A 115,343-nucleotide genomic window follows, 5' to 3' on the forward strand; every position below is an offset into this window, starting at 1 on the left:
TTCCATCGTCGCTTTTGCAGGTGTAATTTCCATGGCAGCTTCTTTGCCCGGCCACGCGGCTCTACGACGTACTACGTTGATGTGAGCAGCAGCTTCGGCAGCCTTACCCTGTCTGATATAAGCCTCAGCAGCAATCAAATGCGTCTCTGCCAGACGGAACATCAGGAAATCCCGGCTTCCCTGCTCGTAAGTACGGTCGGGGCGAAGTGCATCCAAAAACTTGCGGTTCACAGGGAACAGGTTGGCTTTGTACAGGCTAGGAGTAAGTACCTGATATGGTCGTTTAGCCCGCTCTTCCAGCGTCATTTCATAGCCTGGAATAAAGATCGTGGTGTCGCCCGAAGCAAAAGTCAGCTCCTTTTTCGAGGTATCGAACAGGTTTGTATATTTCCCCGGCTTATTGCTTTTCCATGTGTCTTTGAAAGTCTTTTTGTACCGGGAATCATTCACGCGGTTCGCTGGCGCGAAAACCGTTTCGAGCATATAGGTAGTCGGTCTGAAACGTTTGAACGGCCGGCCATTTTCGGTATCACGCTGCATTCCCGCCTGCGTGTCATATTCCATCCCGAAATACAAGTGGGTACGGTTTCCGATTCCGTTCGTCAATGGATCCGAAGTATATTGGGTAGCAAAAATTACCTCGTTATTGATCTCGCCGCCGCCTTGTAACCAAACACTTGCAAAATCAGGCAAAAGCGAAAATGAGTAATTCTTGACCACATTTTCAGCATAAGTAGCCGCTTTTACATAATCGTCAGCCGCTTTCGCTTCCGAGGTTGCTTTGGTCAAATATACCCTGGCCAGCAAATGTTCCGCAGCCGCTTTGGTAACCCGGCCATAATCAGAAGTCGCTAAGCCCAGGTCAGGCAGCCCGGATTCGAGGTCGGAAATGATCTGCGCGTAGATTTCAGGAACCGGTGCGCGTGTAAATTCCTTCTGCGCTACCAGGTTTCCTTTCGTTACCAGCGAGACCGGACCAAACATTTGAACCAGAATAAAATAATGGTGCGCTCTCAAAAACTTCACTTCGGCCACGCGACGCTTCACAAGCGCAGGGTCCAATGCAGTCATATTCGGAGCCACATCGAGCACGATATTCGCCGTGTTGATCGCCGGGTACAGATTGTTCCAAATGTAGTTGGTGACCACCAGCCGCCCGTCGATCTGCGAAGTGTATTCATTCACAAATTTATAAGCGCCATCCGCACCCATTGTGTAGGTATCCGTCCCGAAGACGCTCAGCGTCATCGCATCTTCTGTTCCGTAATAGGTTCTTAAAGAGCTGTAAACCCCTTTTACAGCCGACTCAAAACCTGCTGCTGTATTGATATATTCACTTCCAACCTGCGAGATTGGTGTCTCATCAAGGAGGTCGTTGCACGACTGCGCACCCAACAGGAGCACGGCAGCCAATACTGTTTTAAATCGAAATAACACTTTCATATTTCTTTGAGATTAGTATTGATAGCTGTTGGGTAAAACTAGATTTTCACATTAAGACCAAACGTGATCTGTCTCACAGCCGGAGTCTGGTTAGCTTCGATGTCTCCGTCCGTTTCGTTGTCTATACCCTTGTATTTGGTTCTGTATTCCGAGAAAATAAATGGTTGCTGGGCACTCATAAACACGCGCAGACTTCCTATTTTCATTTTTTCTGTCCACTTATCAGGGAAATTGTAGCCCAGGTTGATGTTACGAACCTTGATAAACGTTCCATCAAAATACAACACCGTAGAGCGGAATGGCGGGAACTCCTGGCTTTGATTTGGTCTTGGAAACTCATTCGTTGGATTTTCAGGTGTCCAGTAATCAATATCCAGATTGTTGTAGCGACCAGCCAGCGTCATATTATCCTGGTGGAACAAGCTGCGGAACATACTTCCGAATCTTGCAAATACAAATATCGAAAGGTCAAAACCTTTGTATTCAAAACGGTTGGTCATACCGCCGGAGAATTTGGGAACCTGAGATCCAAGAATAACGCGGTCGAACGGATCAATTTTGCCATCGTTGTTCGTATCCTGAATTTTGATCTGTCCGGGTACAGCCTGGTATTTCTTAGCCTGCTCCAATTCGCTTGTCTGCCAGATACCGATTTTTTTGTAATCAAAATAAGCAGTAAGCGGCTGCCCGATAAACCGTGCATTCCCGATATCATCTACTTTACCATTGAAAAGTTCGAGGATTTTCTCTTTGTTCTTTGTCAGCTGAAAATCAGTATTCCAGCGAAAACCGCCCGGCGCGTCGATATTGACAGTAGATAGAGTAACCTCAATACCAGTATTGCGCGTGCTGCCGACATTGCGGCGAACTTCGCTAAAACCACTGGTAATTGGCAGCTGATCAAGCAAAAGCAGATCTTTCGTATCTGCCTGATAGTATTCAAGAGAACCAGAAACGCGGCCTTTAAATACACTGAAATCCAAACCGATATTACCTGTCGTGGTTGATTCCCATTTTAACAGCGCGTTACCCAGCGAGCCGGGTGCGTATCCAAAAGCGCCTGCTGCTCCGAATGCATAAGAAGTCCGGCCAAGCAAAGCCTGCGTTTGATATGGATTAATCGCTGTGTTACCAGTGGATCCATAGCTGGCGCGTAACTTCAGTTCGTCCACCCAGGTCACGTTTTTCAAGACAGGCTCGCTGCTGATATTCCAGCCGACCGCCACCGAGGGGAAGAAACCGTATTTAGTATCTGCTCCAAACCTTGACGAACCATCATACCTGCCTGTTAATGTAAAAAGGTATTTTTCATTAAAATCGTAATTAACGCGCGCCATGTAAGAGTTGAGCACCCATTGTGAAAGGGATGAAGCTACCCCACTGATAATCGTAGCCTGGCCAAGGTTATAGAACTGCTGACTCTCAGCCGGGATACCCGTTACATTAATAAAGTTTTGTTCCAGATCGTCTTTCTGCAATGAATGTAAAACAGTCACACCCAGGTTATGCTTGCCGCCCAGCTGTTTGTTATACATTAAAATGTTTTCCAATGTATAATTGAACTGGTATTCATTGAACTGGTAACCGGTAGGTTCGCCGCCGCGACGTGCATTGGTCTGCGATCCGGTGAAACGTCCGATCCGGCGATTGTTCAAATCAGGGCCGAAGTTGACGCGGTATTTCAAACCTTCCAGAATTGCCCATTCTGCATAAATACTGTTGAATATCCTGAAACGCTTGGTCAAATCCACCTGCGCGCCGGGAATAATTTCGGCGATCGGGTTGGTTCTCAAACCGTCGGAAGTAGGCAAAAAGATCAGTTTTCCATTATCATCGTAAGGTTTTCCAAGCGGGTTTTCTGCTAACGCTCCTCCGTAAGGGTTGAAGTTCTCGCCATTCCGGGTACTATAAACACCCATCATCGAAGTACCGACCTTGATGCGTTTGGTGATCTGGTGATCCAGGTTGATGCGGAAAGTATAACGGGTAAAGTCCTGATTATAAATGATCCCCTTGTCATTGAAATAGTTACCTGAGATCGCAAACTGCGTTTTCTCATTTCCACCCTGTACTCCTACCTGGTGGCTCTGAATCCTTCCCGGACGCAGCAGAAAAGATTGATAATCCGTAGAGCGGTTGTTTTTAATACCATCCAGTTCTATCGGTTCAAATAACTTGGCATCCGCTTCCGGTGTCGCGGGACCGGCTGGGTAAAGTGGCAAACCAGTTTTTGCATCTATAACTGCTCTTCGCGACTCTCGCTTGTATTCCGCAAACTCTTCCCCATTCATCACGTCGATTTTTCCCAGCTCTTTGGAAGAACCGTAATATCCGTCGTAGCTCACCACCGTTTTTCCTGGCTTGCCACGTTTTGTAGTGATCAAAACAACGCCATTGGAACCGCGTGAACCGTAAATAGCGGTCGCGGAAGCATCTTTTAATACCTCCATCGAGGCAATATCATTGGGGTTGAAATCGTCGATATTCCCTGCCAGCGGAATACCATCTACTACATAAAGCGGGTCATTGGAAGCATTGATCGACCTTCTTCCGCGGATCCTTACTGTTGGCCCCGCGCCTGGTTTACTACTATTCTGAACCACATCCACACCGGCCGCGCGACCTTGCAGTGCCTGTCTTGCATTCGTAATAGGTAATTCGCCGATTTCTTTCGAGCCTACGGAAGAAATCGCGCCGGTCAGCTGGCTCTTTTTCTGCGTTCCGTAACCTACCACAACTACTTCGCCCAGCGTTTTCAAGTCACTGGTGAGCTCAATATCCAATATGCTTTTATTTCCAACTTCAATTTCCTGCGTTACAAACCCCACAGCTGAAAACACCAGAACTGCGCCGTTGTCCGGCACGTCGATCTTATACTTTCCATCTGCGTCCGTATTAGTCCCCGTGCGGCTGCCTTTCAGTACAACTGACACGCCGGGAATAGGCGTTTTATCTTCCGTAGCAAGTATTTTACCAGTCACAGACCGATCTATCACCGAGACGATACTCCGGGCCGGGCGATAGGCCACAGCCTGCGCAGCGAAGCCTGTGACAATAACACCCGCCATTGTCAGCCGTATTACGTGCTGACCAATAGTCGTAAAGTTTTTTTTCATACGCGTAAGTTTGATTACTATTAATTGTACCAGAACATTTAAATGCTGACGATGTTTTTCACACCGACCCTTACAAGAAAAACAATATTTTTTCTTCAAATAGTAAAACTGTAACCTTGCGATTACAAGTGCTAGTGTAAGGAAACTTGGGGAGCTCGATTTCGGGATTCTTTAGTTGAACAATTTCAATAACCATATTTTTTGAGCAGATAGTACAATCTGAAATCTGGCTCAGGATAGAAATTCGATTAGAAAATCGGAAAGAATCGTGGAAGTTTATTTATGCAATCGTTATCGGGAACGTTGTCAATATATTCTTTAACTAATATTTATTTGTAAAAACCGTCTTCACAATCCTAAAAAATATCAGAAAAGGAATGTCACCGTTATCCTACTTTTAGGACTTAACCTATATTCCTTTAAGAACATAACCTAAAAAAATGCTGTGAATAAAGAGGGTTGAATTCCAATGCAAGCAATTTGGGAAAAGCGGGAGGAGAAGCTAGTCAGTGACTACCGAAAATAAAGTAGAATAAAAAAAAAAGGAAGGTGACCGACATCAGTATGAGAATGATGCCTTTTGCTGTAAAATCGCGATTTGGTGCATCAGGAGATACTTTTTTTGAATCACGATCGCCGATCATATCCAGCGAGCTGCGGATCCTTCCCCAGATTGAATTCACATCCTGGTTTGACAGCATTTCGGGCTTCCAGTCGGAAGCGATCAGTACAAGCTCACGTGCCTTATCGACCGTCTCTTTCCGTGACGGATATTTGATGATCCAATTTTCCCAATAGGAACGGATCGCCTGATCGTCAGGGAACCGCACCCAGCGAATGAAGAGGTTTTCCATCGCCAACTCCTCTGCCGATAACTCTGAAAACGGTTTCATTTTGGTAGCGCGTTAGTAATTAGAAGCCTGAAAAGAATCTGCCCGATTAGTGGGACTCTGTGTTAATTCTTTGTTAAGCTTTTCGAATAAAAAAGAAACCCTTTTCCCGTTTATACTCACTCCTGCCTCGCTTCTGAACGGATTTGGCACTTGCCCGGCAAATAGCCCGCAGGCTGCATTAGAAAATAGTTTGCATCGCCAGGCATATATATCCGCGCCCCGGGCAGTCATATATGCAGCACGCTAAATACCATTCTTATGAAACAGTCACTGCTGCCGATTCTGCTCGCTTTCTGCCTCTCGCAGTTTGCTTTTGCACAAAATAAAACCCTTTGGAATGGCGAAGATCAGGCAACCCAAACGTGCAAAACTGCCTACGGATCGATTCTCTCCGGGCCGGATGCACATACCGGAAATTACTACTTCCAGGCGGAACCTGATAACTGGCACTCGCCCAGAATAAGTTTCGAATGCACGGGCATGTGGCGCGGCGATATTTCGCACTTTGATGCACTCCGCTTTTTCATAAAATCCAATAAGCCGCTTCAAACCACGGCAATTCGTTTCACTACATTTTACGCAGCAGGAAAATGGGTCAACCTTTTACCTTATTTGTCAGCAACCACTTCAATAGGCACTGATTACCAGGAAGTAGTAATTCCAATCGACTCGCTGAAAACAGAAGAATACGACCTCAGTTCGATCGAATCACTGGAATTCTCAACCGCGCCCACCAGCGGGACAACCTTCTTTATTGACGACCTAATATTAACTGACAATACTCCGCCTGTCATTTCCGTAAGCCCACTTTCGCATCAGGTGATCAGGTTGTTGGTTAACGAGCGTTTTGATACTTCCAGCTGCTACGAAGTGTCCAATTACCAGCTTGGCAGTGCGACGGGGCCGGGTTATGGTCTGCCAAAAAACCCTGCGCGTGTGGGCAGACAGTCGCAGGTTACCGGTTTAAAGCCCAAATCAGGAACTCCGATTGTACAATCGGAGCTGTTTCTCGTGTTTGATCAACCGCTTCAAAACGGTTTCGAATACCGGTTGGAGGTAAAAAGCCTGAAAGATCCCGCAGGAAACGCTGCTGTACTGGACACGACTTTTACCTATTCTGATACTTCCATTTTTGGGAATGTAAAAGCAAATCAGGTTGGCTACGTGCCCGACAGCCCAAAGCTGGGCAAGCTTGGTAACTTCCTGGGCGACGCGTGGTTTTTGCCCATTGATCCGCAGAATACGCCTGATTTCCATTTGCTTGACGAAGCTGAAAATGTGGTATTTTCCGGCAAAAGCACATTTCTCAAAGCTGATTCGGCTTTCAGCGGCGAAATGGTTTTTGAGCTGGATTTTTCTGGTGTAAAAACGCCGGGTAAATACCATTTGTATGTGCCGGGTTATGGTAGATCTGAACAGTTTAGAATAGCTTCGGATGTTTACGATGAAACTTATTTTCACACTGCCAGGGCACTTTACTTCCAGAGATCAGGCACTTTACAACAAGCTAATGCACTGGAATGGGCCCGGAACGGGCTACCCGACCCGACTGCCGAAATCCATACAAGTCACTCATCTTCAAACTTGTATAGCACAACAGATTATCCGCCCGGCACGAAATTACCAATGCCCGGCGGTTGGCTCGACGCAGGAGATTACGGCCGCTACGTTCCCACCGCAGCAAGCGCATTGTTTATCCTTTTTACCGCTTTTGAACTATACCCTGAAAAATTTCCGGACAATCACCTCAATATCCCTGAAAGCGGCAACAAAATACCCGACATCCTGGACGAAGCAATGTATGAAACAACCTGGCTGAAATCCATGCAGGCACCCGATGGCGGCGTGTACTTTCGGGTTACTCCGGCAACCTGGTCGGCGGGACTGCCTGAGGAAGAGACGAATACCCTTTATATCTCGGGAAAAACTACACAGTCAACCGCTATGTTCGCAGCTGCGATGGCGATGGCTTACCGCAACTTGAAACTCTATTTCCCTGCGCACGCCGATTCCTATATTGCGCAGGCTGTAAAAGCGTGGGCATTTTTGAAAGCGCACTCGCATTCGTCGGCGCCCGTGGTCACGCCCGGAATCTCGGCAGGCCCCTACCCTGACCCCGAAGACCGGGATAACCGCGCCTGGGCAGCGGCAGAGCTGTATAAATCCACCGGTGATGTTTCCTATCAGACCGATTTTCTAGCCTATTATGCACAGATCCCGCACGAATTTCACGCGACCATGAGCTGGCAGCAGCACACCGTAAAAGCTGCCTGGGCGTATGCCACAACCAAATTCCCGACAGACCAAACGATTGTAACCGAGTTCAAAGGTCGACTGGAAAGTGAAATTTTACCCAACTATAATACCCGTACCTTGCAAACGCACGCTTACCGGGGCGCCTATCACCCGTTCAAAGGATATATCGGTTACGGGACTTTCGGGATGGCGCAGAGCTATGCATTTGATTATATTATGTTCAGTTACCTGCTGGGCAAACCGGATCTATTGGATTTAGCAAAAATTCAGCTTGACATTCCCTTGGGTAACAATCCGTTATCGAAAACCTTTATTACGGGTATCGGGAAAAACAGCCCTGCATTTCCGCTGCACTGGTCTACCGTCGCAAACCACTATTCCAAGCCTGTGCCCGGTGTCCCGGTTTTTGGTCCGGCAGCCTCGCTGGTCATGAACCGCCCATCCAGTCTGGCTATTCAGGACCCGCTGAACAGGTATCCTGTTGGTTTTAAAAAAGAAGATCCTTATCCTGTTTTGAGAAGACACACAGATACCAGGGAAGCAGTGGAAATGTCGGAATTCACGGTTCAGGAAATTGCGGTAACTGCGGTCGTGTTCGCTTTTTTCAGTTCGATAATCAATGAAGCGCTCCCTGTAAAGCTTGCTGATTTCCATGCTAACATAAACGAATGCAATGTGCGGCTGCATTGGACAACCACGGAAGAGATCAATGCGGATTACTTTGCGATCGAACGAAGCGCCGACGCGCGCAGGTTTGCTGAGATCGGGCGTGTAAATGCATTGGGAAACAGTATTACGAATCGGGAATACCAGTTTGTGGATTCGCTTCCCGGCGCGAGAAATTATTACAGATTACGGCAGGTCGACCTCGACAGCACCTCGGAATACTCGGCAATACGTTTTGCGGCCAGCGAATGCGACACTCCCTATTTTGTTTTGAAAAATATCAGCCGAAATCAATACCAGTTGCAGCCGGCAGAAACAGGGAAAGTGCATGGACAAAAACTGACCGGCCGCGTTTACCATATTTCCGGTGCGATTAAAAGCGAATTCAATGTCAAAGAGAACGGCACGACAGATATTAACTGCGCTGGATTCAGCCCGGGTATTTACATATTAAAGGTTTTGGGTGATCAGCATGAAGAGCTCTTTACCGGCAAATTATTGGTTTACTAGTCTCAGATAGCAATTATGACCATTCAATAACCAGATCTGCAATTTTCAATTTTTGCTTCAAAAGCGGCCTGGTTTGTGCAGCGATGACGGATATCCACTATCCTACGACACACTTGCCAGACACGGGACAATTTGCAGAAAAAGAAATACTGACGTCATCCCAGGAAGGTGACTCGCGCGCATTCCAGAATTTATACAAACAATATCACATGCAAGTGCAAAGTTACGCCATGCGATTTTCGCAATGCAGCGACGGCGCGCAGGACATTACGCAGGATGTTTTTCTTAAAATCTGGGAAAACCGAAAGCGATTGGCGAAAGTCAAATGCATGGACGCGTATCTCTACACGATGTGCAAAAACAGAAGCGCAACTATTCGCGCCAGCTTGTTGCGCGAGCACCAGGCGCTGCTAAATTTGGCATACGAATATCAGGATCTTCCCGCCGAAGCTGCCGACGAGCTTGCAGCAGAGCAGCGATCGAAATGGCTTAGTATCGCGATCAGACAGCTCCCACCGCAGCGCAGACGCATTTTCCGACTTTGCAAAATGGAAGGTAAAACGCACCGGCAAGCTGCCCTGGAGCTGAATGTAAGCCCCGGAACGATCAACGATCATATCGTGAAAGCCACGAGGGCAATCCGTAAATTTCTTTACCTTTGCGGCTCATTTCAGGAGACTTAGTACAACAATTATACAATGACTTCGCATCAAATCCGTCAGGCTTTTCTCGACTTTTTTCGCAGCAAAGAACACCTTATCGTGCATTCGGCACCGCTGGTTGCTAAAAATGACCCTACCCTCATGTTCAACAACTCGGGCATGGCCCAGTTCAAGGACTACTTTTTGGGTAACGGAACCCCGCCTTCCAGAAGGATCGCCGATACGCAGAAATGCCTGCGCGTTTCTGGTAAACACAATGATTTAGAGGACGTTGGATTTGACACTTATCACCATACCATGTTCGAAATGCTCGGCAACTGGTCATTTGGTGATTATTTCAAAAAAGAAGCGATCGCCTGGGCGTGGGAGTTGCTGACGGAAGTTTACAAATTGCCAAAAGACAGGCTGTACGTTTCTGTATTCGAGGGTAATGCAAGTGACGGCGTTCCTTTTGATCAGGAAGCCTGGGATCTTTGGAAAGGGATTGTGGGGGAAGACCGCATTATTCTTGGAAATAAAAAAGATAATTTCTGGGAAATGGGCGATACCGGTCCGTGCGGCCCCTGCTCAGAAATACATGTTGACCTGAGAACTCCGGCAGAAGTGGCGGCGGTTTCGGGCAAGTCACTCGTGAATAACGACCACCCGCAGGTTGTGGAGATCTGGAACCTGGTATTTATGCAGTTTGAGCGGAAAGCCGACGGATCTCTGATTCCCCTGCCTGCTACCCACGTAGATACCGGAATGGGCTTCGAGCGCCTTTGCATGGCAATTCAACAGAAAACTTCGAACTATGATACGGACGTTTTCCAGAATACGATTCAGGTTTTGGAAACGCTTTCCGGCAGAAAGTATGGCTCGGGCGAAGAGCCGTTTGCCGATATCGCGATGCGCGTAATTTCCGACCACATCCGTGCGGTCGCATTCGCAATTACCGACGGCCAGCTTCCTTCCAATGTGAAGGCTGGCTATGTGATCCGCCGGATCTTGCGTCGTGCAGTTCGCTATGGATATTCCTATTTAGGCTTTCAGGAACCGTTTTTCTATAAATTGGTAAGTGTACTTTCAGCCCAGTTCAAAGACGTTTTCCCCGAGTTGACTGCGCAGGAAGAATTTGTTGCAAAAGTGATTCTGGAAGAAGAAAAGAGCTTTTTACGTACGCTCGAATCTGGTCTGAAGCGCCTGGACACGATCACTACTACATTAAAAACGAAAGGAATCAATACCATTCCGGGCGACGAAGTTTTCGAACTGAGCGACACTTTCGGTTTCCCCGTCGACCTTACTGCATTGATTGCCAGGGAAAAAGGTTTATTGGTAGACGAAGCCGGATTTCAGGATGCGTTGGCAGAACAGAAAAAACGCTCGCGCCAGGATGCAGCCAAAGAAGCGACCGACTGGATTGAGCTGCGTGAAGCCGACGGCGTGGAGTTCCTGGGTTATGATTTTGAAGAAACCCACAGCCATATTGTCAAATACCGGAAAGTGAAGACCAAAACCGGCGAAGAATATCATATTGTATTGGATAGAACCCCATTTTATGCTGAAATGGGTGGTCAGGTTGGAGATACGGGGGTACTGGTTTTGAAGGGGGATGAAAGGGAAGAAAGGGAGGAAGGAGGAAGGAGGATTACGATTGTGGATACTAAGAAGGAAAATGATCTTTTTGTCCACATTTCGCGGGATAAAAATCTGGATGATATTTTGCAGAATGCAGGTATTGTAACTGCGAAGATCGATTTGAATCGCCGGGAAAAAATTCAGGCCAACCACTCGGCAACCCACTTAATGCTTTCAGCAATGCGTGAGGTACTTGGCACGCACATCGGACAAAAAGGTTCTTACCTGAACGATGAAGTTTTGCGTTTTGACTTCTCGCACTTTACCAAAGTAACCGATGAGGAACTGGCAAAAATTGAAGACCGCGTCAACGAAAAGATCCGTGATAATATAGCTTTGGACGAGCGCCGCAACGTGCCGATCCAACAGGCATTGGATGCAGGTGCGACTGCTACTTTTGGCGAAAAATATGGCGATTTCGTTCGTTTGATCATATTTGACCCTACCTATTCCTTTGAACTCTGCGGGGGTACGCACGTGCCTTCAACCGGGAAGATCGGTGTATTCAAATTTATTTCGGAAGGCTCCGTTTCAGCTGGTGTTCGCCGCGTTGAGGCAGTAACCGGTGAGAAGGCACTGGAATTGTTGCGTGACCAGGAGGCGGTTCTGACAAAAATCAAAGAGCTGCTAAAAAGTCCGACCGACCTTGTAAAAGCAGTGGAAAGCCTGCTCGACGAGCGCAGCAATTTGCAGAAAAAGATCACTTTTCTGGAAAATGAAAAGATCCAGTCGCTGAAAACGTCGCTGGTTGCGAATATGGAAAAGCACAAAACATTTAATCTGATCGTAGAAAAAGTGCAGGTTCCATCCGCCGATTCATTGAAGCAATTATCCTACGAGTTGCGCGACCAGATAGAGAACCTTATCGCCGTTTTCGGTGCTGAAATCGGCGGTAAACCGCAGTTATCTGTATTTATCGCTGAAAATATCGTGCAGGAAACTGGTTTGAATGCAGGTAAGATCGTGAAGGAACTTGCGCAGGAAATCCGTGGCGGCGGCGGCGGGCAACCGTTTTTCGCGACTGCCGGCGGGTCTGACGCTTCCGGCCTGGACAATGCCTTGGCGAAAGCAAAAGGCTTATTTTGATAAACTGAAATTTCAATAAATGCAAAAGAGCGGATCCATTCGGATACCGCTCTTTTTTTTGCAGCGTGTGATAACGCAACGTTGAGTATGTATTTCTTGGTTATTCTTCTGCTTTAAGCTGGCCGCGGATTTCCCCCTGCGGATATTTCGCGCTGTGGATGTTTACATAATATAAACCTGCCTTCAAATCGGCAACCTGAGCTTCTGTTAATGTGTCGACGAATGCGAAAGGCGAGGTGAATTGAGTACCAAAATCGATCACCACTGATCCGGTCGAATCTGCCGGTGCCTTGTGAATGTGCCACGCCGTTGGTGTGAAGACAGAATCCGTCGCCGACGAGTCGGAAGAAGTGGAATCGCTGTACAGAATATTGATTTTCAGGATCCTTGATTCCTGATCTAATGTACCATCTACTGAACCTGTGGCTGTTGATGTATTAGCGGGAATCTCGTTCGCCCCGGAGAGTGTAGTGCTCACTTTCAACTCAGGCAATACGGGAGTTGGGTCAGTTGTATTGTCGTCATCATTACACGCAGCAACCATCCCGGCGACTAAAAACACACCCACAAATGCTAATTTTCTCATAATCCGTTATTTTGGTAAATAATTGGTTTGACCACTCCAAGGTAAAATATGATACCTCAGAGTGGCCAAGCCAACAACCAGCTGGTTATGAGAAAATTACAATTTCAATGGAAGTAGTGAGTTATGGGTATAAAGACAGCCCTTTGCTGAATTTTACAACAATTTAGAGTGAAAATGACCTGTGCTGTCAAAGGATAAGCTGGATACCCGCATTGAAACCAAGGAAAACTCCCTGAAAATCGGTCGATTTGTTGTTCTTCCATAGGTACTTTTCTACGAAGCTAAACTCGCCCTCCCGTTCGTGCGTTACGTAGTTGACGGTAGGCCCCGCGAAGACCTCAAACCGGCTTCCCAGCTTGTAGGCGGGTAAAACACGTAGTGAGTTCTTGAAATAATGCCCTCCTTCAAAGTCGGAAAGTGAGTGACTGACTGCTTCCACATTGAGCCGAAAATGATTGGCAATACCAATGTGCGCGCCTAATCCGGCCTCTACGGAGTACAGCGCTTTGGGGTTATTTTTGAGGTTGTATCCAATACCTGCGATCCCGTACAAAACCCTTCCTCCCGAGCGGAAAGACGCGATACTCGTCATGGATTCGTCCAATGTAAGTGCGATTGATTTTTCTCCGCTTTTTATAAAATTGAAGATGGCGATCGGGTAATCGCTGGTGTCGGCAATATTGACCAAGCCTGCGAGCTGAATGCCTTTTACTTTCTTCGCAATGTTCATGAATCCCGCCACCTGCGTGTTGGTCGTCCCCGCTTTGTTCAGAAACCCGGATACCTGCGCGCCCTGTACGCTATCCTTTGCGATATTGGTAAAACCGGCTATTTGTAAACCTTTTGCGCTACCCGACAAATTCATAAATCCTGCTACCTGCGCACCTTCGGCTTTCTCCTTGACGATATTTCCAAAACCTGCCATTTGAATGCCCGAAGAGGATTTACCTACCATATTGAGCGCCCCCGCCACCTGCATGCCGCGCGCCTCCCCGCCGATCAGATTCACTGCGCCGGCTATCTGTCCGCCCGACGCATTGTTTTTGATCAGATTCGCCGCACCTGCAATTGCAGCGCCAGTTTCATTGGCTGATACCCCGGCGATAGCGTGAAGGGAAAACCGGTTTGTGTAGCTCGCAGCGCGCTGTCCGTTTGAACTTACAGGATAAATAAGGCCGAAATGCACAACTGAAAGCGTGTCCCGCTGGGCAAATGCATTGAACGAGAAAACCGCTAAGAGAATAGTAACTATGATTGACTTCAGGGAAATGATCAGTTGAATTTTCATGGTATTGTATTTAAATAAAATGATTCAAATACATACGGTCCGTTACGATCAGTCCAGTTGCAGGCCTACAATGCCATCTCGCCGCCGTATGTACAATACTGACAACGTGGGGCGGGGTAACCCTAAATTTTTAGCAAAATTTTGTAAATCACAATCTCCCATAACGCCAGCTTATGCCTCCTTGCCAGCCTAGCCAGGAGGACACTTTATCGGATATTTTGGTGGTAGGATAGTTGGCGGGGGGATAGGGTTTGTAGCCAGGACTTGGCTCTTTTTGGTCGTTGTGATAAAATGAATAGGCAGGTCCTGCGAAGATGACGAACCGCTTGGCCGGCTTCCAGGTAATAGCGGTCTGGAAACGGTACAGGAAAGGGGTATTCTCCCAGCTGCCCTGATAGATATTGAGATTGACGAATTCAGTCAGAAAGCCGACTTTCTTGAAAGGAAAAAACTCTTTACCCACACCAAAACCGAACTGGTAGTTCCGCTTCTCCGTCCCGGCGTCCGCGCCGGCGGTGAGTATACTGTAAAAACGATGCGTACCCATTTTCCAAGCCACATTCAGCGGGGTAGTTTCGGTGGCGTAAACCGAGATATTGGAAGTGCTTTTACGGACAATATTGATCAAACCAATACTTACGCCCGAGGAGCTGTCAGCAACATTTAATACCCCCAGCTGAAATCCTTTCAGAATTTTGGCAGAGTTGAAAGTACCCAGCTGCACCCCGCGCATTTCGTGTTTAACGATATTCAATCCACCGGTTATCTGCATTCCTTGCAGAGACTGCCGGGTCCGGTTCGCGGCTCCTCCGATTTGAACACCCCGAAAATCGCCCGAAGTGTGGTTCACTGCACCAGAAACTTGGACGCCGCTCCCATTTCCACCAATAATACCCAATGCGCCCGAAACCTGGACGCCTTCGAAAGTATCGCGCGCCCGGTTCATAAAACCACTTACCTGCACTCCCCGAACCCTTTTCTTAACAATTCCGCTAAATCCTGAAACTTGCACGCCACTCAGCGAATCGATGATCTGGTTGTGGAAACCGGCGATCTGGACACCTTCCACTTTCCCGGAAACCACATTGAATGCACCAGCGATTTGCAGGTAACGTACATCTTGCCTGGATATATTAAACCCACCAGCCAGTTCGGCGCCATTCACACCCGCCGTATAGCCGCCTAATATGTTGAGAGAAAACTTGTTAACTACCTGCGGACTCAATTTCCCGTGCGTACCCAAACCCGGCGTAAGCGAAGCCTGATAAGGTAGCGCCGTGAAGAACCGACTGATATTCCGGCTCTGCATTCTTGTTCGTGCTGAAAGAAAAAGTCGCCCCAGCCAGGTAGACTGACCTTCGGAATACCGTACAATAAGTGGATCCAGATCGACAGCCTTCTGGTTGATCAATATGCGCAGATCTTCGCGCTGCGGCTGCCCGATCACAATCGTAGTGTCTGCATAACCTACTTTACTGATTATCAGATTGACCGGAAAACCCCTTTCTTTTACGCGCAAACGGAAATGTCCATCGTCGCCAGACATCGTCGAAACGAGCAACTGTCGAGAATAAACGCTCGCGTAATCGACCGGCGCATTACCTTCCTGATCGATTACGTAGCCCGAAATGTAAATGGTCCTGTCTTTTACAGCCGGCAGAATAATCACATAATCGCCCTTTTCCCGATATTGATATTTATCCTGAAAAAGCATATTCAAGACATCCCGCACGGGCTTCTGACTGACATTTAAAGTTACCAGACTATCGCCCGCAACGATATTGCTATTATAGGAAAAGTAAAATTTACCCTGCTCGCTGATCGTTTTCAAAACCTCAGAAACCGGTTGCCCTTTCACTGAAATGGCAACCGGTTTATCAAGTATTTGCTGAGCCTGCGAAAGGATCGGAATCACGATCAGGATAACAGCCAGCCGCAAAACGCGTATTAAGCTAAAAGTCAAATTCATTCCGAAAGATAAGGTCTATTTCAAAATGATCCGCTTTCCGTCTTTCTGTGCGGTTATTGAAAAAGTTTCACTGATCACCGCAATGATATTTTCCAGGGATTTCTGTTCAAAAGTGGTATTGATAGGCAGGTTTCTGATCCGTTCGTTTTCAATCACAATTTCCGCTTCATAAGCTTCGTTCAGGATTTCTACGAGCCGCCACAGCGGGGTATCTTCGCAAATAAGCCGGTTGGTTCGGTAATACTTGTAAAACTCATCCTGTGACTTTTGCTTTGTCAAACCGCCCGCAACCCGGGAAGCCGTCGCTTTTTCTTTGGGTCTTACTTTGATCATTTGTGTATCCCGGGCGACTTCCACCAGACCGGTTTCCACTACCACTTCCGTTTTCTCAATGCTGTTTTTAACATTAAACGAGGTACCTACCACTCTGACAGTTACGTCATTTACTGAGATAATAAATGGCTTCGTTTTGTCGGGGGTTACGTCAAAAAATGCTTCCCCGGTCAGTGCCACACTTCTTTTCTCTCCGGTAAAGTGCTCAGGATAGGATATTGTCGACCTTCGGTTTAAGACCACAACCGAACCGTCGGGCAGCGTATCCGTCAAGGTCTGCTCGCCGGAACTGATTGTAATCTGCTCATTTCCAAGCTGGTTACCCACTAAAAGATAAGCCAGCCAGCCTGTGCAAACCGCCAGCAAAATGGTCGCAGCAACTCTGAACTGATTAAAAACGGGCTTCTGGTACATCGATACTACATTTTCCTTTTCCTGAGGAAAGTTAACCCTGTCTTTGAATCGCTTCCAGGCCGCATTTTCATCTACTATACTCCTGATTTCCAACTCTTTGCTCTGCTGCCAGATCAACTCAAAATGTTCGAAGTAGCGCAGGTTATCGTCGCTGTCGGATAACCACTGATTAATTTCCATTTGTTCTGCCACCGTAGCTTCATCGAGCAGCGATTTGACGAGCAGATCATCTATCGGGCGGTCTAATTCTTGTTTCATGACTGATTAACTGAGGAAAAATAATAGGAATGAGGCCGGTAAAAAATCGACCAGTTTAAGTCTTAAAAGGCGCAGCGCCTTGCCCATTTGATTCTCGACGGTCTTCACGGGTAAGTCGAGCCGGTCGGCGATTTCCTGGTATTTGAGCTCTTCAAACCTGCTCATCTGAAATATCGTCCTGCACTTTTCGGGTAGTTCTTTCAATGCAATATCCAGTCTGGTTTCCAGTTCCGACAGCTCGATCGCGTGCCCGGCGTTGCTGGGGTGTTCCATTTGATGCACCGCGTAGGATTGGTATGCATCGCGCACTTTCAGGTGTTTGATATAGTTCAGACTTTCGTGGTAAACCGAGCGGTACAAATAGCCGCTGATCGACTCGCGGATCTCAAAATGATCTGCTTTTTCCCATAAGCGGCAAAAAACGTTCTGAACCATTTCCTCCGCCATAAAATCGTCCCGCAGGATCGTGCGGGCATAAGCGTGCAGTCCTTTGAAGTGTTTCTTAAAAATTTGCTCAAACTCCCACTCCCTGTCCCTGCTCAAATGTGTTACATGATCGGCTATGGCTACATTCATTGCACTCGTCAGATTTTAAATAAAAAGCGCCCGACTTGGTTGCTCATTGGAATGACAACCAGTCGGGCGCTTACCCTAATTTTTCTGACGAATATTTGCAGCTATCTAATTCTTCTTGCCAGCCTTCAATGAATCAGCCGACTTGCTGGTTTTGAAGCGTTTGTCGGGGGTACCGTCTTTTTTCAGATTCTTGTTTTCATTGTAGCGTTTGTCCGGCGTACCGTCCTTTTTCAGCTTTTTATTCTCGGCGTAGCGTTTGTCCGGCGTCCCGTCTTTCTTGGTTTTAAGCTCTGTCTGGGCTTTGTCCTGCGTAGTTTGCGCGATTACCGGTGCTGTCACTGCCAAAAATGCCAGCATAACCAGTGCTTTCAGATTTTTCATAGTTACAATTTAAAAGTGAGCGATAGTAAGTTTGAATAACACATTCAGTGTCAAAGGTAAAGAACTGGGCCAGTGATATTGTTAAAGCAAAATTTGATTAAGATTTAATGCAAGCCAATTCCTGAATCTTACCTTTGCATAAATACAATCTATTTACATTTCACTATTCATTGATGAAATCTTTCTTAGTGATTTTATCTGAATCAAATCCATGAATATCCAACAACTGGAATATATTGTCGCCGTTGATAATTACCGGCATTTTGTGCAGGCTGCGGAGCATTGTAATGTGACGCAGCCTACTCTTTCTATGATGATCAGGAAGCTGGAAGAAGAACTTTCAGTAAAGATCTTCGACCGGACCAAGCAACCGATCGTACCGACCAGCATTGGCCGGAAGATTATTGACCAGGCTAAGGCGATACTAAAAGAAACTTCCAGAATGAATGAGATCGCGAAGCATTTCAACGGCGATCTTTCCGGCGAGCTCCGCGTGGGAATTATTCCAACCATTGCACCCTATTTGCTGCCGCATTTCGTGAATCCATTTATCTCAGAATACCCCGATATCAAGCTGCACGTTTCAGAAATGATTACCGAAAAAATCATTTCTGAGCTAAAAATAGGGAATCTGGATGTTGGGATCATCGCTTCGCTTTCCGAGGAGAGCAGCTTGCAGGAGATACCTTTGTATAAAGAGCGGTTTTTCGCCTACGTGTCAGAAAATGCGGAAATTTACTCCAAACAATATATCCTGCCCACCGACATTGAACCAAACGAATTGTGGCTGCTCGAAGAAGGGCATTGCTTCCGGACCCAAATCCAGAAACTTTGCGAACTAAGCCGGAACAGCCAGTTTGGAAGCAGTTTCAGCTACCGGTCGGGCAGTATGGAAACGTTGATCCGGATGGTGGAGCGGAATGGCGGTATTACGATTCTTCCCGAAATGGCCGTAATGGAGCTGTCTGACGATCGTAAAAAGCATATTCGCAGCTTCAAATTTCCGGAACCCGCCCGCGAAGTTTGCCTGATCGTAAATCGCGAACAAATGAAAACGCGCCTCATCGACGCGCTCAAAGGCGGCATTACCGCCAATTTACCAACCGAAATTTTTGAAGAACGAGCAGAATTGAGAATGCTCTGATTACAGAACCTTACAGTTTCGCCGCACGACGGTCACGCAGGTAACCTTCTATTTTTTCGAGATCGAATGTATTAAACGTCATCTCCTTTGTCAGGCCGCCTTTTCTTGCATTCGCCACACCGTAATGCATATCCAGGTAACCTTCCTTCGCGTGAGCGTCCGGGTTAATACTCAGCAAAACTCCCTTTTCCATGCAATAGGAAATCCAACGCCAGTCCAGATCAAGCCGCCAGGGCGACGCATTGATTTCTACGACTACCTGATTCGCTGCACAGGCATCTATAATTACCTTATGATCAATAGGATAACCTTCACGGGAAAGTAGTAACCGTCCGGTTGGGTGCCCAAGAATGGTCGTGTATGGATTTTCGATCGCTTTCAACAGCCTAGCAGTCGCTTTTTCCTGTGACATAGTAAGGTTGCTGTGCACGGACGCGACGATGTAGTCGAAAGAAGCCAGTATTTCACTTGGGTAGTCGAGTGAACCGTCACCGAGAATATCCGATTCGATCCCTTTTAAAATCTTGAAAGGTTTGGCAGGATTTTCGGTTGCAAAACGCGCATTCAGCTTTTCAATTTCCTGATGCTGCCGGATCACATCTGCGATCGGAAGACCCTGCGCGTACACGGCTGTTTGCGAGTGATCTGCGATTCCGAGGTATTCAAAACCCAGGTCACGGCAATGCACGGCCATTTGTTCCAAAGTATGCTGCCCGTCGGAATAGGTACTGTGGTTGTGTAAAATTCCTTTCAGATCATCCCAGGTAACCAGCTCCTCGGACTTGTGTTTTTCAGCCCAGATGAATTCCTGCGAGCCCTCCCGCATTTCGGGAACAATATATGGGAAGCCCGCTTTTTCATAGATAGCGGCTTCGGTATCTGCCGTTTCATAATATGCCTGCCGCCAGATACTAGTACCTGAGGAATTTTGAAACCCAAGATGTTCTGCGTCAGCTGTTTCGAGGAACAATTCATTCACAGCCCGCTCCGGTTTCACAGCCACGATCTCGATCGCAACAGCCACATCCTGTACATTTCCCCGCCAAACGAATGGAGAAGATTGCTTTTCATTTTGCACCAGCCAGTCGATTTCACCGATCGTATTTTGTAACAGAGCCGGCGATTCGGTGACCGCCAGAATGCGGATTGTATCTACTATTTCGGATTTACGACGGATATCTCCGGCCGCTTCCACCATTTCAAAAGTCTTTCTAAGTTCTTTAATAATAGCATTCGCAACTGACTCCGCTTTGTCCATTCTCAGTTTACCTGCCTGGTCTTTCAAAAACGCGAGCGAATCGAGGATTTTCTGCTGGATACTGTTCCCAAAGCCTTTCAGCTTGGAAACCGCACCGTTTAAACAGGCCAGTTCGAGCTCGTGGAGGTTGTCGATTCCCAGCTCCCGCCACAGTACCGCGATCTTTTTCGGACCTATTCCTTTGATATTGAACATCTCCATCACCCCAAGCGGCGTATTGCTGATCAGCTCTTCTAACTCAGGAAAAGTGCCTGTCTGGGCGATCTGGGCTATTTTGGTAGCTGTACTTTTCCCCACTCCCTGCAATTTCGTGAGTTCCTGCTCGGTCATATTTTGGAGCTCCCCTTCCTTGTATTTATCGAGATAAAAGGCCGCTACCGAATATCCTTTGATCTTGAAAGGGTCTGCATTGTGCAGTTCGAGTAATTTGGCGGTAAGTTCAAGGATCTCAACAATTTCAGGATTGCTCATAGGATGAAGATTAACGGAATGTTCTGCGAATTTACATCTTACCTCCGCTTCCGCGTAGTTCAGTAGTTATTTTATTGGCCCGACTTAATTACGGAAATAGCGTTATCTGCCAAAACAGACTACAATAATGCAAAATTTTCCAGCAGATAGCCCATTTGACCAAAACCAGAGTTAAATCAAAAACTTACCTTTTTATACCCGATGAATATTGAACAATTAAAAAGCTATCGCGCCGAGATTCACAATCACCTGACAAATGAGTTGTTACCATTTTGGGAAAATCGATGTGTAGATAAAGAGAACGGTGGTTTTATCACCCACTTCGACAATGCAGGAAATGATTCGGGCGAAGATGAAAAATCCCTGATCGCGCAAACAAGGACTGTTTTCACTTTTTCATCAGCGCATCGAGCAGGTTACGGCGAAGGCAGATATGTCGAAATCGCCCGGCACGGCGTCGATTTTCTGATCAACAAAATGTGGGATAAGGAACATGGCGGCTTTTATTGGCTGATGGACCGCAAAGGCAATGTAAAAATCGACGAAAAGATCATTTACGGCCACAGTTTCGCGATGTATAGTCTGGCCGAATATACGCTGGCGACCGGCGATCCGCGTGGGCTGGAATATGCGGAGAAGGTTTTTGATCTGCTCCAAAAATATGGTGCGGATACATTTTACGGAGGTTATTTCGAAATGTTCCACCGCAACTGGGAGCTGAAAGGCGCTGGTCCTGCCGGCGGCGACCGCAAGACGCTCGATGCGCACATGCATTTAATGGAAGCATTTACAACGTTATATGAAGCAAGCCAGCAGCAGGTACACAAACGCAAGCTGCTAGAAATCATCCAGTTACTGATCAATAAGATCATGCACCCCGTTTATAAAACGGGTATCCCGCAGTTCTGGGCTGACTGGTCGGTAGCGCCGCAGATTAAATTTGACATTATTTGGGGTTGGGACCGGTTTAGTGAAGATGGGATGAAAAGCGCGGCAGAAGATAATACCAGCTACGGCCACAATGTGGAATTCGCCTGGCTGCTGATGCACGCGCTTGATATTGCGGGCATTCCTTACGATGCATACCAGGAACAATTGCTCGCCTCCTACGACCACGCGGTAGAGCACGGCATTGACTGGGAATTTGGCGGCGTCTATGTGGAAGGATCGCATGCGGGAGAAGTGTACGATCGCGAAAAGGAATTCTGGCAGCAGGCAGAAGTCATCATCGGAATGCTCGACGCGTACCGGGTTTATGGTGATGAAAAATACCTGAAAGCCTACGACGCGACGCATCGTTTCGTTTTCGATCACATGATCCACTCAGAAGTCGGAGAATGGCTGCCGCTGCTTACCCGCCAGGGCGAGCCGATCTGGAAACACATGAGCCACTCCTGGAAAGTTAATTACCATTCAGTGCGGTCGATGGTACAGGGAATTGTGCGGCTAGACAAGTTGATTAACTCCTGACATGCCAGTGCCAGCTTTTCGCAAAAACTTGGACAGATACGGGAATTTATTACTCAAAACTAATATTTAAAGTGCCTTTCAAGGCTCTCAGGACATTTGGTACAGTTGTTGAACAGTTTATGTGAAATGAATTTGCAAACTAAATAACCAAAATCATGAGTGCTTTCACACAACAAGTAAAAGGAAACTGGAACGAATTGAAAGGTAAATTCAAGCAACAATATGCTGATTTGACTGACGATGACCTGCTATATGAAGATGGAAAAGAAGATGAACTTCTTGGAAAACTTCAGAAAAAGCTAGGTAAGACCAGGGAGGAAGTAGAATCGGAAGTAGCAAGCTGGTCAAGATAGTTTTAGCAGGTTTTTAAAGGGCCCCGGGATCAATGATTCCGGGGCTTTTTTCGTAAATAGCGGTTAGAAAATTGTTTTAGTAATTCTAAAATTGCATTCGTTTTATGAATACAAATGAGATACCCGTCGGCATCGTCGGATTGGGCCTGATGGGCTGCAGCATTGTTACCTGCCTGCTTATTGCGGGGCATCAGGTTGCCGCTATTGCGCCACTCAGTGCCGATATGGAACACGCGGAAAGGCGGATCCGGGAGCATTTACAGAAATCGTGGGAAAACGGGCTGATCGATAATGAACCTGAATATTACCTGCGCCGGCTGATCCTTACCGAAGATTACGATGTGCTGTATCCTTGTAAGCTTGTCAATGAATGCACGATTGAAAATATAGATATTAAAGCATCTGTTTACAAAAAAATCGAGGCTGTGATCAAGCCGGATGCGATTTTATCAAGCAATACTTCGGCTATCCCGATCAGCCAGCTGCAAAAATTAACGCAATATCCTGAACGCTTTCTCGGTCTGCATTGGTCGGAACCTGCACATACCACGCGGTTTCTGGAAATCATCTGCGGCGAGCAGTCGGATATTAAATACGGCGAATACCTGTATGAACTCTCGCATCAATGGGGCAAGGAGCCTATTTTGGTCAGGAAAGATATTGCGGGTTTTATCACCAATCGCCTGATGTATGCAATGTACCGCGAGGCAATTAGTTTGGTGGAAAATGGTTACGCTACGATCGAAGATGTGGATCGCTCCTGCCGCAATAATGCGGGATATTTTATGACGCTGGTCGGCGTTTTCAGGTGGATGGATTTAACGGGCGTTCCGGCCTATCATACGGTCATGAAAAATCTGCTGCCTACCCTGAACAACAGCACAGAAGTGCCCGAGCTGATCGATAAAGTGGTGCGTGAAGGTGGGAAGGGCGTGCTTAATTCTCACGGTTTTTATGAATATGAACCGGGCGAAGCGGAAGTTTGGGAGGAAACTTTCAAGGAGTTTACCTATGAAATCAGGGAGCTGGCGTTGAAGTATCCAGCAGATATCGTAAAGCGGCGGCTGGCTGAGAAAAATATGGCAAAAGATGCAGCCGGATCGTGATTCTTTTCCATTTAAAAGCGGTTGTATTGATAGCATTCATTAGTTTTGAACTGCCTTAATTCAACTCCAAATGGACGATTTCATTGCTGCGAGATCCCAAATGGCCCTTTCTCTGGGATTCCATATTATTTTTTCATGTATTGGTATGGTGATGCCGTTTTTTATGGCGGTATCCCATTATTACTGGTTAAAAACCGACCAGATAGTCTACAAGAATGTCACTAAAGCTTGGAGCAAAGGGGTTGCTATTTTCTTTGCGACTGGCGCTGTTTCGGGCACGGTGCTTTCTTTCGAGCTGGGCCTGCTCTGGCCGGAATTCATGAAACATGCCGGGCCGATTTTCGGAATGCCGTTTTCTCTGGAAGGAACGGCATTTTTTATTGAAGCGATCGCGCTGGGCTTTTTTCTCTACGGCTGGGACAGGTTTAACAAATGGTTCCACTGGTTTACCGGCGTGATTGTGGGCGTAAGCGGGCTGGCCTCGGGGATACTGGTTGTCGCGGCGAATGCCTGGATGAACAGTCCGGCCGGTTTTGACTTCGTAAATGGCCAATATCTTAATATTGATCCTATTGCGGCGATGTTCAACAAAGCTTGGTTTTCACAGGCGCTTCACATGACGATCGCTGCTTTTGTAGCAACCGGTTTTGCGGTTGCGGGTGTGCATGCATTGATGATCATGCGGGGTCAAAATGTGCTTTTTCATACCAAATCCTTCAAGATTGCCGCTATATTCGGTTGTGCCGCTGCTATTTTGCAACCACTGAGCGGTGATATTTCCGCGAAAGATGTGGCTGTGCGGCAACCTGCCAAACTCGCGGCAATGGAAGCACATTTTCACACTGAAAAATCCGCATCGCTGATCCTGGGAGGTATTCCCGACGAAGCAAATAAGGAAGTAAAATACGCGATTAAACTTCCGGGCTTTCTGAGCTTTCTGGCGCATGGAGATTTTGAAACGGAAGTTACCGGACTTGACAAAATCCCGGCCGAAAACCACCCGCCGGTTGCAATCACGCATTATGCGTTTCAGATCATGGTTGGAATGGGAATGGCGATGATGGGAATTTCGTTGGTGTATTTTCTGGCCCTCTGGAAAAAGCGCGACTGGCTGACTTCCAAATGGCTGCTTAAACTTTTCGTATTCGCAACGCCGCTCGGCTTCATCGCGGTAGAAGCCGGCTGGACAGTGACGGAAGTGGGCAGGCAACCGTGGATCATCTACAATGTAATGCGCACTGCCGATGCAGTTACGCCCATGCCAGGGATAGCTTATTCATTTTATCTGTTTACCGGTGTCTACATTTCCCTCGCCATTTTCGTAGTCTTCATGCTCTACCGCCAGATCAAAATGGTGGGGACGTTGTATGATAAGGAATAGGGAGACTGCCCATTCAATCATTCGGTCATTCAATCATTCGGTCATTAAAATGCTCTACGTAGTCATTACATTTCTCTGGACTTCTATTCTGCTGTATCTGCTGCTGGGCGGGGCGGATTTTGGGGCGGGTATTATTGAATTATTTACTTCAAAAAAGAACAAAGCGGTCACGCGTAAGACGCTTTATTCCGCGATCGGCCCAATCTGGGAGGCTAATCACATGTGGCTGATTATTGCGATCGTGATCTTGTTTGTGGGCTTTCCAGTGATCTATTCCACGATGTCGATCTATCTGCACATTCCACTGACTGTGATGCTAATGGGCATTATTGCGCGGGGTACCGCATTCACTTTCCGGCATTACGACGCGGTGGTAGACGATATGCAGTCTATTTACAATACCATTTTTGCTATTTCAAGCTTCATTACACCATTGTTTTTAGGAATAATAGCGGGCAGCGCCGTTTCAGGGCATATTGATCCTGAGGCTGACACATTTCTGGAAGCTTATATTTTCAGCTGGCTCAACTGGTTTTCCGTCGCGGTAGGGCTTTTCACTACGTCCATTTGCGGCTTCCTTGCGTCGGTATACTTAATCGGGGAAGCGGAAAACGATGCTAACAGGCTTCGTTTCGCGCACAAAGCACAGTTTTTCAATATTGCAGCTGTTGTTTGCGGCATTCTTGTTTTCACCGCTGCTTACTTTGAAAGAATTCCTTTACTGGAATGGGTGTTTGGGAATTGGGTTGGAAGAATCGCGATCATCGCGGCGACGCTATCCCTGATATTTATGTGGTACCAGCTCTATCAGGGAAAAATCCGCTTACTGCGACCGCTGGCGGGTTTTCAGGTGACGATGATTTTGCTGACCACAACATTCCGCCATTTCCCAAATATTGTTATTCTAAAAAACGGGTACTTGTCATTAATGGAGCACAGCGGGCAGGAAAAAACAATGCAGGCACTTGGAATGGCGTTGCTACTAGGCAGCGTATTTATCCTTCCTGCATTGTTTTACCTGATTTATAGTTTTCAAAACAAGCCTTATCAGGAATCAGGTCACTGAGATAAAGAGGAGATATATAATCACGATTACGGGCAGGCCGCTCGCAACGAGTGACCAATTGAGGTGCTGCTTCTGCATTAAATAATAAGACAAAGCGGCCAAGGTAATCAGTAAGAGCACAGGTAACATGACCATCCCTGTTCCGGCTGAGTCCTGTTCGGAGCTCATGGAACTGATTATAAGAAAAACCGCAGCAGTGAGATCGACGATCAGGCACATCCATATTAAGATGATCATAATAGTACTATTTAACTGAAATTGCAGGATCTTTTGCCAGACTCGCCTCTATTGCTTCCAACCTTTTTTTCAGGTCTCCAAATTCATTTGCTTTCGAAGTCAGCTTCACATTTTCATCGCTTAGCCGGCTATTCTCCTGCTTCAATTCCTTTACAGCTTCCAGCAAATGCGGGATCAGCCCGATGTAGTTTACCGACTTGAAACCATCCTTATCAGTTTCAACCAGCTCAGGGAAAACCGTTTCTACTTCCTGGGCGATTAAGCCCGTTTGTAGCGCTTGACTTTTTGTTTTGTCTTTCCACTGATAATGGTATCCTTTCAAATCATAAAGTTTACCCAGACTTCCGCTGAGTGGTTTTAGATATTCTTTCAGGCGGATATCGGAGTTTTGGGTTAAGGTGCCAGCAAGCCAGGCGCTGCCATTATTATGCACCTTGAATCGCCACGCTGTACCTTCCTCAAAATAAAATCCAGCTTCTGAATTATTAACGCTTCCAATAAAGCAATATGGTACACTATTTAAATCATCTAAAAAAAGCCCCGCAGTATTACCTCCGTTATTACTTCTCAACCGAATCCTGCTTCCAACGTCCAGTATGTGTGTTGGCGCGAGCACATTATTCCCAATTCCGACATTTCCGTTGCGGAGGATTGTAAGTGCATTTCTACGGATTGAACTAAAAGCCAAACCGTTTCCAATTTGAAATAGGCGTTGCGTTTGTTCTATTTCGTCGGAAGGTTCGTCCGATATGTCGTTAGCTACACCAAGAACAATTCCGTCAGGAGAATGACTCTCCAAGGAACGGCCAATAGCAATTGAATGATACTTCGTACTGTTGACTTCAGAACCGATTCCTACTGAATAACCTCCCGTCGCCTTGACGTTAAAACCAAGACTTACAGCACCCGTTCCGGCCTCGCTAGAGGAACCAATTGCAAGAGAACCTGGCCCAATAGCTTTTGCCTCAATCCCAAAAGCGAAAGATGTGCTTCCTTTTGCCACGGCATTTTTACCAGCTGCAAATGAGAATTCTCCGATATTGTCGTCAGACCAGACATTTGGTCCAGACCAATAGCCAAATCGAAACGCTGCTTTTTTCGGATACCACATCATCTTATGGGGATTTGTCCAATTCAACTCAGGGAGCGACGTTCCTTTTTCAGCGCTTCCTTCCTGGACTATGGGATCAAAGTTCTTCCACCTTCCCGCTTCATCCGCGGTATTCGCATGCAGCGCATTGGCCGCTTCGACAGCTTCCGTAGCATGAATAGCATAAGGCACGCTCAATAGCTGCGTTGTACCAAAATCTGTATAATTACCGGTACCATCTATGTCCATTTCAACTTGCAGGAGATACTTGCCTGATTTCCAGTCAATGTTGTTCATCTGGCCAGCCAGACCTGCGCCTCCGCCTACCTGAATAGTGAAAATACCGTTTGTCGAGGTCTTGGCTGTGTGTGTTTCCTGGTAAACCGGGCTGCCCAGTGCAGTTTCCGGGCGGATTGAGATGCGGATACCTACATCGCGGCTGGCGACCAGTTTGCCTTCCGCATTCCGGGCTACACCCTGAAAGCTGAATTTTTCCGGAGCCTGGGCAAATGAGAACTGAGTAAGGAAGAGAAAAGCGAGCAGAATTTGATACATTTTCATAGTTATGCGATTGAGTGATTCATAGGTAAGTGAATGAATCACAAACATAACCTCCTACGGAAAGGACGACTAGTTCAATTACTCTGCGGCTAGTCGCGGTGACTAAATGGAAATTAGCAGGGATTTTGAAGCTTCCTTTTAATAACCGGCTTGTACCATTTACACATTAAACCCGACAGATGCGGCTGCCCCGCTTACCTTGCGGAGAAAACTTAGCAGAAACTACAAGTCCGCAAGTCTAATCCCCTTCCACACTATGATAAAAGTTTTAATAGTTGACGATGAACTCCGTGCGCGTAATGTGCTGCAATACCATATCCGCACATTTGTACCTGAAATATCTGAGATCAGAGAAGCCTGCTCTGTGCAGGAAGCGAAGGAAATTCTGGATTTTTACGCTCCCGACATCGTGTTTCTCGATATTGAAATGCCCAACCAAAACGGGTTCGAGTTATTCGACGCATTCCCTGACCCCGACTTCGACGTCATCTTTACGACTGCTTACAACAAATATGCGATTCAGGCAGTGCAGTTCAGCGCATTAGGCTTTCTGCTCAAACCCCTTGATCCTGACGAACTGATCCGGGTCGTAAAGCGGCACCAGAAAAAGCGCGATTTAAAAAAACAGAAAAAGCAGCTGCACGACAATTTTCTTAGAAAAATTGAAAAGAGAGAAGTGAGGGACTTCCGCCTCGCGGTTCCGTCAAACTCAGGTGTTTTCTTCTTCTCTACCCACGAAATCCTGCGCCTCGAAGCGGATCGCAACTACACAATTATACATTTTACAGACAAGCGCCCATTTTTAGCCAGCAAAACACTTAAACATTTTGAGAATGTTCTCGAACAGTCTCAATTTCTTCGCACGCATAAATCACACCTGGTGAACCTCGATCACGTGGTGCGCATTAGTAATAACAGCGAATTTATCATTCTCCGGGACGGCTCGCGCGTGGAAGTGTCCCGACGAAAAAAAGACGAATTGCAATATTTGCTCAATATGAGGTAGCTACCATTTGAAGGTCAGATTCAGTATAAAAAAAATAAAACACCTTTGAGTTGAATTGTCTTATTTTACACTTATACCTGCATCACTAATTCCGACCTTTATGACCGATCGTAAAACGCGGCTGGCTGTTATTCTTATCACATCGTTATTTTTTCTATGGGGTTTTGCCCTCAATCTCAATCCGATTCTTATCCCGCATTTAAAGAAAGCCTGCCAGCTCAGCGACTTTGAATCGGCGCTTATTGACTCCGCATCTTATATTGCCTACTTCCTAATCGCGCTTCCTGCCGGACTATTCATGAAACGATTCGGATATAAAGCCGGAATTACCCTCGGCTTGCTCCTATTTGCATTCGGCACATTCCTATTTTATCCCGCAGCAGAAATGCGACATTTCGGCTTTTTCTTGATCGCTTTGTTCATCATCGCCAGCGGGCTTACCATGCTTGAAACGGCTGCAAATCCCTACATAACTGTACTCGGCGACCCTGACTCAGCGACGCAGCGGTTGAATTTTGCACAATCTTTTAACGGCCTTGCTGCTTTTCTGGCGCCTTTGATGGGAGGAACATTCATTCTTTCCGGCAAAACGCTGACAGACCAGGAGCAGCTGGCAATGTCGGGTGAAGAGCTTGATACTTACCTGAATGCAGAAGCGGCTTCGGTTCAGGTTCCTTTTATAGTGATCGGTATTGTGGTGCTGTTGGTAGCAATTCTGATCTGGCGCACAACGCTTCCTGAAATAAAAGATGAAGAGGAAACTCCCGGGGCAGTGAGCGGCTCGATTTGGGGCGAAGAAAATCTGCTGCTGGGCACCCTAGCCCAATTCTTCTATGTGGGTGCGCAGGTTTGTATCAGCAGCTTTTTCATTCGTTTCGCGGATAAAGTGGCTGGTATTGATGAGAAAACGGCGGCTTACTTGTTGTCCGGCGCATTTCTGAGCTTTATGATCGGCCGGTTTATAGGTACTTATCTGATGCGTTTTGTGGCTCCTCCGCGTTTGCTGGCACTTTACAGCGTGATCAACGTGGCATTACTTGCATTGGCGGTGACTACCACGGGTATGGCAGCAGTATATGCGCTCGTCGGCGTTCAGTTCTTCATGTCGATCATGTTCCCGACCATATTTGCATTGAGTATCAGAGGTCTTGGGGAGAAAACCAAAATCGGCTCCTCGCTGGTGATCATGTCCATCGTTGGCGGTGCATTTTTCCCGGTAATTATGGGTCAGGTATCGGATATTTCGTCCATACAAACGGCGTATGTGGTACCGGCGGTTTGCTTTTTGGTAGTACTATACTTCGCAATCAGGAACAACAAGATTAAAAAAGTAACGCTGGGCACGGCGCATTAACATTCATCGATTTCGGTTTTATTTCAATTTGAATACCATGGATTTACAGCTTTTTAATAAGATAATTATTGTCACAGGCGGTGCAAAAGGCATTGGCGAGGGTATTGTTCAGGTTTTGGCCAAAGAAGGCGCGATTCCGGTTATTGTTGGTAGAAATGAAAATGATAACCAGAAACTGGTGACCGAGCTGGCAGCAAAAGGCTTCGAGTCTTTCCAGGTAGCCGCTGAACTAACCCGCCCGGAAGAATCTGAGAAGGCAGTGAAGGCGGTTATCGAGAAATACGGCAGGATCGACGGTCTCGTGAACAATGCGGGCGTAAACGACGGCGTAGGTTTGGAAAACGGCGATTATGAAGGATTTATCGCCTCACTCCACAAGAATGTGGTACATTACTATTTAATGGCGCATTATGCTTTACCTGCTTTGAAAGAATCAAAGGGTGCAATTGTGAATATCAGTTCAAAAACTGCAGATACCGGCCAGGGCGGCACTTCGGCTTATGCGGCTGCAAACGGCGGAAGAAATGCATTGACGCGCGAATGGGCCGTGGAGCTTTTGAAATACGGGATCCGGGTCAATTCGGTGATCGTGGCCGAATGCTGGACACCACTTTACGAGCGCTGGATAGAAACTTTGCCCAATCCTGCCGAAAAACTCGAATCAATCACCGCACATATTCCGCTCGAAAACCGGATGACAACCTCGGAGGAAATAGCGAATATGACCGTATTCCTGCTTTCACAACGTTCAAGCCACACCACCGGACAGCTGATTTATGTAGACGGAGGTTATGTGCATTTGGACCGGGCGCTGGCCAATTCATAATTCGGAGCCGCCATTTTCTCAACGAAAAATTAACGTTTATTACAATGAAAACGCTGGTTTGCACCACACCAGGGCACTTCTCTTATGAAGATACCCTCACTCCTGCCAGTCAGGAAGGACATACATTGATCCGCATCAGGCGCATCGGCATTTGTGGCACCGACCTGCATGCATTTGAAGGTACCCAGCCATTTTTTAGTTATCCAAGAATATTGGGTCACGAACTGGCCGGGGAAATTGTGGAGACAGATCGCGGCGATTTTTCAGTAGGCGAGATCGTCACTTTCATTCCCTATTTCAATTGTAAAAAATGCGTTGCCTGCCGGAACGGAAAACCAAATTGCTGCACAAGCCTGAAAGTTTCCGGTGTACATATTGACGGCGGAATGGTGGAGTACCTCTCTGTCCCCTCCTATTCCCTGGTTCACGGCGACGGGCTTAGTTTCGATGAGCTCGCATTGGTAGAACCGCTGGCGATCGGCGCACACGGTGTGCGGAGAGCGATGGTTCAAAAAGGCGAAAATGTGCTGGTTGTAGGCGCCGGGCCTATTGGCCTCGGAACTATGGAATTTGCAAGAATAGCGGGCGGAAATGTGATCGCACTGGATATCAATGATTCAAGACTAGCTTTTTGCAAGGACAAACTGGGCGTAGCACATACTATCAATGCATTGACCGAAGACGTGGCGGCCACGCTCGCCATACTGACCGACGGCGAAATGCCGACTGTGATCATCGACGCGACGGGCAGTTTGCGGGCGATCAATACTGCATTTACTTACCTTAGCCACGGCGGGAGATATGTGCTGGTTGGTTTGCAAAAAGGCGATATTTCATTCAGCCACCCCGAATTTCACAAACGGGAAGCCACATTAATGAGCAGCCGCAATGCAACCCGCGCCGATTTTGAGCACGTAATTGCAAGTATGAAAAGCGGCCTGGTAGATCCCAAAACTTATATTACACATCGGGTGGCATTTTCAGAAGTGAAAGATACTTTCGAAAGCTGGCTCGATCCTGCAAACGGAGTGATCAAAGCGATGGTATCGCTGGACTGAAATGAATTTTAACAGCCAGTGAGGCAGAGAACTTATTAAAGCGGGAATTTGGGCATTCTCGCTTTAATAGTTTTAAGATAGCTGAGAAAAGGAGTTGAAATATTAATTACCCTCGTAATTTTGTGGTTGCTTTGAGCCCAAATTGAACTTCAAAGCGCTGGAATAGTAACTATTTTCATGAAGAAAATCCGTAATTTTTGCATTATTGCCCATATTGACCACGGCAAAAGTACATTGGCTGACCGCCTTTTGGAATTTACCAAAACCGTAACCAAGCGCGAAATGCAGGCGCAGCTGCTGGACAATATGGACCTGGAACGCGAGCGAGGAATCACGATTAAGAGCCACGCGATCCAGATGAACTACATTTATGAAGGAGAAGAATACATTCTTAACCTGATCGACACGCCCGGCCACGTCGATTTCTCCTACGAAGTATCCCGCTCGATTGCAGCCTGCGAAGGTGCTTTACTCCTTGTAGACGCTTCACAAGGCACTGAGGCCCAGACAATTTCAAACTTATATCTTGCGATCAACCACGATCTGGTGATCATTCCGGTATTGAATAAAATCGACCTTCCCGGTGCAAGGCCGGAGGAGATCAAGGATGAGATGGTAGAACTGCTTGACTGCAAACGCGAGGATATTATCCCGGCGAGCGGCAAGGAAGGAATCGGGATTGAGGCTATTTTAAGTGCAATTATTGAACGCATTCCTGCTCCCGTAGGCGACCCTAAGGCTCCGTTGCAGGCGCTGATTTTCGACTCCGTGTTTAACTCTTACCGCGGTATTGAGGTTATTTTCAGGGTTAAAAACGGCAGTATCAGAAAAGGCGACCGCGTTAAGTTTATGGCGACGGGCAAGGAATATATAGCTGATGAAATCGGAACGCTCGGTTTGGCACAAATCCCGAAACAGGTGGTGGAATGCGGCGACGTAGGTTACCTGATCTCGGGTATCAAAGTGGCCAAGGAAGTGAAAGTGGGCGATACTTTTACCCATATTGACAGACCGGCCAGCGAAGGTATCCAGGGATTTTCTGAGGTAAAACCAATGGTATTTGCGGGTATTTATCCGGTAGATACCAGTGAATTCGAAGAGCTTCGCGAAGCGATGGAAAAGTTGCAGCTGAACGATGCGGCGCTGGTTTGGGAACCTGAAACTTCTGCTGCATTGGGCTTCGGTTTCCGCTGCGGCTTCCTGGGCATGCTGCATATGGAAATCGTGCAGGAAAGGCTTGAACGTGAGTTTGACATGACGGTAATCACGACCGTTCCTTCCGTGCAATTCCGTGTTTTGAATACAAAAGACAAACTGATGAATATCAGTGCGCCTTCGGAAATGCCTGAGCCTAACTTTATAAAAACGATTGAAGAACCTTATATTAATGCACAGATCATCACGAAATCCGATTACATCGGCCCGATCCTGAATTTGTGCATGGATAAAAGGGGTATACTCAAAAATCAGGTTTATCTTACTTCCGAGCGGGTTGAGCTGCAATTCCTGATCCCGCTTGCGGAGGTTGTTTTTGACTTTTTTGATAAACTGAAAACCATCTCACGCGGCTATGCTTCACTTGATTACGAACTGGCAGGTTACCAGGAGTCGGATATGGTGAAACTGGATGTAATGTTAAACGGCGAGCCGGTAGATGCACTTTCGGCGATCGTTCACAGGTCTAAATCCTACGAATGGGGTAAAAAGCTTTGCGAAAAATTGCGTGAACTGATCCCTCGTCAAATGTTTGAAATTGCGATCCAGGCTGCGATCGGTCAGAAAATCATTGCCCGCGAAACGGTGAAAGCAATGCGGAAAGACGTTTTGGCGAAATGCTACGGTGGTGATATTTCCCGTAAAAGGAAACTTCTCGAAAAACAGAAAAAAGGTAAAAAGAGAATGCGTCAGGTAGGAAATGTGGAGATCCCGCAGGAGGCATTTATGGCCGTTTTGAAGATCAATTAAAAAGTCTGGAGTTCATTATTATCTTCAAAACGGGTGCAAAATTGGCCTTTTGTTGTAATTTTGACTAAAATCTAATTTTTAGACCAAGAAACTAAAATACCTTAACAAGCGATATGGCAGAAGTAATTCGTATGCCCAAAATGAGCGACACCATGGAAGAGGGTGTTATCGCAGAATGGCACAAAAAAGTAGGTGATAAAATAAAATCCGGAGATATCCTGGCCGAAGTCGAAACCGATAAAGCCACGATGGAAATGGAGTCTTACTATGACGGTACACTTCTGTATATCGGCGTGAATAAAGGTGATTCAGTGCCTGTGGACGGTGTAATGGCGGTTGTAGGTTCGGAAGGTGAAGATTACAAATCACTGCTTGAAGGAGGTAGCGGCAACGGTGCTGCATCCAACGGAAGTGCTGAGGCAGCTCCCAAAGAAGAGCCTAAGGCGGAAGCTTCTGCTCCGGCAATCGAAACTGCGACTCCCGAACAACCAGCCAGCAAACCTGCCGCTGCTCCGGCAGCTTCCATAGAGAAGATCAATGCAGTGGTGGTTCGTATGCCAAAAATGAGCGATACGATGGAGGAGGGAACTTTGGTTTCCTGGCAGAAAAAAGTAGGTGATAAAGTAAAATCAGGTGATATTCTGGCGGAAGTCGAAACCGACAAGGCCACGATGGAACTCGAAGCATATGAAGACGGAACTTTGCTGTATGTAGGTATCAAGGAAGGCGAATCTGTGCCTGTTGATGGTATTATTGCAGTAATTGGTGAAGAAGGCGCGAATGCAGAAGCATTGATCGCCCGTGAAAACGGCGAAGCAGCTCCCGAAGCAGCAGCTCCTGCGGCAGAAAGTAAAGAAGCTCCGGCAAGTGATAACGGTTCGGAAAAATCAGTTTCAGTAGCAGATTCCGGCGAACGCATTAAGGCTTCTCCTCTTGCGAAACGTCTGGCAGACGAAAAAGGCATTAACCTGAGCCAGGTAGAAGGCAGCGGAGATAACGGTCGTATCGTAAAACGCGATGTAGACGAATTTAAACCAGCCGCAAAAGCTGCCGCTCCTGAAAAAGCAGCAGAAAGTGCACCAGCTCAGAAACCGGCAGAACAAGCAGCCAGCGCTCCTGCGGCAGCTGCATCTGGCGCAGCGGCTACTGGCGACTTTACCGACACGCCGATCTCGCAAATGCGTAAAACCATTGCACGCAGACTGAGCGAAAGCTTATTCACCGCGCCTCATTTCTATGTGACAATGGAAATCGTGATGGATAAAGCAATGGCACTTCGTCCGCAATTGAATGAAGTGAGCCCGGCGAAGATCTCTTTCAACGATATGGTGATCAAAGCTTGCGCGGTTGCATTGAGACAACATCCTGCTGTTAACTCGGCGTGGTTGGGAGATAAGATTAGAAAATACAATTATGTGAATGTAGGTGTAGCTGTGGCAGTAGACGAAGGTTTGCTGGTACCGGTCGTGCGCGATGCTGACAAAAAGACGCTTTCGGCGATTTCGGGTGAAGTAAAAGAATTGGCCGGAAAAGCGAAAGACAAGAAGTTGCAGCCGAAAGAATGGGAAGGAAATACATTCTCGGTTTCTAACCTGGGTATGTTTGGTGTAGATGAATTCACTGCGATCATCAACCCTCCGGATTCATGTATCCTGGCTGTGGGTGGTATTAAAAAGGTAGCAGCATTCAAAGAAGACGGAACGGTGTACCCGACCAATATCATGAAAGTGACACTATCTGCTGATCACCGCGTGGTGGATGGCGCAACTGCTGCCCAGTTCCTGCTGACAGTTAAAAAACTGTTGGAAGAGCCGATGAGCATGCTGGTTTAGTGACAACTCAGTAATTGAAAATAATATAAAATGAACAAAGTGTCAGGCTATCCGGTCTGGCACTTTTGTTTTAAACTCGCATTTGATCGAATCAATTCAGCATTTAATTCATGGAAAAAATACACGCGACGACCGTACTTGGAGTACTTCATAATGGAACCGTTTCACTGGGCGCCGACGGCCAGGCGACGATGGGCAATACGGTTGCAAAAGGAAATGTAAAGAAGATCAGGGTATTGCAGGGCGGAAAGATCCTGGCAGGTTTCGCCGGTTCCACGGCCGATGCATTTACATTGATCGAAAGATTTGAAGAAAAACTGAATGCATACGGCGGCAATATGAAACGCGCCGCAATAGAGCTGGCAAAAGACTGGCGCACAGACAGATACCTGAGAAAACTGGAAGCGATGATGATCACTGCCAGCAAAGATGAAATCCTGGTGATATCCGGAACCGGCGATGTATTGGAACCTGAAAACGGTATCGCATCGATCGGCTCGGGAGGCAACTTTGCATTGTCCGCAGCGCAGGCATTGAAAAAGCACGCGCCGCATTTGACCGCCGAAGAAATGGTGAGAGAAAGTCTCACCGTGGCGGCAGATCTGTGTATTTACACAAATCACAATTTTATGATCGAGGAAGTGAAGTGATCGGGGTTTAGCCCAATACTCTTCTGTAAACCTTCTTAGCCCGGTGAATCCACAGGGTTTCGAATTTATCCAGCTTCCCTTTTACATTCCGCACTTTTGCCAGGAATTTATATTTACCATCCAGCGCGGCGTCGGTATTGTAGTTTTCTTTGAGATACTGCAATGCATTCGCCTCGCTCAGGTTGTAGTTATCCTGCTTGGAATAGGCATGTATTCCCTGCCCGATCGGGTTGAACTGCGAATGTGAAGCATAATCCTCCAATACAAAATGTTGGAACCGAAATCCTTGGTTCACCATCTGATGAAACCAGCCGGTCCCGAGATCCGCGGTAAAGCCCCAGTTTCCGCCGAAACATACATTATCTCCCTTCGGCAAAGTTTGCTGGCGATATAGCGCGAGGTTGATCATACAGGCATATTCATTGAGCCTGCATTCGGGCATCGGATGTACGCGTCCCGTTTCCAGTACTTCAATATCCTTTTCCTTCCGGGGAGTATCGTAAGCCTGGTGCAATGCGATCGCTTCGGCTTGCGTAGGCACATATTGCTCGAATTTGGAACCGTGACACACTTTCGCTGAAAACCCTGGACAAGACCAGCATTGACCAATTGAGCCCGTTCCGGCTACATTCGGATCCTGGAAAACGGGCAGCATTTCACCGATCATATCCCGGTAAAAAACCATGTCGTTGTGCATGATAAACAGGTATTCACTTTCTGCTTTTTCCAGCGCGTACTGGTAAGGGATCTGGTAACGATAGGTGCTGTCGCGTTTGGTGCGGTCGTAATCAAGGTAACCCAGCTGGTAGAAAATTTTGGGATAATACAAGTCAACCGCAATCAGCGGACTGATCGTTTTGATGACGTGGTACACATCGCCGAACTTGTCGTAAGGCTGTGTCTTTTCAACGGTTATATATATTTTGTTAATGTGCTGCCCGCTGAATTTCAGCAGGGAAAGTATCGAAATAATGGTCTGGTAGGGTTTTCCGTAGTAGATTACACATACGTCAATTTTCTTCATAGCCTGTTTTTGCATTGGAAATATCTTGTAAAACTATGCAAGACTTGTCACAATTGTGCCATTAAGCTCATAAGCTTTACAAGCTCGTCGGAAACAATCCGCTGACTGCCCGGCATATATTTGTTTGCAATTATCGTAAAACTCATCAAAGTCCCTGCCCTGGAAGTGAAATAACCCGCATAAGCCCGTGTGCCTTCGATAGAGCCGCTTTTGGCGTGTACATTACCCGCCGCCTTCGTTCCCTTCGCCAGATTCCTGACTGTACCATTTTGACCTAAAACCGCAATGCTTTTGTAAAAGTCATTGAAGCTGGCGTCTTTATTCGCAAGGTTCAGAATTTCCGTCAAACTGCCTGCTGTAATGGAACCTGAGGGAGAAAGGCCGCTGCCGTCTTTGATATAAAAACCCCTCAAATCGGCTCCTTTGCCTGACCAGTAACTGGTTACAGCCTTCGCTGCATTGTCGAAATCGGATTGACCTGAAAGCCTTTTTCCAGCTTGTTTTAGGAATGTATCGGCGTAAAGATTAATACTCCAAAAGTTGGTTTGCTGACAGAGTTCGCGCAACGCGGGCGATTTATATTCGTCCAGTACTTTTCTCTGATTTAAGCTCTGAGGCGCGCCCGGCGAAGGCAGATTTTGATCATAAATCGTTACAGCCGAATTCCCCAAGGCTGTTTTCAATGCAAAAGCTGCATATTCCGCTGGATCTGGAATGGAGCCTTTTACTGAAAATGTAGCCTGCCCGGCCGGCACAGTTCCCGTTAATACCACGCGGTTTCCCAGCGGACTGCTGTACAGAATCGTTTTGTCACCTGAACCTCTTTCACCAGTGGTAACCTGATTTGTAAAAGTCAGGTAAGGAATCGCTGGCTCAATACCCAAAAAAGTTGCAGGATCACCGGGTTCTACGCCGGGTTTGAATTTTGCGCGGTACAGATTTTCGTTAAAATTAAGCCCCTGCACGCCCGCGCCGTAATAATTGCCCATATCTCCCCAGATCCACGTACTCGCTACGGTACTGTTGTCAAAAAACGACGCGTCGGGCAGTACTTTTCCTTTAATATGCCTGATACCGGACTTTTTCAGCGCAGCTACCCAGCGGTTGATCAGCTCGGCGGATTTCAGAAAGCCTGTGAAACGGTCGCTGCCTAGCGACGGATCGCCGGTACCGCGAATGTAGAGGTTACCTATTAAGCTATCCCCTTTGACTTGCCCGTCGTGTTCCAGAAAAGTTTGATATTTGAAATCACCCCCAAAAACAGCCAGCACAGTCGCCGTGGAAACGAGCTTTAATGTAGAAGCTGAGGGCAGGGACAGCTCTTGATGCAGGCCAAACACATTCGTCCGCTCTTTTACCGCTTTCACGCTGATCGCCAGCGAGCCGCTACGCATAATTTCGCTGTTCTGGAATTCCAAAGCTGCGTCGCGGAGGTTATTTAATGCGGTACTGTCAATATTTTGGGCAAAAACAGGTCTGCAAAAAAGTATAAGACAGGTAAGCGAAAGCAATTTCATAACGTTATTTAACAGCTGTTGACGGGGCCCTGATGTTTGACCCAAAATCTAAACTAATCAGTAAAGTCCAAATCACAGTCGGTTTTTTGGTACTTTTGTCGGATGCATGAAACCAGTATAGGTTTTCACCCCATTTTTATATGAAATTGACATTTTGGGGAGCTGCACAACAAGTGACCGGTAGCATGTTCCTGTTGGAATCTGATGATTACCGGATTTTGATTGATTGCGGCTCAGACTTTGATTTAGATGAGATTGGCAGAAAAAACAGGTATGAAGAGCAGAAAGGCGTTTTTCCATTCGAGCCAAGCCTGATCAATACAGTACTTTTAACGCACGCCCACATTGATCACTCGGGCAACATTCCTAATTTATATAAGGAAGGATTCGAAGGCAGGGTCGTTTGTACCGAGCCTACGCTGGCACTGACGGCGCTATTGCTGAAAGACGCAGCAAACCTGCACCAGAAACGGCTGAATGCGCGCCTGGGATCCAAGAAGCGCGGCAAGAAACAGAAGGAAGTTCCGAAAGATTATTACGTTGAAAAAAATGTACTGGAAGCGATGGACAATTTTGTGCCCGTCTCTTTCGGACAACGCTACCGTATTGCTGATAATGTGACTGTTACGTTTTACGCGGCAGGACATTTGCTCGGCGCTGCGCATATTGTGGTGGAGGTATTTGAAAACGGAGAGAAAAAACGGATCTGCTTTTCAGGAGATATTGGCAGGAAAAACTATCCGCTTCTCATTGATCCTCAGGAGATTCCGCAGGTAGACTATCTGGTTTGCGAATCGACTTACGGAAACAGGCTGCACGAAAATACCGCCGAGCCCGTGGAGGCGCTGGCAGATGTGATCAAGCGTACCTGCATTGATATTCCGGGCAGGCTGATCATTCCGTCTTTCAGCGTCGGCCGCACGCAGGCTTTGCTTTACACGCTCAACAAGCTGTACCTCGACAAATCGTTTCCATTCATAAAAGTATTCTCAGATAGTCCGCTCGCGCACAGCAGCACGAAAGTTTATCAGAAACACGGACGAATGCTGAATAAGGAGGCCCGGAGTTTTCAGGAAGACAACGATATGCTTTTCGATTTTGAAAATCTGATCTACCTGGAAAGTTCTGATGCCAGCCGGGCCGTTTCAAATTATAACGAGCCCTGCATTATCATATCCTCTTCGGGAATGGTGCAGGGCGGTCGCGTCGAGCAGCATGTGGAGGCTAATATCGGTAATCCTTATGCCACGATCCTGATGATCGGGTATGCTTCGGAGGGCACTTTGGGCTGGCGGTTACTGAACGGACAGGATACAATATCGATACGCGGAAAGCAATTGCCGGTCTTGGCTAATATTGAAAAAATTGACGTATTTAGCGGGCACGGAGATCAGAACGATCTTTTGAAATTTGTGAGAATGCAGGATCCAGAGAAGCTGAAAGGCATTTTCCTGGTCCACGGAGAACAGCAGAGTATGGCTGACCTTCAATCCAAAATTCAAGAATTTGGCTATAATTCGGTAGAAATACCATCCAGGGGAAGAACTTACGAACTCTGAACACTTCCCCCTCAACGACAAGAACCTACATATGAGAACATACCTGGATTTCGAAAAACCTATGGCCGAGCTAGAACGTAAGCTCGAAGAAATGAAGACATTGGCAAAAGAAAACAATGTAGATTTTTCGGATGCCATTTCTTTGCTGGAAGGCAATATCACAAATCTTCGAAAAGAAATATTCGAAAACCTGACGCGCTGGCAGCGTGTGCAGCTTTCGCGCCACCCTGATCGTCCGTACACGCTTGACTATATCGAGCTGATCTGTGACGAATTTATCGAATTGCACGGCGATCGCCAGGTCCGGGACGATCCGGCTATTATTGGTGGTCTGGCTAATGTCGGCGGACAGTCTTTTATGCTGATTGGTCAGCAGAAAGGCCGTAATACCAAGCAGCGCCAGCACCGGAACTTCGGAATGCCGAACCCGGAAGGTTACCGGAAAGCGCTGCGTCTGATGAAGCTCGCCGAGAAATTCAACAAACCTATTGTAACGCTGATCGACACGCCGGGTGCATTTCCAGGAATGGAAGCCGAAGAGCGCGGACAAGGTGAAGCGATTGCCCGCAACCTGAAAGAAATGTTTATGCTGAAAGTGCCCGTGATCTGTATTGTGATCGGCGAAGGCGCTTCCGGAGGTGCATTGGGTATTGCGATCGGCGACAGGGTATTAATGCTTGAAAACACGTGGTACTCTGTGATTTCCCCTGAAAACTGCTCGGCGATCCTTTGGAGAAGCTGGGATTTTAAAGAGCAAGCGGCTGAGGCAATGAAGATCACGGCGAAGGATATGAAGAAGAACAAGCTCATCGACGGGATCATTTCTGAACCGCTCGGCGGCGCCCATCTGGATCATAACTGGATGGCAGAGGAGCTGAAAAGGGTGATTTTAGAAAATATTAAAGAACTGGCCGCAATAGGCGATCAGGACAGGATTGACCAGCGTATTGACAAATTCTGCGCAATGGGCGTAGTAGTGGAATGAAAAATACCCGAATAAAGAATATCATTTTCGACCTGGGCGATGTCATTTTGAACATTGATGTGCCCGTCGCTTCGCAATCCTTCGCCGAACTGAGCGGCAGGGAGCAGAGTGAAATTCTGGCTATTTTTAATGAAAACGAGATATTCCGCCAGTTTGAAACGGGATCCATGGATGAAGCCGGGTTCCGGAATTTTATCCGGGAAATATTGGAGTTCGATGATCTTTCTGACGAAGCGATTGATACAGCCTGGAATAGCCTGCTGCTGGACCTGCCGCCGGAGAGAGTAGAACTATTGAAAAATCTGGGTACCCAATACCGGTTATTTCTTCTGAGCAATACCAGCTCCATTCATATCACGCAGGTCAACAAAATACTGGAAGCGTCGACCGGGGTCAAGAAATTACAAGACCTGTTCGAGACTGTTTTTCTTTCCTACGAAATGGGAGTAATGAAACCTGACCCGCTGATTTACCAGAAAGTACTGGCCCAGGCTGGGATCAAAGCAGACGAAACCCTGTTCCTCGACGATAATTACGACAACATTCAGGCAGCCGCTAAACTTGGCATTGAAGTGATTCATGTTCAAAAGCCTACCACCATTTTGGAATATCTGAAAGATTATGCAGTCTAGCGCGCGTACTTACCTGATACAGGGGATTTTATTTGTAGTAACGATCATTACCACGACGTTGGCTGGCGCTGAGTGGATGTTTGGCAACATCTTCTCTTTTGTATACAACTTTTACGCGATGCTGGGCGGCGTAGAGCCTGCCAGTGCTGCCGAGGCGCAGGAAAAGCTGTTAGGCTGGCCGCAGTTTTTACAAGGTCTGCACTTCTCAATCCCATTTCTTGCTATTCTGACAATACACGAGTTCGGGCATTATTTCGTGGCCAAAGCGCACCAGGTGAAAGTTACCCTGCCCTATTACATTCCGCTGTGGTTTGGGATCCCGCAAAGCATTGGTACCATGGGCGCATTTATCCGCATTAAGTCCGTCGTTACTTCCCGCTTGAAATTCTTCGATATTGGTATTGCCGGCCCGCTGGCGGGTTTTATAGCTGCATTAGCTGTATTATGGTACGGATTCACGCATTTGCCTCCGGTCGATTACATATTCACAATTCACCCTGAATATGCGCGCTATGGATCGAGCTACCCGCAGTTTGTTTACGATAATGCGAGTGGAAACCTCGTGTTAGGTGATAATATCCTTTTCTGGCTTTTCAAAACCTACGTAGCTGACCCCAACCTGTTGCCGCACCCGAATGAAATGGTGCATTACCCTTACATTTTTGCGGGTTATCTTGCACTTTTCTTTACTTCACTCAACCTTATTCCGATCGGCCAGCTCGATGGCGGTCATATCCTTTACGGGCTGATCGGCAAAAAGAAATTTAATGTAATTGCGCCCCTGTTATTTGGCTTTTTCGCATTCTACGCGGGTTTGGGACTATTCCGGGCCGAGTCTTTTGCGACTGCAAACGATGGTGCTTTTTACGAACAACTCATTTATCTCGCACTCTACATTTACCTGCTTTATATCTGTTTCAAAAGGGTGAGTGAAAATAATGGCACTGCGTTTATGGTCAGTCTGATCATTGTGGTGGCGCAATTTGCTGTTTCCTACCTGCGTCCGGATTGGGAAGGTTCCACAGGGTTTCTGCCTTTTGTATTCATTCTGGGCCGTTTTCTTGGCATCAAACATCCCGAAACCGAGGAGAACGAGCCGCTCGATACGCCACGCATTATACTCGGTGTTTGTGCGCTCATCATCTTTGTAATTTCGTTCAGTCCCAATCCTTTTATTATTGTTGAATAATGGGCGCCGGGGCGAAAAATAGGATCTCCCGCAGGAAATTCCTGAAAGCCGCCACAGCTGCACCGCTATTCCTGACTGACTGGAATGCTGACAACGGTTTTATCAACTCGGTAAACGGAAGAATAAAGCCCGCTGACATCGGTACCACATTAATCCACGAACACGTCCTGGTTGATTTTATTGGTGCTGATAAAATATCCCCCGACCGCTGGAAGCACGAAGAAGTCATCAAAAAAGTACTTCCCTATTTGCTTGAAATCAAAAAGCGCGGGATCAGAAGTCTGGTTGAATGCACGCCAGCATTTCTCGGGCGGGATGTGAAATTGCTTCAAAAGCTGTCCGACCAGTCGGGGTTGACGATTATCACCAACACAGGTTACTACGGAGCTTCCGACAACAAATACCTCCCTGCCTGGGCATTTACCGAAAGCGCAGAAACGCTTGCAGCCCGCTGGATCTCGGAATTTGAAAACGGTATCGACGGGACGGATGTAAGGCCGGGATTTATCAAAACTGGCGTGAATAGTGGCCCGCTTTCAGCATTACATCAAAAATTAATTACTGCCGCTGCACTTACGCATTTAAAAACGGGACTAACCATTTGCTCCCACACCGGCCCGGCGCTTCCCGCTGATCAGGAAATTGAGATACTAAGGAAAATGGGCGTCGACCCGAAAGCATTCGTGTGGGTGCACGCAAATGGAACGCGTGAGGAGATTGCAAATACCGCGAAAAACGGCTGCTGGGTGAGTTTAGACGGTATTGGCGATGATGATAAGAGCGTCGCCGCAAATGCCGAACTGATTATTTTCCTGAAAAACAACGGTTTTTTAAACCAGCTACTCATTTCCCACGACGCCGGCTGGTACACACCGGGCGAACTCGACGGAGGCAAATTTCGAGGATATACCACGATCTCCGACAAGCTGATCCCGTATTTGCAATCGAAAGGTTTTGAAGAGAAAGATTTGAATCAATTAATGGTTCAGAATCCTGCGCATGCATTTACTATCAAAATTCGGAAGCTGTGACGCGACTCAGGCGGGTATTTCGATCGTGAACGCAGTCCATCCATTTTCCCTGGTTTGTAAAGAAAAACCATAACCGTGGTTGGCGAGAATTTCCCTGGTTAATGTCAAACCTATCCCCTGCCCGTCTCTTTTCGTACTAAAAAAAGGATTAAATAGCTTCGCACTTCGCTCGCTATCAATAGGATACCCGTTATTTCTAATCACGATTTCTGAATCGGAAACGTATAATTCGATCTGATTCCCGGGCTCGCAGGCTTCAATTGCATTCTTGATGATATTTACCAGCACGTGCTCCATTTGCCCCTTATCGAGCTTTTTTGTCACTTCAATTTCTGGTAAAAATACCTGCATAGCAACTCCCTTTCCAGTGGCTGTGGGCTCCATGAAAATAGCTACGTCTTTGACCAGCTTGCCAACATTTGTCGGCGCACTTGTCGGCATTGGTAGCCTGACTACATCCGCAAAATTCCGCATAAACCTCGTTAAGCGGTGGTTACGCTCAGAAGCAATTCCCAGTGCTTCTTTCAACTCTCTGTAATCGGTGTCGGGCAGGATGTTTTGGGTGGTTTGTAAAATAGAATCCGTCGCGCCGAGGGTGTTGTTCACCTCGTGCGCCATCATCCTGATCACTTTTCCGTACGCGTTCTTTTCCGATTCCAGAATTTCGTTCGTCAGTTCTTCGAGCATCAGAAACGACCTTTTGAAACCCTTATCCATAAAATGCGACCGCTGCACTTTGTAAGTTACGATACCATTTGTCTTCACAACCTTAGACTCGCCATCCTGCATATTGACCAGCTCTTCCAGCAGCGGCTGCGCGGTCTCGTCCAGTGATTTCCCTGCTAAACCTTCGGCCTGCGTACCAAATTGCGCCTTTGCTTTGAGATTAAGGGATTCAATCCGGTTGTCGTAATCAAGAATAATAATGGAAATAGGCGAGGCTTCGATTAGTTTTTCCAGAAAGAAATGCTGCTCGTAAAGTCGCGTCCGTTCTTCACGAAGCTGGTCGATCATCAGGTTGTACACCTCAATCAAAGTATCGATCTCGCCCTTTCCTGTGGGCACAAATTTGATCGAAAAGTCCTTGTCCTTGATAGCCTCGATCCCGGATTTCACAAATTGGATAGGTTGCATAAAATTGCGGTATAACTGAATGGAAGCCACAGCCGACAGAAAAAGAAAGATTTCGGAAAGGATAAACATCAGCTTATCCTGCGAAAGGATCTTGTATACGAGCAGGACCAGCACAAGGTGCAGCACTGTCACATAAAGGATATACTTAGTCCTTGTAGAAACCTTCATTGCTCGTCGGGATCGAAGGAAATGCCGTATTTTTCCAGTCTCCGGTAAAGCGCAAACCGCGTTATCCCAAGCGACCTCGCCACCTTACTGATCTTGTTCTGATGAAAATTCATTGCCTTTGAAATCATTTGATATTCCATTTCTTCCAAAGTAATGGACCCAACCTCCGGCAGATTTTTAGCAGCAGCTGATTGACCAACGGTCAGGTTTTTTTGAAAATCGGCGATGTCTAGTATATCCTTGGGAGAGAGCAGTACAGTACGCTCCACCAGATTTTTCAATTGTCTGATATTACCCTGCAATTGTAACGTTTTCAACCATTTAAGTGCGCCCGGGCTAATTGTGATATCGGGACGCTGGTAAATAGTTTTGAGGTTATTTACAAAAAATTCTGAAAGCAATGGAATATCACCCGGACGCTCGCGCAGCGCAGGCAGCTTGACGGTAATCAGATTGATCCGGTAGTAAAGATCCTCCCGAAACGTACCCAGAGCGACCATTTCTTCCAGATTTCGATTGGTGGCACATATGATCCGCACATCAACCGTCCGGCTTTTGCTACTACCCAGCGGCTCAAAAGTCCGTTCCTGCAATACCCGCAGCAGCTTTACCTGGCTTGACAGATCAAGCTCCCCTATTTCATCCAGAAAAATCGAACCTTTATTCGCCATTTCAAACCGCCCGATCCGATCGGATTTAGCGTCGGTAAATGCGCCTCTCACGTGGCCAAAAAGCTCACTTTCAAATAAGGTTGAAGAAATCCCGCCCAGATTGACTTTCACAAATGGGCGGATTTTTCGCTTACTATTGGAATGAATAGCCTCAGCGATCAGCTCTTTGCCCGTGCCGCTTTCGCCTGTGATCAGCACGGGCGCGTCGGTTGCGGCTACCCGGCCCACTGTGCTGAGGATATCCAGCAGCTTTGCGTCGCTGCCTACAATATTTTCGAAATGATATTTCTGTTCAAGCTTCCGCCGGCTTTCCGACTGCGGCTCCTGCTGCGCCAGGTTCAGGATCGTCCGCACGGACTGGATCAGGTATTCGTTTTGCCAGGGTTTGGTAATAAAATCAATCGCCCCTTCCTTCATTCCCTTCACCGCCAGATCGATCGTTCCCCAGCCCGTGATCAGGATCACCGGTATAGCGGGGTAACTCTTTTTAATGCGCTGCAATAGCTGCATTCCCTCATCGCCCGAAGTTTCGATAGAGAAGTTAAGATCGAGCAAAATCAATTCGGGCTTTGCAGTACGCAGCACCTCAAAAGTCTCCTCCGGCGAACCCACTCCCTGCACCACAAACCCCTCACTTCTGAGCAATAAAGTCAGTGAAGTACGTATCGCAATATCGTCGTCGACTATCAGGAGCATATTTATCTTTTTACCCTAAATCCCTGAAGGGACTTGCCTGGTTCTTTGCGTTTCGGCATTTACCCTAAATCCCTGAAGGGACTTTCTGCGTTTTGCTTGCACTTCGCAAAAGCCCCTCCCAGGGGTTGGGGGTCCTTTCAATGTTACTTGTCTGGTTCTATGCGTTTCGGCATTTACCCTAAATCCCTGAAGGGACTTTTTGCGTTTTGCTTGCACTTCGCAAAAGCCCCTCCTAGGGGTTGGGGGTCCTTCCCAGCCCGGTCACTCCTCATGCAACGCTACCGCCGGGTGGATCCTTGCGGCTTGTTTGCTGGGGAACCAGGCGCAGAGGGTTACGATGAGGTAAATGACCACAATACCTGCGAAAATAGCGATAATATATACTTCGCTATCGAGATCGAACACATTCATCATTGGAAATTGCACGGCGAAGATTAAACCAAGTAGCAGGCTAAAACTGGCAAGTACCCATATTTCACCTAAAAACTGAGTAGTTACCCGACTCTCCGTCGCCCCCATCGCCCGCCTCAAACCGATCTCGTTCTTTCTTTTGGAGATATTCAGATTTAATATCCCGAACAGGCCCAGCGCCACATTAGTAAGCAAAAATCCACTCACTATTAAGAAAATAAGCACGGGTACCAGCGTCAGGTTCTGTCGGTTTTTGCGCGATTCTGTCAAATAACTTACCTCAATACCCCAGCCGGGAAGCATAACTGCGATTTCCTTTACCAGTTTGGCTTCAAAGTTCGCATCTGTTCCGGGTTTGGTTTTGATCAGCATATTAGCATTCCATACATCGTCTTTTGCAAGAAGCTCAAAAACAGCCGGTTCGTCTGACATGAACTCCCCTCTCGATTTGAACTTGTCCACGACGCCTACTACTTTGAAGGATTTCTTATCATCAACTTTTATCACCTTCCCGATCGCCGCTTCGTCCAGAAAAAGCTTGTCTTCCATCGCTTTGTTAATAACAATAGGAACAAATTTGGACACCCGGTCGCTCTCCTGGTACCAGCGCCCTTTCAGCATCTTCATGTCCAGTGTCTTACTGAGCTCGCCGTCGGTACTGTAAAAATCTGCGCCGACTTCCACTTTGTTATAAGTAACAGAATTCCCCATCTGATTGGCAGAAAATGGCGTGTTACTGCTCATTCTCGACACAGATTCCACTTCCGGGTAAGCCTTAACCCTTTGCAGCGCGCGTTCCAGTTTCGCTGCTACTTCCAGCGTATCCTGATTACTCGCCAGGTCCAGGTTCCATACGTGTTCGTATTCGAAGCCAACGGGTTGCAGATAGTTGCGCACATTATAAACAATGAGCGAAAGCACGCCGAACAAAACCATAAACGAAGCCCATATCTCAATAATAAGCAAAGAATGAGCCCCTTTTTTGTTCCAAATAAGTTTGAAGAGATGTGATAGCATAGCTGTATTTTTTTAATGATTAAGTGCCCCAACCCCTGAAGGGGCTTTAACGTTGTTCCAACCTGAGCGCAAAAAAAGTCCCTTCAGGGATTGAGGGTTTTATCCTTTTAGTGCATCTACTATCTTCAATTTCGACATCCTGAATGCGGGTAGCACGCCGGACAAGAACCCGAACAACAGACAAACTGCTATGCTGATCGCAAATACAGGAACGTTGATCGTCAGGTCGGCGTAGGCGATCCAGCCGCTGGAATTGATAAAACTGATGACGATAGAGGACAAAATGATCGCGAAAACGCCTCCTATAAAAGTGATGAAGATATTTTCGATGATAAATTGCCACAGCAATGCCTTCGAAGGCGCGCCGAACGCTTTTCTGACACCAATTTCAGAAGCTCTTTCCAAAATCCGGCTCACATTTACATTGACCAGATTGATAGCCGGCAGCCCCATAAACATCAGTAATATCAGCGAAGCAACAGTATAGAACATAACCTTTTGGGAATTGCTTCTGGCAAAAGTGCTCACGAAATGGTCAAAATATTTGTCTGCTTTCACGATCAGCACGGTGTATCTCTGCCCATCCTGAATTTCTTTATTCGGTATACGGGCAATGTTACTGTCAAATTCCGATTGAACCGCAGGCATATCAGACTGATCCTTTGCGAGAACGATCGCGACGAAACGGCCACGCATTCCCTTGTTTTCATAGTTGCTTTTCGGCGCTGTGTAAGGGAAATAAATGTCGGAATAGGTATACAATCGTGTCGGCGGGCTGCCTTTGACCACGCCTATCACCTTATAGATCACGTTTTCGATCTCGATATTCCGCCCGACTACCGTTTCACCATTTGTGTCAAAGTACTGGTCGCGCAATGCATCAGTGATCACTGCCACATGATCGCCGTTTTGGATATGGGTATCGTTATAAGGCTTTCCTTCCAAAAACTCAAAGCCCGTCACATACCAGAATTCAGAATCCGTGTATTTCGTATTCAGCTTGATCTTTTTACCATCCACATAAGTATTGGAAAAACTGAAATTGGAGAAGATCGTAACCTTTTCGGCTGATTTCAGAGACTTCGCATGTTTGACAAGAAACCCAAAACTGGCCGGCCCGGAAGAAGTAGTTGTCCCACTGGAATCGGTCTGAACCACAGTTCCCACATAAAGCGACCTATTGCGCTTGTTTTCAGGATAATGCGCGCCAAAAAGGTGATCTAAAAAAGAAGTGAGCACCATCAGCACCGTCAAAGTAAGGCTAATGCCAAAAAGGGTAATAAAAGTATAGAAAGGATGCCGCAGCAACACCTTCCAGGCGATCTTGATGTAGTTTGAAAACATAGGTTTTGTGTTTTTAGCAAAGTTTTTGGAGGAAGGGAGGATGGAGGAAGGGAGGATGGAGGAAGGGAGGATGGAGGAAAGGAGGATGGAGGATGGAGGAAAGGGAGGATGGAGAAATTGTAACAAATAGAAAAATATCTTCCCTTCCTACCTTCCTCCCTTCCTCCCTTCCTCCCTTTCCTCCCTTTTTCAAACCACCTGCGTTCCGTCAAACAATCGTATCAGCCGGTGCGTTTTTTTGGCCATTGCGTCGTCGTGGGTTACCATGACGATGGTGGCGCCGCCTTCGTTCAGTTTTTGCAGGATATTCAGGATCTCGTTGCCCATTACACTGTCAAGGTTACCGGTCGGTTCGTCGGCCAGGATGATCTCTGGTTTCCCTACGATGGCGCGGGCAATGGCTACGCGCTGTTTCTGTCCGCCTGAGAGTTGTTTTGGGAAATGCTTCATTCTGTTGCTTAACCCTACTTTTTCCAATGCTTCCTGCGCCAGTTCTTTTCTCTCTTTCGCAGAACTGTTACGGTACAAAAGGGGTATTTCCACATTATCGATCACCGACAGGTCATTGATCAAATGGAAGCTCTGGAAAATGAAGCCAAGTTTTTGATTTCGTAAATGCGCCAGATTTTTATCGGTGTACTGTTCAACCCGGCTGCCATCGATTTCGATGTAACCCTTCGAAGGCGCGTCGAGCAGGCCCATGATATTGAGCAGCGTACTTTTCCCGCAACCCGAAGGCCCCATGATCGACACAAATTCTCCCTTTTTTACATTCAGGTTAATATTATTCAGCGCCAGCGTCTCAATAGAACTGGTCCGGTAAACTTTTTCAACATTTTCGAGTCTGATCATGGCGGGGTTTAATTTTGAATGATTGAATGATTGAATGAGTGAATGAGTGAATGAGTGAATGAGTGATGCTGAAATCCCCCGCAAAAGTCCCTTCAGGGATTTAGGGTATTGCGCAAAGCCTAGTAACTTATTTTTTTATTTTGTTCAAAATCATATAAAGTCAACAATCTTAGACTGTAATAGGACTGCCAGTAATCTCTCAGCGCAAGGATATAGTCCCTTTTTGCAATATCTTTTTCCTGGGTCGCTATTCCCAGATCGGTTACGCTCAGGTCGCTGAGGATGAATCTCTCTTTTGCAATCTGGTACCTTTCTGCGGCAATTTCGTCGGCTAACTTCGTCAACTTTACCTGCTTCTGGAGCATTTGCAAAAGAGTTACCTGCGTGAATATCTCCTGCTCGAAAGTCAGCTTCTCCTGCTCAACCGATTGCTGCGCGAATTCCTGATTGGCGCGTGCCACTTCCGTTCTAGCTTTGTTGCGGCCCCACGTCATGATCGGCAGTACCAGCTGTAATTCCACAAATTCACGATCCTGCGGACTCACGTAAATCTCCCCTGGCCTGCTACCCTGATTTGAAAGTCCAAAAGTCGCATTCAGCGAAGCATTCAGCCCATTATCTTTCCTGGCCGACTGCACATCCCTTTCCGCCTCCAAAATCTTCCTCCGAAATCCGATCGCGGCCGAACGGTTGGCAAAAGCTTCATCCAATGCAAGTCGCGTGTCAATATCAAACTCCTTCGCTTCCAGCGGGATACCCAGTTCCAGATCCCGCTCATCCCTCGACCCCATGTACAATTTGAGTTTCAGAGAAGCCACCGCAGCCGATTGCTGTGCCGACGCCAGGTCCTTTTGAGCTGTCAGCAAACCCATTTGCAATTGCAGCAGGTCATTTTGAGAAATTTTACCAAGTTCCAGCTTGTGCTGCGCGAACTTATACAAAGTATCATTGTTGCTCCGGTTCTTCTCGGCGATCTGCAAATTCACCTGCGCCACCAGCAACTCAAAATAATAGCCGGTAGCATCCAGTGCAACCTGTTCCAGCGACTGGATAAATTGCTGGTTACCTTCCTGGTATTTCAAAGGCTGGATCTTCCGGTCCCATTTCAAAGGATTGAATTGAAAAAGCGGCTGCTTAAACCCTACTTCGAAAGGGATACCATTGTAACGCGTCGTTTTCCTTGCAAAATCATCAAAGCGCTGCATTTGCTGCTGCACATAAATCGTCCCGCCGGTTGCTGCAATATTCTGGCTGAGCGACAATCCCAATATCCCGTTGTTATAAGAAACCGGCTGAAAAAGTATAGTACCGTCGGGCTGGACAACTTCTACAAAACTCCTTGTAAACCCCGGAATAGTCCCGCTCAATGCGAGCTGCGGCTTGTAATCTGCCAGGAACGAACGGTATTGCCAGTAATTCGTCTTTTTCTGTGTAGTAGCCTGTTTAGAAGCGATAGAATGCTGGCGCGACAGTTGCACCACCTCAGGCAAAGTCAGCTGCTGGACTTGCGCGCGGGCGTTTTGGAACAGAAAAAAGATCAGAACAAAGGAGAGGTTTTTCATCGTAGGTTATTGAATGTTGAGCTCTTCCAAATGTTCATAATCATTCAAATCCGTCATAATCACCTTTTCGCCTACTTTCAAGCCACTTTTTATTTCTACAAAATCAAAATTTGAAAGTCCGAGCTCGACGGCCCTTCTCCGGGCCACGCCGTTTTCCAGTACAAAAACATATTGTTTTCTTTTTCCTGTAAATGCAGGCCCGTTTGCAATGCGGAGCGTTTTCGCACTTTTATTCGTCACCACATACACTTCCACCTTCATATTGGGCCGCAGCGATTCGTTTTTCGCATTGTCCAGTTGAATTGTAAACCCGATCACGCCATTTTTTACGGAAGGTTTCACCTGTGTGATCAGGCCGCGCATTTCGGTTTCATTGATCTTGATAATAACCGGCAGCCCCGACTTAACCTGATCCGCATATACGTCTGAACAACTTCCTTCCACCCGGAAACTACCGAGGTCAGCAACCTTCGCCAGCATCTCCCCTTCATTGACGGAAGAACCAATATTCTCATTCACCCACGTCAGCACACCTTTGCGATCGGCGACGATATCGGCCATTTTCAGCTTATGCTGCAATTCTTTCAGGTTTTTCCCTTCTATCTGCGCTCCCAATTCGGTTTCGCGCAGGCTGGCGCCCATCGATTCACGGTTGTATTTCAGATCATTTTCCAGCTGCTGCTTTTCCAGCTCGGCAATTTTCAATGCATTTTCAGCCCTGGTAATATCCTCCGCAGTGCCGCCGCCGACCTTCTGCAAACGTTTCGCATCTTCGTGATCCGCCCGCAGCTTATTGATATTGAGTGATTTAATGCGATCGTTGATCTCTGCATCATATAGATCTTTGTTCAACTTCATTTTCAGCTGGTCAATGCTGTTTCGTTTCAGTTCAAGCTGATCCTGATAGCGTTCAAACTCAATTTCTGTCAGCGATTTATCCAACTCTACAATCGGCTGGCCGGGCTGAACGCGGGTACCTGGCGTGATCAGAATGCGCTTAATGCTCGCGCGGATCGGGCTGGTAAAAATCTGTTCGTAGGCTGGAATCACCTCACCGGACGCAGTAAGTGTATTTTCAACATCGCCCGTTTCTACCACCGAAGTCCTGATCCGTGCGCTCTCCAAAGTGCTGGAAAGTGATTTTCTAAAAAAGTAAAAAATAACACCCACTGCACCGACGATGGCTATAATGATCAGCCACCGCCGGTTTCTTGATGTTTTCAGATACTCAGGGGCAACTTCCCGATCCATTGGAGGTAATTGATTTGATTCGAATTCATGGCTAATATGCCTATAAGTATTCGAAATCTGTGCCAATTACCAACTACCTGTTTTTCAGTATTTTAGTTAAATTCTAAAAACAAAAAACCGTGCGGTAGCGCACGGTTTGTGTGATTTGGAACAGCTGCATTCAGATCAGGTTTTGAGCTTCTTCTTTTTTGCAGCCGGGAAAAGAATGTTATTTAAAATCAGCCGGTATCCTGCCGAATTAGGATGCAGGTTCAGGTCGGTCGGTTCCTCTCCTACCCTGTGCTGGTAATCTTCCGGATCGTGCCCGCCATAGAATGTAAAAAAGCCTTTTCCGTGCGTACTATGAATATATCTCGCTTCTTTCGCAGGTTTATTTTCAGCCAGAATAATCACTTCCGGTTTGATCAGCCTGTTTTTGAATGCAGTAGTTTGTCCCAGAAAACCTTTGATCAGAGTCTTGTGATTTTGGGTCAGCATACTTGGTACCGGGTCCCATTTAGCCGAAAACTGGAATAGTGAGAAAAAGTCGTTCGATTCCAGCAACCCGCGTTCGTCAGGCTGGTTATCAATATCCGAAAACTCGATTTCGTAAGGATAAGGAATGGTTTTGAAATCCTTAAATGCGAATGTATTGTCGTAGTTCAATTTGCTGTTTGCAGTCGGATCGGCCGGCGTTCCGTCGTACATCGCGTCAACAATATCTATCCCTTCGGCAGCCAGCGTAATATCAAAAGTGTCGGTCGCATTGCACATAGCGAACATATATCCGCCCCCGCTCACAAATTCCGCGATTTTTTTGGCGACAGCCTGCTTCATTTGAGGCACATTCGCAAACTGGAATTTATTAGCAGTTTCCTCAGCTTCCTTCTTTTGCTCGCGGTACCAGGGAAAATCTTTGTATTGATAGAATTTTCCGAATTGCCCCGTAAAATCTTCATGGTGCAAATGGAGCCAATCGTATTCGGGAAGCTTCGTACTCAGCACTTCTTCATCATAAATCACGTCATACGGAATTTCAGCATAGGTAAGCACCAGCGTCACCGCGTCGTCCCACGGCAATTTTGATTTAGGCGAATAAACGGCCACTTTCGGTGCTTTCTGCAATTTTACTGCATCCATATTCACATCCGGCGCGCTGATCTGGTTCAGTATCTGCCCCGCCTGACCTTCTGAAATCACTTCGAAACTGACGCCACGAACAGTCATTTCTGATGCAAATTGCTGCGTATAGTTAACCATAAAACTGCCGCCGCGATAATTGAGCAGCCAGTCCATTTCCATTTCAAAAGTTTTGAGGATCCAGAAAGATATTCCGTAAGCCTTTAAATGATTCTTCTGACTGTCATCCATCGGTATCAGGATCCGGTTGGACATCCCTTTGAAGGAGATTGCCATAAAAATGATAAGCGGGACAATCAGGCGTATCACTGGTTTGATTCTTTCAGGTTTCATGCGCAGTTTTACATATTATAATGATTAAATATAGAAATAATATCATTAACGAGCACCAGCTGTTATACTTATGAATATTCGCGAAAATGTGGACGAAGGTCTCCGGTCGATCCAAAGTAATCTGCTGCGTACGGTGCTCACAGCGCTTATCATTGCAATCGGGATTACTTCTCTGGTGGGTATTCTCACAGCTATCGAAGGCATTCAAAGTTCGGTAAACAGCAGTTTCGCCGATCTCGGCGCGAATACATTCACGGTCCGCAACAGGTATGACGATGATTATTTCAGTCGTGGCCGGCGGAGCAAAAAGTATCCTGCGATCAATTACCGCGAAGCCAGAAGTTTTGCCGAAACATTCCGGAGCACTTATGCGGATGCGAAAGTGTCACTTTCTGCGGATATCGCAGGCGCAGTCCAGGTGAATTATCAATCCAAAAAAACAAACCCGAACAGCAGCGTAGTCGGTTCCGACGACCAGTATCTTGGGATAAAGGGCTACAAGATCGATCAGGGAAGGAATATCGATAAAAACGACATGGAAAAGTCGCTGAATGTGGCGGTACTGGGCCAGGAAGTTGCGCGAAAACTTTTCGAACGGGCGGATCCGATCAACAAAGAGATCACATTCATGGGCAGCCGGTATAAAGTGATCGGCGTTTTACAAAAGAAAGGCTCGCTTGGCGGCGACAATGATTCGGACAGGATCATTGTTATTCCGCTCGAAAACGGCCGCGGTCTCGCTGCAAATCAATCACTTACTTACAATACGACGGCTTCGGCACCTACCATGGCAGATGGTGACCTGGTGGTGGAAGAAGCGCGTGGCATTATGCGCCGTCTCCGCCACGATCCGCTGGGCAAAGAAGACTCCTTTGAGATCGACCGCGCCGACGCGATGGCCAAGGATTTCGAGGAAGTTTCGGGTTATCTGCGTTTAGGCGGGTTCGGAATCGGGATCATCACGTTGCTAGGCGCGTCAATTGCTTTAATGAATATCATGCTCGTGTCCGTCACCGAGCGTACTCGCGAGATCGGCATCAGAAAATCGCTTGGGGCCACACCCAGCGTGATCCGTTTTCAGTTTTTAATCGAGGCGATCGTGGTCTGTATCCTGGGCGGAATCGGCGGACTTTTTCTGGGTATTATTATCGGAAATATCATTTCAACCTCTATCAGTACCGACAGCACTTTCGTGGTTCCGTGGCTCTGGATGGCAATGGGCATCGCGGTCTGCGTGTTTGTGGGCGTTATCTCAGGAATTTACCCGGCCATAAAAGCATCGCGCCTGGATCCGATCGAAGCATTGCGCTATGAATAAGGCTATTAGGTTTTGGGTAAAATAAAAAGATATATTTAGCAACACTTTTTTGCGTGCTGGACTTGCTAAATCTGTTTTTTCGTCTACTTTTGCACTCCCAACAAGTAAGGTAATGCCCAGATGGCGGAATCGGTAGACGCGTTGGTCTCAAACACCAATGAGGTTACACTCGTGCCGGTTCGACTCCGGCTCTGGGTACTACGAAAGAGCATAATAGATTGTTTTTCAATCACTTATGCTCTTTTTATTTTTATATGTTACGCATCTCGTTACGCATACCTGCACTTTTCTTCTTTGTGACCTAAATCTCGACCACCATGGGATTACATATCAGCTTGACTTTCAAGAACGAATTGGTGTTCACCAAAAGCACCACTCATAACAACAGGCACAAAGCCCAGGAGGTTGGCTTGTACGAATTGCTTTGGTATGGCAATGAACATGGCTTTTCGAAGGCCTCACAATTGATCGAGCCTTTAAGCCAAGGAATTGAAACTTTGCTTACCGAGCCAGACAAATTCCAAAGCATGGATTCTCCAAATGGCTGGGGCTTGTATGAATATTTTCTTCCCTATTTGCAAGATCTGCTAAGAGCGTGCAAGGAATATCCGGATGCGGAATTCACTAGTGAAAGGTGATTATATGGTTCACCTGAATTCGGTTTATAATTTGCCGATCCATTTGCGGGTTACTTGATTGCCCAATAATAATTTCTGGGGGTTCTGACATCATGATTAATGTCATTTATTCCTAGCCTAACTTTATCCCCTTCCATCATCCAGCCATAGTAGCTAAATACCTTCTCGCTTTCGTTACCTAGAATTATCCCTCGCACACCTATTCCCATCCCCCGCACTTGCATCTCGATAGAGTCTACTTGTGCGCTAGTAATAAGCTTTGTGTCCGCACTCTCATCCTTGATAAATTCAAACTGCGTTTTACTAGGGATCAAGTCTTGACCCAAAATTTTCCCCAACCTTTCAATGTGAGCTTCGACAACAGGATCAGGGGTGGGTTTCTTACACGAGATTGTCGCAGCTAATGCAATGATTAGAAATGGTAAGCATCGTGACATAAAAAAGCATGTTATTAAATTTCCCAAAGATACTTCAAGGAGATTGACGCCTCTTGTTTAATTTTTCAGTTGCCACTGAATTTATTAGGTGAAGTGCACCGCGTCCAGTATTCTACAATAAATCCGAGTGTTTCTTTGATTTCATTAAAATTAGACGACTTCACGAAAAACCTTTGCGCAGAACAGCTATATGCATCAATCACTACTTGATGTGTCAGCGCAGTAGTAAAGTATAAGTACGAAACGCATTTAAGATTCAGCGAAGCATCTTCTTTGAGCCTTCTCCTCAACTCTAATCCGTCCAGCCTTGGCAGATTTATGTCGGATAAGATTATAAAGGGAGGTCTTATATTACCATTTTGGTATTTCAGCGCGTCCAATCCATCCCGGAAGTAGACTGTGTTGTTCGAATCCGCTAGCTATTCAAAAGCCTGCTCTAACAGAAGGCGAAGCCTTTCTGAATCTCCAATCTGGAATAATATTCATAACTTGGTATACACCCCTTACCAATCACTGTCTTGGACGAATCGTTGAGAGCGAAAGCAGAGTCGGCGATTGAGAAATCGAAGCAGTCAATATTACGATGTAAGGAGATTATGGCGGAACAGGAAGAATTACGTAAAAAAGCCCGTGATCTAATCGACAGGGTTTATGAGATACGTAACAAAGTTATGAACGATGATGATAGTTGAAGCCGGGACAATGATCCCGGCTTTTTTATTGTCTTACCTCGGGACAGGGGAAGCCCCTCTGAATCTGGCATGCATTTTGTTAAGTGGCGAGCTCACAAAAACTTACTCCGCTATGAACATCTACACAAAGCCTTCCAATGCTGATCAATATGAAGCGATTGCTCAAATAGCAAGAGAGAGAATGGACGTCTTAGAAGAACGTAATTTAACCTTCCACAATAAAGCCAAGGAGCTCAACGAGCGCATCCTGAAAATTGCAAGGATGATCGAAGAGATTCAAGAATAGCCAAAATGGCTTCACGTCTACCGGTTCCCTGTTTTGTTGCAAGCCGTATATGGTTGCCATTTGTTTAATACAATGGCAGATTAATAGGCTGTATTTTCTCCATCGTTCCGTCACGCAGTACATATTGATAGTACCCATCCAGGTTTCTGATTTGATATCCTTCATCCCCAAATCTATCAATTTGCCTGCGTTCAAATTGCTGCTTTCTGATGCGTAATGCTATAAATTCGGACAGGTCAAGCTTTTCATTTGGCAATTTATCTGAATAGACGTTTTGCAGCTCATGAATATTTTGTAGCCCAATCCATTCATTCATCGTTTTGCTAAATTTTGCTTTAAAAAGCACTGCATTGTCACATGCACGCAAAACTTCATATCCGGTATGGGTTCTTTCGAATTGAAATTCAGTTAGGTCCGAATAGTCCACATGGGGATTAGACCTCGTCAGCTCTTCATACAGCTTGCCGGGACCTTCCTTCCAGGCCGGGCTTTCTTGCCATCTCTCGATACTAATGAGCTTGGTAGCGCCGACAACGAATTGTTTTTGCTCGCTTAACTTAGGATACCCAAACTGCGATGGTTCAAAGTTAATTGGCCAGGCATATTCATTGGTCGCGATATCCACTTCAAATTGTTTACCATGCTCAATCTCTTTGACCGCAATTTTCGTCCCAGCTACTGATATTACCTCCCAAATTGAAGAATAGCTTTTACTTTCCTTATAGATGGTCGTTATGGAAACGATGTTGCCTGGACGGAGAGAACTGAATTTAGTCGACCCAAATCGGTCTCGATCTACTTTTGAAGCAACTTGTTTGTTCATAATCGTTGTATTTAGGACAGGCTTGAAATAATTAATTTATCCAGCTCGTCTTTCATTTCTGGAAAATAATCTTCGTAGATGTTTTGTAATTCATGAACATACTGAATACCGAAGTAGATATTCTCCTCTGGTACATATCGCTGTTCGGCCAACTTTGCCTTAGTTTCTCGATCAATAACCTCGAATCCCCTTTTGTTATATGTGACTGTATTCGGCGGCTCGTCTTCGTAATTTGTAACTTCAAAATTACTTATGTCAATAAGTATTAAATCATTGTTGTGAAATAGTTTCAGGCGATCATGTGGCTCAATTCCCAGACGGGACGGTTCCAAGTTAATCGAAAGAAAATCGGATTCTTTTTTAGGATTAATAAAGTATTGTTTTCCGTTTTTGACATCTTCTAATACTAATGTTGGTTTTCCCGTGTACATGTGAACTGTCCTCAACAGAGCAAGGTTTCCGCTCAATAAAAAGAAATTCCCCTCCCTAAAATCGCTGTAGCGTGTCCATCCAAGTTTCTGTTCTATGTCCACTTCCATCATCACTTACGGTTAATTATGTCGTATAAAACCTGATTATCAGTATAATATGTCTTCGAAGTTCCAACCTTACCTTTCAATATTTCATATCCATCCGGAGCGTACTTTTTCGAAGAATTATGAATGAATCGGTGATCGTAGTTCTCCATCTCGAAAACCTTGTCGTTCAATTTAAGCTTTTCAAGCCCATCGGTAGCTTCTTTGGTGACCGATTTAATTGATTCGAACAAATCTTTCACCTTCCCTGCCGGGATAGCATTCGCGTCCGAGAATGGTGAAATTTTGCTATGCCAGAGGATCTCGTCTGCGTATGCATTTCCTATGCCACGCATTACTTTTTGATCAAGAATTAACTCTTTAATTTTCTTTGAGCGTTTTGCCAAGATGCCTTTAAGATAATCAAGGGAAAACTCTTCACTCATAATATCTGGCACATCTGGGATTTCAGGATTGAGGATCGGCTTTGCCTGCCCCATTCCATCGGCGACAGCTATACCAGCTTCGTTCTCGAAAATCAGCCTGAAAATCGGGTACTTAATCTCCTCATCGGTGGGGAGTAGATGCATCCGGCCGGTGAGCATCATGTGTATGCCAAGCACATTCCCATTATCAAACTGCAAATGCAGCTCTTTCCCGTTTCGCGTGACGCTTTGAAGCTTTCCGCCTGGGATTTTAGCATCAAACTCTTCCTGGCTGGCTTTGACCCTCTTTTTCCAAAGGATCTCGATTGATTCGACTCTCTGACCTTTAAAGTGTTTTTGCAGGGTCAGCCCTACAAGGTTCAATTCAGGTACTTCTGGCATATTTCTAGGATAAGGTTAGGTGCTGTGCTAAGCTTTAATTTAAATATTTGCATTTTTATTTTTTCAACCGGTCAATTGCTTTATTTAATGGACACTCACGTCGCAGAGATTATTGATTTTGAGATTCAGCAATTGGATGCTGACGGCCTGCAACCAACGATCAGCGGCGCGGCATTGTCCGCTGTTCTCAAATTACAGATCGGCGCCAAGTTTTACAGGTTCGGCGGCAGAAATCTTTTTGCCTCAGTACCCAATGCAGAGACTCTTGACTTTACTGGATTTTTCATTCTTCGATGCATGCAGGTCCTCCGTGTTTCCAAATCATCTGCGATGGTAGGTGAAATAATAAAAGTATGTGTGGACGGCGACAAAGTTGTTGGTATTACCTCACTAGGATTTGACGACTTCTTTTATCCTGTTGAAGAGTTCGAAAATCTTGCAAACGGTGAAAATGATGAAGATTAAGTCAAAACAATGAAATTTGAGGGGAATAAGACCCGGGCAATCCTGTGCCGGCCAGCTGAGGATAGTTCACTGGATATGGATCCTCTCCTGTAAACTGGAACTTCTGGTTAATCGAAAATGCCTCCATCTTTTCCTCGGAAAATTGGAAGGTGGCAAGCTCAGTCATTCGCTCCGGCTGCACATCTGTCATCATCCATTCCCATGCTAATTCGTCAGGAAGAAGCGTCGGCATCCGCTTTTTCGAATTGTGAATTAGAGCCGTTAATGGATTTGCTTCGGTAGTGATAATTGAAAGTGTATCCATTGTTTCACCGGTTTCCTGATCAGTCCAGGGATTCCAAATCCCAGCCATAAAGAAATACTCCTTCCCTTTTACTTTGATCGCAAAAGGGTATTTGTCAGGTGTTTTGAGCAGCTCCCCGGTCCGCTTATTTGTCCGGTATACATGATGCCATTCATAGTATTGATTCGAAATTATTAAGCACCGTCTACTTAGCGCCGCTTCACTGTAAATCTTAGGCTTTTTTGTTTTTGGATTTATCAAAATCAGCTCCTCTCCACGGGCATTTTCCGTATCATATCCGGTTTGATGTGTCCCATCGTCCTTTTTATATCCATTTTCGAACCGCTTCACCATTTCCATATTTTTAAGCTCGCTCGGGATAAAACCCCAGCGCATAGTTGTGATCTCGAAATCGCTTCGATCTTGGTTTGGCTTCAACACAACCATGGGTGGGGAATCAGGGCCAAGCACAGTTGGCCGCTTCAATTCAGTGATACCCGCAATGGATTTTTCGAGCTCCATTAAGGTGATATATTCCGTTCGGGTTACCTTTTGACCGTTGTAGTAGCACATAATTTAAAGACTTTTAAAGTACTCAACTATTTTAGCCCCAATCGAAAGCGCCTCCTTTTGCCTGCCCTCCGGAATTGACATCCAAACTTTACTACCATCGAATACCGTTGACCTGCTAATCATCAGGTTTTTTCTACCATCTGGAAAGACTACCTCAAAAACCTTCCGCTCAATCATCGTGTGGATTTTGATTTTCAGCTGCATGCCCTCGAATTCTATCTCGAAATCATCTGGAAGAATAATCATACTTCATGATTTTCTGCCCAATGTATAAAATTTATCAAATACCCTTCCGGTACTCCTTGGGATTTTTGATCACCTTGATATCCTTGATATTGGTTGGGTGGTAAATGCCCTGATAAAAGTGGAGTATATGTTCAGTTTCGCCTTCTGCAGGCTTGTAAGTCTTCAAAACATTCTGTTGCCCGCGACGCAGTGGTATGATGTCTGTGATAATATATAGCCCCGGCGGTACTACGAAGATTTCCTCCTCAATCGTCGGTATCTGATGATCAATGAAGCGCTTCATAATACCTTTGTCGAGCGGCACTTTAAAAAATTCAAATCCTCCTTCAATGACAGCGCCAATATGTTTTTTAATAAAATCAACCTTTTCGCTTTTGCGGTGTTCACTCCCGACTCTTACCTGGCGCAATATCATTCTTTTTGAATATGGGTTCTCACCAGACAAAAGCCTTGCTGGAAATGTTGCGCATTCGACAAGGGTATCAGGCTCTATAAATACCACGTCGGTAATCCTTAAATATCCCCGTTCATCTGATTCCCAGTGTGCCATCTCATCTCATCCATTTTACGCAAGTGTCGATCTCCCACTTGTCAGTGTATTTAAACCTGACGACGTAGGCCGCCCCGTCAATGGCAGACAAGTAGCATGGCCCGTAGAATTTGCTATGGACTGGTGTAATTTGATTCAAATATTCCAGAGCTCCGGAGAGCAAAAATTGCTGAACATCTAGCTTTTTCATGTTGATGATATTTAAGGTACCAGTATCTTGGTTTCAAAAGTATCAATTCGGTAGCTAGGAAATCAAGGTTGTGCTGATATTTTTTTTAACCGTTGTTTTGAAGGTTTCAAGTTATCGTTGGGCACAGATATTGTTTCCTTCCTAGTGCACAAACCTTTACAACAACATGGATCGTAATTCAGAACTAAACCAAGCTTACCAGGATTGGAAACTGGCCTTCGAAGAAGATTTTCAACCGATTAGTGAGCCCGATAAAGTATGGGTGGTGCTCTCGGGATTAAACTCGGACCTGCCGCAAGCCGCATTTAGCAGAAAGGAATACGCTGACCTATTGTCGGGTTTTCTCGACACAGAAGCAGAACCTATCGAAGTGCCAAAAACAGAGGCAGGGTTGGAAATTGACAAATATGTAGAGCCTCTCAGCGATGGGATGCGTCCCTTTCAGATGACGATAACTCAAGACGGTGAAATTGTGCATGTTTTAGGACCGGATGACGCCTTAGTTACCATTGAAGAGCCGCAGTTGATTAATGTTCACAGCGATGATCCAGACGCAGGGGAACTGGTTTGTGATGGCAATATTCAGCTGCTGAAAGGCACCTTTTGGGGTTGGGATGAGCATGAGGCACTAAGAACAGCATTGGCGCTTTTCAAGACCGCTCGAACTAACTACTAAAATGTCGGCTAATGGAACGAGCTAGTGGTCAATAACAGAGAAGGACCTTGTGATCCTTTCATTATTGAGATCGCTTCAATACCTAAATATTGACCGGTTAGTAAGAAATCATCCATCTGGATTATTCTGCTTTCGCTATTATTTAAAGAATCGGTACCTTGAAGATGTACTCCAACCACTCTCTTTGCAATGTCAAAATTTTCGCAGGCTCTAATTGCCGGTGTGATCTTGGTTATCGCCTCCTATGTGTTGTACTATTTTATCCATAAGGGAAAAGAAAATCCCATTGCTGGCAATTCCAGCTTAACTGAACTCCCTCCTGATTCTTCCGCGTATGCTGGGAGTGGCTCGCTTGGTTTCGAGCAATACGGTTCCGGGTATAACACAATTACCGCCACCGCATGTGAACAATGCATGGAATTCGACATCAGTAATCGCAAAAAGGAATTATTAGTAACGCCTGCGCCGAGTGCGTTATACGAATCCGAGCAAATCACTAATACTTTTACTTTGAGAGAAAAACTAGGCTTAGCCGCTTCAGCAAGTTTTAAATACGGAAGCTTTAAGACAGATGGCTCTTATTCGTATTATGATTCCAAAGGCGTTTCGCAGTACAGTAGTTATGTATTCATACGCGAAACGATCGTCACGGACAAAGTATCATTAGTTGAAAAAAAAATGAAGGGCAAGTATAAGGCAATGGCAAAAAAAAACTTCCCTGATTTTGTTGCTCATTGCGGCAATAGTTTTATCCAAGGCGCAACAATGGGAGGAAGGTTGACGGTCATAGTGCAGATATCTTCATCAACGTTTGAAGAGTTCAAGCAAAACCAGGCTACGCTGAATGCGTCGGCAAATGGCATGTTTGTGAAGGGAAAGCTATCAAGCAGCCTTGATCAAGTATTCAGTACACTTAAATCATTCAGCAATATTAAGCTGAGCCTAATTAGAGAAGGCGGAGTTGAGGAAATTCCAACGATAGATTCCCTACAAAGTTATTCTCTCGCATTTGTGAAGTATGTCAGAGCGCACCCTACCGTGATTGAAACGAAAAGGGAAAATTATATCAGTATTCTCGGGAATGATGCGATTGCAAAATTTAATCGCCTAAATAATCTTACGTATGCCTTACAAAGCTTGACACCAACGATGGATCGGTGTATGGAGAATCGTTGGAACCTTCTATATATCCGCAATAATTTGGATCAATTTCCCCGATCTACTGAAGACGATTGGCCGAATCTCTGGGACGCCAATGAAAATCAAATAGCCTATCTAAATCAGGTGGCGGACTCGTTATCTTCAATTTATGTTTCGGAGCCAACGTTAAGACTACCGAAAATTCCAAAGCCCGTCAAAGTATCTCTAACGCGTGTCAACGCAAAACCATCAAATGAAGAGGCTCCGATATTTGATACAGGCTGGAAGGACTATGACGTCTCAAAAATGGGAGACCAAGTTGTAGGGACTATTCCACCTGGGGTCCGAGGTGCGAGAGTACTTATAAGTGGAGGAATATCACTTTCAAATTCAGAGCAATGCTTTGATTTCTTGGGTACAGCCGGAGTCCTGTTTCTTCGCGTTAATGTGATCGTTCGAGATAAGTCCACGGGGGTATTATTATATCAAACTATTGCAGGCGCCCAAAGTGTCGACCTTCCTTATAGTAATGCTCAAGTCTTTGTTGCTGCGAGCTTTTATAATAGAAATCCTTTTCATCATTTGAACAATACACAACCGATCATGAGGCAAGTTTCGATGCCTATAGATAGAATTAGGAAGTGCAGTGACGCAAGCAAATTATTGAAGTCCGCAGTATCGAGTTGGTAGCATCAAAGCCGAGTTGCGACCGAAGCAGTTCAATTTACCGTTAATTTCTAAGAGGTAATATAAAGCAACTTATGTTTTGAGTCACGGGAAACATCATGTTCATTGTCCTTTGAAACTTTGACTGTCATATTGAGGGCAGATTTAGAGGAAGATGGTCGAGGTATGAATCAGCTTTTTTTGAGGATAGACTCTTCAATCATTCGCGTGATAAAAAGGACTTTACTCCGAAGAGTAAAGTCCAAAATAGACTAGTGAATTGTGAGCGGCTACAATCGTAAGTATCAAGCTTTCCACTCCGGTACTACTCGCTTTTGACGCATTTTATCATATACCCGAACAAATCGTGTAGATGAATGTCCAAACATCCGCGCTTCTGCCTCGAAAAACATAGCACCGAGGTAAGGCTCCGTATTGTACGGGGCCTTACTACTCCTTCCACTCCGCAAAGATCCTCCTATGCGCTACCTGTCCGTAAACCTTCACGAATTTGGTCGAGGTATGTCCAAGCATTTTAGCGACCGATTCTTCACTCATTCGCCTATCATTGATTGACATATCAGTGAACGTCTTCCGGGCCACCTTATTAGTAAGGTGCTTTTTTGTCCCGATCATGACAGCAATAAGCTTCAAATTTAGATTTGTGGTTTTACCGGTTCTCCTGGTCATTGCCTCAACGCTTCCATACTTGTCAATCAGTTTCGAAGCAACAGAGTGAAGCGGAACCATAGCAACCTGCCCCGTCTTTTCACGCTGGTATTCAATAAATTTGGTGCCCTGAATTACAGTAATGTTTGCAGAGGTAAGATTGTTGAAATCACCGATATGAAGCCCAGTGTAGCACATAAATAAAAAAGCATCGACCGTCTCTTGCAAAGGCTTAGACCACACTGTTTCTTGAAGCTTGCCGATCTCATCCATTGACAAACATGTGAGATCTAGTTTCCTTTCCCAATCAAACCTCAGCCCCCGAAGAGGATTGTTTTCGATGATGCCATGCCCGATCGCTGTATCGAAAAACCCTCTCAGTCTTTCGAGCGACTTATTACAATAGTCTTGGGAGCGCTCATTTCTTAACCAATCCCAAAATGCTTTGCCATCAGTTTGATTTACATCTGCCACATAACGAATTTTGCTTTGTGACGTGAATTGTAGGAACGTTCGCTCGTAGGCTTGGAGAGTACGGATCGAGCGCCCCCTGCGCTTTAAATCCCCTAGGTGCAGCAGCATGAGATCATAAAGTGTAACTCTTTTGTTGAAATCTAAATCATTGTTAAAGTAATGTTCAATTAGTGTTTTAGGTGTCGGAAACTTGCCCCGCTTCTTAAACTCCTCGAACACACGTTCCAGGCCAGCTTTAATTGCCACCAACTTTAAAGTTTCTTCTTCATTGCCCAGAATTGTCTGCGACTCAACATCCCATTGGCTCTTTTTAATGCTGATTCCCGTCGACTGCGGAGCAGACTTCTCGCCATTTATTCGGACAACAAACTGGACAGTATGTCGGTAGGAATTTTTGACCCTTGCCGCCCTCAGGCGAAATGAGATGCCCAAAACCTTATCCAATTTCACCTGTCTATTTAACCGCGCCATATCCGATTCGGACATTTCTTGCAGGTCCTGAATTCTGTCTCGTTTTTTCAGCTTTTCCAGCTTTTCTTTGATTGAATCCATGCGTTCTTCGTAGAGGGCAATCCTGCGTAGAGAGTTGACAGGCTTCTCTTGGCGTAAGGTTTCGAGCTCGGCATAAAGCCGGCGCTCTTTCTCGCTTATTTTCGGCGGCTCCACTACCATTTTAGTCTTCGCTACATAGGCGTTTATTAATTGCCCTGGCAAGACAGTACCGTGGTTCCATAGTTCACGGTAGATGTCGCCATATTGTTTGAGGATATTGACTAGCTTGACATTTTGATCCTCCGCATCTTCGCCTATAAATCTTCGAAGTTTAGGATCCCATTGAGATTTCTTGGTCTGGAAAGGGAGTTTGAGTGAGGCGGTGGTTCCTTTTATTGTGATGTATGATGTGACTGTACTTTCACCGAAATTAAGTCTGACCTTCAATCCACTTGGCAGTATTACTAGTGGCTGTATTTTGTGTCCCACTGAGGGGAATACTGCGCCAACGAATGTCGCTTTTGGCACGATTGGTGATATTTCTTTTGTATGCATTGTAATAAGAATATTGAAGTTGAGGATTTCAGCCCCACCGATTAATAGCGGGGCCTTGTAACAATTATAGCCGGTTAGGCTTTCCACTCAGTTAATATCCGCTGGTGGCGAACCTTCCCATAAACCCTGACAAACCTAGTTGACGTATGGCCCAGCATTCCGGCCACTGACTCGAATGACATACCTCGTTCGTTGATCGACATATCGGTAAATGTCTTGCGGGCTACTTTGTTTGTCAAAACCTTCTCCGTCCCGATAATCGCGGCAATTACTTTTAAGTAATCATTGGCTTTTTGAGCCGATATCCTTGGAAGAGTTGCGATAGATCCATATTTCCTTATTAATGATGAAGCTACCGGATGAAGGGGGATAATTGCTGGTTTTCCAGTTTTCTCTCGGTCGTATTCGATCCACTTCACCTTCATGTTACTTTTAATATTGTCATCCGTTAGGCGCAAATAGTCACCGACATGAAGGCCTGTATAACACATGAATAAGAATGAGTCTGCTACTCTTTGTAGTTTATCTTGGAAATTCGTCGACCGGAGCTTCTGCAACTCCTCGGCATCAAGGCAGGTCAGATCCAACTTGCTTTCCCATTCAAGCCTGTGCCCTTTACATGGGTTGTGAGTAAGTACCTGGTGAGAGATTGCTAATTCGAATGGGCCATACAATGCTTGCACTGACTTATTCGAATAATCCTGAGAATAATTCCTGATATGCTTCATCCACTTCCAGAAACTCCTGATATGGATGGGCCTGATTTCGTCTACGAACTTGATTTGAGAATGCTCCTCAAAATTCCGGCATATTCTTTCGTACCTAGCCAACGTGCTTTTTTTTCTGCCTGTCTGACGGAGCTCTTTTAAGTGCAAGTGAAACAATTCTTCCACGGTCATCCTTTTATCGTAATCCTGGGAATTGTTGAAGTAATGATCAATGACTTCTGTTGGACTTGGAACTTTACCTCGGCTCCTGAACTGATTATAAACTGCGGTCAACCCGTCCCGCAGCTCAATCAGTTTGGCTGTCTCAGCCTCGTTACCTCTAATGCTCTGAAATTTACTATCCCAGGTATAAGGAGCCACGAAAATTCCGGTTGAAAAAGCATTGCCCAAAATGCCATTGACGCGGACACGACAATCTAGCGGACAAAGTCCTAGCTTATTGGTGCGGCTCTTCCGAATTACATATCGAACTCGAATCTTATTTGCAGCCAAAGGCCTCTTGGTCGCCTTTTTCGATACAGCCGCGGAGGTTCCGCCGGTGTCCATTGCATACAATAGCCTTTTCTTGATTTTTTCGAGTTTGCTGTTGAACACTTCTTGTTCTATTTTCGACCTACCGGGCTTTTCTCCGAGATGAGCTTCTAGTTCAGCTATTACCAATTTTCTGATAGCCAAATCGGTTTTTCGGCGTTTCCCTTGGACGAATGAAGCGAATTGCTTCCCGAAACTTGTAGCCACACTTCCCGCAGTAACCTCTCCTCTACCCCACAAGCCCTTGTAGATATCTATCAGGTTTTGCTTGATCACCCTGAGGTAGTCGTTTTTTGTCTCTGAATCAGCTCCTGAAAAGACTTGACAAATCTCGTCCCATGAGCTGTTCGCTATTTTTAGGGTGCTAAGAAACGAGCTCTTCGTTTCCTTTACAGACACATAAACTTTCAGCCCCTCCTGAGTATTCTTAAAATTCACCTTCATTACGCTCGGAAGAACCAAGTTGTAATGGTGATCGATTTTTTCTGATGTTAGCTTTTTCATTTTTACAAATTTTTTGAATTTGATATTACCTGTCCTTGCAGGTCCTTTACTTTAACCCCCTACAATTTGGCGTCTATCGGAGGCACTAGGGGCTTAACTGTGCGATCAATGAAGCGGATCAAATCTTCAATGCTTCCAGATTGGTTGCGGTTACGAATGGCGTTTGTAATCTCTTGATACGTCGCGCCTTTGAATTCTTGTTTTTGCATGGCTCAGTTTCCGTTTTCAGATGAATACTTAGCTGGCTCAATCGCTTCGAGGAATTCTTTCAAGCGGCGGTACAAATAGCAGCGCTCCGCGTTGTCCTGATCGTCGGTAGGATCGTTTGGGTTTGTAATGCTGGCTTGTAGCATATACCAAAGGGTTCCTTCGATTCTTTTCGCGCTACCTACTGAGCTGAAAAATTCATTGATGGCTTCCATCGCTTCATTAGCTTTTGACTGGTTGCATTCCTCGTTCCGATTGACTTCAAGCGCATTTTTCATAATTTTGAAAGGTTAGATTAAGTGAAATTGATTTAACTCCGCCCGGAGCGTCTCGGCCTACGAAACTTTGACGATCCGGGTTTTCCTTACTTCCTGCACTGTTGGATTTCCAACAAAGACAGAGCAAAAATAAAAGGCTATTGCCCTTTATATTGAATTTTTAGTTCGATCTCGAAATTGCCGAATTCGAGAAGAATGTCTTTCATCCGAGATTCTGAAATGCCCCTGTTGTGTGTATAGTCTCGCCAGGCCGTAACCGCCTTTCCCTTCTTAACATCAGGAGGGAGTGACGGGTACTTATTTTTAATCCACCAATCAAACGCCTCCTTGATAGTTGTAAAGTTTTTCATGAGTCAAAGATAACTATTCATGTTGGAATTCCAACAGATTACCGAAATCTTTTTGAGATAATCTTTTTCAGTCTGCCAAAGAACGTTGCTAGATCAAATATTCTCAAAATCTTTGATAAATACAAGTCTCATAAATTTTTTGATTTGCGTAACTCGTTCATTTTATTTCATTTGAAATATTTTTCCTTGTTCTAGCAACTTTTTTAAAAATGGTATTTTCATATTTAATTTGGTATGTTGTGTTCGGTTTGAATATATTCGCAGCTGGGGTCTAACACAACCACTCAGTCATCATGGACACATCAGAACGAGCCGCACTGAAATATGCAGAGAGCCTCAGCAGAGACGAAATCCATCGTAGGGATCTGACCGCAGCGTTTATCGCCGGCACTGTCTACGCACAGAAAAACGGCTCATGGGGAGAAGGCATGTCTATTGAGGTAATAGTCGACGAAGACGGCAAGCTCATAGCAAAGATGAAGGTCAAGGGAGTTGTCGGCACCGGAAACAATCTCCGCGAGGTGCTTGATAGTTTAGCAACGGCGTATGAGACTATGAGCAAGCTTTAATAAACGACATTCCATACTAAACACATTGGCGCACATGAAGTCCCGATTAGCAAAGGCGCTGAGACATTTATCGATCTCAATCGATCCTGAGTCAGGCAAACTTAGAGAGCTACCAGAAGGATTCTATGAGATCGCAAAGAGGATAAGCCACCGCGATTATTGCACGGTTTACATAGCACTTATGCGTCACCCTGAAATTTCTTCGGAATGGATCCTTCGAGGAAAAGGTCCTATGCTTATAGAAGATAATCAACAAGCTGCAGAAATCAGGAACCTACTTTCTAAAGTTGTGGAACTGGAAAAAAAGTTATCGAGAGAAGTGAGCATTAATAACCGGTTAATTAATCGACTCGCTACGCCCTCGCCAAAGAAGAAAAAAGGAAAAGACTCAGAGGATGATGATATAATAAAAGATTAATTAAATGCCTTCGATTGGACCGAGCCATACCATTTAATAAGTGTCTTGAAGAAGATATTGGAAGTCGCAAGCTGCATTGGTAAATTTCTTCGTACCAAACCAACTGCATAAATGAAAAATGTTTGCGCCTTCTTTACTGCCGCTATCCTCGTGATTGGGATAGCCTTCATGGCACTTTCGCAAAAGACGCCGAAGCAGACTGCTTCTGATGTCAAAACCAATTTGGCGCCAGCGAGCGTTAAAACAAAAGTTAAGATTTTTGTTTTAAACAACGATTCAGCGGTTGATAATATGAACTATCAAATTGCAGTAGAAAACGCCCAAGGATGGAAGGTTGCCGAGTTGAAATTCACGCCAACTGATCGAGTTTGCATGACTGTATTTGAAAGGTGAAGAATAAGCAAGGCGACTCTGAAAAAGAAACAAAACCCCGCCTGGTGGGAGACGGGGGAAGGGAAGATGGTAAAATAAAGTGTTACACAGGAACTCCGGACACCTCAAACCACTCCGTTGAACTTGTTCTTATATATGCCTTCCCGGCATTTTTACAAACAACCATCGTGCCTGTAGGATAAGAAAGTGCTGGAGCAGTTGCAGTCGCCGGATACGCGACATTCATTTCAACAGATGTTTTTGGTGTTGTAATTCCATTATTTATCTCGTTCCTGAGCTGGAGTTGTCGCCATTCAGTCCATCCGGATCCGTAAGATCCCCGAATAAAAGCCCTAACTCCATCAACATCGATACCAAAAGCAGAACCCTGTCCAGCAATCATTGCTTTCAAATAAAGCCCCAGCTTTGCAATTCCGGAAGGGCTGCCAGTTGGATTAGCTGACGACGTAGACATTAACACCACGGTAGACGTATCATTTAAATTTGATACGACCTTTGGACTGTTAGTATCTGCCGCGTCGCAAACAACCCAGTCTTTTTGTGGTATTGGCTCAGAAAGTTTCGGCAAGGTTGTAAAGGTGTCAGAATTGTTTGCCAGTTTATAATATCGGGTAGACCCATAAGAAACTATGAACATGGTCCCCGCCTTAACAACTGTACTATCTGATACTAATGCTGTCTCAGCCTCTGCTGAACTGACCAGATATACATGCTCGTAAAGCTTGAATATCGAATTGGTAAAAAGGAGTTTCTCGAATGATGTCATTACCTTTTGTCGATTACAATTGTTTCAATATATATTGTCCCGCCTAGACCATTGATTTGGAAACACAGCCTGATGAATCTAACCTCGGGATTGGTGATTCTTATCTCCTGCCCCCACCGGCCGCATCTCCATATATCCGGAGTAGATTTATCGTTGTTGGTTTGAGGTGTAGTAGTTGATAGCAACTCTTTATGCTCATTGAGCATCTCAACAGAGAACCTTGGAGAAAGAACGTTGTCAGTAGTTTCAGGGATCACCTTGTATATCAAATTGAAGGCAAAAACATCCCCAAACTTTACCTCGGTCAGCTGCCTTGCTTTTGATACAAAGGTTGCCTGGGTACCTGATTCGGCTACAATTTTAAGCGCATTCCCTCTGTCTGTTGATGCGATCTCATAACTAGCGACATTTGTCGATCCTGTTGCATCTACATAGGGGTTGGTGCTAGCAAGTGCCCCAATAGTCTCAATGTTTTTAAAATTCCAAAAGAAATAAACCTGATCAATATTGTTCTGAACAATAGGAGGAATATGAAGATCTTGGAAGAAATCCTTCTTTCTAATTCCGATCGACGGTGATGCAGGGTTGATAAGCATAAATCTATCTGGATCCTGGCTATTCCAAGCCTCTCTTCCGTCGGATTCATCCGCGCCGCTATCTATTCTATCAGCAAACCTGTCGATGTTTAGGACATACCCCTTACTTGCGTTAGTGTTAAAGAATCTTTCACGTCTCCCGTTCAGGCCGGTGCAGCCGTCAAAATCTATTGTAGGTGCCTTATATGGATTTCCATTGGCGACGCTATAAACAAAATGTTCTGTTACGCTCTCGAAATAGCATTTGCTGAATTTAATCCCATTAAAGCCGCGGAACATTGTGTCCATGAAAACAACTATTTTCACGAAGTCGAAATGGCAATCATGGGCCAGGAAGTCGTATGCATCCGCTTGCAGTAAAAACACTTTTTCAGCCCCAGCAAATCTGCAATGGTGAAACCCGCTCTGTTCGCCACTGTTAGATCCTCCGCCGGACGTTGAATAGACTCTAACATGGTTATTATTGCCCTCCATGTGCCAGTTTTTGAACTTGCACATGTAGTTATTGCTCGGTATCCAGTCGCATCCGAAATCATATCCGGCAACCCGGATGTTATCTACATCATACCGTGCCATTAATCTGTTAGATATTGCAGGAGAATTTCCAATCCTTATGCCTATTGATCCTAGTGGAACATTGGATCTTGGAATAGAGCTGGACGTGTTTAGTGAATTGTTTGGAGATGTAAAGAAACTTTTATTTAGGATAAGAAGGCTACCTTCAATCAACCTGCCGGCATTAAACATATCCTTGTAAAACAGCGGAACTGATAGATCTGAGCACAAAGTCAAGGTTGGCTCTGCGTTGTTAATGCCCCAAAATATTGCCAGACCCTCAATCCTCGGACGGACAGTTACAGGTATTTTCAATTCAGAGCCAATAGCATAAGTCCCGGTGGGCACAATCAATTCATTGGTAATTTTTATCGGGTTGAGGTTACCTAGATTACTTGCTATTGACCTGACAGCCCTGTCGAACATTGGCTGGTTATCTGTAACTCCGTCACGTACTGCGCCGAACCACATAATATTCAGGTTGACGGCAAACGTGGTAACCAACCCTTGTCCGTAGAATATTTGATAATAACCGGCGGATAAAGGTCCTTCCAGCGTTAATGTGGTCCCCGTTGAAATATTGAAGCTTCCGGTTGGTTTGGCTTGTATTTCGATATTTGCGGGTATTATTCGATTGGTTGTGATCGGAATTTGCCTGTTGAGAATAATCGTACAGGGTGTACTCCCAATTCTTTCTATGAAAGCAAAAAAAGCCGATTCAGTGCCAACAGAGGGAAATTTCTTTGCCTCGACATAGTACTCTATCTGCCTAACCCACTTATTCCCTGACGCATCGGATATGACAAAATGATCGTCAACGGAGGCATTAGTATCATTATCAATTACAAAGTTTCCGGATAAGTCACCATCACTGATAAAAGCTGATTTGAATAATGGATTGTACTTTGTTTTAAGCTGGGAGATTGTTAATACATTATTCGTAGAAGCGAGGGCTTGATCGCGAGCAATGAAGATATTCTCTGACAATTGAATGAATTCCTGCGTAAGCTCTCCTGCATCTCCTTTATCCCCTTTATCGCCTTTAACACCCTGAGCTCCGCCCGGGCCAGTAGGTCCGACTGGACCAAGATGACCTTGAATACCCTGAACTCCTTGATCCCCCTTTGCGCCTTTTTCGCCAGTCGGTCCAACAGGGCCTTGAATTCCCTGCAAACCAGTATCTCCTTTGTCACCCTTCAATCCGCGCGGACCAGTTTCCCCCGCAGGCCCAGCAACTCCGGTGGCTCCCGCTGGTCCCGTATCGCCTTTCGCCCCCGCCGCTCCGGTTTCACCCGTATCCCCTTTATCACCTTTGGCTCCAACTGCTCCTGCCGCGCCGGTCGATCCGGTGTCGCCCTTATCGCCTTTTAGTCCAGTATCGCCTTTGATTCCCTGAGTTCCTTGCGCACCAACTGGCCCCTGAACACCTTGTAAACCCTGGTCGCCTTTCAAGCCTCGCGGCCCGGTTTCCCCGGTTGCTCCGGCGGCACCTTGTGCGCCCGTTGCTCCGGTCGCCCCCTGGATTCCCTGCGCGCCGGTATCACCTTTGTCGCCCTTTTCGCCTTTGGCTCCTGCTGCACCTGTCTGACCAGCCGCACCTTGTACGCCCTGCAGTCCCTGATCTCCCTTGTCGCCTTTGTCACCTTTCAGACCAGCCGATCCAGCTGCTCCCACAGGACCAGTTTGACCAGATGCGCCCGTATCCCCCTTTTCGCCTTTCAGCCCCTGAATACCCTGGATTCCCTGCGCACCTTGAAGACCCTGATCACCCTTGGGGCCAGTGTCTCCTTTTCTTCCCGTATGGATTATCAATCTAATTCGCTCTCCTGAAAAATTGCTGTAGAATCTCATGATAGTTTGAATGGGCCTTTAAAGAAGGTGGTTTGGGTTGATCGGTCGTAAAACCGGTGGGTGTAGTCAGATAATTTGCTCAGGTCTTTGAAGAATGTTGAGGGCTTGTCCACCGTTACCAGGTTTCCATTAAACACAAAGTCGCTGCCTTCCATAGATAGTATCAGCTCCCCCTGGTGATAAATTTCCCATACAGGATTAAAACCTTCTAAAATAAATGGGGTGCCATCCTCCTTTTCTATTTCAAAGACGCGATTAAACGGATCCGTCTTCAAATGCAGAATTCCTAATTCTGGAATTTGTAGTTCTGATTGTTCCACTGAATTTTATTTTTCTAAAAATGGCTAAAGAGTTCAAAGTCAAGCCATTTTGCTCGATTTTGAACCACTATTGATCTTTTTAAATAAAATAAAGTTTGATCAGAAAAAGAAGTCTTTTACGGGAAATATCTGAGGCTAATGACGCGATTTGAAGACTGGCGAGTATAAACCAAAACATTCGATTCTTGGGTTCTCAATAGGGGAAAATTATCTCATTTGAAATATATATTGAACAAGGATGGTTACCTCTACAAGTCCATATTACCGCTCGTAAACCAGAGACCTCACAAGACCCGAAGCCGATAATTCAGTGAAGCGAATAGGCACGAAAAAAACCGCTTACTTGATGGAGGCGGCTTACATAATATCAAGTTGTGCAAAGTATTCTCGGAAATTAATATCCCAGCTAAAAGCAATTATCCCAATCGCGAGATTATAATCCTCTGACTCGAATACCCGGTAATCGTGTTGATAGGCATCGCCAGCATATTCATCAAACCACTGCTGAAAAAGGCGAACCCTGCACATCTCCCTGTTATCAAGACTGTCGCAAGTGTATATTAATGGGCATCGATAGTTCCCAACAAACTCCCGGAGAATTTCTACTATCGTTTCTTGAACTTGCCGATCTGGGCTGGATTTTCCTTCAAAGTCCTTTTCGAACCTTACTTCATAAATGCTCTGACAGGATTGACAGACAGTGGAAAATTGATAAGTTGCAGGAGTAAATTTTACGAGATACCTTAAATCATTGTCTGTTATAAAGGCGTACGTAACTCCCGCCTCTCTTTCCTCAAGGGGTAGGTATTGATACAAGGCTATTGAGCAACTTTAAACGTTTTATTGATAGCTGCTGAATATTCCCCAGAGCGAACTTTCTCCCTCCATTGTCGCTTTTCCTCCAATGCTTTCCTTATAGCTTCAGGAATCGGTTTGTTAACTTTTATATGCTTTTCCATAATCGGCATGATTTATAGGGTATTAACGCATGTAAATATACATGTATACACGAGTACAAAACGTAAAGAACGAGTAAAAAAGTTTAACTCGGGGTGAACTAGCTCAGCAGAAAGAGCTGGTGGTGTTGCTAATGATGTTGAAAGAGTTACTTGAGAACGAGAGAGTTGTATTATACAATTATTAACAGAGTATCCGGAAAAGCTCGAATAGTTCAGCTCTCTCGCCGTTAAATAATTGTCCTGACAAGATGACTATTAACATTTAAGGTTGAGAGCGCGTTGTGACTAAATCTTAACAAACCTCCCTATGGACTTCAAGGATCAAATCAAGCAATTCAGCGACCGTGTAACCACGCTCAAGGATAATAGTCACACAGAGGAGGCCACGTGGAACGCATTTATAACAACGTGTATAATAAAACTACAATAGGTTGCCTGACACTTCTCATTCCCTTGTCTGAGCTAGTTGCGTATATCATTTGCACGTATTTTCTTCTGGAGGCTCGAATCTTGCCCTAATCACTTTTAAAGAAATCGCTTCATTCTGCTACTATGCAATTGAAATTCATAATCCTGCAATTTTTTCCGCAAGGCTCAGCTGGCCCTGTTGATTTTTCGCCGAAATGTTAAAAGGGACGGTAACCGCTCCGGTAAATGACGGCTTCTTTGAGTCAGCCGAGGCGGCTGTAAAGTTTTTGGCAAATTTTCCTACCAAGGGCAACTTCATTATTCAAGAAGTAATCGTTACTTAACAACCTCACTGTAACTTATTGAATTCATCAACGGTGCGAGGTCTGCGGTTCATAGATGCCATTCACGATGTTATCCTTTAGATGCCGTAGAGGTCTCCCATCTGATGTTGACCAGGTAGAATTACGTGTTTTGCGATCTACAAAAGTAGAATTACTACTCACTCCTACTTGAGTTGGAATATTTACCTCAACTGCCTCTATTCTTGGAAAACCTATCAACCTCAGACGCCGGACCTCAATTGGTCGCCCAACCAATCGACTTCAGTACAGAGGAAAATCTTTCAAATATATCTCTGCTCATACTTATCATGGGCATAATTTCATCTGGAATACTATTCTTTTCAGTCGCCATTGTGACCACGCAGTCCAATATTCGGCGGTAGTGATCGATCTGAACTTAGTGGCGCCGGCGTTGTCCTCTCGATAGGTCCGCTTATGTCGTCAATTGCTACATATTTCCTACTGCAAGTAGTGGGCAATATCTCTCGCAGCTTGAAAATACTCGTTGCCAAATAGGACGGCTTTGGCCTGGTATCTCTCATCTGAAAAGTATCAACTCATAAAATACAGAAACCCCATGGGCAAATTCGTAATCACAAAGCGCAAAAACGGAGAGTTTCAGTTCAATCTTCAGGCTAGGAATGGCGAGATCATTTTAACTAGTGAAGGTTATACTACTTCACTTGGGTGCAGGTTGGGGATTATGTCTGTTAGAGAGCATTCTTCGGAAATTGCTAACTTTCATAATTGGGATGCCGACAATGGAGAATTTTACTTCACATTGAACGCTGATAACGGGGAGCCAATTGGTGTCAGCCAGATGTATGATACGGCCCAAGGAAGAGCGAAAGGAATACAATCCGTCATGGAAAACGGGCAGTTTGATCAGGTGGAGGATTTGACATAGCGGAACGAGTCCATCAAAAAGAATTAAACCGAATTATCGCGCGAAAGAAAATATTAACAGACCTCGATAAATAATCTATGAAAAGACTGCTACTGCTAATTATCATTTTACTACCAAGCATCATTTGCTCAGCTCAAAAAAAAGACAGGAGGGAGGGTGATTACTCTGCTTACTTGTATTCAGTGGATGGACCAGAGGATCATAATATAGACAGTGTAAGGTCCGTCTATGAAGATCCGCTGATAAAGATTGATTGGGATTATGGCTATTCTCAAATAGGTTTCGAATTGACAAATAAATCGGATCAAACTATGAAAATACTTTGGGATGATGCGGCATATATCTCGATGTCAAACGAATCGAGCCGTGTGTTTCATAAGGGGGTTAAATACATTGATCGAGAGAACTCCCAGCCGCCGACATCTGTTTATAAAAATTCCACTCTATCGGACTTGATATCTCCAACTTCTTACACCAGGTATGTTACTGGTCAATATGGCGGTTGGACATCTGAACCATTGATTCCTGTGAAGCGGGTGTTAATGTCGTATAAGGTTGAGTACAATGAGAATTTTATTGGCCAAGTCATGAGGGTTGTTCTGCCAATCAAAATCGAAGATAGTATCCTCGAATATATATTCAGCTTCAAAACCACATTCGTGGAAAACACAAACTCTAAGAGAAAGAAAAAGACTGGTGATGACTTGTACGATTAACCGGTACGCAGATTACAACAGCTTGCTAGAGGACTTAGGACGGAAAGATTGATCGTATAACTAACACCTCCAAGTATGGGTAAATTCATCATCAAAAAACGATCAAATGGTGAGAATATTTTCAACTTTCACGCCGGCAACGGCCAGGTGTTTCTTTCAAGTAAAGGATACGAAACTATAGAAGGATGGAAGAACGGGATTTTGTCAGTGAAGGCCAATTCTCACCTTCACGGCAGGTATGAACAATTGCAATCCGCAGAAGTTTAGCACTACTTTGTGCTGAGATCTTCGAACAGCGACGTCATTGGCACTAGCGAACTGTACCGGACTGCTGATGGACTGATGGCCGTGATTGAGTCTGTTATGGAGAATGGGAGGTCGGAGTGTTAGAGGATTTAACGGTATGAAAAGATTTTTACTATTTTGTTTTCTTGTGTTGGCGAGCAGCTTGAATGTTCAGTCACAGGGAATACCATGGGTTAAAACGCCCGTTGATACATCATATCATCGGCTTGCGAAGGAAAATATTGACTTGCGAATTGACCTAGAAAAGTATAAATCAGATACCGATCGCCAGTTGTCTGGTATCGATTTGCACATAAATTCCGCGACTTACTTGTTGGGATTTGTTGCTTTGCTTGGAATTTTATTGGGGTTGTATTTGGAGCGAAAATGGAGGCAAATCGAAGGGATATCCCTAAGAATTGAAGAGAATGTTCGATTAGCGCGTGAGTCGCAAATTGCAGCACAGACGGCTAGCAACGATTCATCAAATTCATTTGAGAAAGCTCTAAAAGCAGAAGAGCGAGCGGAGGGATTTTTCAACAAGATTGAGGCAAATATCGAGCAAGTATTTCGCGACCTGAAACGAAGTGAAGTTCAGCAGATATTGCAGGAAATAGTTGACACACCTTCCTTAGTTGTGACCTATCAGCATATCTTATTTTCTGCGGAGTTACAGGGAATAGATTACATAGTCATCAAAAATTGCTACAAGATCGTATTGAATGAAGAAGAGTTAGACGAAGGCTTGGTGAAAATGTACAAAAGCTTACTACTTCATCATTTTGCATCTAAGGCTGTCAAAGATGCGGAAATCAATAAAGAATTGTTCATTGATTTTTATTTGCCTGAGCATAAAGGTGGAAGATATAGGATTAAAGAATATATCAGGGAAATAGTGAATGCATACATTGAGACTAATGTTGATCAAAGGGCTTATATCCGCCCATTTCTATATAATTACATACATGCAAGATTTGTAGCAAACGTTACTATATTGGTGGAAGCATGTCCAGATATTGCTGCTGCGATCCATATCTATCAACATCTGCAATTTAATAATAGACCCGATGTAGTTGCACAGTTCAAGATGAGCTTTTTAGATCACACCATAAGCTACTTTAAAGTATCCAAAGATAGCTTGCCCGGATTAATATACCAGGATGAGGTAGATGCATTGCAACAATATTCTAAACGACAATCATATCCAGATACCTTTTAATTTATATGGGCACAAGATGAGTGATGAAGATAGGTCTGATACAATTCAAGCTGACTGTTGGAATCGAGCTTTGGATTGTTTTGCATATAATTACATATATGCTGGAAAATTAAATAAGATCTCCCCATGGTTACAATGGTCAAAGGTTCTGGGAATAATTGTGCCTGTATTAATTGGTGCAATCCTTACAACTTATGCAAATGACTCCAAAATAATTGACTTAACAATTGCTATTACCTCGCCATTCGCAATTGCTCAACTAGTGGTGTCAACATATATAACGGTTTCTGGATTGGAAGAGAAAGCGGCACTATTCAGCTCACAGACTATTCAATTTTCATTGTTGAATTCTGAATTTCAATCACTCGGCTTGACTCCTCTTCCAAGTATCGATATTTATCAAGCCAGATATGAAGTACTTAAAGAGCGAGAACGGTCACTATCGGTTCATCACCACCAGGTTTCTGAGGAGGAACTACGTAAAGGGATGCGAAGTGGATTACGAAATTATCAGCGTGAGTGTGCTGGCTGTAAAACAGTACCATTATCTATGATATCAACAAATTGCCCAGTCTGCGGAAACTTTTAACCTGTTATATATATGAATGAAAATGTAGAAAGAGTATTGAATGGATTTTTTAAGCTATCTCAAGATGAGAGATCGCGATTGTTAAACGAGATTACCCTCTATTCTGGAAAGACCTATTCTGAAAGATCGATTCAGGAAAAGCAGGTTGAGCAGCGGAGCAGCGTTGGGCCTAAGAATAGTATATGTAAGTGTTGTGGGCGATAACAGCTACTATGTGATGGGAGATTTTCTACCACGGATTCTATCAGAATCCATAGTCGGGTCAATCAGAAATGAGAAATTCAATTAATTTCTCATTTCTGACAATCCGCCAAGTGCAGATTATTTCAAAAGCAATGAGCACTCAGTGCTCTTGCCAGGTTATCGTTTAAAGAACGGTCAATTTAAAAAGGCTCGGCCTGTTCGTCCGGTTTCTCAGGATACCCTGGCACGTTTCTACGTTTTGGGATAGGCTTAGATCGATCGACCGCAGTAGTAGTGTACTCCCCGCAGGCCCCGTCTGCATAATATTCAGTGTACGTACTGACAATAAAATAATAAATACCGCTGTCGGTCCTAGTTTTGTTCACCAATTCCCTGCGGACCAGCATTCCTACCAACTTGCATCCTTCTGCCGGTTCATCATCTTCACTGTAATCCGGAAATGGGATATCTGAGCATAGAATTTCACTCTGATATTAATTACAATCGAGATTTGAGGGATTCTGGATCGAGATTCTTATCAAACAGAAACACATTACCAAAAGCACCGATGCCGACGGTTCGCGATTCTCCTTCAAAAGTGATTCTCGTAAGAGAAAAAACTAGGTAGTTTTGCGAGGAAACTATTGACTCGACAAGGCTATTTATCATTACCGAACCCATCGCTGCACCTAAGGCTGCAAATGGATTTTCTTCTTTTTCCAATTCCTGAGTTGCCTCCCCTACAACTTTACCCGCAACGATCTTTACAGCGGATTTATGTTGATCCAGGCTAGGGTTTGTTAGCAGTGCGACTAGTAGGACCACACCCGCTACCAGAATCACGGTACTCCTTGTGTTTAAGCCTTGAAGGGACTTTGATGTTGAATTTTCTTCCATGTCAATGAGGGTTTTGTGTAAGGGACAATACTAGTAGAATTTCCTGACTACGAAAAACGATGTTTCCTTTAAAAGAAGCTCCTGCATGGCACATGCTCTAAGGAACTCGCGTCGGCAATTTGAAAGAAGCCAAATAAGGCTTTACGAGGGTATGTGAAGATGATTAAACAATTCTACCGTTCGATAATTGGCACAACAACCTAATTAGTAAAACATAGAAGGACGGCGGCTTTGTGACTAAAATCTGGCCAACCTCCTGTATGAAAAAAGCTTTATCCTTTGTCTTCGCTTGCCTTTCCCCTCTATATCTATCTTCATGTTCGGTAAATGAACTTAGTCAAATCGACTGGAAATGGCATGATTTACCCTCTCGGATGCTGGGCTCATTTATCTTCCTCGTATTTATGTTCACAACGTTTAAGCCAAAGATCAGAATAATAGGAAAGATTGCAAAGGGCCCGTTAGAAAGGAATGGCAAGGCAACCGTGCCCGAGGGTGGGGTGGATGAGTGGTATTGGTTTAAGGTCGTTAATATGAATAGTTTCTTTAAAGTACACGACCTTAAATTCAGTCTCTTCATAATGGAGCCGCATTACAGCGGGGGAAAAAATGTTATGTTTGACTCGATCGAGCTGAAAAAGAGCGACATGCCTTTCCTTAAATCACTGAGCACACTACTTGGCAAGAATGAAAATGATGAATTTGCATGTCGAATACGAACATCTGTCGACTTAGAAGAGCTGATGGGGAGGGACAAGTCTATAAGATTACAAGTCGTAGCTAAACATCAACTGTCGGGCTTAACCTCTTATTTCACAAAGGATTTTAATATTGATGACATCGAGGAAGGTAATTTCGTAAGTGGCTTCTGGGGATTTATTAAATCTAAGGGAAATAATAGGCGTGATCGCCGATTATAAAATTTCACTTACCCTTTGCATGTGTAGTAACAATCAATATCTTTACTACACACCTATTATCGTTTGGCACTCTTTTAGTGGTGTTTAGGTTATATATTTGTTCACAAACTATCGAGACTATGAATTGCAAAACAAAAGACATTATTGTCGAGTAATCAAAAGATTACGGTAAAAAGGGGGCTTAGCGCCTCCTTTTTTTGTTAGATAGTACGTTGAAATTCTAGCCTCTGGGCTTCCCTGTTCTTATTCTCCATATCCACAGCATATCCATCACGAACTACCTGCCGAACAGTGACGGAACAAAGAATTCCGGCTACTGTTCGGCAAAATATTAATCAGCTTTTCGGTAGCTCCCGCACAATTGTTGAATTAGGCCCAATTTCAAAAAGCTTTCCATCCGATCCTACATATTGAACTTTCGGAATCCGATCACTATTAGTTTTAATATTCCTTAGTTCGGCTCTCATAGCTTGCAGCTCCTTTATGGTGTTGTCCTCGGCGTTCCGCACCGTCTCACGGTATTCCTGAATAAACTTCAAGTGTTCGTGTCGATTGTGGCTCTTGTCCACCGATATCCAGGGTCGTTCTTTCTTTGGTAATCGGATCCTCCACAATCCAGGGAATGGAGGAGGCATCTACTGGTAATTTCATCTCCTCGGCTGTCAGTATGCGATAAACCTGATTTGAATCAGACACAAATTGTACACTATTTCTATTTTCCATGCTATTGAAATTAAATTGAATTGTTGCGATGATATTTGGTTTCGTAGAGCTCAGAAAATACCGATAGTAGCCCATATTTGGCAGCATCGACACAATGCCCATTTCGCTCATACTGGACCTTCGTTTTTGGGTCAGTGGCCTTCTCCTTGACAAAGCCTCCCGTCGGGCTCTCAATCGTCTCTTGAAGATCCTTAATGAATTTCGGGCACCTGGTTTCGTCAATCCATATCTCGATTGGCAGAGACCCGCCGAAAATGTCATTCAAAAATTTCCTTAGAAATTCATTGAAGAATTGCCTTTTGTAGACACGATCTGATTTGGAGTGAAGGTATTTTTCAAGCGCCTGACGGACTGCGTTAAACGCCTTGCCTTCACCAAAGCCCGGGATACGGTTTTCTCCAGAGGCGTCACCGCAATAACTGACAGGTACGGTGCCATGCGTCGCAGGGTATTTTTTAATCCATTCCTTACAAACAGCCTCCGCGGTATTATGTGGATGAGGAAGGCAAAACTCGTCGTAAAATCTTACCCGATACCCTTGCTGGGCCCCGATTCTGGCTTCCTCGATTTGAAAGCATAGCAGAGTCATATATGGCCAAACGTTAAAGTCGAAAGTCAGGTAGGTTGGCACGCCAGGCAAGTACGGCACATGCCTGACATGGGAGGTGTAATTGAAATTGTAGATCCACTCATGACCATTTGATTCCACATATTCCCAATCACCATCCACAAAGCGCTGATAATTGATTGCTGTCATGTTCGTTTTCAGTGATTCCAGGTACGAGCTTGGGACAAAAGGATTGTCAGTTACTTTGGCCTGAATATATTTCCAGGTTTCAGGTAAAGTCCCATCAACGAACCGGTCATATATTCTTGTCTTAACCCAGTTTTTTGTGGGGTTACACGTGCCCAAAACCAGCGGGCGGGGTTTCCTCCCGAAGTTGTTCGGTTCAGCGTTCAGCCATGAACCAGCCCGCTCAAAACACTTGTCTAATGTTTGCTCCTGGAATTCAGACAACTCATCCAATCCAAATCCATTTGTCTCCAAGCCATGAAAACGGGTCATGTCCTTATCCTGTGTAAACGACTCGGGAAATAGCTGCACGACTGAACCGTTGTCAAATGTGTAGGTCAACTCGGCCTTGTTCCTGGCAACTATATGTTTGCTGTATTCAGGTTTGGAATAAATGTAGTTGACAGAAGGGACCAGGTTGCTAGTAATTTTCGGTCTGTCTGCCCTCATAATTACCCAGCGGCTGTTTGGATAAGTCTTCGCCAGTTCCGCCATTACAATCGCTAGCCAGATAGTTTTTGCACCGCGGATAGCTCCCCCATACAACAGAAACGTGACCTTTGTTGAGGCTAAGACTTCAATTGCTTCAAGCTGTTTACTCGTTATCTGCAGCACCGATCTCTAATATTTTGGTTTCATTTGTTTTTGGATCGATCACCGTAAAAGGCGTTGACCTTGATGTTCCTGGTTCTCCTCCTTCACCTAGAGGCTTTGGCGCGTCTGCCTGGCGCTCTCTCCAATTCCTGGTTCGATTACTTAACCATACAGTCGCGGCCTTCGTGTCGGGTGGATAACGTGCGATTGTCTCCCGCTCTTGAACTTCTTCGAGATTCTGATCGACCTTCACAACGAAGTATTTTGTTTCGGGATGCTGATATCCACAGGCCCGCTCGAACAAACTACGGGCTACTTTTGCATCTGCACTTCTCTTCCCGCGCGAAAGTGCCCGAAAAAACTCATAGTGCTTTTTCTTCCAATTGTCCAGTGTTCGGGTCGTTATTCCAAAATCCTCGGCTAATTGTTCATCCGTCGACCCTAATAAGCATAGCTCATAGGCCTCTTGCGGGTGAAAATCTGGATCATAGTCAGTCGGCCGCCCTCCCTCATTACCCAATGCGTAGTTATTTCCCTTCGGCGCTGACATTTGCTGTATTTGAATCTAGTTGCGTGTGTCTAGGCATCGAATCCTCTTCGATAGCCTCAATACCTATTTGATTTCGCCCTCTATGTTTGAAAAAGCCCGTCCGATTCCTCAACCATATTTCCATTGCCTCTACATCTGCAGGTATGTGGCGGAGAACCTCTGCCGGCCGCAACTCGATAGTTTTATCAAGATGCCCCACCTCGATCGTCGTGCTTTCCTTGACCTGATATCCTGTCGCCCTCTTAAAGAGGCTGTGAGCGACTTTCGCATCAGCAAGTATCTTTCCCCTGGATAGGTTTTCCGCAAACTTAGGATGTTTTATCTTCCAGAGATTGACTGTTGGCTCAGTAACATCGAAGACAAATGCAAGATCAGCATCAGTTAATCCGAGTGAACATAATTTGTATGTAATTTCAGGATGATAATTCGAATCGTAAGACGTTGGTCTACCGCGTTTGGCCGTAGTCTTTTCTATTTTATTTTCCATTGCTAATAGTAATTCCTTGCTAGTGAATAAAATAAATATTTTAAGTCCAGCCAAACTTTATTCAAATAAATATTCGGTTAAATTTCGAATATCTATATCAGTGCTAATAGGGGCGATATTCATCTTAGTTATTTGAAATTACCCAGGCCTTTTCTATTTTAGTTTCCAGTTCAGCAAGTGCATCCTTTAAGTACTCCAACAGATCTACTGGGCAACATTCTTCATCTTTAATTCCACAAATACCTTTCTTTATTTTCTCTGACCGGAGAATCATTAACGCAATGCTCCACGGAGCTCCTCTATCCATTATTTCCTCGGCTAACTCTACCCCATGATGGAAAGAATCCTCTTCCACAGATTCAATCAAAGCTGAATACACCATGAATACAGGGTCATAGCGGAGAATCCATCGAGATATCATATTTGTAACTTTTGGTGACATAAGCAGCCTACCTTTAATTTTGAAAATTTAAAATTCAATTAAGAGAACAATGAGGGGGTGGCATTTTTGAAAAAAAATGACGCAACCATTTTAAAGTATCTTTTTAATATATCTTATTAGAATATCTTATTAATATAATCTTATTATAGGTGTTGTATATGGTGCACAACTGGAAGTAACACTCGTTACGAAGAGAAAGTAAAATCAAATAGAATTATTATATAGGTGTAACACATGGTGTTAATTTGATGCTCACATGACGTATAATTGATACTACATTGGTGCAAATCAATTTAAAGTATTAAATGAGGAAATTCTGATTGAACCTGGGCTTTTACCTGGGCAATAATATCCCTCCTTACAAACGCCTTTTCCTTTTTTATAATTGATTTCCGGCTGCGTTCTACCTGATACGCCAGCTCATCGAAACTAAGCTTAAAGCTGGCATAGAAGCCCCTTGTGAAGTGCCCATATAAGGATAGGCCCCACTGCTCCGACAACGTCATCTTAATCTTATTGAGAGCATACCTCGAAGAATACTGCCGGTACAGGCTTGATTCTCTAATTGGAGGTATTAGCTCCGCTGTCGAGCCGCATCCGAAGAATCTAGCGAGTAAGTACTCATTGGTCACCTTTGCGTATGTCTTATGCCCGATAATACTTTTCAGTGCAGCATAGCCTAGAAAGCATGCGATTTCGTGCTCAGACTTCTCATTCTGAAAGAAATCCCATACAATGTCGCGATTTAGTGAGGTGAGAACTTTACTTTCCTCAACCATAAATGCTTTATGCTTTATATCTTTTAATACCGTCTCTGGCTTGGCATAGTTGATGCCAAAAAAGTGAGCAGCATCTACAAAGCGTGAAACTTCATCTCCAAGCTCCATGGTTAGCGATTTCCGGTATGTACCTTGCTTAATAATTTCGTGAGCAACTTCCTGCATTTGCTCAAAAGCGTTTCGCTGCGCTAATACGCTGACTGAACACATAAAATATTTTGTATCAGACATTTAGATAATTGATTTTGGGAAATACAAGCGGGATTGCTATATTTACCCTGTTGAAAACATTCTGAAACAAGGCGCATTCTGGGGAGGTTGCGCCTTTTTCGTGGCTTATGATAAAACTGATCGTTGTTGATTCTTTTTCTGCCAGATTGAACGGAGGTGACTCATGAGATCTTCAAAAGACCGGATAAACCCTGCTTCAATCGAATAGGTTAGATTCTGCTCTAAGCGATGTAGCTCTTCAAGCTGCTGTTCGGTTCCCTTATTCCTTATGCCATTCTCATGGCGGCCAAACACAATGATATTCAGGGCCCGAGAAAGCTTTGAGAAATCTACACCGTTCAATTTTGCCGCAGCATTTGATAATTGCTTGTACATCTCCCCAGCCTCCATTCTATTAGCAGTAAGCCGATCTGTAAGCCAGGTAATAACCTCACCATATAACATTGGATTCATCTCCATTGCAACAAGCACCCAGATGTACGGATTACACCAAACCGACTTTGTGTGTCTAGCTCCTTTAGTAGCGTAGGCACCGTAACGTTTCAGAATTTTGGTTATTCCGTGCTTTTCGGTGTCAGCTATAAAAACGTTTAAAGACGTTGTTATGATTTCGTGCTTTTTCAACAAATAATAAATCCTCTCACGGTTGTCTGTATACGACAAGACCTCTGAAAATCTCCGCTCACTCCAATCATTGTCCATTCGCGCAACGTCAAATGCCCTTTGAAGATCTGATAGGTTTAAGAACTGTGTCTTTGCTTCTTGCCGAATGGTAACACCGCACAGATTACGACTTCCACTCTCTAATATCGGGTTCGTTCTCATTTTGTAGTCGTCAGAAGTGAAATTGAGAGCTATTGTGTGGCTTGCGATTGCACACTTTGCGTGACTACTTTCTCACGTCTAATGGGTTTCGGAGCAGCCAGCACCTCGGAGAGCTTAAATCTCTTCAGATTTCCGATACGATAGGACAATAACAGGCCCTTTTTTTCCCAATCCCAGATAGTTACCGAAGACACGCCGAGTAGCTCGCTAACTTTCTTTTGGTCAATATAAGCTTCGCCGAGTTTATCAGACTCCGAATTGACGGTTTCACTTTTCTGACTCTTCAAAATTAATTCCTCAATATGGTTGAGTCGTCTTCCGAGGATTTCGAATGGATTGTCCATGATCATCTTTGTAAGTTTTTAATGTTACGATGATCAAAGGTCATTTGTAATGCATTGGCACAATTGGCACAAACTGGCACAGAATTGTCAACGCTCCATGATTTCAGATACTATTTTTGCTCTTTAATGCTGTTTAGAAACAGTTTTATTCGTTCTCGGGTCTTAGATACTTCCCCCTCTTCCTTAGCCGAAGGATTATTATACCGGTTAAGAGCAGAATTCAATCCTGTTCTGCTGCCAATATCTCCGAGCAGATTAGACAATGCAGTATGTAGGTTATCCTGATGACCGGTCCCGGGCATTGAAATTTCCAAACAACTCAGGTCACTCATGGCAAACAATAGTTTTGCAACCTCCGCGGGCCTGGAATTCTTGTAGTTTTTCAATATAAATGGCATTAAGCTGCGGCCTCTTGGATTTAGAAAGTCAACGAATTCTGATTCGGTCCGCATGCTGCGCTGTTGATCAAGCTTTACATCATTACTTACACTTTCCAAGGCCCGAACAGCTCCAGCACATGCAAGGTTTAGCTTGGCAAGAAAAACTTCAAGACAATAATCGTTGGCTGTCTGGTTACCTCCTCGAAAAGACATGTCATTTTGACGAGCGCCAAGCTCATCATCTACACGAATTGCATTTACTTCTTTCATCCATTCGTCATGATCCTTGATACATTCATCTATAACCCTTTGCCTCTCACCAGCTAGAATAAGGTCTTTATAGTCTTTAAGGACAAAAGCTAGGTAGAACTTAATTTCGGCGTCAATCTTCCCGATTGCCTCCGAAAGATCCAGCGCAAGAAGCAAATATCGAGGCCCGAAAAGCTCATAGGTTTCGGCTATTGCGTTTTCCCGCAGCATTTCGAATTGGATATCTAGTTTCATAGCGAACCGTTGATTGCTAATTTGTCCCCTTTTGATTTATCCTTGTGCTTCGCCATTGCATCGACTGCACCAGAGTTGTCGAGTTTCAAATATTTGAGGAAGTTTCTTTCCGTGGTATGACCTGTTGCTTTCATAATTAGATGCACCGGAACACTGTCCAAGTACTCGTTGGTCGCAAAGCTCCGGCGTGCCGTATGGCTGGTCACCTGGCTATATTTAGGGACCTGATCAATTTTTACCCGGCCAGCAATGACGTATTTGGTAGTTACCTTCTCATCAATACCGGCCAGCTTACACAGATCCTTAACATACACATTAAATTTCTGTTCGCTTATAATTGGTAACCGCCCATCATACTTATCGAGGATTGACACAACTTTTGAATGAAGCGGAGTTGATGGATGAGTAGCATTTGCCTTTTCCGGTATGATCTCGATGTACTTGTTTCCTTCCCTGGTTGATTTAATATTGTCTTTCGAAACCTGCTTCCAATCTGATATCCGAAATCCGGTGTAGCATCCGATAAAGAATAGGTCTCGAACCCGATCAAGTTTCAAATCATTGGACAGGTCGAGAGTTTCAATCAACAGTAATTCGGATTTATTCAAAAAGATATCAACCGGTGTTTCTGCCAGTATCTTCACATCCTCCAACCACTCACCCACTGTATACAGCTTTGCCTTTCTTGCAGCTTTGAGGACTATTTTAAGTTGCTTCTGGTAAAATCCTATGTTGTTTACTTTGAAAGACTTTACGAACGTCAAATATGATATGTATTCATTCCATAACTGCTCTGTCCAGTGGTCAAAGTGTAGTACCGACTCGTTTAATTTATCAATCCGGTACTGTTCAAATTCCTGAAGGCTATTCTTTGCAGTCCGATATCTCTGGATTGTTTTGGGATCCGCAATCTTGTTATTGTCAAGCAAGCGCTTCCCGCTTTCTAAATCGATAATGAGCTTCTCAAAAAAGTCAAAGAACTTGATCTGCTCCTCAGCCTTGGGGGGCTTAATGTAATTATCAAGCTCTCTCTTCAATAACTGCTTCGTTAAATCCTCCCTCCTAGCTTTATACGTGTTAGCCACCGAATTGGTAAAATCGGTAAGACCCCTGAGAAACGCGTTGATGTCATCCTTGTCCCAGACCTCAACAACGTTCTTAACTCGGCTTTTCGTAAAATCCCAGTGCTTGGGTAGTACCTTTATCCCTGTGGAGTAGATTAGCTGATCCTGGCCGAACCGATAGCCGAGGTAGATCATTTCCGGATCTTTTGATTTCGACTTCCTCAATCGAAAAAATGCATTCGCCATAACCGTCTTTATAGATGACCCTCATAAAGATAATGAGTTACGCATTACGTTACGCATAATGGTTAATAAAAACCGTATGCAGATTAATGTACCCAATTCGACGTTTTGTCACAATCATGCATAGGAATCTTAAAATGAGGTATTTTAATGCGGCAGATGCTAGGAAATGAATTTTTAACATTAAGAAGGTTATACTCCGGCTCTGGGTACAAAAGCCCTTCAACGAAAGTTGAGGGGCTTTTTGCTATCAGGCTGTGCCAGGATTTCGCTCGTGAAAGTGTGTTAGGTGAAAAAGCTTGCCTTAACTAATTAAATGACTGCCTGAACTCGACCGGTGAATAGCGCGTCTTATTCTTGAACAACTTACTAAACGACTGAGGATGCTCAAATCCCAGCTGAAAGGCGATCTCGTTCACTGACAGATCGGTGGTGGAAAGTTTTTCTTTTGCCAGGTTAATGAGCTTGTCTTGTATAAAATGCCTGGTGCTTTGTTTGGTCAGTGTTGTCAGCAGACGGCTTAGATAATCCGGGGATAGATTCAATGCCTCGGCCACGGACTCAACTGTCGGGATACCTTCGGCTGCGAGGATATCGTCTTTGAAACGATGGGTTAGCAGCTTCTCCATCCGTTCCAGGATAGTATGGTTCAAAATCCTGCGAGTTAGGAATTGCCGTTGATAAAATCGCTCTGCGTACGTGAGCATTAATTCAAGCTGCGCAATCATGACGTGGTGGCTCGATGCATCCATATTGGCGTGGTACTCCTGCTCGATCTGCTGCATCAGGCCCACAACCAGCCCTTCCTCTTTTTCAGAAAGGTGTAGTGCCTCCCGGAGATGATAGCCGAAAAATTCATACCGCTCTATTTTGCCCGACAAGGCGGTATTCCATAAAAAATCAGGGTGGATGAGTAAAAGCCATCCGGTATGTTTGAATCCCTCTTCGCCGGAAGACTCCACCGACAGAATTTGCCTGGGCGACATAAACACCATAACACCCTCGTCAAAATCGAAGTCCTGCTGGCCATATCTGATTTTGGAGTTGACGTTTTTCTTAAGCGCGATTGTGTAAAAGTGATGGCTGATACTTTTCGGAGCCACGGCAGGCCGCGCTTTGATATCCTCAAATCGCACCACGCTGATGAGCGGGTGCTCAGGTCTGGGCAATTGCATCAATCGATGATATTCGGTGATGGTGCGAATGTGCCTTGGTGCTTCAATTGACTTCATAACAAAGGGATCGTTTATAACCCGAACAGTAATTTTAGCCCTTCCCTAAGTGCAGCGGGTGGACGCCCAAGTTTTTGGGCCAGATCGGCGGTCACTACGGATTCCTGCCCGTTTCGAATATCAGCATTAAAATCGGTAATTTTTCTTGCCATTGCCTGTGGAATGCCTTTCTGAACCAGGATATCTTCGAACGCCTGACTTTCAACCGAGGTGTAGCGCACCTCTTTTCCCGACAGCTCAGTCAATGCCCGGGCAACGTCATCAAACGAATAGGCCTCCCCGCCCGTAAACAGGTATGTCTTGTTTTCGCATGGTTCGTCCAGCATTACATGCGCGATCGCCTCTCCCATTTCCTGTCGAAGCGCAAATGCAACCTTTCCCATTCCCGCGGACTGGACAATGCCGGTGTCAAATACCTGTTTGCCAGCAAAGAGCGGAATCACGTCCATATATAAAGCATTCCGAAATATGGTGTATTGTAAGCCACTTTCCCGTATATAGTCTTCGGTAATAAAGTGGTCCCTCATCAAAGGGTTAGAAAGGTTATCCCTATCCCGCAACGAACGGCTCGTGTAGGCGATGCCCGCTACTCCTGCCCTTTTTGCTGCATCCACAACATTGCGGTGCTGCTGCACCCGATCGCCTTCGTCGCCAGCTGAAATTAGTAAGACCTTATCTACATCTTTCATGGCATGGTCAACCGAAGGCATATCTTCGAAATCGCCTAAGTACGCCCGGAATGCTTTTTCCTGAAACGACAATCGCCTTTCCTCTTTTCGGGTGAGAATGGCAATGCTGCTGGCCGGGATCTTTTTCAGCATCGTTTCGATCACTGCACTTCCCAACGCACCCGTCGCGCCTGTTACTAATATCCGCATGATTTTTGTTTTAAGTACAAAGCAAAGCTCGGCAGAAACCTGAATGCGTAGATAGCCAAATCCGGCTTTATCGTAGCCCAATCTGACTTAGGTTCGGCTCGACATTCCTTTTGACATCTCTAAAGACGGGTTCAAGGTTTTCATCGCCATTTAATTATATATTTTATATATTTAAATCTATTATTCTATCCTCAGCGTAGATATGCCAATATCTATCGAATTCTTTGCCTGGCGCCTTATTCCGAGAAGGTGAGCCCATACCGATGTTTTGAATTTACCACCCGGTAAATGCAACTACCTGCGCATTCACATGCCGTCCTATTTACTTAACTAAGCAGTCCATTTTCACTATTTAAAAACTTCTACCATGCAAGTTTCTTTTACGGATCCTTGCAGATGGCGGCATTGCACTCTTACGTTTGCAATGCTCATCTGCTCAGTAAGCCTCTTTGCCTCCAGTCACAGGGAGGCGCCTTTAATTTCCAATGATCCGCTCGCTGACAACACGGACGTTTATGCCTTCAAGAGCCCCGATGATCCCAATACTATCACGATCATTGCGAATTACATCCCGTTCGAATCACCCGAAGGAGGCCCGAATTACTACAATTTCGGACCTAATGTGCGTTATGAAATCCACATCAAAAACAAAACCACGACGGCTGGCGATGATATTACCTACCGGTTTACGTTTTCCAGCATCAATGAAGATCCTACCACTTTTTTCAACATTCGTCTGGGCAAACAAAACCTGAAGACCACTTATAAGTGTGAAAAAAGTACGGATGGCGGGCAGAGTTTCCAGGTAATCGTAGCCGCTGGAACCGTGCCGCCTAACAATATCGGCCCGCGCTCTATCGAGGGCAAGACAGTTGGCTTAGAAACTGACTACAACACATTGATGCAAGGGGCAATCGCGACGGCAACCAGCGGTGAAAAAGTGTTCTGCGGCCCGGTTGACGATCCTTTTTTCGTAGACCTTGCCGGTGCATTTGATGTAGGCAACTTCCGCCCGGAAGGCAATACTACCAATGCGCCCAAAGATGGTCTGAACCGTTTCAATGTGCATACGATTGCTCTTAAAGTGCCTGTCAGCATGTTACAGAAAGACGGTAAGGGAATGAGTCAGGCGGCTAATATACTGGATCCTGAATATGTGATCGGCGTATGGGCTTCTGCAAGCCGCCAGATGATCAAGACACTTTATAGTGCGGGTGATGTGGGTTACGACGGTGAATACGTACAGGTTTCGCGCCTGGGGATGCCACTTACCAACGAAGCGATCATTCCGATCGGGATGAAAGACCGCTGGAACTCGGTGACACCCTACAACGGGAACGACCTTCAATTTGCTAAATACTTTACAAATCCAGAACTGGCGCTTTACATGGACGATTCGCAATTCGGTGGCGCGGTACCATCGTTGAATGCATTGCGGATCCAAACCAAATCACTCAGCTCGTTCGATTTCCGTAATGGAAAACCTGGCTTATTTGGATTGAAAGGTAATGCAGCGCTTGACGGAACTGCGCTGTCAGAAGCTGCTTTCGGTGGTGTTCTTTTGCCTGATAATGCAAGTCCGCGCGCCGTCGACCTGCTGCCGATTTTCTACACAGGCGTACCTAATCTTATTCCTTACCAGCTTGCGACAGGAAAGAACAATAACCCGCTGGCAAAAGGGAAACCGTTTATTCATAATTTCCTGCCGACGCTGGGCGATATGCTACGGTTGAATATGGCGGTACCGGCAACGCCGCGGGATGATCCTAAATTCAGTTCGCTTGGATTGGTGCAGGCAGCGGTTTTGGGTATAACAGATCCTGCTTACAATACGACCACAGACCTGCAATGGATCCCGAATATGGATGGATTTCCAAATGGCCGCAGGCTTGAAGATGATGTGACTACGATTGAGTTACAGGCAGTTTCAGGCGTTGTTCTGGCAGCAGTAGGCTTGTTTTATGACGATGCCACTCCTACTGCGCCGGTTTCACCACAACTTCTGAGCGTGCTGACTTTCAACTCGGGACCAACTAAAAATGACACTGAACTGAAAAGTGCATTTCCTTATGTGGCCAGTCCGTGGAGAGGGTTCGACTATCCTGAAAAAGCCCGGTTCTGATTTCATCATCAAATATCTAAGTACATTATGAAAAACTTTTTATACCTGATTGGGTTGCTGGCGCTGATCTGTGCCATGCCATTCCAGTCAAATGCGTCTTCCCACCGTGAAGCGCCCCTGATCTCAACAGATCCACTGGCCGATAATACCGATGTTTACGCTTTTAAAAGTCCGATGAACAAAGAGAACATCGTACTTGTAGCGAACTATATTCCATTCGAACATCCGGCGGGAGGCCCTAACTGGTATTCTTTCGGAGAAAATATCCGCTATGAAATCCACGTCGACAACAATGCGGGTACAACCGGAGCGGACATCGTTTATCGTTTTACGTTCAAAAAAGTAAATGAAGATCCGTCGACTTTTTTCCTTATCCGCCTGGGTAAGGAGAATCTTAAAACGACCTATACCTGCGAACGCAGTACCGACGGAGGCCAGAGCTTTACTACTATTATCTCAGATGGAACTGTGCCTCCTCCTCACATTGGCCCACGGTCGATCAAGGAGGCTACCGGCCTTAATACGACCTATGAAGCGCTGGTGACCAAATCCATTATGACCGCCAGCAGCGGCGAGAAGATATTCTGCGGACCAGTCGACGATCCTTTCTTTGTTGATCTAGGGGGCATATTCGACCTTGGAAATATTCGTAAGTCAGGTGGCCGCGACGCAGTGGCTAAGTTCAATTGTCACTCGATTGTGATAGAAGTACCCGTTGCTACGCTTCAAAAAGGACACAAAACCGTAGCGCAGGCTTCGAACATTCTGGATCCTGAATATGTGATCGGTGTTTATGCTTCTTCAAGCCGCAAGAAAATCACTACGCTTTATGGTGGCGGTGACGTAGGCTATGATGGTGATTGGGTACAGGTTTCACGTTTGGGAATGCCTTTGACCAATGAAGCGATCATTCCGATCGGTATGAAAGACAGGTGGAATGCAACTTCTCCGGCCAATGATCTTCAATTTGCAAAATACTTCACCAACCCGGAGCTGGCTTTGTACATGGACGATTCGCAGTTCGGTACCGCGGTTCCGGGACTGGCCGACTTGCGCATTCAGACCAAATCACTGGGATCGTTTGATTTCAGGAACGGCAAGCCGGGTCTATTCGGGTTGAAAGGAAATCCTGCATTGGACGGTACTGCATTGGCCGAGGCTGCTTTCGGAAGCGTTTTACTCCCTGATGCGATGAGTCCGCGTGCCGTGGATATCCTGCCTATATTCTATACAGGTGTTCCAAATTTACCTCCTTACCAGCTTGCTACGGGCAAAAACGGAAATCCGCTTGCAGCAGGGAAGCCATTTATCCACAACTTCCTCCCTACACTCGGAGATTGGTTAAGGTTAAATATGGCTGTGCCTGCAACACCGCGCACCGACCCTGCTTTCAGCTCACTGGGGCTGGTTCAGGCAGCAGCACTGGGATTAACGGATGCGAAATACAACAAAACTACCGATCTGCAATGGATACCTAATATGGACGGTTTCCCTAATGGACGCCGCCTTGAAGATGACGTAACAACCATTGAATTGCAAGCTGTCGGCGGTGTGGTTTTGGCCGCGATCGGATTATGGTATGACGATTATGTAGTAGGTGGAAATCCTGTTACACCTAATCTGGGAAGGGTATTGAGTTTTAATGCTGGTGTTACCAAAAATGACACGACATTGAAAACGACATTCCCGTATCTTCAAAATCCATGGCCTGGTTTCAGGGGACCGGGTTACGAAGGAACCAACCCATCGGAAATGCAGCCTTTCGCAGTTGCGATCACTAATTTCAATTGCACAACCGGTGCATTTACATTCAGTTCAATGGGAGCCGACGCAGGCAAAACTGTTGAATACTCGGCCGCTGGTGTTGTAAATGGTGTTTGGGGAACAAGTGTGGACCGTATGGTAGAATCGGAGCTTTTCATGGATGAAAATAGCAGCGGAGTACTTGTTGCGAAAGCGCGTTACGTGAATGACCCATCTTCGGAAGTAACCATGGAATACGATTTCCGCGCAGGCTGCGGCATGAACATGAGACAAGGCATTGCCGGAGCAGAAGGCACAGCAGTACCATTGTCGGCAGTTGTAATGGGTAATCCAAGTTCAAATGACGAGGTTACGATCGAGATCAGAGGAGCGGCCGGAAAACAGGTACAGCTGGATCTTGCCAATAGCAGAGGTCAGGTATTGCGCCAGCAGGTGATCAGCAAAGCCACGGCCGGAGAGCGCCGGTCGGTGAAACTGGGCGGGCAGGCAGGCATCTATTACCTGCGGGTGACTACGCCGGATGACAAGTATACTGTCAAGATTTTGCGCAGATAAGTATAGTAAGCAGTTTGTAAAAGTAAATGGCCGGGGACTGATCACGATCTCGATTTGAAATCATCCCCGGCCTTCTTACCTACCCTATCATTCAACCACGATCAACTATGAAAAAGATCATTATATTCTGCCTTCCCTTTTTTTTCCTGGTGCAAATGAGTTGTACCGAAAAGAAAAAAACCGAAACCACCGAAGTTACTACCGAAATCCCTGGCCTGTTTGAAAGAGAAGGCGAACTGGCCAGCGCAACGGAATGGGCGAAAACAAAGGAAAAAGTCGGCGAACTGAAAGCTAAGATTGCACAAAATCCGCGGGACGTGAAGCCCCGCCTGCAACTGGTGGTAATATACCTGGCCGAGGCACGGATCACCGGAGAACATCCCTACTACTATCCCGCGGCACTCCGCATACTGGACGGCGTACTTGCGATTGATCCTCAAAATTTTGAAGCGACGACTTTTAAAGCATCTGTAAAAATGTCGCAGCACCAGTTTCCCGAGGCGCGTGACCTTGCTGAAAAAGCGCGGAAGATCAACCCGGAAAATGCGTATGTGTACGGCGTGCTCGTAGATGCGAATGTAGAATTGGGCAACTACGATGAGGCTGTGGCAATGTCGGATAAAATGCAGGCGCTGAAACCTTCGCTTGAAGCGTATTCGCGCGCCTCTTATCTTCGCGAAATTTACGGCAACTATCCTGGCTCGATTGCAGCCATGAAACTTGCCGTACAAGCCGGACTGCCCGGTTCGGAGCCGCAATGCTGGGCTAAAAACACATTAGGACATTTATACGAAACAACCGGCCAGCTGAAAGAAGCGGAAACAGAATACCAGCAGATACTGGCAATGCGCCCGAGTTACGCATTTGCATTACGCGGGCAGGCACAGGTTTACAAGGCCAGAAACCAGTACGACCGCGCATTGGCTGAACTTGAAAAAGCCGCTGCCATCATGCCGGAATATTCTTTTCATGAAGAAATGGCCGACATATATTTGCTGAAAGGAGATCAGCAAAAAGCAATGAAGAAATATGCAGAAGTAGTGACTATGCTTGATGAAGATGCGCAATCCGGGCACGCTGTCGATCTGGAATTGTGTAAACTTTATACAAAACTCGGACAGCTGGACTCGGCCGCAGCTTACGGCTTGAAAGAATATGCCAAGAGACCGAAGAACATTGACGTGAACCATGCGCTGGCTTACGTTTACCTGAAAGAAAAGAATAACGAAAAGGCATTACAACACATAAAAGTGGCATTAAGCACCGGCACCAAAGATCCGGAGGTATTGCAGATCGCAAGTGCGATCGAAGTTGCACTGGGCAATAAGGCGCAGGGAGACAAATACCTGGCTGAGGCAAAAAGAACCAATCCCAAGTACGCACAGGAATCGAGATTATGAAAAAACATTTACTCCTGCTCTCCTTTATCTTCGTCAGTTTCATCTCGTATGCGCATTTGGGCGGCATTTCGGGTATAGTCACCCACCAGGCGACGAACCTGCCGATGAGCGGCGTAACCGTGCAGCTCACCGGCCTCGGGAAAAGTACAGTCACCAATGAAAATGGGAAGTACCAGTTTGAAGGGTTGGTGTCTTCGAAATACAAAATCGAGTTTTCGCACGTCGGCTACAAGCCGCAGGTGATTGAAGTTGTGGTTTCTGATAACCAGACGCAGTTTATAAAAATGCTGCTTTCAGATGCGGACATTGAGCTGAGCGAGGTAGTTGTTTCTTCCCAACGTGCGCACGATCAGCAGCTGATCAACAGTGTCGATATTAAACTCAGACCTATTACCAATTCTCAGGAAATATTGAGAATGGTACCTGGTCTCTTCATTGGTCAGCACGCCGGCGGCGGTAAAGCGGAGCAGATCTTTTTGCGCGGTTTCGATCTGGACCACGGCACGGATATTCGCCTGACGGTTGATGGAATGCCCGTCAACATGGTGTCGCACGCGCACGGCCAGGGTTATGCCGATCTGCATTTTGTAATCCCGGAGCTCGTTCAGGGTGTTGATTTCAAAAAAGGGCCTTACGCGACGGACAAAGGCAATTTCACGACTGCCGGCTGGGTTGATTTCCGTACAAAAGACGCATTGGAGAGGTCGTTTGTGAAACTTGAAGCGGGGCAGTTCGATACTTACCGCGCCGTAGCGGGTATTGATCTTCTCGGACAAAAAGGAAAGGACAAGAGCCAGGCGGCATACATCGCATCGGAGTATTCATTTACCAATTCCTATTTCGATAACCCGCAAAATTTCAACAGGCTGAATGTATTCGGGAAATACCACGGCCACATTACGCCCAGCACTAACCTTACATTCACTGCTTCAACATTCTGGAGTAAGTGGAACCATTCGGGGCAGATTCCCGACCGCGCGCTCGAATCGGGGCTGATCGGCTTTTACGGTTCCATTGATCCTACCGAAGGCGGGGAAACCAGTCGCACGAATGCGAACGTGCAGCTGGTGACAGTTACGCCATCTAATTTCGTGATCAAAAACCAGCTTTTTTACAGCAATTACAACTTCGAGCTTTTTTCCAATTTCACATTTTTCCTCGAAGATTCACTCAATGGCGATCAGATCAAGCAGAAGGAACAACGCAATTTGTACGGTTACAACGGGAGCATTTCAAAGCAGGCTTACGTGGGCAAATCCAGCTGGACCACGACTGTTGGCGTGCAATACCGTCACGATCTTACTGACCGAAGTGAGCTTTCGCATACAAAAGACCGTTCAGTAACCCTCGATCCTTACCAGCTTGGCGATGTAAACGAGCTGAATGCGTCCGTTTATGCCGATGAGCTGATACAGATAAACGATCGGTTTACGGTCAATGCGGGTGTGCGACTCGATTATTTCCGGGCCAGCTACCAAGACTACCTTTTGCAGCCGGTAACCCGTAATCACGCAGCTGACGCGATAATTTCTCCCAAACTCAACTTTTATTACACTTTCAACCCGCGCGTTCAATTGTATCTAAATTCGGGAAAAGGGTTTCACTCCAATGACACCAGAGTAGTGGTGCCGCAGGGAGGTAAGCAAATTTTGCCGGGTGCTTACGGTTCCGATTTCGGGGTGATTTTTAAACCGTTTCCAAAGATGTTTATCAATGCCGCAGCCTGGTATTTATGGATGCAGCAGGAATTTGTATACGTGGGAGATGCCGGGGTAATCGAGCCGAGCGGGAAGTCAAAGCGGCAGGGACTGGACCTGTCTGTGAGGTACCAGCTTACTAAATCGCTTTACGCGGATGTGGACCTGAGCACAGCAAAACCACGCGCAATAGGCGAAACGGAAGGAATGAATTACCTCCCGCTCGCGCCCGTATTCACGTCCACCGGCGGACTTTCGCTTCAAATGCAGAACGGGATCAGTGGCTCACTAAGGTACCGTTATCTCGCCAATCGAGCCGCAAATGAAGACAATTCAATTGTAGCGAAGGGCTACTTTGTGGGTGATATGCAGCTCAACTATGCCAAAAAGAACTATAATCTCGGTCTTTCAGTACAAAACCTTTTGAATACAAAATGGAAAGAGACGCAGTTCGCAACTTTAAGCAGGCTTAAAAATGAAACTGAGCCCGTGGAAGAAATCCATTTTACACCCGGAACACCATTTTTCGCAAAGCTTAGTCTTACATTATTTTTCTAAGCGTAATAGTTTCAAGTCACTTTCCGACAAAAAATCAAGCTGGAAGAGCCGTATTCTTGTTAAAAGCCGTTACGAAGACTCATATTTGTAATACATTTATAGAGGGCGAAACGCTGATTTAATACAAGAAAACATTGAAATACTTTAAACTCATTGTGCTGCTTTGTTTGATCCTGACTGCCTGTTCCAGGAAAGAATCGAAGCAGTATACGATTGGCTTTTCGCAATGCACGGGCGCCGACGATTGGCGTAAAACCATGCAGGAGAGCATGTATCGCGAGTTGTCTTTCAATCCGGAGATCAACTTTGTGATGAAGGATGCGGGCGGACAAAGCCAAAAGCAGATCACGCAAATTGAAGAACTGCTCAAACGAAACATTGACCTGCTGATTGTATCGCCCAATGAAGCCGAGCCGATTACACCCATTGTAGAAAAAGCCTATCAAAGCGGAATTCCCGTCATCATTCTGGATCGCCGGACCAATTCGGATCAATATACAGCCTATGTAGGCGCTGATAATGTGGAAGTCGGGCAGATTGCCGGAGCTTATACCAATACACTTCTGAAAGGGAAGGGAAAGGTGATCGAGATCAGTGAAAAGCCAGGCTCGTCCGCGGACATTGATCGCCATAAGGGTTTTATGGAAACGATCACCCGCTATCCGGGCATCAGGCTGACGGCAAAACTGGATGGCGATTGGGACAAATATTCTTTCGAAGCTCCCCTAACCAAACTGCTACAAACGCATACGGACATTGACGTTATTTTTTGCCAGAATGATCGCCGTGCGCTTACTGCTTTTAAGGTTTGTAAAAATTTAGGTCTTGAAAAAAAGATCCGGTTAATTGGTGTAGACGGCCTAACCGGGCCAAACGGCGGCATTGATCTTGTTGATAGGAATGTTTTAAATGCTACTATTCTATATCCGACAGGAGGAGAAGAAGCTATCCGAACCGCGATTTCTATTCTTCAAAAGAAGCCGTTCAAGAGGGAAAACCGCTTGCAAATCACCATGATCGATTCGACGAATGTCAGGATCATGAAGTTGCAGAGCGAGAAACTGGTGGCGCAGCAGCAGGACATTGAGCGTCGGCAGGAAAAAATTGAAGAACAGCGCGCGATCTCTGAAAACCAGAGCATTGTCATTTACACCGTTTCCATCACGCTTGCATTGGCACTGATTTTCGGGGCTATTTCCTTTTATTCTTTACGCGAAAACCGCAAGATCAACAAGCGGCTGGAAGTGCAGAATCATGAAATATCAGACCAAAAGAACCAGATCGAGCAACTGGCGCAAAGTGCTGAGATCGAGAATGAGGCCAAACTGAAATTTTTCACCAACATTTCGCATGAATTCCGCACGCCGCTGACATTGATTTTAGCACCGATTGAAGATGTTTTAGCCAGCGAAAAAATCCGTGATCCCTTGATCAAACAAGAACTTTTACTGATTCGGAAAAACACATTAAGGTTACTGCGCCTAGTGAGCCAGCTGATGGATTTCAGGAAACTGGGAAGTCATCGCATGCAAGTGCGCGCTGCCGAGCACAATCTGGTGGCATTTGTTAAAGACATTATGGTGGCCTTTGAACGCATTGCTTCCAAACGAAAAATTGATTTTCAATTAATCGCTTCCGATCCCGAAGTGATGGTCTGGTTCGATGCCACGATGCTTGATAAGGTGATTTTTAACTTGCTTTCCAATGCATTCAAGTTCACGCCGGATAAAGGAAGGGTTTATTTGTATATCAAAACCATTTCTTCTGATCAGGCGCAGATTACGGTGGAAGACAACGGAATAGGCATGACTGAATCGGAAGTTGCGCACGTTTTCGAAGTTTTTTATCAAGCCGAAAGTGGCTATAAAGCATTGGGAACCGGACTTGGCCTGGCGCTCTCCAAAGAGTTAATTTCACTTCATAAAGGAACAATTGCGGTTCGCAGCCAGCCTAATAAGGAGACAGCATTTACCATTGAACTGCCGCTGGGTAACAAGCATTTCCAGGAAGATGAATTACAAACCGGGCACGCGGAAGATTTTTCTATGGTCCAAAACTTTGAAATTCAGGAAGAAGATCCGGCTTCGAATAATGCTTCTCCCAAGGAGGTTTCAACTCATGAACAATCTGTCCTGCTCATTGAAGACAACAATGATCTGGTCAGGCTTTTGGAACAAAAACTAAGTGTCAATTACCAGATATTGGTGGCTAATGACGGCGAGGAAGGTTTGAGGCTGGCATTTGAGCACATTCCCGACCTGATTGTGTGCGATGTGACATTGCCTAAAAAGGACGGCTTGGGCGTGAGCTCGATCCTAAAATCCGATTTTAGGACGTCGCACATTCCGGTGATTTTACTAACCGCCAGAACCACCATCGAACAGCAGATCGAAGGCATTCAAACGGGCGTGGATGCTTACATTACCAAACCGTTCAACCTGCAATATGTGCAGGAAAGCATTAAGACTTTGTTGAAAAACCGTTCGGTGCTGCGCGAACATTATACGAGTGAGCTGCCCATTGAAACCTCATCGGGCACGAATCCTAACAAACTGGATAAGAAATTTATCACGCAGTTCACTGCATATATTGAGGAGCGTTACGATAATTCCGAGCTCAGCGTAGAAGACATTGGAAGAGACCTCGGCATGTCGAGGGTACAGCTTTACAGAAAAGTGAAGGCTTTGCTGGGCATGAGCGTGAATGAATACATTCAGCAGGTAAGGCTCAACAAAGCCAAGTTCCTGCTACGCCGCGACGATCTGACCATTGCAGACATTGCCTATAAGGTCGGATTTTCCTCCCCTACCTACTTCTCCACGGCTTTCAAAGGGAAATATAACCAAACCCCTATGGAATATAAGAAATCATAAACAGCCGGATTTTTATTCAAGATTTTCAGTTAATCGTTCAATCCTGCTTCCAGTAAATTCATAAAAAATGATACAATTTTGAAACAAGATGTATCAAAATTGAAAGGTTAAGGATGTATCAAATTTTAAATCGCAAGTTAATTTACTGATTATCATCATTATAACCTTCTAAAATACCACTGTATCAAAGTTTAACTTTATTGAGATATTATTTAGTTATTCCGGGCAGCAAGTGGCGGTAGTTTTGACAAAAAATCAGAACTACCAATGAAAAACAGTAAGGTATTAGTTTGGTCGATCGTCGTTGCGCTTGGCGGGTTTCTTTTTGGATTTGATACGGCCGTGATCTCGGGGGCGGAAAAAGCCATTCAGCATTTATGGGATCTGTCCGCAGTCGAGCACGGGTTCACCGTTTCCATCGCATTGATAGGAACTGTTCTTGGCGCAATGTTAGGCGGCATTCCGGCTGACAGACTGGGAAGAAAGACTACCCTATTCTGGATCGCCGTCTTATATCTGGTTTCTTCGCTCGGCTCGGCGCTCGCAACAGATTGGTACGTTTTCATTTTCTTCCGCTTCCTCGGCGGACTCGGCGTCGGCGCTTCATCCGTTGCTGCCCCGATGTACATTTCAGAAATCTCTCCTGCCAAGTCACGCGGGAAAATGGTTGGGCTATTTCAGTTCAATGTCGTTTTCGGAATTCTCATCGCTTACTTCTCTAATTACTTCATGCAGGATATGGGCGACAATGCGTGGCGCTGGATGCTGGGCGTGCAGGCTTTGCCCTCGCTGATTTTCTTACTCGCAATTCTTTACGTTCCTGAAAGTCCGCGCTGGCTGATTATGAAAAAAGGCGACGTGGCGCAAGCAAGAGAAATCCTGGACATCATTGATCCCCAAACCAGCGAAGAAACATTGTTTGCGATCATGAACTCGAACGAAGAAACCAAAGACAAACCTTCTGCCCGGCTGTTTTCTGCCAAATACAAAACGCCTGTAATGCTAGCCATTCTGTTCGCTGTTTTCAACCAGGTTTCAGGAATTAATGCCATCATTTATTACAGTCCGCGCATTTTTGAGATGACGGGATTGGGAGCAAAAGCCGCTTTTTTATCTTCTGCCGGAATTGGTTTCGTCAACTTCGCTTTCACACTTTTAGCCATCAACTTTATTGATCGCTTCGGCAGGCGCACATTGATGGCGATTGGCTCCGTGGGTGTCATTATCACACTTGGATTGGTTGCCAGGGCATTTTTTATACAGGATTTTACGGGCGTTCCGGTTTTCCTGTTCGTTTACATTGCCTTTTTCGCATTCTCACAAGGAGCGGTCATTTGGGTTTTTATATCTGAAATTTTCCCAAACGAAGTGCGTGCAAATGGTCAGGCGCTGGGAAGCTTTACCCACTGGTTTATGGCGGCCGTCATCGCCTTTTCTTTCCCGATCATTTCCGAATATCTGGGCGGCGGAATTACCTTTTCCTTCTTTGCGATCATGATGATTTTGCAGCTCATTTTCGTGTGGCGCATCATGCCGGAAACTAAGGGAACCTCGCTGGAAAGGACGGATAAGACAATGGTTATGCACTAGCCAGCTTTTAGCTGTTAGCCTTTAGCGATTAGCTGTTAGCTGTTTATAAATGGTTGATTGATTCTACAAAAAAAGCTAACGGCTAATAGCTAACGGCTAATTAGCGATTAGGCTTGACTAGCACATTATTTCAAAAACTGATTTTCCTCACTACTTACCCCAATTATATGACACCAACAATAACCGTTTTCGGAGAAATGCTTTGGGACATGCTGCCTTCTGGCAAGCAACCCGGCGGAGCGCCTATGAATGTGGCCATCCACCTGAAAAACTTCGGCATGAATCCAGCCTTCATCAGCCGCGTAGGCGACGACGATCTGGGGGTTGAACTCATGGATTACCTTAACAAGCAGAACTTTAACACAGATTTTATCCAAACCGGAATTACACATCTCACCGGTATAGTAAAAGTTAACCTGACGGACAAAACCGAAGTAACCTACAAAATCGTGCAGCCTGTCGCCTGGGACTACATTATGACCACGCCTGAAAACAAAGAGTTAGTAAAGAACTCAGATGTGTTTGTCTACGGCACGCTTTCCGTTCGCAGCCAGCAGTCGCGCAACACACTTTTTGAATTATTGAAAGATGCAAAACTGAAAGTGTTTGACGTCAACATTCGCCCGCCGCATCTGGACAGAGCCACCACCGAATATCTGCTGGAACAGGCTGACATTGTTAAGGTAAATGAGCATGAGCTCAACACCGTTTGCACCTGGTTTGGCATTCAACCCGAAGTGGAAACGCAGATGAAATTCCTCTACGAACGCTTCAATCTGAAACTGGTATGCGTAACGCTCGGTGCCGATGGTGCGGTTGTTCTTTCCGGTGAAGGATTTCATTCTCAGGGCGGATATGTCGTGGAAGTGCAGGACACGATTGGCAGCGGGGATTCCTTTCTGGCGATGTTTCTCAAAGAGTACATTTCCGGCTCGTCCATTCCCTCAGCCCTCGAAAAAGCCTGTGCAGTTGGTGCATTGGTTGCCTCCTATTCTGGTGCTACACCTGTGATTGCCGAAAAAGAAATTGCTGATTTTTTAATCAATAATCAAATCAATCATGTTTAAAAGACTACCGCTTCTGGCTTTTGCCATACTCTGTTGGGTGCAACTTGCGGCTGCTCAATCCAACATCACCGGAACTGTGAAAGACGGCGCCGGCGTGACGCTCCCCGGTGTAAGTATCCTCGAAAAGGGTACAACCAACGGCACATTATCTGACGCCGATGGAAAGTACAGCATCGGCATTAACAGTGGCGCAACGCTGGTTTTTTCTTACGTGGGCATGGTGCCCAGTGAAGTGATTCCAGGTACGAATAGTGTCATGGATGTGACGCTGGAATATGATTCAAAAAGCCTGAATGAAGTGGTTGTTACCGGCTATCAGTCTGAGCGAAAGAAAGATATCACAGGTGCGGTGAGTGTGGTGAGCATTAAAGACATTAAGGACAGTCAGGTGGGTAACCCAGCAAAAGCATTGCAGGGAAGAGTGCCGGGTGTGTTGATCACCACGGATGGAGCGCCCGGTGGCGGTGCCACGGTAAGGATCAGAGGCGGCAGTACATTGGGCAATAATGATCCGCTTTACATCATCGACGGCATTCCGACCAAAAGAGGATTGAATGAAATAAACCCAGCCGACGTGGAATCTATCCAGGTTTTGAAAGATGCTTCGTCCGCGACTATTTATGGTTCTCGGGCTGCAAATGGTGTTGTGATTGTTACGACCAAAAAAGCCAAAAACGGTCAGTCGCGGTTGAATGTAAACATTTCCACTTCAATTCAAGATTATGCCTCAAAGCTGAAAACTTTGAATGCCGACGGTCGCGGCCGCGCTTACTGGCAGGCAGCAGTCAATGACAAAGCAGATCCAAATGCCAACCAGATTTACCAATACGATTGGAATAACGACTTTAACAGTCCGTCTTTGAATCAAGTAAAATATCCTGAATTCATTGATGCGGCAAAAACGATGAAGCCTGCCAACACTTATTGGTACGATGAGATTGCACAAAAGTCTATTATTCAGTCGTACGATATGTCTATTTCCAATGGTTCTGAAAAAGGAAATACCATGTTTTCGCTGGGTTATTACGACAATAAAGGAGTTGTAAAATCGACGCATAATAAAAAGTACAATGCAAGGCTGAACACGGATTTCTCGCTCTTTAAGTCCAAGTTGAAAATCGGCGAGAACCTGTCTGCTACTTACATCCAGGATGTGCAGTCCCCGACGGCCGATATATTGTTTGCATCGCTGGTTTCACAGCCCGTTGTGCCGGTTTACACGGTGGATGGCGGCTGGGGCGGCCCTGCGTCGGGAATGACTGATCGCCAAAATCCGGTAAGGCTTATTGAGGACAACAGGCAGAATAAAGGCAACTTCTACCGGCTATTCGGAAATGTATTTGCTGATCTGGAAATTATCCCAAAACTGCATTTAAAAACCAGCTATGGAATTGATTACAGCGGTGGTTACAAGAGATTGCTTCGGAAGTCGTACACCTCCGGTTTCTTGTCTGATCCAACCAATCAGGTTTCCAATTTCCAGGACTATTCGGGAAATTCGATCTGGCAGAACACATTAAACTATGACATTCAGACCGGCAAGCACCAAATTGGAGTACTGGTTGGACAGGAAAGTATCCGATATATCGCCCAGGAATTTTCGGCAAGCAGAAGAGGCCTGGCATTGGAGAATATCAATTATTCCTATCTGAATGCCGGAAGCAACAACATTAATAATGGCGGCAGCGGCAGCTCGAATTCACTTTTCTCCTATTTCGCAAAGGTTAATTACACTTACGCCGACAAATTCCTGGCATCGGCAACCGTCCGCCGCGATGGTTCGTCACGCTTTGGAAAGGAAAACCGCTTCGGAACATTCCCTGCATTTTCATTGGGTTACCGTTTGAGCGAAGAAACATTTATTAAAGACATTCCCTTCATTTCCTACTTGAAACTGAGATATGGCTGGGGTCGCTCGGGCAACCAGGAAATCCCGAACAATGCGACGCAGTCTTTATACTCAGCCATTTACGGCAGCGATCCAACATGGGATTTTGACAATGGCAGCGCGTATGACATTGGCGGAAACGGCACGGGCCAGCTTCCGTCCGGATTTACATTAATCCAACAAGGCAATGATGCCCTAAGATGGGAATCGCTCGCGGAATCTAATTTTGGTGTCGATTTTGGTTTTTTAAACAACACATTAACTGGTTCTGTTGATTATTTCCAGAGAAAAACGTCCGACATCCTGATCAGCCCCGCATATCTGGCTGTGATTGGCGATGGTGGAAACAGATTTACAAACGGCGCTTCGATGAAAAACAGCGGTTTCGAAGCTTTGCTTTATTATGACACAAAAATCGGCAACGATCTGAGAATCAACCTGACGGGAAACTTCTCCCTGTATCGCAACAAGATCACGTATTTACCAAAAGAGGTGATTGCATCCTATCCGGGAAATGGAACGGACAAGACCATTCTGGGTCGCCCGGCTAATTCATTCTTTGGATATGTAGCCGACGGCATATTCCAAAATCAGGGCGAAGTAGACAATGCTGCAACCCAGCCGGGAAAGGGTGTTGGCCGAATCAGATATGCAGATTTGAACAGTGATGGCACCATTGACGCGCAGGACAGGGATTTTATCGGAAACAGCACCCCGAAATATATGTATGGCTTCAACACTTCCGTAAGTTGGAAAAATTTCGATCTGAGCTTTTTCTTCCAGGGAATCAATGTAAAGGTTCAGAACGAATTCAAAACCTACACCGATTTCTCATCACTTTGGACGGGCACCAACTGGGGTGAAAGAACCCTGGACGCATGGACGCCTCAAAACACAAGTTCTGATATCCCCGCTTTAACATTGGTAGACAGAAATAACGAAGGCCGCTTCTCGACTTACTTCATTGAAAACGGTTCCTATTTGAAACTGAGGAACGCGCAGATCGGGTACAACTTCAAAAGTCTGAATGCTCTGAAAATCCAGAGCGCGAGACTGTATCTGCAAGGGAGTAATCTGTTTACCATTAAAAGCAAAGCTTTCACAGGCCCCGATCCGGAGATTCCAAACTTCGCTTTCCCCATCCCCGTCATAGGAACCATTGGACTGAATGTCACTTTCTAAATTCTGAAATCATGATCACTAAAAAAATAATATACGCCCTGACATTGCTCATGGTGCTTTTCACAGGCTGCGATGATGCGCTGGTAGAACCTGCCCAAGGTGTCATTTCGGGCGACGATTTGAATACGCCTGAAAATGTCGACAAAATGGTGGTAGCAGCTTACTCCGCACTTGGAAACGACCATTACACCTCCCCTTTTTCCAGCATGTGGGCGTACGGAAGCATTCGCGGAGGCGATATGTACAAAGGCGGCGACGGCCCAGGTGATTTGTCCGAATTCCATTTGTTCGAAACATTTTCCCTGAACCGGGTTGATAATGCCTTGATCGACCAGGTTTGGTTCAGATTGTATGTGGGCATCAGCCGGACTAATGATGCGATGCGGAGAGTCAGTGCATTTTCAGACGCGGAATATCCCGAAAAAGCAGCGCGTATGGGTGAACTCAATTTCCTGAGAGGACATTTCTATTTCCTGCTGAAAATCTTGTTCAAATATGTCCCGTATATCGATGAAACCATTGCCAAAACCGACTATCCGACCATTTCAAATGATAAGCTTTCAAATGATGAACTATGGTCAAAAATAGAAGCGGATTTCCGGAGTGCAGTTGACAGGCTTCCTGAGAATCAAAGTGACAAAGGCCGGGCTAACAAGATTTCGGCAAAAGCCTATCTGGCAAAAACACTCTTGTACAAAGCTTACGAACAAAACGAAACCAATGCCGTTGTATCGATAAATAAAGCCTTGCTGACAGAAGTAAATGCGCTTTGTGATGAGGTGATCAACTCCGGAAAGTATAACCTGAGCGCCGATTATGCTGACAATTTTCTAACAGCAACCGAGAACGGCCCCGAATCCGTATTTGCCATACAATACTCAAAAAATGACGGTACGCCACTCGGCAGGCTGGATTACGGACATGCGCTGAATTACACCATGAACCAGGAATACGGCTGCTGCGGTTTCCACGTTCCGAGCCATGACCTGATCAATTCCTTCAAAACCAGCGCTGACGGATTGCCGCTATTTCAAACGTATGCTGCCAATGACGTCGCAGCCTCCCTTGATTTTCAGACCAGCTCTTTCGATCCGCGGCTTGACCACACTGTGGCAAGACCAAATGCGCCATTCAAATATGGAAAAAGCTATGTATTCCAAAAATCCTGGGCTCGTGCTCCGGCGGTTTACGGTGCTTTTGCAAGCATTAAGGAAGTGGTTTTACCAACGGATCCATCTTTTCAAAAGGTGCCGCCATTTATGTCCAGCGCTAAAAACTGGCAGATTATCCGGTTCGCCGATGTACTGCTTTGGAAAGCCGAAGCATTAATAGAATTGGGTAGACAAGACGAAGCACTTCCTTTGATCAACAGGATCCGCGCCCGCGCAGCCACAAGTACAGGTTTGCTGGTAGCAGCGGATGGAAAACCCACAGCAAATTTCAGGGTCAAACCATATGTTAAGAGTTCGGACTGGACACAGAACTATGCAAGAACGGCGATGCGTTGGGAAAGACGACTTGAATTTGCTGGCGAGGGTTATCATTTCTTCGACCTGGTTCGCTGGGGCGTTGCGGCTGAAAACATTAATGCCTATTTCGAGATTGAAAAAACAAGGGCAACGCATTTGGGAGATGCGAAATTTACAGCAGGCCGGGATGAATATCTGCCTATCCCATTGAATCAGATCAATTTCAGCAGCGGCTTGTACAAACAAAATGCAGGATGGTAAATGTGAGAACTGTTCTGGCCCAAACACAATTAAATTACGATATGAAAAAAATAATCATTGCCTTACTCCTTATCTGTGCCATAACCGGCTCGAATGCTATTGCTCAGGCTTTTAAAGAAAAATACCGTCCGCAATTTCACTTTACGCCCAAAGCCAACTGGATGAATGATCCGAATGGCATGGTGTATCACAACGGGATTTATCATTTGTTTTATCAATACTATCCAGACGATAAAATCTGGGGACCCATGCACTGGGGACATGCCACAAGCAAGGATATGATCGCATGGAAAGAGCAGCCGATTGCTTTGTATCCGGATAGTCTGGGTTACATTTTTTCGGGAAGTGCGGTTGTTGATAAAAATAATACGGCAGGATTTGGCAAAGACGCATTGGTTGCCATTTTCACGCATCATGACCCGGTTGAGGAAAAAAAGCAAACTGGTAAACACGAAACGCAAAGCATTGCATACAGTCTGGACGACGGTAAAACCTGGACTAAATACAAAGGCAATCCCGTAATCCAGAATCCGGGCGTAAGCGATTTCCGTGACCCGAAAGTGAGATGGTTTGAGCCGCAGAAGAAATGGGTGATGACTTTGGCAACTAAGGATCGCATTACCTTTTATTCTTCCCCTGATCTGAAATCCTGGACGCGCGGAAGTGAATTCGGGGCGAATGAAGGCGGCCACGGCGGCGTTTGGGAATGTCCGGATCTTTTCCCGATCAAACATGAAGGAAAAGATATCTGGGTGCTGATCGTAAACATCAATCCGGGTGGACCGAACAAAGGCTCAGCAGGACAATATTTCCTTGGCGATTTTGACGGTAAGACATTCACTTCCAATTCCAAAGAAACCAAATGGCTGGATTTTGGAACAGATAATTACGCAGCTGTAACATTCGCCAACACAGGCAACCGCAACATTCTGATGGGCTGGATGAGCAACTGGCAATATGCCAATCAAGTTCCGACAGATCCTTGGAGAAGTGCGAATACGATTGCCCGTGAGTTGGGGTTGAAAACAGTCGGTAAAGAAACTTACCTGACGTCGGTCCCTGTGAAAGAACTGGATGTTTTGAACACCACCACATTTTCAATGAAGAATGTAAAGGTGAAAGACCAGCTGGATCTGACGGACAAAGCAAAAAACAAAACCGGACTTTTCCGACTGGATTTAACGACCAAAAACACAGCAGATTTCTCAATTGTACTGGCCAATGAAGCGGGCAACGAATTGATCGTTGGTTATGACAAAGCAAAAAATCAGTATTACATTGACCGCTCGAAATCAGGTGCCATTGATTTTGAAAAAGGTTTTGGAGAAAAACACATTGCACCCAGATTTGCAACGGGAAGTGATATTCCATTAACATTAATTGCAGATGTCGCTTCCGTGGAGCTATTTGCCGACAACGGGCTAACAGTAATGACGGATATTTTCTTTCCTGAAACTCCGATGTCCAAACTTTCTATCAAATCCGTTTCGGGGATTAATGTTGATAATTTGAAATACACGGTTTTGAAACCTTCGGTAGAATGATTGAATATCTAACGAAATACAGGAGCATTACATGCGATTGCATTGAATATTGCCAGTCAATGAAATAGGGTTGCAATGGTCTGCAAATCATCAAGCAACCGGCTCGACATTTGTTCCGTTGCGGGTACAAAAGCCCTTCAACTTGCGTTGAAGGGCTTTTTGCTTTTCCAAATCCACAAATAAACGATTTTAGGTTTCTGAGGGTGTTCACTGGTTACCAAGTTATTCATATGTTTTAACCCCTTGGGCGATGATACAACTTCCAAAAAAGGCGTAAAAGATCCATACACAAGGCACCCTCAATTTGGATACAACATTTCCTGTTTCGGCTACAAGCGCTGTGTTGCGATCGCGGAATTTTGCTGTGTAAAAATTTAAATGATATGCAGACAGAAACAAAGAAAGTGGCACTGGTAACAGGAGCAAATACAGGCGTGGGATACCAGATCGCGCAATCACTTGCTGATGAAGGCTACACGGTTTTCGTTGGTTCCAGAAACAAGGACAAAGGTGAGATTGCCGTTACCCAGATCGGTAAACAATCAAAAGCGATTCAATTGGATATTACCGATTCCCAATCCATCGATGCAGCGGTAATGCAAATTCAAAGCGAAGCGGGATACCTGACGCTGCTGGTCAATAACGCGGCCATCTCGAATGCGGGGAAACCCGGGCGCAAGATGGAAGAGGTTCTCGGGGCTCAGCGCGCCAGTATCGTACCAATCGACGAAATGAAAACGGTTTGGGAAACGAATGTGTTTGGTACCCTTGCCGTGACACAAGCCTTTTTACCTCTATTGAGTAAGGCTGAGAAAGCACGGATTGTGACCGTGTCGAGCGCACTGGGTTCGCTTACTTTGAATGCCAATCCTGCAAACCCCTACCGCTCAGCCTTCGATGCAGCTTATGGGGCATCCAAAACCGCGCTCAATGGCGTTTTCCTTTCACTGGCCATCGATTTGGCAAATACCAATATCAAAGTACACCTGGTAAGTCCTGGTTTTACGGCAACGGCACTCAATAATTTTCAGGGAACCGATACGGTGGAGGAAGGATCCATAGAGCCAATCAGGGTGGCTTTGTCAGAAGACCTGCCGACAGGGAGTTTTACGGGACCCGCTCATTATGCTGGATCAGACAACATTGTTCCGTGGTGATAGTAAGAAAGTCAATATCCTGTGGCTGGAAACAGTCACGGGGTTTTGGTACATTTATATGATGAAAAATAAGGAAGACAAATTGATACGGTTCATAACGATATCGGAAACGCATGAGGCCTTCGGTTTGCCCAAACCCCAACATCCGTTGATCAGCCTCGTCCTTTTCAATGAGAGCAACCCCTTCAATACAAGCATGGCGCCGATCTACGACCTGCTTAGCTTCTACAAGATCACCTTCATCACCGATAACAATGGAAGGCTAAAATATGGAAGGGACTATTACGATTACGATGAAGGAAGCATGCTGTTCCTGGCACCTAACCAATTAGTAGGCAGCACAGATTATAATAGCAAAACCTACTGTTACATCCTGCTCATACACCCCGATTTTTTACTGGGTCACCCGCTGGCAAGTAAGATCAGGCAATATGGCTATTTCGCATATTCAGCGAATGAAGCACTGCATTTATCGGACACAGAAAAGGAAAACATCCTTTCGATTTACAGGAACATGGAAAAGGAACTCAGCAGCCGTGTGGATGAATTTAGTCAGGAACTCATGATCGCCCATATCGAATTGCTGCTGAGCTATGTGAACCGCTATTACAAGCGGCAGTTCATTACCCGCAAAGTGGTCAACGATGATATCCTGTCGAAAACAGAAGCCATACTGGATAACTATTTGAACAGCCAGCAATCCCTGCATGACGGGGTTCCTACCGTTCAATTTCTCTCTGAAAAACTAAACCTTTCGCC

At 45.5% G+C, this 115,343-nt stretch carries 101 protein-coding genes and 1 tRNA gene (2 of these 102 running past the window's edge); 50 read left to right on the top strand and 52 right to left on the bottom strand.

What is annotated here, in order from left to right:
• The 3 genes from KOD92_RS02975 to KOD92_RS02985 form a co-directional block, all read right to left on the bottom strand.
• Positions 1-1,443: the 5' portion of a RagB/SusD family nutrient uptake outer membrane protein gene (locus tag KOD92_RS02975; RefSeq protein WP_215232023.1), read on the bottom strand. 216 nt of this gene lie to the left of the window's left edge; only the first 1,443 of its 1,659 coding nucleotides appear in the window; it begins with the start codon at positions 1,441-1,443; its stop codon lies beyond the left edge, outside the window.
• A gap of 38 nt (positions 1,444-1,481) precedes the next feature.
• The gene (locus tag KOD92_RS02980) at positions 1,482-4,559 is read right to left on the bottom strand and encodes a SusC/RagA family TonB-linked outer membrane protein (protein WP_229254496.1); all 3,078 of its coding nucleotides are present in this window, start codon (positions 4,557-4,559) and stop codon (positions 1,482-1,484) included.
• A gap of 506 nt (positions 4,560-5,065) precedes the next feature.
• Positions 5,066-5,452, bottom strand: coding sequence for a hypothetical protein (locus tag KOD92_RS02985; protein WP_215232024.1), 387 nt, complete (start codon positions 5,450-5,452; stop codon positions 5,066-5,068).
• Between the two features lie 258 nt (positions 5,453-5,710).
• Between KOD92_RS02985 and KOD92_RS02990 the strand changes: the two genes are divergently transcribed.
• The 3 genes from KOD92_RS02990 (at position 5,711) to alaS (ending at position 12,252) form a co-directional block, all read left to right on the top strand.
• Complete coding sequence (locus KOD92_RS02990; protein WP_229254497.1) at positions 5,711-8,884, top strand: glycoside hydrolase family 9 protein; 3,174 nt, start codon at positions 5,711-5,713, stop codon at positions 8,882-8,884.
• Between the two features lie 83 nt (positions 8,885-8,967).
• The gene (locus KOD92_RS02995) at positions 8,968-9,567 is read left to right on the top strand and encodes an RNA polymerase sigma factor (RefSeq protein WP_215232025.1); all 600 of its coding nucleotides are present in this window, start codon (positions 8,968-8,970) and stop codon (positions 9,565-9,567) included.
• Positions 9,568-9,582: 15 nt separating this feature from the next.
• The gene (gene alaS, locus KOD92_RS03000) at positions 9,583-12,252 is read left to right on the top strand and encodes an alanine--tRNA ligase (RefSeq protein ID WP_215232026.1); all 2,670 of its coding nucleotides are present in this window, start codon (positions 9,583-9,585) and stop codon (positions 12,250-12,252) included.
• 100 nt (positions 12,253-12,352) lie between these two features.
• Here alaS and KOD92_RS03005 read toward each other — a convergent pair whose 3' ends face one another.
• From KOD92_RS03005 to KOD92_RS03030, 6 genes are all read right to left on the bottom strand, one after another.
• On the bottom strand, positions 12,353-12,838 hold the full coding sequence (locus KOD92_RS03005; RefSeq protein WP_215232027.1) for a CHRD domain-containing protein: 486 nt from the start codon (positions 12,836-12,838) through the stop codon (positions 12,353-12,355).
• Between the two features lie 187 nt (positions 12,839-13,025).
• Positions 13,026-14,126 carry a hypothetical protein gene (locus tag KOD92_RS03010; RefSeq protein WP_215232028.1) on the bottom strand — a complete coding sequence of 367 codons (1,101 nt, stop codon included), beginning with the start codon at positions 14,124-14,126 and terminating at the stop codon, positions 13,026-13,028.
• Between the two features lie 148 nt (positions 14,127-14,274).
• Positions 14,275-16,095 (bottom strand): STN and carboxypeptidase regulatory-like domain-containing protein, encoded by a 1,821-nt coding sequence (locus KOD92_RS03015; protein ID WP_215232029.1) that lies wholly within the window; start codon positions 16,093-16,095, stop codon positions 14,275-14,277.
• A gap of 15 nt (positions 16,096-16,110) precedes the next feature.
• Positions 16,111-17,100 carry a FecR family protein gene (locus KOD92_RS03020; protein ID WP_215232030.1) on the bottom strand — a complete coding sequence of 330 codons (990 nt, stop codon included), beginning with the start codon at positions 17,098-17,100 and terminating at the stop codon, positions 16,111-16,113.
• Between the two features lie 6 nt (positions 17,101-17,106).
• The gene (locus tag KOD92_RS03025; RefSeq protein ID WP_215232031.1) at positions 17,107-17,676 is read right to left on the bottom strand and encodes an RNA polymerase sigma-70 factor; all 570 of its coding nucleotides are present in this window, start codon (positions 17,674-17,676) and stop codon (positions 17,107-17,109) included.
• Between the two features lie 105 nt (positions 17,677-17,781).
• Complete coding sequence (locus KOD92_RS03030; protein ID WP_215232032.1) at positions 17,782-18,057, bottom strand: hypothetical protein; 276 nt, start codon at positions 18,055-18,057, stop codon at positions 17,782-17,784.
• Between the two features lie 211 nt (positions 18,058-18,268).
• On the opposite strand from KOD92_RS03030, the gene KOD92_RS03035 reads away from it, so the two are divergent.
• The gene (locus tag KOD92_RS03035) at positions 18,269-19,201 is read left to right on the top strand and encodes a hydrogen peroxide-inducible genes activator (RefSeq protein WP_215232033.1); all 933 of its coding nucleotides are present in this window, start codon (positions 18,269-18,271) and stop codon (positions 19,199-19,201) included.
• Between the two features lie 10 nt (positions 19,202-19,211).
• On the opposite strand, the gene KOD92_RS03040 is transcribed toward KOD92_RS03035, so the two are convergent.
• Entirely contained in the window at positions 19,212-20,930 is a 1,719-nt protein-coding gene (locus KOD92_RS03040) for a DNA polymerase/3'-5' exonuclease PolX (protein ID WP_215232034.1), read from the bottom strand.
• Between the two features lie 201 nt (positions 20,931-21,131).
• Between KOD92_RS03040 and KOD92_RS03045 the strand changes: the two genes are divergently transcribed.
• The 5 genes from KOD92_RS03045 to KOD92_RS03065 all read left to right on the top strand — a co-directional run bounded on the left by KOD92_RS03045 (position 21,132) and on the right by KOD92_RS03065 (position 26,306).
• Positions 21,132-22,400: an AGE family epimerase/isomerase gene (locus tag KOD92_RS03045; protein WP_215232035.1), complete on the top strand. Its 1,269-nt coding sequence runs from the start codon at positions 21,132-21,134 to the stop codon at positions 22,398-22,400.
• 155 nt (positions 22,401-22,555) lie between these two features.
• Positions 22,556-22,753: a CsbD family protein gene (locus KOD92_RS03050; RefSeq protein ID WP_149641817.1), complete on the top strand. Its 198-nt coding sequence runs from the start codon at positions 22,556-22,558 to the stop codon at positions 22,751-22,753.
• Positions 22,754-22,857: 104 nt separating this feature from the next.
• On the top strand, positions 22,858-23,859 hold the full coding sequence (locus KOD92_RS03055; RefSeq protein ID WP_215232036.1) for a 3-hydroxyacyl-CoA dehydrogenase family protein: 1,002 nt from the start codon (positions 22,858-22,860) through the stop codon (positions 23,857-23,859).
• Positions 23,860-23,929: 70 nt separating this feature from the next.
• Positions 23,930-25,240: a cytochrome ubiquinol oxidase subunit I gene (locus KOD92_RS03060; RefSeq protein ID WP_215232037.1), complete on the top strand. Its 1,311-nt coding sequence runs from the start codon at positions 23,930-23,932 to the stop codon at positions 25,238-25,240.
• A 49-nt stretch (positions 25,241-25,289) separates the two neighbouring features.
• Positions 25,290-26,306 (top strand): cytochrome d ubiquinol oxidase subunit II, encoded by a 1,017-nt coding sequence (locus KOD92_RS03065; protein WP_215232038.1) that lies wholly within the window; start codon positions 25,290-25,292, stop codon positions 26,304-26,306.
• Here the strand turns inward: KOD92_RS03065 and KOD92_RS03070 are convergent.
• Both KOD92_RS03070 and KOD92_RS03075 read right to left on the bottom strand, forming a co-directional pair.
• Complete coding sequence (locus KOD92_RS03070; protein WP_215232039.1) at positions 26,295-26,543, bottom strand: hypothetical protein; 249 nt, start codon at positions 26,541-26,543, stop codon at positions 26,295-26,297. The genes KOD92_RS03065 and KOD92_RS03070 overlap by 12 nt on opposite strands.
• Positions 26,544-26,550: 7 nt before the next feature.
• On the bottom strand, positions 26,551-28,194 hold the full coding sequence (locus KOD92_RS03075) for a tail fiber domain-containing protein (RefSeq protein ID WP_215232040.1): 1,644 nt from the start codon (positions 28,192-28,194) through the stop codon (positions 26,551-26,553).
• A 256-nt stretch (positions 28,195-28,450) separates the two neighbouring features.
• On the opposite strand from KOD92_RS03075, the gene KOD92_RS03080 reads away from it, so the two are divergent.
• The 7 genes from KOD92_RS03080 (at position 28,451) to hslV (ending at position 36,885) form a co-directional block, all read left to right on the top strand.
• Positions 28,451-29,200, top strand: coding sequence for a LytR/AlgR family response regulator transcription factor (locus tag KOD92_RS03080; RefSeq protein ID WP_215232041.1), 750 nt, complete (start codon positions 28,451-28,453; stop codon positions 29,198-29,200).
• 100 nt (positions 29,201-29,300) lie between these two features.
• Positions 29,301-30,554 carry an L-fucose:H+ symporter permease gene (gene fucP / locus KOD92_RS03085; RefSeq protein ID WP_215232042.1) on the top strand — a complete coding sequence of 418 codons (1,254 nt, stop codon included), beginning with the start codon at positions 29,301-29,303 and terminating at the stop codon, positions 30,552-30,554.
• Between the two features lie 37 nt (positions 30,555-30,591).
• Complete coding sequence (locus KOD92_RS03090; protein ID WP_215232043.1) at positions 30,592-31,380, top strand: L-fucose dehydrogenase; 789 nt, start codon at positions 30,592-30,594, stop codon at positions 31,378-31,380.
• A 44-nt stretch (positions 31,381-31,424) separates the two neighbouring features.
• Positions 31,425-32,438, top strand: coding sequence for a zinc-binding alcohol dehydrogenase family protein (locus tag KOD92_RS03095; protein WP_215232044.1), 1,014 nt, complete (start codon positions 31,425-31,427; stop codon positions 32,436-32,438).
• 177 nt (positions 32,439-32,615) lie between these two features.
• Positions 32,616-34,403: a translation elongation factor 4 gene (gene lepA, locus KOD92_RS03100; RefSeq protein ID WP_215232045.1), complete on the top strand. Its 1,788-nt coding sequence runs from the start codon at positions 32,616-32,618 to the stop codon at positions 34,401-34,403.
• A 113-nt stretch (positions 34,404-34,516) separates the two neighbouring features.
• A complete protein-coding gene (locus tag KOD92_RS03105) occupies positions 34,517-36,235 on the top strand; it encodes a pyruvate dehydrogenase complex dihydrolipoamide acetyltransferase (protein ID WP_215232046.1) in 1,719 nt (572 codons plus the stop codon).
• 110 nt (positions 36,236-36,345) lie between these two features.
• A complete protein-coding gene (hslV, locus tag KOD92_RS03110; protein WP_215232047.1) occupies positions 36,346-36,885 on the top strand; it encodes an ATP-dependent protease subunit HslV in 540 nt (179 codons plus the stop codon).
• 7 nt (positions 36,886-36,892) lie between these two features.
• Here hslV and KOD92_RS03115 read toward each other — a convergent pair whose 3' ends face one another.
• Both KOD92_RS03115 and dacB read right to left on the bottom strand, forming a co-directional pair.
• Entirely contained in the window at positions 36,893-37,909 is a 1,017-nt protein-coding gene (locus tag KOD92_RS03115) for a hypothetical protein (protein ID WP_215232048.1), read from the bottom strand.
• A 47-nt stretch (positions 37,910-37,956) separates the two neighbouring features.
• Entirely contained in the window at positions 37,957-39,426 is a 1,470-nt protein-coding gene (gene dacB, locus KOD92_RS03120; RefSeq protein WP_215232049.1) for a D-alanyl-D-alanine carboxypeptidase/D-alanyl-D-alanine endopeptidase, read from the bottom strand.
• Positions 39,427-39,566: 140 nt separating this feature from the next.
• Here dacB and KOD92_RS03125 point away from each other — a divergent pair, with 140 nt between their 5' ends.
• Genes KOD92_RS03125 through KOD92_RS03145 form a run of 5 tightly spaced genes read left to right on the top strand, consistent with a single transcriptional unit; the run spans position 39,567 to position 44,822 of the window.
• Positions 39,567-40,985 (top strand): MBL fold metallo-hydrolase RNA specificity domain-containing protein, encoded by a 1,419-nt coding sequence (locus tag KOD92_RS03125; RefSeq protein ID WP_215232050.1) that lies wholly within the window; start codon positions 39,567-39,569, stop codon positions 40,983-40,985.
• A gap of 31 nt (positions 40,986-41,016) precedes the next feature.
• A complete protein-coding gene (locus tag KOD92_RS03130; protein ID WP_215232051.1) occupies positions 41,017-41,970 on the top strand; it encodes an acetyl-CoA carboxylase carboxyltransferase subunit alpha in 954 nt (317 codons plus the stop codon).
• Complete coding sequence (locus KOD92_RS03135) at positions 41,967-42,602, top strand: HAD family hydrolase (RefSeq protein ID WP_215232052.1); 636 nt, start codon at positions 41,967-41,969, stop codon at positions 42,600-42,602. The genes KOD92_RS03130 and KOD92_RS03135 overlap by 4 nt, the downstream gene beginning before the upstream one ends.
• A complete protein-coding gene (locus KOD92_RS03140) occupies positions 42,592-43,791 on the top strand; it encodes a site-2 protease family protein (RefSeq protein ID WP_215232053.1) in 1,200 nt (399 codons plus the stop codon). The genes KOD92_RS03135 and KOD92_RS03140 overlap by 11 nt, the downstream gene beginning before the upstream one ends.
• Positions 43,791-44,822: a phosphotriesterase family protein gene (locus KOD92_RS03145; protein ID WP_215232054.1), complete on the top strand. Its 1,032-nt coding sequence runs from the start codon at positions 43,791-43,793 to the stop codon at positions 44,820-44,822. Before KOD92_RS03140 ends, KOD92_RS03145 begins: the two co-directional genes overlap by 1 nt.
• A gap of 6 nt (positions 44,823-44,828) precedes the next feature.
• Here KOD92_RS03145 and KOD92_RS03150 read toward each other — a convergent pair whose 3' ends face one another.
• The 8 genes from KOD92_RS03150 to KOD92_RS03185 form a co-directional block, all read right to left on the bottom strand.
• Positions 44,829-46,124 carry a sensor histidine kinase gene (locus tag KOD92_RS03150; protein ID WP_215232055.1) on the bottom strand — a complete coding sequence of 432 codons (1,296 nt, stop codon included), beginning with the start codon at positions 46,122-46,124 and terminating at the stop codon, positions 44,829-44,831.
• The gene (locus KOD92_RS03155) at positions 46,121-47,491 is read right to left on the bottom strand and encodes a sigma-54-dependent transcriptional regulator (protein WP_215232056.1); all 1,371 of its coding nucleotides are present in this window, start codon (positions 47,489-47,491) and stop codon (positions 46,121-46,123) included. The genes KOD92_RS03150 and KOD92_RS03155 overlap by 4 nt, the downstream gene beginning before the upstream one ends.
• Before the next feature lie 261 nt (positions 47,492-47,752).
• The gene (locus KOD92_RS03160) at positions 47,753-48,919 is read right to left on the bottom strand and encodes an ABC transporter permease (RefSeq protein ID WP_215232057.1); all 1,167 of its coding nucleotides are present in this window, start codon (positions 48,917-48,919) and stop codon (positions 47,753-47,755) included.
• Between the two features lie 99 nt (positions 48,920-49,018).
• Positions 49,019-50,263 (bottom strand): ABC transporter permease, encoded by a 1,245-nt coding sequence (locus KOD92_RS03165; RefSeq protein ID WP_215232058.1) that lies wholly within the window; start codon positions 50,261-50,263, stop codon positions 49,019-49,021.
• A 189-nt stretch (positions 50,264-50,452) separates the two neighbouring features.
• Positions 50,453-51,115, bottom strand: a complete 663-nt coding sequence (locus KOD92_RS03170; RefSeq protein WP_215232059.1) for an ABC transporter ATP-binding protein — start codon at positions 51,113-51,115, stop codon at positions 50,453-50,455.
• Between the two features lie 119 nt (positions 51,116-51,234).
• A complete protein-coding gene (locus tag KOD92_RS03175) occupies positions 51,235-52,677 on the bottom strand; it encodes a TolC family protein (protein ID WP_215232060.1) in 1,443 nt (480 codons plus the stop codon).
• Between the two features lie 6 nt (positions 52,678-52,683).
• Positions 52,684-53,928: an efflux RND transporter periplasmic adaptor subunit gene (locus KOD92_RS03180; RefSeq protein ID WP_215232061.1), complete on the bottom strand. Its 1,245-nt coding sequence runs from the start codon at positions 53,926-53,928 to the stop codon at positions 52,684-52,686.
• Positions 53,929-54,093: 165 nt separating this feature from the next.
• Entirely contained in the window at positions 54,094-55,380 is a 1,287-nt protein-coding gene (locus KOD92_RS03185) for an asparagine synthetase B (protein WP_229254498.1), read from the bottom strand.
• Positions 55,381-55,450: 70 nt separating this feature from the next.
• Between KOD92_RS03185 and KOD92_RS03190 the strand changes: the two genes are divergently transcribed.
• From KOD92_RS03190 to KOD92_RS03200, 3 genes are all read left to right on the top strand, one after another.
• A complete protein-coding gene (locus KOD92_RS03190) occupies positions 55,451-56,698 on the top strand; it encodes an ABC transporter permease (RefSeq protein ID WP_215232062.1) in 1,248 nt (415 codons plus the stop codon).
• A gap of 114 nt (positions 56,699-56,812) precedes the next feature.
• Positions 56,813-56,896 (top strand) — tRNA-Leu (locus KOD92_RS03195).
• 119 nt (positions 56,897-57,015) lie between these two features.
• Positions 57,016-57,336, top strand: coding sequence for a hypothetical protein (locus KOD92_RS03200; RefSeq protein WP_215232063.1), 321 nt, complete (start codon positions 57,016-57,018; stop codon positions 57,334-57,336).
• A 50-nt stretch (positions 57,337-57,386) separates the two neighbouring features.
• Here the strand turns inward: KOD92_RS03200 and KOD92_RS03205 are convergent, their stop codons facing one another.
• The gene (locus KOD92_RS03205; protein WP_215232064.1) at positions 57,387-57,773 is read right to left on the bottom strand and encodes a hypothetical protein; all 387 of its coding nucleotides are present in this window, start codon (positions 57,771-57,773) and stop codon (positions 57,387-57,389) included.
• Between the two features lie 65 nt (positions 57,774-57,838).
• Entirely contained in the window at positions 57,839-58,153 is a 315-nt protein-coding gene (locus tag KOD92_RS27645; RefSeq protein WP_215232065.1) for a response regulator, read from the bottom strand.
• Positions 58,154-58,451: 298 nt separating this feature from the next.
• On the opposite strand from KOD92_RS27645, the gene KOD92_RS03215 reads away from it, so the two are divergent.
• Positions 58,452-58,751, top strand: coding sequence for a hypothetical protein (locus KOD92_RS03215; RefSeq protein WP_215232066.1), 300 nt, complete (start codon positions 58,452-58,454; stop codon positions 58,749-58,751).
• Between the two features lie 64 nt (positions 58,752-58,815).
• Here KOD92_RS03215 and KOD92_RS03220 read toward each other — a convergent pair whose 3' ends face one another.
• From KOD92_RS03220 to KOD92_RS03230, 3 genes are read right to left on the bottom strand one after another with little or no spacing between them, the layout of a single operon-like run.
• Positions 58,816-59,574, bottom strand: coding sequence for a hypothetical protein (locus KOD92_RS03220; RefSeq protein ID WP_215232067.1), 759 nt, complete (start codon positions 59,572-59,574; stop codon positions 58,816-58,818).
• Positions 59,575-59,585: 11 nt separating this feature from the next.
• The gene (locus KOD92_RS03225; RefSeq protein WP_215232068.1) at positions 59,586-60,116 is read right to left on the bottom strand and encodes a hypothetical protein; all 531 of its coding nucleotides are present in this window, start codon (positions 60,114-60,116) and stop codon (positions 59,586-59,588) included.
• Complete coding sequence (locus KOD92_RS03230; RefSeq protein ID WP_215232069.1) at positions 60,116-60,916, bottom strand: DNA-formamidopyrimidine glycosylase family protein; 801 nt, start codon at positions 60,914-60,916, stop codon at positions 60,116-60,118. The genes KOD92_RS03225 and KOD92_RS03230 overlap by 1 nt, the downstream gene beginning before the upstream one ends.
• 87 nt (positions 60,917-61,003) lie before the next feature.
• Between KOD92_RS03230 and KOD92_RS03235 the strand changes: the two genes are divergently transcribed.
• Entirely contained in the window at positions 61,004-61,381 is a 378-nt protein-coding gene (locus KOD92_RS03235) for a hypothetical protein (protein ID WP_215232070.1), read from the top strand.
• A 1-nt stretch (position 61,382) separates the two neighbouring features.
• Here the strand turns inward: KOD92_RS03235 and KOD92_RS03240 are convergent, their stop codons facing one another.
• The 3 genes from KOD92_RS03240 to KOD92_RS03250 are packed head-to-tail and all read right to left on the bottom strand — an operon-like array spanning position 61,383 to position 63,033.
• Entirely contained in the window at positions 61,383-62,186 is an 804-nt protein-coding gene (locus tag KOD92_RS03240) for an SOS response-associated peptidase (RefSeq protein WP_215232071.1), read from the bottom strand.
• A gap of 54 nt (positions 62,187-62,240) precedes the next feature.
• A complete protein-coding gene (locus KOD92_RS03245) occupies positions 62,241-62,483 on the bottom strand; it encodes a hypothetical protein (protein ID WP_215232072.1) in 243 nt (80 codons plus the stop codon).
• A gap of 34 nt (positions 62,484-62,517) precedes the next feature.
• Positions 62,518-63,033, bottom strand: a complete 516-nt coding sequence (locus tag KOD92_RS03250; RefSeq protein ID WP_215232073.1) for a hypothetical protein — start codon at positions 63,031-63,033, stop codon at positions 62,518-62,520.
• A gap of 356 nt (positions 63,034-63,389) precedes the next feature.
• Between KOD92_RS03250 and KOD92_RS03255 the strand changes: the two genes are divergently transcribed.
• Positions 63,390-63,899, top strand: coding sequence for a hypothetical protein (locus KOD92_RS03255; RefSeq protein ID WP_215232074.1), 510 nt, complete (start codon positions 63,390-63,392; stop codon positions 63,897-63,899).
• 189 nt (positions 63,900-64,088) lie between these two features.
• On the top strand, positions 64,089-65,729 hold the full coding sequence (locus KOD92_RS03260; RefSeq protein WP_215232075.1) for an MAC/perforin domain-containing protein: 1,641 nt from the start codon (positions 64,089-64,091) through the stop codon (positions 65,727-65,729).
• Positions 65,730-66,155: 426 nt separating this feature from the next.
• Here the strand turns inward: KOD92_RS03260 and KOD92_RS03265 are convergent, their stop codons facing one another.
• The 4 genes from KOD92_RS03265 to KOD92_RS03280 form a co-directional block, all read right to left on the bottom strand.
• Positions 66,156-67,895, bottom strand: coding sequence for a phage integrase SAM-like domain-containing protein (locus KOD92_RS03265; RefSeq protein ID WP_215232076.1), 1,740 nt, complete (start codon positions 67,893-67,895; stop codon positions 66,156-66,158).
• Between the two features lie 74 nt (positions 67,896-67,969).
• Positions 67,970-69,658 carry a site-specific integrase gene (locus tag KOD92_RS03270; RefSeq protein ID WP_215232077.1) on the bottom strand — a complete coding sequence of 563 codons (1,689 nt, stop codon included), beginning with the start codon at positions 69,656-69,658 and terminating at the stop codon, positions 67,970-67,972.
• Positions 69,659-69,870: 212 nt separating this feature from the next.
• Complete coding sequence (locus KOD92_RS03275) at positions 69,871-70,143, bottom strand: hypothetical protein (protein ID WP_215232078.1); 273 nt, start codon at positions 70,141-70,143, stop codon at positions 69,871-69,873.
• A 137-nt stretch (positions 70,144-70,280) separates the two neighbouring features.
• On the bottom strand, positions 70,281-70,493 hold the full coding sequence (locus tag KOD92_RS03280) for a hypothetical protein (protein ID WP_031530509.1): 213 nt from the start codon (positions 70,491-70,493) through the stop codon (positions 70,281-70,283).
• A 293-nt stretch (positions 70,494-70,786) separates the two neighbouring features.
• Here KOD92_RS03280 and KOD92_RS03285 point away from each other — a divergent pair, with 293 nt between their 5' ends.
• The 3 genes from KOD92_RS03285 (at position 70,787) to KOD92_RS03295 (ending at position 71,873) form a co-directional block, all read left to right on the top strand.
• Positions 70,787-71,062, top strand: a complete 276-nt coding sequence (locus tag KOD92_RS03285) for a hypothetical protein (RefSeq protein WP_215232079.1) — start codon at positions 70,787-70,789, stop codon at positions 71,060-71,062.
• Positions 71,063-71,096: 34 nt separating this feature from the next.
• Entirely contained in the window at positions 71,097-71,480 is a 384-nt protein-coding gene (locus KOD92_RS03290; RefSeq protein ID WP_215232080.1) for a hypothetical protein, read from the top strand.
• A gap of 111 nt (positions 71,481-71,591) precedes the next feature.
• Entirely contained in the window at positions 71,592-71,873 is a 282-nt protein-coding gene (locus tag KOD92_RS03295) for a hypothetical protein (protein ID WP_215232081.1), read from the top strand.
• 82 nt (positions 71,874-71,955) lie between these two features.
• On the opposite strand, the gene KOD92_RS03300 is transcribed toward KOD92_RS03295, so the two are convergent.
• The 5 genes from KOD92_RS03300 to KOD92_RS03320 all read right to left on the bottom strand — a co-directional run bounded on the left by KOD92_RS03300 (position 71,956) and on the right by KOD92_RS03320 (position 76,920).
• Positions 71,956-72,639 (bottom strand): hypothetical protein, encoded by a 684-nt coding sequence (locus tag KOD92_RS03300; RefSeq protein ID WP_215232082.1) that lies wholly within the window; start codon positions 72,637-72,639, stop codon positions 71,956-71,958.
• Positions 72,639-75,641: a collagen-like protein gene (locus KOD92_RS03305; protein WP_215232083.1), complete on the bottom strand. Its 3,003-nt coding sequence runs from the start codon at positions 75,639-75,641 to the stop codon at positions 72,639-72,641. The genes KOD92_RS03300 and KOD92_RS03305 overlap by 1 nt, the downstream gene beginning before the upstream one ends.
• A complete protein-coding gene (locus KOD92_RS03310) occupies positions 75,638-75,961 on the bottom strand; it encodes a hypothetical protein (protein WP_215232084.1) in 324 nt (107 codons plus the stop codon). The genes KOD92_RS03305 and KOD92_RS03310 overlap by 4 nt, the downstream gene beginning before the upstream one ends.
• 357 nt (positions 75,962-76,318) lie before the next feature.
• Positions 76,319-76,777 carry a DUF6169 family protein gene (locus tag KOD92_RS03315; RefSeq protein ID WP_215232085.1) on the bottom strand — a complete coding sequence of 153 codons (459 nt, stop codon included), beginning with the start codon at positions 76,775-76,777 and terminating at the stop codon, positions 76,319-76,321.
• A gap of 2 nt (positions 76,778-76,779) precedes the next feature.
• Positions 76,780-76,920, bottom strand: coding sequence for a hypothetical protein (locus KOD92_RS03320; protein ID WP_215232086.1), 141 nt, complete (start codon positions 76,918-76,920; stop codon positions 76,780-76,782).
• Positions 76,921-78,249: 1,329 nt separating this feature from the next.
• On the opposite strand from KOD92_RS03320, the gene KOD92_RS03325 reads away from it, so the two are divergent.
• The 6 genes from KOD92_RS03325 to KOD92_RS03350 all read left to right on the top strand — a co-directional run bounded on the left by KOD92_RS03325 (position 78,250) and on the right by KOD92_RS03350 (position 81,388).
• Positions 78,250-78,579: a YegP family protein gene (locus KOD92_RS03325; protein WP_215232087.1), complete on the top strand. Its 330-nt coding sequence runs from the start codon at positions 78,250-78,252 to the stop codon at positions 78,577-78,579.
• A 77-nt stretch (positions 78,580-78,656) separates the two neighbouring features.
• Positions 78,657-79,295, top strand: a complete 639-nt coding sequence (locus KOD92_RS03330; protein WP_215232088.1) for a hypothetical protein — start codon at positions 78,657-78,659, stop codon at positions 79,293-79,295.
• 75 nt (positions 79,296-79,370) lie between these two features.
• Positions 79,371-79,562 carry a YegP family protein gene (locus KOD92_RS27650; RefSeq protein WP_215232089.1) on the top strand — a complete coding sequence of 64 codons (192 nt, stop codon included), beginning with the start codon at positions 79,371-79,373 and terminating at the stop codon, positions 79,560-79,562.
• 9 nt (positions 79,563-79,571) lie between these two features.
• On the top strand, positions 79,572-79,685 hold the full coding sequence (locus tag KOD92_RS27655) for a YegP family protein (RefSeq protein WP_215232090.1): 114 nt from the start codon (positions 79,572-79,574) through the stop codon (positions 79,683-79,685).
• Between the two features lie 13 nt (positions 79,686-79,698).
• Positions 79,699-80,799: a hypothetical protein gene (locus tag KOD92_RS03345; protein WP_215232091.1), complete on the top strand. Its 1,101-nt coding sequence runs from the start codon at positions 79,699-79,701 to the stop codon at positions 80,797-80,799.
• A 16-nt stretch (positions 80,800-80,815) separates the two neighbouring features.
• Positions 80,816-81,388 carry a mobilome CxxCx(11)CxxC protein gene (locus tag KOD92_RS03350; RefSeq protein WP_215232092.1) on the top strand — a complete coding sequence of 191 codons (573 nt, stop codon included), beginning with the start codon at positions 80,816-80,818 and terminating at the stop codon, positions 81,386-81,388.
• Positions 81,389-82,069: 681 nt separating this feature from the next.
• Here KOD92_RS03350 and KOD92_RS03355 read toward each other — a convergent pair.
• A complete protein-coding gene (locus KOD92_RS03355) occupies positions 82,070-82,468 on the bottom strand; it encodes a DUF4359 domain-containing protein (RefSeq protein WP_215232093.1) in 399 nt (132 codons plus the stop codon).
• Between the two features lie 260 nt (positions 82,469-82,728).
• Here KOD92_RS03355 and KOD92_RS03360 point away from each other — a divergent pair, with 260 nt between their 5' ends.
• Positions 82,729-83,388 carry a hypothetical protein gene (locus KOD92_RS03360; RefSeq protein WP_215232094.1) on the top strand — a complete coding sequence of 220 codons (660 nt, stop codon included), beginning with the start codon at positions 82,729-82,731 and terminating at the stop codon, positions 83,386-83,388.
• A 513-nt stretch (positions 83,389-83,901) separates the two neighbouring features.
• Here the strand turns inward: KOD92_RS03360 and KOD92_RS03365 are convergent.
• The 12 genes from KOD92_RS03365 to KOD92_RS03420 form a co-directional block, all read right to left on the bottom strand.
• The gene (locus KOD92_RS03365; RefSeq protein WP_215232095.1) at positions 83,902-84,039 is read right to left on the bottom strand and encodes a hypothetical protein; all 138 of its coding nucleotides are present in this window, start codon (positions 84,037-84,039) and stop codon (positions 83,902-83,904) included.
• An 82-nt stretch (positions 84,040-84,121) separates the two neighbouring features.
• Positions 84,122-85,519, bottom strand: coding sequence for a hypothetical protein (locus tag KOD92_RS03370; RefSeq protein WP_215232096.1), 1,398 nt, complete (start codon positions 85,517-85,519; stop codon positions 84,122-84,124).
• A complete protein-coding gene (locus tag KOD92_RS03375; protein ID WP_215232097.1) occupies positions 85,500-86,048 on the bottom strand; it encodes a terminase in 549 nt (182 codons plus the stop codon). The genes KOD92_RS03370 and KOD92_RS03375 overlap by 20 nt, the downstream gene beginning before the upstream one ends.
• Positions 86,026-86,589, bottom strand: a complete 564-nt coding sequence (locus tag KOD92_RS03380) for a hypothetical protein (RefSeq protein ID WP_215232098.1) — start codon at positions 86,587-86,589, stop codon at positions 86,026-86,028. Before KOD92_RS03380 ends, KOD92_RS03375 begins: the two co-directional genes overlap by 23 nt.
• 70 nt (positions 86,590-86,659) lie before the next feature.
• Positions 86,660-86,977 carry a hypothetical protein gene (locus KOD92_RS03385; protein WP_215232099.1) on the bottom strand — a complete coding sequence of 106 codons (318 nt, stop codon included), beginning with the start codon at positions 86,975-86,977 and terminating at the stop codon, positions 86,660-86,662.
• Positions 86,978-87,270: 293 nt separating this feature from the next.
• Positions 87,271-87,987 carry a hypothetical protein gene (locus KOD92_RS03390; RefSeq protein WP_215232100.1) on the bottom strand — a complete coding sequence of 239 codons (717 nt, stop codon included), beginning with the start codon at positions 87,985-87,987 and terminating at the stop codon, positions 87,271-87,273.
• A gap of 105 nt (positions 87,988-88,092) precedes the next feature.
• The gene (locus KOD92_RS03395) at positions 88,093-88,812 is read right to left on the bottom strand and encodes a hypothetical protein (RefSeq protein WP_215232101.1); all 720 of its coding nucleotides are present in this window, start codon (positions 88,810-88,812) and stop codon (positions 88,093-88,095) included.
• 29 nt (positions 88,813-88,841) lie between these two features.
• Positions 88,842-89,156, bottom strand: a complete 315-nt coding sequence (locus KOD92_RS03400; protein WP_215232102.1) for a MerR family transcriptional regulator — start codon at positions 89,154-89,156, stop codon at positions 88,842-88,844.
• Between the two features lie 110 nt (positions 89,157-89,266).
• Positions 89,267-90,040, bottom strand: a complete 774-nt coding sequence (locus KOD92_RS03405) for a hypothetical protein (RefSeq protein WP_215232103.1) — start codon at positions 90,038-90,040, stop codon at positions 89,267-89,269.
• Entirely contained in the window at positions 90,037-91,299 is a 1,263-nt protein-coding gene (locus KOD92_RS03410) for a site-specific integrase (protein WP_215232104.1), read from the bottom strand. Before KOD92_RS03410 ends, KOD92_RS03405 begins: the two co-directional genes overlap by 4 nt.
• A gap of 356 nt (positions 91,300-91,655) precedes the next feature.
• Positions 91,656-92,579, bottom strand: a complete 924-nt coding sequence (locus KOD92_RS03415; RefSeq protein WP_215232105.1) for a helix-turn-helix domain-containing protein — start codon at positions 92,577-92,579, stop codon at positions 91,656-91,658.
• A 14-nt stretch (positions 92,580-92,593) separates the two neighbouring features.
• A complete protein-coding gene (locus KOD92_RS03420) occupies positions 92,594-93,538 on the bottom strand; it encodes an SDR family oxidoreductase (protein WP_229254499.1) in 945 nt (314 codons plus the stop codon).
• A gap of 343 nt (positions 93,539-93,881) precedes the next feature.
• Between KOD92_RS03420 and KOD92_RS03425 the strand changes: the two genes are divergently transcribed.
• The 12 genes from KOD92_RS03425 to KOD92_RS03480 form a co-directional block, all read left to right on the top strand.
• The gene (locus tag KOD92_RS03425; RefSeq protein WP_215232626.1) at positions 93,882-95,579 is read left to right on the top strand and encodes a DUF4331 domain-containing protein; all 1,698 of its coding nucleotides are present in this window, start codon (positions 93,882-93,884) and stop codon (positions 95,577-95,579) included.
• Between the two features lie 27 nt (positions 95,580-95,606).
• A complete protein-coding gene (locus KOD92_RS03430; RefSeq protein WP_215232106.1) occupies positions 95,607-97,898 on the top strand; it encodes a DUF4331 family protein in 2,292 nt (763 codons plus the stop codon).
• A gap of 107 nt (positions 97,899-98,005) precedes the next feature.
• On the top strand, positions 98,006-99,298 hold the full coding sequence (locus tag KOD92_RS03435; protein ID WP_215232107.1) for a tetratricopeptide repeat protein: 1,293 nt from the start codon (positions 98,006-98,008) through the stop codon (positions 99,296-99,298).
• Positions 99,295-101,553: a TonB-dependent receptor gene (locus tag KOD92_RS03440; protein ID WP_215232108.1), complete on the top strand. Its 2,259-nt coding sequence runs from the start codon at positions 99,295-99,297 to the stop codon at positions 101,551-101,553. Before KOD92_RS03435 ends, KOD92_RS03440 begins: the two co-directional genes overlap by 4 nt.
• Positions 101,554-101,687: 134 nt before the next feature.
• A complete protein-coding gene (locus KOD92_RS03445; RefSeq protein WP_215232109.1) occupies positions 101,688-104,426 on the top strand; it encodes a substrate-binding domain-containing protein in 2,739 nt (912 codons plus the stop codon).
• A 267-nt stretch (positions 104,427-104,693) separates the two neighbouring features.
• Positions 104,694-106,016, top strand: a complete 1,323-nt coding sequence (locus KOD92_RS03450) for a sugar porter family MFS transporter (RefSeq protein ID WP_215232110.1) — start codon at positions 104,694-104,696, stop codon at positions 106,014-106,016.
• 167 nt (positions 106,017-106,183) lie between these two features.
• Positions 106,184-107,083 carry a carbohydrate kinase family protein gene (locus KOD92_RS03455; RefSeq protein WP_215232111.1) on the top strand — a complete coding sequence of 300 codons (900 nt, stop codon included), beginning with the start codon at positions 106,184-106,186 and terminating at the stop codon, positions 107,081-107,083.
• On the top strand, positions 107,076-110,153 hold the full coding sequence (locus tag KOD92_RS03460) for a SusC/RagA family TonB-linked outer membrane protein (RefSeq protein ID WP_215232112.1): 3,078 nt from the start codon (positions 107,076-107,078) through the stop codon (positions 110,151-110,153). Before KOD92_RS03455 ends, KOD92_RS03460 begins: the two co-directional genes overlap by 8 nt.
• Before the next feature lie 11 nt (positions 110,154-110,164).
• Complete coding sequence (locus KOD92_RS03465) at positions 110,165-111,883, top strand: RagB/SusD family nutrient uptake outer membrane protein (RefSeq protein ID WP_215232113.1); 1,719 nt, start codon at positions 110,165-110,167, stop codon at positions 111,881-111,883.
• 41 nt (positions 111,884-111,924) lie between these two features.
• Positions 111,925-113,427, top strand: coding sequence for a glycoside hydrolase family 32 protein (locus KOD92_RS03470; RefSeq protein WP_215232114.1), 1,503 nt, complete (start codon positions 111,925-111,927; stop codon positions 113,425-113,427).
• Between the two features lie 383 nt (positions 113,428-113,810).
• A complete protein-coding gene (locus KOD92_RS03475) occupies positions 113,811-114,584 on the top strand; it encodes an SDR family NAD(P)-dependent oxidoreductase (RefSeq protein ID WP_215232115.1) in 774 nt (257 codons plus the stop codon).
• Positions 114,553-115,343: the 5' portion of a helix-turn-helix domain-containing protein gene (locus KOD92_RS03480; protein WP_310589430.1), read on the top strand. It continues 223 nt past the right edge of the window; only the first 791 of its 1,014 coding nucleotides appear in the window; the start codon lies at positions 114,553-114,555; its stop codon lies off the right edge, out of view. The genes KOD92_RS03475 and KOD92_RS03480 overlap by 32 nt, the downstream gene beginning before the upstream one ends.

Source organism: Dyadobacter linearis (assembly GCF_907165045.1).
GTDB classification, from domain to species: domain Bacteria; phylum Bacteroidota; class Bacteroidia; order Cytophagales; family Spirosomataceae; genus Dyadobacter; species Dyadobacter linearis.

Excerpts from the sequence above, each read along its gene's own strand:
- KOD92_RS02980 (WP_229254496.1), bottom strand. The coding sequence starts at position 4,559 with ATGAAAAAAAACTTTACGACTATTGGTCAGCACGTAATACGGCTGACA.
- KOD92_RS02985 (WP_215232024.1), bottom strand. The coding sequence starts at position 5,452 with ATGAAACCGTTTTCAGAGTTATCGGCAGAGGAGTTGGCGATGGAAAAC.
- KOD92_RS02990 (WP_229254497.1), top strand. The coding sequence starts at position 5,711 with ATGAAACAGTCACTGCTGCCGATTCTGCTCGCTTTCTGCCTCTCGCAG.
- KOD92_RS02995 (WP_215232025.1), top strand. The coding sequence starts at position 8,968 with ATGACGGATATCCACTATCCTACGACACACTTGCCAGACACGGGACAA.
- alaS (WP_215232026.1), top strand. The coding sequence starts at position 9,583 with ATGACTTCGCATCAAATCCGTCAGGCTTTTCTCGACTTTTTTCGCAGC.
- KOD92_RS03005 (WP_215232027.1), bottom strand. The coding sequence starts at position 12,838 with ATGAGAAAATTAGCATTTGTGGGTGTGTTTTTAGTCGCCGGGATGGTT.
- KOD92_RS03010 (WP_215232028.1), bottom strand. The coding sequence starts at position 14,126 with ATGAAAATTCAACTGATCATTTCCCTGAAGTCAATCATAGTTACTATT.
- KOD92_RS03015 (WP_215232029.1), bottom strand. The coding sequence starts at position 16,095 with ATGAATTTGACTTTTAGCTTAATACGCGTTTTGCGGCTGGCTGTTATC.
- KOD92_RS03020 (WP_215232030.1), bottom strand. The coding sequence starts at position 17,100 with ATGAAACAAGAATTAGACCGCCCGATAGATGATCTGCTCGTCAAATCG.
- KOD92_RS03025 (WP_215232031.1), bottom strand. The coding sequence starts at position 17,676 with ATGAATGTAGCCATAGCCGATCATGTAACACATTTGAGCAGGGACAGG.
- KOD92_RS03030 (WP_215232032.1), bottom strand. The coding sequence starts at position 18,057 with ATGAAAAATCTGAAAGCACTGGTTATGCTGGCATTTTTGGCAGTGACA.
- KOD92_RS03035 (WP_215232033.1), top strand. The coding sequence starts at position 18,269 with ATGAATATCCAACAACTGGAATATATTGTCGCCGTTGATAATTACCGG.
- KOD92_RS03040 (WP_215232034.1), bottom strand. The coding sequence starts at position 20,930 with ATGAGCAATCCTGAAATTGTTGAGATCCTTGAACTTACCGCCAAATTA.
- KOD92_RS03045 (WP_215232035.1), top strand. The coding sequence starts at position 21,132 with ATGAATATTGAACAATTAAAAAGCTATCGCGCCGAGATTCACAATCAC.
- KOD92_RS03050 (WP_149641817.1), top strand. The coding sequence starts at position 22,556 with ATGAGTGCTTTCACACAACAAGTAAAAGGAAACTGGAACGAATTGAAA.
- KOD92_RS03055 (WP_215232036.1), top strand. The coding sequence starts at position 22,858 with ATGAATACAAATGAGATACCCGTCGGCATCGTCGGATTGGGCCTGATG.
- KOD92_RS03060 (WP_215232037.1), top strand. The coding sequence starts at position 23,930 with ATGGACGATTTCATTGCTGCGAGATCCCAAATGGCCCTTTCTCTGGGA.
- KOD92_RS03065 (WP_215232038.1), top strand. The coding sequence starts at position 25,290 with ATGCTCTACGTAGTCATTACATTTCTCTGGACTTCTATTCTGCTGTAT.
- KOD92_RS03070 (WP_215232039.1), bottom strand. The coding sequence starts at position 26,543 with ATGATCATCTTAATATGGATGTGCCTGATCGTCGATCTCACTGCTGCG.
- KOD92_RS03075 (WP_215232040.1), bottom strand. The coding sequence starts at position 28,194 with ATGAAAATGTATCAAATTCTGCTCGCTTTTCTCTTCCTTACTCAGTTC.
- KOD92_RS03080 (WP_215232041.1), top strand. The coding sequence starts at position 28,451 with ATGATAAAAGTTTTAATAGTTGACGATGAACTCCGTGCGCGTAATGTG.
- fucP (WP_215232042.1), top strand. The coding sequence starts at position 29,301 with ATGACCGATCGTAAAACGCGGCTGGCTGTTATTCTTATCACATCGTTA.
- KOD92_RS03090 (WP_215232043.1), top strand. The coding sequence starts at position 30,592 with ATGGATTTACAGCTTTTTAATAAGATAATTATTGTCACAGGCGGTGCA.
- KOD92_RS03095 (WP_215232044.1), top strand. The coding sequence starts at position 31,425 with ATGAAAACGCTGGTTTGCACCACACCAGGGCACTTCTCTTATGAAGAT.
- lepA (WP_215232045.1), top strand. The coding sequence starts at position 32,616 with ATGAAGAAAATCCGTAATTTTTGCATTATTGCCCATATTGACCACGGC.
- KOD92_RS03105 (WP_215232046.1), top strand. The coding sequence starts at position 34,517 with ATGGCAGAAGTAATTCGTATGCCCAAAATGAGCGACACCATGGAAGAG.
- hslV (WP_215232047.1), top strand. The coding sequence starts at position 36,346 with ATGGAAAAAATACACGCGACGACCGTACTTGGAGTACTTCATAATGGA.
- KOD92_RS03115 (WP_215232048.1), bottom strand. The coding sequence starts at position 37,909 with ATGAAGAAAATTGACGTATGTGTAATCTACTACGGAAAACCCTACCAG.
- dacB (WP_215232049.1), bottom strand. The coding sequence starts at position 39,426 with ATGAAATTGCTTTCGCTTACCTGTCTTATACTTTTTTGCAGACCTGTT.
- KOD92_RS03125 (WP_215232050.1), top strand. The coding sequence starts at position 39,567 with ATGAAATTGACATTTTGGGGAGCTGCACAACAAGTGACCGGTAGCATG.
- KOD92_RS03130 (WP_215232051.1), top strand. The coding sequence starts at position 41,017 with ATGAGAACATACCTGGATTTCGAAAAACCTATGGCCGAGCTAGAACGT.
- KOD92_RS03135 (WP_215232052.1), top strand. The coding sequence starts at position 41,967 with ATGAAAAATACCCGAATAAAGAATATCATTTTCGACCTGGGCGATGTC.
- KOD92_RS03140 (WP_215232053.1), top strand. The coding sequence starts at position 42,592 with ATGCAGTCTAGCGCGCGTACTTACCTGATACAGGGGATTTTATTTGTA.
- KOD92_RS03145 (WP_215232054.1), top strand. The coding sequence starts at position 43,791 with ATGGGCGCCGGGGCGAAAAATAGGATCTCCCGCAGGAAATTCCTGAAA.
- KOD92_RS03150 (WP_215232055.1), bottom strand. The coding sequence starts at position 46,124 with ATGAAGGTTTCTACAAGGACTAAGTATATCCTTTATGTGACAGTGCTG.
- KOD92_RS03155 (WP_215232056.1), bottom strand. The coding sequence starts at position 47,491 with ATGCTCCTGATAGTCGACGACGATATTGCGATACGTACTTCACTGACT.
- KOD92_RS03160 (WP_215232057.1), bottom strand. The coding sequence starts at position 48,919 with ATGCTATCACATCTCTTCAAACTTATTTGGAACAAAAAAGGGGCTCAT.
- KOD92_RS03165 (WP_215232058.1), bottom strand. The coding sequence starts at position 50,263 with ATGTTTTCAAACTACATCAAGATCGCCTGGAAGGTGTTGCTGCGGCAT.
- KOD92_RS03170 (WP_215232059.1), bottom strand. The coding sequence starts at position 51,115 with ATGATCAGACTCGAAAATGTTGAAAAAGTTTACCGGACCAGTTCTATT.
- KOD92_RS03175 (WP_215232060.1), bottom strand. The coding sequence starts at position 52,677 with ATGAAAAACCTCTCCTTTGTTCTGATCTTTTTTCTGTTCCAAAACGCC.
- KOD92_RS03180 (WP_215232061.1), bottom strand. The coding sequence starts at position 53,928 with ATGGATCGGGAAGTTGCCCCTGAGTATCTGAAAACATCAAGAAACCGG.
- KOD92_RS03185 (WP_229254498.1), bottom strand. The coding sequence starts at position 55,380 with ATGAAACCTGAAAGAATCAAACCAGTGATACGCCTGATTGTCCCGCTT.
- KOD92_RS03190 (WP_215232062.1), top strand. The coding sequence starts at position 55,451 with ATGAATATTCGCGAAAATGTGGACGAAGGTCTCCGGTCGATCCAAAGT.
- KOD92_RS03200 (WP_215232063.1), top strand. The coding sequence starts at position 57,016 with ATGGGATTACATATCAGCTTGACTTTCAAGAACGAATTGGTGTTCACC.
- KOD92_RS03205 (WP_215232064.1), bottom strand. The coding sequence starts at position 57,773 with ATGTCACGATGCTTACCATTTCTAATCATTGCATTAGCTGCGACAATC.
- KOD92_RS03215 (WP_215232066.1), top strand. The coding sequence starts at position 58,452 with ATGATGATAGTTGAAGCCGGGACAATGATCCCGGCTTTTTTATTGTCT.
- KOD92_RS03220 (WP_215232067.1), bottom strand. The coding sequence starts at position 59,574 with ATGAACAAACAAGTTGCTTCAAAAGTAGATCGAGACCGATTTGGGTCG.
- KOD92_RS03225 (WP_215232068.1), bottom strand. The coding sequence starts at position 60,116 with ATGATGGAAGTGGACATAGAACAGAAACTTGGATGGACACGCTACAGC.
- KOD92_RS03230 (WP_215232069.1), bottom strand. The coding sequence starts at position 60,916 with ATGCCAGAAGTACCTGAATTGAACCTTGTAGGGCTGACCCTGCAAAAA.
- KOD92_RS03235 (WP_215232070.1), top strand. The coding sequence starts at position 61,004 with ATGGACACTCACGTCGCAGAGATTATTGATTTTGAGATTCAGCAATTG.
- KOD92_RS03240 (WP_215232071.1), bottom strand. The coding sequence starts at position 62,186 with ATGGAGCTCGAAAAATCCATTGCGGGTATCACTGAATTGAAGCGGCCA.
- KOD92_RS03245 (WP_215232072.1), bottom strand. The coding sequence starts at position 62,483 with ATGATTATTCTTCCAGATGATTTCGAGATAGAATTCGAGGGCATGCAG.
- KOD92_RS03250 (WP_215232073.1), bottom strand. The coding sequence starts at position 63,033 with ATGGCACACTGGGAATCAGATGAACGGGGATATTTAAGGATTACCGAC.
- KOD92_RS03255 (WP_215232074.1), top strand. The coding sequence starts at position 63,390 with ATGGATCGTAATTCAGAACTAAACCAAGCTTACCAGGATTGGAAACTG.
- KOD92_RS03260 (WP_215232075.1), top strand. The coding sequence starts at position 64,089 with ATGTCAAAATTTTCGCAGGCTCTAATTGCCGGTGTGATCTTGGTTATC.
- KOD92_RS03265 (WP_215232076.1), bottom strand. The coding sequence starts at position 67,895 with ATGCATACAAAAGAAATATCACCAATCGTGCCAAAAGCGACATTCGTT.
- KOD92_RS03270 (WP_215232077.1), bottom strand. The coding sequence starts at position 69,658 with ATGAAAAAGCTAACATCAGAAAAAATCGATCACCATTACAACTTGGTT.
- KOD92_RS03275 (WP_215232078.1), bottom strand. The coding sequence starts at position 70,143 with ATGAAAAATGCGCTTGAAGTCAATCGGAACGAGGAATGCAACCAGTCA.
- KOD92_RS03280 (WP_031530509.1), bottom strand. The coding sequence starts at position 70,493 with ATGAAAAACTTTACAACTATCAAGGAGGCGTTTGATTGGTGGATTAAA.
- KOD92_RS03285 (WP_215232079.1), top strand. The coding sequence starts at position 70,787 with ATGGACACATCAGAACGAGCCGCACTGAAATATGCAGAGAGCCTCAGC.
- KOD92_RS03290 (WP_215232080.1), top strand. The coding sequence starts at position 71,097 with ATGAAGTCCCGATTAGCAAAGGCGCTGAGACATTTATCGATCTCAATC.
- KOD92_RS03295 (WP_215232081.1), top strand. The coding sequence starts at position 71,592 with ATGAAAAATGTTTGCGCCTTCTTTACTGCCGCTATCCTCGTGATTGGG.
- KOD92_RS03300 (WP_215232082.1), bottom strand. The coding sequence starts at position 72,639 with ATGACATCATTCGAGAAACTCCTTTTTACCAATTCGATATTCAAGCTT.
- KOD92_RS03305 (WP_215232083.1), bottom strand. The coding sequence starts at position 75,641 with ATGAGATTCTACAGCAATTTTTCAGGAGAGCGAATTAGATTGATAATC.
- KOD92_RS03320 (WP_215232086.1), bottom strand. The coding sequence starts at position 76,920 with ATGGAAAAGCATATAAAAGTTAACAAACCGATTCCTGAAGCTATAAGG.
- KOD92_RS03325 (WP_215232087.1), top strand. The coding sequence starts at position 78,250 with ATGGGCAAATTCGTAATCACAAAGCGCAAAAACGGAGAGTTTCAGTTC.
- KOD92_RS03330 (WP_215232088.1), top strand. The coding sequence starts at position 78,657 with ATGAAAAGACTGCTACTGCTAATTATCATTTTACTACCAAGCATCATT.
- KOD92_RS27650 (WP_215232089.1), top strand. The coding sequence starts at position 79,371 with ATGGGTAAATTCATCATCAAAAAACGATCAAATGGTGAGAATATTTTC.
- KOD92_RS03345 (WP_215232091.1), top strand. The coding sequence starts at position 79,699 with ATGAAAAGATTTTTACTATTTTGTTTTCTTGTGTTGGCGAGCAGCTTG.
- KOD92_RS03350 (WP_215232092.1), top strand. The coding sequence starts at position 80,816 with ATGAGTGATGAAGATAGGTCTGATACAATTCAAGCTGACTGTTGGAAT.
- KOD92_RS03355 (WP_215232093.1), bottom strand. The coding sequence starts at position 82,468 with ATGGAAGAAAATTCAACATCAAAGTCCCTTCAAGGCTTAAACACAAGG.
- KOD92_RS03360 (WP_215232094.1), top strand. The coding sequence starts at position 82,729 with ATGAAAAAAGCTTTATCCTTTGTCTTCGCTTGCCTTTCCCCTCTATAT.
- KOD92_RS03365 (WP_215232095.1), bottom strand. The coding sequence starts at position 84,039 with ATGAAATTACCAGTAGATGCCTCCTCCATTCCCTGGATTGTGGAGGAT.
- KOD92_RS03375 (WP_215232097.1), bottom strand. The coding sequence starts at position 86,048 with ATGTCAGCGCCGAAGGGAAATAACTACGCATTGGGTAATGAGGGAGGG.
- KOD92_RS03385 (WP_215232099.1), bottom strand. The coding sequence starts at position 86,977 with ATGTCACCAAAAGTTACAAATATGATATCTCGATGGATTCTCCGCTAT.
- KOD92_RS03390 (WP_215232100.1), bottom strand. The coding sequence starts at position 87,987 with ATGTCTGATACAAAATATTTTATGTGTTCAGTCAGCGTATTAGCGCAG.
- KOD92_RS03395 (WP_215232101.1), bottom strand. The coding sequence starts at position 88,812 with ATGAGAACGAACCCGATATTAGAGAGTGGAAGTCGTAATCTGTGCGGT.
- KOD92_RS03400 (WP_215232102.1), bottom strand. The coding sequence starts at position 89,156 with ATGGACAATCCATTCGAAATCCTCGGAAGACGACTCAACCATATTGAG.
- KOD92_RS03405 (WP_215232103.1), bottom strand. The coding sequence starts at position 90,040 with ATGAAACTAGATATCCAATTCGAAATGCTGCGGGAAAACGCAATAGCC.
- KOD92_RS03410 (WP_215232104.1), bottom strand. The coding sequence starts at position 91,299 with ATGATCTACCTCGGCTATCGGTTCGGCCAGGATCAGCTAATCTACTCC.
- KOD92_RS03415 (WP_215232105.1), bottom strand. The coding sequence starts at position 92,579 with ATGAAGTCAATTGAAGCACCAAGGCACATTCGCACCATCACCGAATAT.
- KOD92_RS03425 (WP_215232626.1), top strand. The coding sequence starts at position 93,882 with ATGCTCATCTGCTCAGTAAGCCTCTTTGCCTCCAGTCACAGGGAGGCG.
- KOD92_RS03430 (WP_215232106.1), top strand. The coding sequence starts at position 95,607 with ATGAAAAACTTTTTATACCTGATTGGGTTGCTGGCGCTGATCTGTGCC.
- KOD92_RS03435 (WP_215232107.1), top strand. The coding sequence starts at position 98,006 with ATGAAAAAGATCATTATATTCTGCCTTCCCTTTTTTTTCCTGGTGCAA.
- KOD92_RS03440 (WP_215232108.1), top strand. The coding sequence starts at position 99,295 with ATGAAAAAACATTTACTCCTGCTCTCCTTTATCTTCGTCAGTTTCATC.
- KOD92_RS03450 (WP_215232110.1), top strand. The coding sequence starts at position 104,694 with ATGAAAAACAGTAAGGTATTAGTTTGGTCGATCGTCGTTGCGCTTGGC.
- KOD92_RS03455 (WP_215232111.1), top strand. The coding sequence starts at position 106,184 with ATGACACCAACAATAACCGTTTTCGGAGAAATGCTTTGGGACATGCTG.
- KOD92_RS03460 (WP_215232112.1), top strand. The coding sequence starts at position 107,076 with ATGTTTAAAAGACTACCGCTTCTGGCTTTTGCCATACTCTGTTGGGTG.
- KOD92_RS03465 (WP_215232113.1), top strand. The coding sequence starts at position 110,165 with ATGATCACTAAAAAAATAATATACGCCCTGACATTGCTCATGGTGCTT.
- KOD92_RS03470 (WP_215232114.1), top strand. The coding sequence starts at position 111,925 with ATGAAAAAAATAATCATTGCCTTACTCCTTATCTGTGCCATAACCGGC.
- KOD92_RS03475 (WP_215232115.1), top strand. The coding sequence starts at position 113,811 with ATGCAGACAGAAACAAAGAAAGTGGCACTGGTAACAGGAGCAAATACA.